Source organism: Bacillus sp. JKS001846, from assembly GCF_900176455.1.
GTDB lineage: Bacteria > Bacillota > Bacilli > Bacillales > Bacillaceae_G > Bacillus_A > Bacillus_A cereus.
Window position 1 is genome coordinate 523,186 of the sequence record NZ_FWYG01000001.1, and the last position, 115,343, is coordinate 638,528.

A 115,343-nucleotide genomic window follows, 5' to 3' on the forward strand; every position below is an offset into this window, starting at 1 on the left:
TTGAGAAAGAATTCGGAATGAATGTTATGAGTGATTTGAAAGAAAATCCGTACTTATTAATTAGCGGGAAGGCAATTTACAAAGAAGATCCAGAACAAATTCGTCGTAAAAAATTGTTCGGTATTTTTTAAATAAAGAATTGGTGATGCCTCCTAACCGTTATCAACGGAGGCACTCGGTCGTGCTGTGGGTAGAAATTTTTATTTCGCACCTACCTTAGACGCTTGTCGTCGGGAGTATGACGTGAGGATGGGTTAGATGCCCATAATTTATTTATGTTAGAAACTCTACTTATGGAGTTGTAAAGACGACCCTATAAGTAGGGTTTTTGTTATTGTTACATATGGATATAATAATATATTTGGGGGTACTAGATTTGAAAAAAGTAAGAAAAGCAATTATTCCAGCTGCGGGACTGGGGACGAGATTTTTACCGGTAACAAAGGCAATGCCTAAAGAAATGTTACCAATTGTTGATAAACCGACAATTCAATACATAGTAGAAGAAGCAATAGAATCAGGAATTGAAGATATTATTATTGTTACTGGAAAAGGTAAACGTGCGATTGAAGATCATTTTGATCATTCTTTTGAATTAGAGCAAAGCTTACTAGAAAAAGGGAAGCATGAGATGCTTGAGAAAGTACAAGCTTCTTCAAAAATTAATATTCATTACATAAGACAGAAAGAACCAAAGGGTTTAGGGCATGCAGTATGGTGTGCACGTAAATTTATTGGAAATGAACCATTTGCGGTATTACTTGGTGATGATATTGTGCAAGCAGAAACGCCATGTTTGCGCCAATTAATGGATCAATATGAGGGAACACACTCATCCGTTATAGGTGTACAAACAGTGCCAGAAAACGAAACACATCGTTACGGTATTATCGATCCAGTTGAACAAAATGATCGCCGTTATCAAGTGCGTCAATTTGTGGAAAAACCAGCTCAAGGAACAGCACCATCAAATTTAGCAATTATGGGACGTTACGTATTAACGCCAGAAATCTTTATGTTCCTTGAGAATCAACAAACAGGTGCTGGTGGGGAAATTCAATTGACAGATGCAATTCAACGATTAAATGAAGTTCAACGTGTATTTGCTTATGACTTCGAAGGTACACGTTACGATGTTGGGGAGAAGTTTGGATTTATTAAGACCACGATTGAAATGGCACTTCAAAATGAAGAATTAAAAGTTGATTTAATGGAATATATGAAAGAACTTGTAAAAAAAGAAAAGGTACATTCATAAGAGAATGTCCTTTTTTATTATCAAAATAAGATATGAATTGTATAAAGAAGGGAACAGGTATATTGAGTTATCGAAAACGGCTCTCGTTATTAATTTTATTAGATTCATTTATCGTGTTAACTGCTGTTTACTTAAGTTATTGGTTCATACATCCCAATATATTAAGTAAAATTCCTGCGACAGTAGTTATTAGTTCGATTACGTTATTATGTAGTCATCATGTTTTTGCAGCTATTTATAAGTTGTATAACAAGGCTTGGGAATATGCAAGTATTGGGGAATTAAAACAAATATTTAAAGCAATAACGCTTTCGATTATCGTAACGGCAATTGTTCAACAGATTATAAATCATGATATTTATGTTCGAATTTTAGCAATCGCATGGATGCTACATTTATTATTAATTGGCGGCTCTCGCTTCGTATGGCGTATGTTCCGTGATACATATATTACAAAAGCTACTGATAAAAAACGAACATTAATTATTGGTGCGGGTTCAGCAGGGACCATGGTAGTGCGTCAATTACAACATAATAAAGAAGCAGATTTGTATCCGATTGCGTTTGTTGATGATGATAGAAACAAACAAAAATTGGAAATTTATAATGTGCCGGTTGTTGGCACAACAAATCATATTCAAGAAATTGTAGAAGATAATGATATAGAACATATTATTATCGCCATCCCTTCATTAAATAGAGGTCAAATAAACGAGATTTTTGAGAAGTGTAGAAAAACGAAGGCGAAAACACAAATTGTACCGATGCTTGAAGATCTTTTAGATGGAAAACTCTCTGTTAATGAATTCCGTGATGTACAAGTGGAAGATTTATTAGGTAGAGAACCAATAAAGCTAGATGATGCAGGAATTGGAGAGAAGATTACAGGTAAAACAATTTTAGTAACAGGTGCTGGTGGATCAATTGGATCAGAAATTTGTCGTCAAGTGATGAAATACAAACCAGCTAAAATTGTTCTTTTAGGGCATGGTGAAAACAGCATTTATAATATTGAAATGGAAATGAAAGTTACCTATAAAGATACAGTTGAAATTACAACAGAAATTGCTGATATTCAAGATCGTCATAAAATCTTTGAAATAATGAAAAAGCATCAACCGTATATTGTATACCATGCGGCTGCACATAAGCATGTTCCTTTAATGGAGCGTAATCCAGAAGAAGCTGTGAAAAATAACATTTTTGGTACGAAAAATGTAGCTGAAGCGGCAGATACGTTTAAAGTGAATACGTTTGTAATGGTTTCTACAGATAAAGCTGTAAATCCAACAAATGTAATGGGAGCTACAAAACGATTTGCAGAAATGATTGTGCAGCATATGGCATCGGTTAGTACTGGTACACGTTTTGTTGCGGTTAGATTTGGTAATGTTCTTGGAAGTAGGGGAAGTGTAATTCCTCTATTTAAGAAACAAATTCAAAAAGGTGGACCTGTAACAGTTACTCACCCTGATATGATTCGTTACTTCATGACAATACCAGAAGCTTCAAGATTAGTTATTCAGGCGGGTACACTGGCTAGGGGCGGAGAATTGTTCGTGCTAGATATGGGGGCCCCAGTAAAAATTGTGGATTTAGCTAAAAATTTGATTACCCTTTCAGGTTTTTCTATTGAAGAAATTGGAATTGAATTTACTGGATTGAGACCAGGTGAAAAAATGTATGAAGAGTTATTAAATGAAGGTGAAATTCATCCAGAACAAATTTTTCCTAAAATTCATATAGGAAAGGCTGTTTTAATTGATCAAGGGATTTTAAGGCAGTTTATGAATGACTTTGAAGGAATTAGTAAAGAAGAAATAAGAGAACGACTATTAGATATTGCAAATAATAAAGTAAATCTTAAAAATTAATTCAAGGGAAGGAAGTTTTAAAAATGGGAGATAGAATATTTCTTTCATCACCACATATGAGTGATGAAGGTTATGAAATGCATTATGTGAAGGAAGCTTTCGATACAAATTGGATTGCACCACTTGGGGAAAATGTAAATGGATTTGAAAGAGAATTAGCTATGAAAGTAGGATCTAATGCAGCGGCAGCACTATCTTCTGGAACAGCAGCAATTCATATGGCATTAAAAGCAGCTGGAATAGGAGAAGGTGATGTTGTTTTTTGTCAAACACTTACATTTTCAGCTACAGCAAATCCAATTATTTATCAAAATGCTACGCCTGTTTTCATAGATAGTGATTATGAAACTTGGAATATGTGTCCTAAAGCATTAGAAGAGGCTTTTGAAAAGTATCCAAATGTAAAGGCAGTTATAGTAGTTCATCTTTATGGTCTTTCGGCAGATATGGATAAGATTATTGAGCTTTGTAAAAAACATGATGTTACTTTAATTGAAGATGCTGCTGAATCTTTGGGTACTTATTATAAAGGTAAACACACGGGTAGTTTTGGAGATTATGGTATCTTTTCTTTTAATGGTAATAAAATTATCACTACTTCTGGTGGTGGTATGCTTGTTTCTGATGATGAAGAACGTATTGCAAAAGCAAGATTTTGGGCTACTCAAAGTAGGGACCAAGCAAGACATTATCAACATAGTGAATTAGGTTTTAACTATCGCATGAGTAATGTAGTTGCTGGAATTGGTAGAGGCCAACTTAAAGTATTAGACGAGAGAGTTCAGAAGAAAAGATACATATTCAATTTTTATAAGAGAGAATTAGGAAATCTTGAAGGCATTGAATTTATGCCTAGTAATGAGTGGGATGAACCAAACTATTGGCTAAGTTCTATGACACTAAACGGTAAGATCCGTCCAATAGATGTGATGGAAGCCCTTGAAGAAGAAAATATTGAATCTAGACCGGTTTGGAAGCCAATGCATATGCAGCCGTTCTTTGAGAAATATGATTTTGTTGGTACAGATGTATCAGAAAAACTTTTTGAGAATGGTATATGTTTACCAAGCGATACGAAGATGACAGAAGCAGATTTAGAAAAAGTTGTGAAAATTATTAAAGGGTTGTGGATAGCGTAATGAGGAGTTCTAAAATTGGCATCTATGGTAGGTTTATAAAAAGGCCGATGGATTTTATACTGTCTTTAATTGCTATTATAGTATTAAGTCCATTGTTTCTTATAGTTTCTATACTTGTAAAAACGAAATTAGGTAGTCCAGTTTTATTTAAACAAAAAAGACCAGGATTAGATGAGAAAGTTTTTATGATGTATAAATTTAGGACGATGACAGATGAAAAAGATGAAAATGGCGAGCTAATGCCAGATAATATAAGGTTAACGAAATTCGGGAAATTTTTACGTTCTACTTCACTTGATGAATTGCCGGAGTTATTTAATATTCTTAAAGGAGATATGTCAATAGTAGGACCAAGACCTCAATTGGTTCGAGATATGGTATTTATGACAAAAGAACAAAGAAAGAGACATGGTGTTTTGCCAGGATTGACGGGTTGGGCTCAGGTTAATGGTCGAAATTGTGTTACTTGGGAAGAAAAATTGAATTTTGATCTGCAATATATTAATGATATTTCCTTTTTAGGAGATTGGAGAATAATTTTTATAACAATTTCTAAGGTGTTTAAGAGAGATGGAATAAGTACTGAAGGTATGGAAACAGCTGAAGATCTTGGTGATTATTTATTAAGAGAGAATAAAATAACCGAGGATGAATATTATACTGCTATTAATGAAAGTAAGAAATTGATGTTAGATTAATTTTTATTATTAATTAGCCCTATGAGAGGTAGATTTTATGGAAAATTATAGTGTATTAATGTCACTTTATAGTAAAGAAAAACCAGAGTATTTAAAACAGAGTATTGAAAGTATGTTAAATCAGACTGTGCTGCCGGATGAGATTGTTATAGTCAAAGATGGCCCTTTGTCAAATGAACTAGAGGATGTATTGCAACAATATAGTGAAATGTATCCTGAAATGTTTAATATTGTTGTAAGCGAAAAAAATATAGGTTTAGGATTAGCCTTAAATCTTGGCTTGAAAAATTGTAGAAATGAAATTGTTGCTAGGATGGATACTGATGATATATCTCTTCCAGAAAGATGTGAGAAGCAATTATTAGCTTTTAAAAAAGACAAGGAACTTGTCATAGTTGGAACAATGATAGATGAATTTTATGATAATCCAAGTGAAATTATTTCGTCTAGAGTTGTTCCGCATACACATAATGATATTTATGAGTTTGCAAAAAGGAGAAGCCCTTTTAATCACCCTACAGTTATGTATAAAAAAAGTAAAGTACTCGGGTGTGGTGGTTATTCAGATTTACGTCGAAATCAAGATGTGGATTTATTTGGTCGTATATTATTCCTAGGATTTAAGGCTGCAAATCTGGAAGAATCTTTATTACTCTTTCGATCAAATAGTGACCTGTCTAAGCGTAGGAAGAGTTGGGAGAATACAAAAAGTTATATAGCTACTATTCGTAGGTTATGGAAACTAGGTTATTCAGGATTCGGAGATTATTTGGTGGTTAGTATAGGACAAACAGTGATGTTTCTTTGCCCGCTAAAATTGCAGAATTGGTTATATAAGAAGTTTTTAAGGAAATCATAGGAATAATTAGAAAGGGGTTAAGATATGTCAGAAAGTGGAGTGAAAATATCAGTTATAATACCGGTGCATAACTCTGAAAAATATCTTGAAAAATGTTTAGAGAGTGTCATCTTGCAAAAGTATCAAAATTGGGAAGCCTTTGTACTAGATGATGCCTCATCTGATAATAGTTTGCAAATAATGAATGAATATGCCAAAAGGGATGATAGAATAAAAGTGTTTCATAATTCTTCTAATAAGGGACCTGGAAGAACAAGAAATGCTGCTATAGAGTACGTTTCTAACTTTAGTGATGGGGAGGCTAATAGGAAGGAATATATAGTATTCGTAGACTCTGATGATTGGATAGAAGATGAATATTTCCTTTCCATTGCTAATGTTGCAAATAAAAAAGATGCGGATGTTATTTTTATTGATATAGTGCAAGAAGATATATTCGGGAATTTTATTAAAAATGAACGAATGTCAATATATAAGGAAAAAACAATAGAGACTATTATTAGACATCAGATGACAGGGAAAATGCCTTGGGGTGGCGTACGAAAGGCTGTAAAAAAAGACTTAATAATCAACAATAATATAAAATATTCAGAAGCTGGAATTGGGGAAGAGGCTCTGTATAGTTTTAAACTATTATATTATGCAAAGGAAATTGAGTTCCTTGAAAAAGGTTTATATCATTATGTTATACATCCTAATAGTCAATCAGGGAGCTATAATAAAGACCCATATGGACCTATTTGTGAAGAGTTAGGAAAGTACATGAAAAAGATTAATGTCTATGAGAAATATGAGGATACTCTTGTTAGTTTTGCATTTACTGCGCTAGTCGTTTCGATATATAGAAATGTAATTTATTATGGATTCCGTAAATCAGTGAAAGAAAGCAGATTAGCATTGAGGAAGTATAAAGCTAATTTTGGGTTTAAATTAGATAAAGATAGCTTAGAATCAAGGGTTCGTTTTATGCTACCATTTGCAAAAATGAATTTAGTATTGCCAATTGTTTTGATAGGTAAAGTTAAAAATTATTTAAATAGTAGAGGATAAGAATCTAGAAATTTGAAAAATGGATTTGATAACAAATTATTTTAGAGTTGATAAGATGAGACTCTATCAGTTCTTAATTAAAATACCATTAATAATCAATTATTAATAAAGTATCCATATGTTCAGTTTATAAACATAATTGTGTTTACAAAGGTGGAGTTAAAGAAGAATATGATAGTTTTTAAAAAAAATATAGAGCAATCTGTCTTAGAAAAGAAAAATATAGCATATATAAAATCACTAGGATGGACGATTATACTAGGGGTAATAATTGAATTCATAAATACTATTTCAGTACAACAGTTCCATACTTCAAGTACATCTGCATTGACCTTTTTAATATATGCAATTGTATTAATGATTATTATGTCAAAAGTTTTAAAATATAAGGGATTTTATTTAAAAGGAGTTTTAGTTTATTTTTTAATTCTTATGGTTTTTTTATTAAACTATATGATTTTTGAAAATAGTCGTTTGTATTTATTAGAAACAAATATGTTATTAGTTTATTTCTTTTTTATCCCTATAGCAATTTTCGTTGTAAGTAAGATTAATAATTGGAACGTGGCATTAAGTATATTGTGCAAATTTGCTTATTTAGCTGTTCTTTTAAGTACCATGGGGATCGTACTAGTTGGATATGTCGAACATGTTAGTTATATGGAGTTTTCATATTCTTTACTACCTTTTATAATGATTCTTTATTGTGCATTAAGGACTAAGTTTACGATTATTAATCTAGTTGCTTTTTTAGCAAGTTTTACTAATGTACTTGTATTCGGAGCTAGGGCACCTATTTTATATTTGTTAGTATTTATTGTATTGTATGAGTTTATTAAACTAAGAAAAGGTGGTATTATTCCGGTCATAATGTGTGCTATGGCAGTAATACTGTCTTTAATTTTATTATTCTTCTTTTCTAATGAAATATTAATTCTTCTAATGAAATTAGAAGAATTAACCGATAGTAGATTTCTAACTAAAATGTTAAATAATCAACTATTGGAATCAAATACAAGGAATGCTATTTATGATGAGGCACGATATGCATTAGAAAATATGGGGTTTGGAATGTATGGTTTGTTTGGTGATAGATTAGTTGTAAGTTCTGTTTACGTGCATAACATATTCTATGAGATACTACTCTCATTTGGATATGTATTTGGTACACTTTTTATTTTATTATTAATATTTATAATCACAAAGGCAATTGTTTTTAATAAAGATACGATATCTAAGGTCTTTGCGTTATTTTTTACTGCGGCCTTTTTTTTAAGATTTTTTGTATCAGGGAGTTTTGTGATAGAAGGGGATTTTTATCTATATATTGCAGCCATGTTAAATATATGCCGGGTTAAAGGAGATATATTAGAAGATGAAAAAAGTTAGTATTATAATTCCTGTTTATAATATGGCAGATAAGATCGAGCTGAGTGTCGAATCTATAGTGAGGCAAAGTTATAGTAATATCGAAATAATTTTGGTGGATGATGGATCGAAGGATGAAAGTTTGAGTAAATGTAAAGAATTAGCGGAAAAATATGAAAAGATAGAGGTTTATCATACTGAAAATCAAGGTTCTGGTCCCGCAAGGAATTATGGTATCAAAATGGCGACAGGTGATTATGTATATTTTCCGGATGCAGATGATTTATTAGAGCCTAACACAGTAAAGACTCTAGTCAATGCAATGTTAAAGTATGAGAGTGATTTGATAGTTTTTGGTTTCAAGAATATAGATATAAATGGAAACCTTATTTCAGAAAAAAAATATCAAAAGAAAATTTATGAGGGTAATTATATTAGAGATAATTACCATATTTTTTTTAATATGAATGATGAATTCGGTATACAGGGAGCACCATGGAATAAATTCTTTGATTTAACCAAGATTAAAAAAAATAAAATAGAATATCCTCCATTGAAAAGACATCAAGATGAGGTTTTTATCTCACGTTACATAAATCATGTAGAGAAAGTATGCTTTATCGAGGATATACTATATGTATACAATACCAATGACTTAAAAAGGGAGTGGGATAAGTTCCCAGTTGATTATTTGGATATTGTAATGAGTCTAAAAAGATACAGAGAAGATATTATTGTTAAATGGAATGATAAAAATGAAATTGTTTTGGATATGATTGAACGCGAGTATATATGTAAAATAATAAAAGCATTAGAATTATCATTCTCTAAAAAATTCAATTTTAATAGAAATGAAAGAAAAAATTGGTTTTCTGAAGTTATTCAGAAATCAGAACTAGCAAACCTTTCTATGCCTGAGAGATTCAACATGAAGTATCAAAAATTGGTTTTATCTCTAGTAGCTCAAAATAAATTAAATAAATTATACCTCTTAATATTTACTAAAGTATTTATTGAAAAAAATCTTTATAAAGGGATAGTAGTTGCAAAAAAAATAATTAATAGATAAAAGAAGCGGATAAATTGTTATCTATTAATTATTTTAAAGAATTTTTAATGTAAGGATTTGAATCATATGAGAAAAGTGTTTATTTTGTATGAAAATTTTTATAAACCTGATGGAAGTGAAATGAGTATTGGTGGTATTCAAACATATATAAAATTACTTATTAAAGTTACCCAAAAGCTTAATTTAATTCCGGTTATTTATCAATTTGCGGAGAAAGATTTTAAAAAACAGTTTAATAGTGTAGATGTATATGGTATAAAAATGAATTCTTCATGGAGCAAAAGAAGAAAAAATCAAGTGTTATTTAATAAATGTCAGGAACAATATAATTCTGACACAGATATTATTATTTTTGCTTGTGAGACGATGTCTGTACAAAATTCTGAAAAAAGGGTTATAGGTATACAACATGGTATAACATGGGACGTCAGAGGACACGAACACTATTCTCATCAAAAAAATTTATTATTTGTTTTTTGGCGAGCTATTATGGCTTATAGGACAGCTAAGAGACTTAATAATGTTAAAGTTTTGGTCGGAGTAGACTATAATTTCCTTAATTGGTATAGGACACAGGTAGCATACATAGAAAAGGATGTTAAGGTCATACCAAATGCCACAGAGATAAGAATTACTAATCAAGAGAAACCAAAGGATATTAAGATTATCTTTGCAAGACGATTTCAAAAATATAGAGGATCAAGGTTGTTTGCATCTGTCGTTAATAGAATTGTGAAAAAATATGATAATGTACAAATAACCTTTGCTGGTAGTGGACCTGATGAATCCTACTTAAAGAATTTATTTAAAGATAATACAAAGGTGGATTTTATTACTTATGAGAGTGAAAAGAGCCTAGAAATTCATGAACAATATCATATTGCAGTAATACCTACTATTGGTTCAGAGGGAACATCTTTATCATTGCTAGAGGCGATGGCATCTAGGTGTGCTGTGATTGCTACAAATGTCGGGGGAATGACTAACATAGTATTAGATAATTATAATGGACTGTTGATAAATCCTGAAGAGAAAGCTTTGTATGAGGCTATAGAAACATTAATTATTAATAAGAAATTACGAGAAGATCTTGTTGAAAATGCATACCAGACAGTCTCACAGTCTTTTAGCAAGGAATTATGGGAAAGTAGATGGGAGAAGGTTTTACTAGAAATCATGGATGTTCAATAAAACTGATTATCCTATTTAATTACAATAAATAATATAGGAAATAAAAAGCTATTAATAGAGACTGAAGAATATAAAAATTAAATATGGTTTACTTAGGTGTAATGTGAAAGTCTATAAGTAGTCCTGAGGTTAAGGTGAAGTACGTGAATAAATTTAAAAAGTTTGCAATTAGTAAGTTTGCTGCTAGTGTTCTTTTGGTTTCAGCGGGTACAGGACTCGCTCAATTATTAAATGTATTAGTATCGCCAATTATAACTAGGATATATACGCCTGAAGATTATGGGATTTTAACAGTTTATATGGCGTTATTAGGAATGCTAACAATTGTAAGTTCACTAAAGTATGAATCAGCAATAGCGATAGCAGATGATGATGAAAAGGCAATAAATATATTAGCATTAAGCATTTTTATTCTAATTATATATATAGGTTTAATAACTTTAATCTTAGCTTTATTTAAAGAAGCTTTTTTAGGTCTTTTTGATGCTAGAGTATTATCAGAATTTATATATTTAATTCCTTTAGGTATCTTATTTGTAGGATTATATAATATTTTTTCTCAATGGGCGTTTAGACAAAAAGATTATAAGTCATATTCGAAAACTAAGTTGAGTCAAAGTGTTTCTTCCAATATTACCAAAATCGCCTTAGGTCTAATAAATTTAGGACCAATTGGTCTTTTATTAGGACATATTTTAGGAACGAGTGCAGGAATAACAACATTACTAGTGCCAGTAATAAAAAAAGATAAAGGGTTATTAAAAAAAATACGTAAAAAAGAGATTTTATGGGGGGCGAAAAGGTATATTAGATTCCCAAAGTTTTTGGCACCAAGTCAATTATTAAATGCAGCTGGGATTCAATTACCAATTTTTTTTATAACTTCTTTATATGGAGCACAAGTGATTGGTTATTATGGTTTAGCAAATGGAATAGTGGGATTGCCAATGATGTTAATTGGTAATTCAGTGGGAGATGTTTTTTATGGTGAAGCTGCAAACGCAGGTAAAAGTAACCCTCAAAAATTAAAAGAATTATCCTTAACTTTATTTAAAAGACTATTTTTATTAGGATTAGTACCTTTAATAATATTGCTCTTGTTTGGGCCGTTCTTATTTTCGTTAGTCTTTGGAGATAGTTGGTATGAAGCGGGAATATATGCAAGAATAATTGCATTTTTAGCTTTTGCAAGACTAATTTTCATGCCAATTAGTAGGGTTTTTGAAGTTTTTGAAAAACAAAAAGAGGCTCTATTCTTGGATATTTTTAGGACTTTTATTGTTTTACTGGTATTTGTATTAGCTATAATATTATCTTTAGATTCATATTGGGCGATTGGTTTATATACCGCAGTAATGTCTTTAGTATATATGATTACTTTTATAGTATCGCAGAAAATAATAAATGATCAAATACAAAAAATAGAGGGATGATTTTCAAAATAGGGTTATACAAATTTTGATTTTGTATAATTTCTCAAGTTTAACTTGTAAAAAAGGGATAAAGGATGGTGCAATTATGTACAAAATAGCCGTAGCGGGAACAGGATATGTTGGCCTAGTAGCTGGTGTATGCTTTGCTGAAGTAGGACATCAAGTAACTTGTGTTGATATTGATGAAAAAAAAGTAGAATTAATGAAATCAGGAGTTTCACCAATCTATGAGGCTGATTTAGAGGGATTAATGCAGAAAAATTATGCTACTGGTAGAATTAATTATACAACAGATTATAAGTCGGCTTATAAAGACGCAGATGCTATCTTTATTGGAGTTGGAACTCCAGAACAAGCGGATGGTTCTGCAAACCTTTCATATATTGCAACTGTAGCAAAACAAATTGCTGAAAGTGTAGAAAAAGATTGCCTTGTCGTTGTAAAATCAACTGTTCCAATTGGAACAAATGATAAGGTGGAGCAGTTTATTCAAGACTTTTTAGTTAATAATGTGAAAGTTGAAGTAGCATCAAATCCAGAATTTTTAGCTCAAGGTTCTGCTGTTCATGATACGTTATATGCAGAAAGGATTGTTATCGGTACAGAAAGTAAATGGGCTGAAGAGGTATTAATGAATCTTTATAAACCATTTCATTTACCTATCGTTTCAGTAAACCGAAGATCAGCTGAAATGATTAAGTATGCCTCTAACGATTTCTTAGCTCTTAAGATTTCTTATATGAATGATATTGCAAACCTTTGTGAGTTAGTTGGTGCGGACATTCAAGATGTGGCAAAAGGTATGAGTTTTGATGATCGTATTGGAAGTAAATTTTTAAATGCAGGTATTGGATTTGGTGGATCATGTTTCCCAAAAGATACTAAGGCATTAGAATATTTAGCGAGACAAAATGGTTACGAGTTAAAAACGGTAAAAGCTGCTATTGATGTAAATAAAAATCAAAAGACTTTATTATACAAAAAAGCAAGTCAAAGGTTAATTACTTTTAACGGTCTTAAAGTAGCGGTATTAGGTTTAACATTTAAACCGGGTACAGATGATTTAAGAGAAGCTGCATCTCTTGAAAATATCCCTTTATTATTAGAGCAAGGTGCAGACATTTATGCTTTTGATCCAGTTGGTGCAAATAATTTTGCAAAAGTGTATCCAGAGGGAAGAAATAAAAAAGGAAATATAACATATGTTACAGATATTGAACAAGCTTTAGAAGGGGCAAATGTTTGTTTTATCTTCACAGAGTGGGGAGAAGTGAAGGCACTAACTCCAGAGATGTATAAAAAGTTAATGAGAACACCACTAATTTATGATGGAAGAAATATTTATGATGTTCGGTCAATGCAGGAAGCGGGCGTAGAATACCATTCTGTAGGCAGAAAATCAACAAATAGAGATCGTATTAAGGAGTTGAATGAAGTTGAAATACAAGTCTCTAGATAATAGTAAAACATATCTTATTACTGGAGCAGCTGGTTTTATAGGATATTTTTTATCTAAAAAATTATTAGAGCAAGGTTGCAAAGTAATAGGTATTGATAATGTAAATGATTATTATGATGTGAATCTCAAATATGCTCGTTTAGAGCAACTTAAGCCATGTGAGAACTTCACCTTTATTAAAGGCGATATTTCCGATAAGGATATAGTTATTAAGCTCTTTGAGGAGTACAAGCCAAATATTGTCGTGAATTTAGCTGCACAAGCAGGTGTAAGATACTCGATTGAAAATCCAGATGTATATATTCAAAGTAATATTATAGGCTTCTATAATATCTTAGAAGCTTGTAGACATTACCCAGTAGATCATCTTGTATATGCATCATCTAGTTCTGTTTACGGTGCTAATAAAAAGGTGCCATTTGAGGAAACAGATTTTGTAGACAATCCAGTATCACTTTATGCATCTACTAAGAAATCAAATGAATTAATGGCACATACGTATAGTCACTTGTACAAAATTCCTGCTACTGGACTTCGCTTCTTTACGGTGTATGGCCCTATGGGACGTCCAGATATGGCTTACTTTGGATTTACTGATAAGTATTTTGCTGGTGAATCGATTAAGATTTTTAATAATGGAGATTTTGAAAACGACTTATATCGCGATTTTACCTATATAGATGATATTGTTGAAGGGATCCAACGTCTTTTAAATAATCCTCCTATAGAAGATGTAAAGCATAAGGTATTTAATATTGGTAATAATAATCCTGAAAAGTTGATGATATTTATTAAAGCGTTAGAGAAAGCGCTAAGTAACTCCTTAGGAAGAGCGGTAGAATTTAAAAAGGAGTTTGAACCTATTAAACCTGGGGATGTACCAGCTACTTATGCATCAACGGATTTATTGCAGAAAGCTGTTGAATTTAAACCTGAAACATCCATTGAAAAAGGTTTACAAGAATTTGTTAATTGGTATGTAGATTATTATAAAATCAAATAATTAACAGCCTAGTGTGTAAAAGATGATATATTAGTTAGAGAATATTAATCATAGTATAGTAGACTAAGTTAGTATTTGTATTATCTGAAAAATAGTTCGGAATAATGGAAAGAAGAGGTCTATAGCAATGAAAAAGAAAATCCTATTTTGGATATTAGGAATCATAGGGGTACTAATTATAGGTGGAGGGGTTTACGCTTATAATATATATTCTTCGGTTTCAAAAACATTAGATGAAGTTCATAAACCATTAAAACGCGATCAAGATAATAAACAAGAAGAAAAAATCAATAAATCTGAACCTGTTTCAATTCTATTATTAGGTGCAGATGAGCGCGGTAAAGATAAAGGTCGTTCAGATTCATTAATGGTCATCACGTTAAATCCAAAAAATAATTCAATGAAAACAGTAAGTATCCCTCGTGATACATACACAGAAATCGTTGGAAAAGGAAAAAGTGATAAAATCAACCATGCTTATGCATTTGGTGGCGTAGACATGTCTGTCGCAACTGTAGAAAAGTTCTTAAATGTTCCTATTAATTATTATATTGAAGTGAACATGGAAGGATTTAAAGACATTGTCGATGCAGTAGGCGGTGTAGATGTTAATAATGATTTAGAGTTTTCTCTAGAAGGAAAGCACTTCCAAAAGGGAAATATCCACTTAACAGGTGACCAAGCTCTAGCATTCACACGTATGCGTAAAGAAGACCCACGAGGTGACTTTGGTCGCCAAATGCGTCAACGCCAAGTGATGCAGGCTGTTATTAAGAAAGGCGCAAGCTTCTCTTCGCTAGCAAGTTATGGTGATGTATTAACAGCAATCCAAAAGAACGTGAAAACAAACTTAACGCAAGATCAAATGTTTGATATGCAAAAGAATTATAAAGATTGTCTGCAGAATAGTGAAGATATCCAAATCCCAGGTGACGGCCACATAGCGGCTGATGGTATTTGGTACTACTATGTTCCAGATGCTGCAAAACAAGATTTAACGAATAAATTAAGAGCGCATCTTGAAGTGACTAAGTAGTATGTAATAACCCAACTCCTTTGGAAGGAGTTGGGTTTATTTTTGCATGAATTTATATTAGTATTATATATTGTGAGATTAATAGATGAGGTGAATCGATGAATAAGAAAGCAGTACTTGTCCTTGTTGTTTTTGTATTGTTTGTTGCTTCGATTGTGAGCGGTAAATTGTACTGGAATAAGAAAGTTGCAAATGCAACGGGACAGACGAGTGAAGTAACGAAAGCAAAGGTTGAAGTGAAAGATAGCGGAGCGAAGAAAGAAGAGAAAAAGGAAGAGAAAAAACAAGATGCGAAGTCATCTTTTAATGAAGCATACGCGAAGAATTTGCCAGATGCAGTGAAAGAGAAGTTAAAGAAAGCTGCTGAGGATAAAAAGGCAGTAAACCTTATTATTGTTGGTGATGAAGCTTCTTCATCTGAAAAAGGTGCTTGGGCAGCTAAGTTAACGTCTAATTTAGAAACTGCTTACGGTAAAGGTTTATGGAATGTGACTGTAAAGGAATATAAGGGTGAAAGCACAGAAGAGTTAATTGCGAATAAGCGTGATAAAGAGATTGCGAAAGAGAATCCAGATGTGATTTTATTTGAGCCACCATTTATTACTGATAACGGTAAAACTGGTAATGGGAACTCTGTCGCAAATACACAGAAGTTCGTTCAAGCACTTTCTACTAGTGCAAAAGGTGCTACGATTATGATTCAACCATCAAATCCAGTTTATGGTGCGAAAAATTATCCGAAATCGATTGAAGCATTAAAACAATTTGCGAAGCAAAATAATTATACATATATTGATCATTGGGGAGCATGGCCGGATGCATCGACAAAGGCTATCCTACCATACTTAAAAGAAGAGTTTGGTTTCCCGACTGCTAAAGGTCATGAAGTTTGGGCACAATATGTAACGGATTATTTTGTAGCTAAATAATAAAAAGGGGAGAGGGTATCGTCGACAAAATATGTTCGACAATACCCTCTCTTTTTTTATAGGATTTTTGCTATACTAAACTGTACTATAATACAGGATGGAAGGAGGAGAATGATGAAAATACTTGTGGTTGATGATGAATCGAGTATTCGTAATTTGATTCGGATGCAGTTGGAGATGGAAGGTTATGAAGTATTAGCAGCGGCTGATGGGAGAGAAGCTTTAGAGCGATGGAATGAAGGGCCGGATGTATTGATTTTGGATGTTATGCTTCCGGATACGGATGGGTATGAGTTGCTTCGTTTGTTCCGTGAGAGGGATAGGGATATTCCGGTGCTTATGTTAACGGCAAAGAGTCAGATGAATGATAAGTTGCTTGGCTTGCAGCTTGGTGCTGATGATTATGTGACGAAGCCGTTTAATTATGCGGAGCTTATTCTTCGGGTTAAGAATATGGCGCGGCGTGTAAAGAAGACGGAGGCCGCTGTAAGTCATGAAGTAATTGAGGCTGGAGAGATCGTGATTTGTCCTAAGGAAAGAAAGGTGCATGTGAGTGGACAAGAGATTCAGTTAACGTACCGAGAGTTTAATTTATGTCAGTTATTTGTTTCAAATCCGCAGCGTGTGTTTATGAGGGATGAGTTACTTGAGAAAGTATGGGGATTTGAGTATATCGGAAATACGAGAGCAGTTGATATTATGGTGCAGAGACTTCGCAAGAAGCTCGGGACGAGTGGAGAATATATTAAGACAATTTATGGCGTTGGCTATAAACTGGATTGTTAAGTGGTGATGGTATGTCTTTAAAGCGAAATATGGTGTTCGGAATAGTTGGGCTGTTAATTCCGATTTTTGTTCTTTTATATGCAGTTGTTTATATTACGTTAGAAAAGAATATGTATCATAACGCAGCAGATTCTTTAGAAAAGTTAAGTGTAGAAGCGCAAATTTATACGATGAATTATTTAGAGAAGGAAGCAGAAGTGGATACGCTTGGTCCGAATTCACTTTTAATTGCGTCGTATTTAGCGAAGCGTATGGATGTCCGTGTGCAGATGATCGGGAAGAATGGCGATGTTGTTGCAGATACACAAAAAGGAGCATTGCTTCACCGTAACATCGACATTGAGAGTTCCTTGAAGGGGAAGAAGTCTTATGTTTTTGAGGAGGCGGATCCCGCTCCCATTCTTTTGTTTTCAAGCCCGGTTTATTATGGAAACGATGTCATTGGAAGTATTCGTTTTATAAATGAGTTAACGGGTGAGAAGGAAGTTTTAACAAATGTGAGCTGGACGTTCTTAATGACATCTCTTTGCCTAGTAGCTACCGGTATTTTCTTTGCGATTCGTTTAGCGAAGTCTCTACATAAACCAATTGATCAGTTGAGACAAATGGCACAGAGGCTCGCGAATGGTGATTATAAGAGTAAGATTGAGTTAAATGAGTACGTGGAAATCGCTCAGCTTTCCGCATCTTTTAACGCGATGGCTGATGGAATTGAACTGCATATTAAGCAATTGCAGGAGGAGAAAGAGAAGCAGAAAGATTTCCTAGACCGCATTACGCATGAGCTAAAAACACCGCTAACGGCAATTATCGGTTATGTTGATTTAATTCCAAAGTTACAATCGAAAGAAGATGTACAGGAAAGTCTTCGTTATGTGGCTGTGGAAAGTGAGCGTTTATTATCACTTGTAGAGGAACTGCTTAAGTCTTCGAAATATGGGACGAGTACGTTTGAAGTGTCTCCTACAGTTGTGAACATAAAGGAATTGGCAGAAGAAGCAGTTTCAATTGTGAAACCTCGTCTAAATCAGTTTGAAATTGAAGTGGTAAATGAGTTAACGGATGTACATGTTGTTGCGGATTTTGATAAGACGAAGCAAATTTTCTTAAATGTGCTTGATAATGCAATTAAGTATAGTGATGCTTCGCACATTCGTATGAATGTAATTGTAAATGAGCATGAGGCGAAGGTCTTTGTTCATGATGATGGGATCGGTATAGATGAAGTGGTACTTGCGGAGTGGAATGAGTCTCCGAAAGGAAAGGCACTTCCTTCTAGTTACGGGAATGGTTATGGTTTGTATATTTGTCAGGAGATTATGAGTAAGCAGGGCGGAAGCATGCGGATTGAGAGTAGTGAAGAAGTAGGTACTACAATATTCATTACATTTTTGCTTCCGAGAAGGATGGAAGACATAAAAAACTTGAAAGCGGTTAAATGATACATTTATGAAACAATTATGCGGTATTTTCGAAACAACGTTTTTTTATCTTGGAGGTAGGCAGAAATGAAAAGGCTATCATTTCAAATTCTTATGTTTGTCATTTGTATGATTGTTTCTCTTGTTTTGTTTTATGTTATGGAGAAGCAAATCTATAATCGAATCAACATTGTAAATGATAAACAAGCCGTTTTACAAAGGGTGAATGAATCTCTTCCAATTGAAGTGAAAGTAAGACATGAAAAGTGGGGAGAAATCGTTGTAACGGATGAAGTTCGTTTGCATACGATTGTTTCATTCTTTGACCGAATTCGAATAGAGCCAGGGGACGTTAAGAGCCAAGAACAAGTATTTACTGGAGAAGTAACGTACTTGAATGGACATAAGCGTACTTTTGCAGTAGGTGACTTGTTCCAGTATGGGGAAAATGTATACGGAAAGAATGGCATGGATCCGATGATTTCAGCACTTCAAACGTATTTATTAAGCCTGTATTACACGCCAGAGCGTATTAGTGATTTCTTTGCTTCAGCAAAGGATGTCGTAGTACGTCAAGGCGATGTGGTACGTACTATCAATCTTACGCACATACTTGATTCTATTCGATACGCAAAGCAAATTACAGATTACGGAGAAATTCAGAAGTTATTACAATCGCAGAATGAACCGATCGCTTATATTACAGCTTATAAAACAGGTAAGCGTGTAAAGAATAATCGTGAAGATATTCTTACGATTTCTGTGTATCCATCGTACTTTGTTGTGCAATATCTCGGTGATAATAACGGGAATGTCATGTATATGAAAGGCTCTCTAGCAGAATTATTCGTAAAGGAGAATGCGTCATGAGAAAGATAGCCTTTTTCTTCTTTTTGCTAGTAATTGGAGGAGCGATGTCTAGTTGCTCTCGAGATACAACCTCTATTAAATATAGTAAAAATGGTCTCCCTATTTTGGATGATCGTCATATTGTTGCGTATGTAGCGGCTCGTGAGGAAGTTGGTGAAGCGTTACTTTCATCATTTTGTAAGCCGCGCGGATGTACGTATGAATTTATTCGTCTTTCAACAGAAGAACTTCTTCGTAGAGTGGAAGAAGAAGCTGGAAATCCGAAGGCGGATATTATTATTGGCGGTACAGTAGATGCGCATCAAATGATGAAGCAAAAAAATCTTTCTATTCCTGTGATAAGCCAACATGCAAATCGTATTTCAAAAACTGTTAAAGATAAAGATGGTTATTGGTACGGTTATGAAGTGGAGAAGCTGGCAATTGCGATTAATAAAGAGCGGTGGAACGAGGAAATAGCGCCGCTCGGTCTCTCGTATCCGTTAAGATGGAAAGATTTATTGAATCCAGTATATAAAGGAAAGATTGTCATGCCCGATCCAAATGTTTCAGGTACAGCATATACGTTTTTCCAATCACTGATTGATACGTTAGGTGAAGAGGAAGCGAAGGGATATGTGAAGAATCTGGCAGAACAAGTTGGAGAAGTAACAGTGAATGGTTACATCCCAGCAGAACTTGTTGCGAGCGGTGAATATATGATAGGCATCAACTTTATGGGAGATCAGAGAATGCTTCAAAAACAAGGCTTTCCGATTTTAAGTAACGAACCTGAGCAAACAGGGTTATCTGTTAATGCGATTTCTAAACTAAAACGTGCACCGAGTGGTATTATTGCGGATTTATTTATTGATTATTGTTTATCAGAAGAAGCGGGGCATATTTTAGAAAAAGTGTCGTTTGGCGTACCAACGATGTTTGCGAAGAATGAGAAAGAAATAGAAGGACAGCCGGTTAGAAGGACGAACCAAAATATATCAAATAGCGGAATAATCGAGATATGGAATAGACAGCGTCTCTCTCTGAAGTGAGAAAAGGAGACGGAAATATATGTTTAAATGGCTCAAGCCAGCACCTGCAATTGAAAGATTGCCAGCGGATATGATCGACCGTGTATATCGATTACTACGTATTCGTGTGTTAATCGGGATTTCAGTTGGATATGCTGCTTATTATTTAGTTCGTAGTAACTTTAATTTATCTACTACGTATTTAGTAGACGAGTTCGGATTTAGCACTACACAAATCGGATTATTAGGTGCAGTAATGGCTGTTGTTTACGGACTTAGTAAATTCTTTATGGGTAATTTATCGGATAAGGCATTTGCTCAACGATTTATTGCAGTAGGTTTATTTTTATCTGGGCTTGTTAATATTTGTTTCGGTTATGCATCTTCCTTTGGGATGATTTTAACATTACTTGTTCTAAACGGTATTGTACAAGGTATGGGAGCACCACCTTGTAGTATTGTTATGACGAAATGGTTCTCGAAGAAAGAACGGGGGACGAAAACAGGTCTTTGGAATATTTCACATAACGTTGGTGGATTACTTGTTCCACCATTCATTGGAATTGGTGTAGGTATCTTCGGTGAAAGTCATTGGCAAGGTGGCGTATTTATTTTCCCAGCGATTATCGCAATGGTAATTTCAGTTCTTGTTTGGATTAATGCGAAAGATACGCCAGAATCTGAAGGTCTTCCTCCAATTGATGAGTATCGTAATGACTATGAAAATCTTGAAAAAGCAGATAATGCTAACAAGATGTCTCCAAAAGAAATTTTAATGAAATATGTAGTAAAAAATAAATTTGTTTGGTTCTTATGTATTGCAAATGCATTTGTTTATTTAATTCGTTTCGGTGTTATTAACTGGGTACCGATTTACTTAACTACAGTTAAAGGTTTTACGAAAACAGAAGCACATGCAGCATATTCAATATTTGAAGCAGCAGCGATTCCAAGTTCTTTAATTGTCGGTTTTTTAAGTGATAAATTATTCAAAGGAAAACGTATGCCATTATGTGTTATGAGTATGGCTGGAGTTGTTGTTGGTACAATTGTATATTGGCAAGCAACTAGTATACTTGTTGTAAGTATTGCAGTTTCTGTAATTGGCTGTTTAATTTATGTACCACAGTTCTTAATCGGTTTAAGTGCAATGGAATTAGTACCGAAGTTTGCAGTAGGTACAACAGTTGGTATGTGTGGTCTGTTCGGTTATGTTGGAGGTAGTTTCGTAGCGAACGCAGCAATTGGTATTATTGTTGATCGTTCTGGCTGGGATGGTTGCTTCATGTTACTGTTAGCAGGCGGTATTTTATCAACAATATTCTTACTGATTGTTCAAATGGGACATGAGAGAAAAGCTTCTAAAATAGCATAATATTTTATTTGAAAAAGCTATCCAATTTTTATATTGGATAGCTTTTATATTTTTATTTAGGAAAAATAAATAGTATGTAAAATTGCAGTTTAATATGTAAATGATTTTTATTACTTAATATAATTTTTTTAGATTCCATAAACCAAATAGATACATGGTTGTACCAAAAAATCCGCCAGCGCAGCCCCAAAGCATAACATCAAATAAAGAAATAGAGATTTCTTCTGAACCTACATAGGGAAGGATATAATTCATAAAAACAAACATTTGAAAGCCCCAAAGTACACCTGCTTTTAACCCAGCTTTTCTTAATTTTTTCTTGTGTTGTAAATATTCTTCTTTTGTTGCACATTCAGTATCACTTAAACCTTTTTTCTTGAATTTAAAGGCTAAATAATTAGCGTAAATCATATTAGATAGAAAAATAAATATAGTTCCTATAGATATTGTGTGGTTCATAGTATCAACAAGTAACATAATAAGCATTACCAACATATTTAACCACCATAAACCAATTCCAGCTACAGATAACTCTTTATTGATTTCTTGTTTTTGATATTCATCTCTCTCACTTAGTGTTCCAACAAAACTATTATAAACTCTTTCTTTCCATTCAATTTTCATCATTTAATCTCCCTCCCAAAATAGACTATTTAAATCTGTTTTTAGTGCTTTTGCTAATTCGATACACAAGGCTAAAGAGGGATTATATTTATTGTTTTCAATTAAATTTATTGTCTGTCTCGCCACGTTAACTTTTTTAGCTAACTCTAGTTGCGATAGACCTTCAGATTTTCGATATTGTTTAACGTTATTCAAATATAAACCTCCCATTGATGGTTGTAGACCTCGTGTACCAAAATGTCATTTATATGTGACATTTTATAATTGAATAGATGAAATGTCAAATATATATGACAAAATAGCGATGGTGCAATTAGGAAAATGATTTTAATGATTCATTTTGGCAAGAAGTTTGTTAATAAAGAATGGCTTCTATTCAATTAAAATTGCTCTTTTTCCTTTCCTTAAATCTATCTTAAAAGATATAATGTCATATTTCTAATCATTGGAATTTTTGTTACAATATAAATGGATGTGTAAAACTTTGTAAAAATAATGTAATAATATGTAATCTATTTTCAGAAAGTTTTATACAATTTTTATATTAAACTATTAAGTTATAAAAGGGAGCGAGAATATGTTACCAAATACGGTTCGTACTCCAAACAAGAAGAAGAAATGGATTATTATTGGGGTTATTGCACTAATTGTTATTGTAGCGGCAATTAATATTTTTGTTATGCAAGGTAAGAAGAAGGGTGCATCAACAAATGCTGATGCTGTAAGTTTTGAGAAAGTGACAGAGCGTAAGCTGAATAATACGAAGTTAATTTCTGGTCAGGTGAAGCCTGGTAATATTGAAAGCTTCTATGCAGATCCGGCCAAAGGGAAAGTGAAAGATATTGAGGTAAAAGAAGGGCAAGAGGTAGAAAAAGGTACGAAGTTATTCTCTTATGATAATGAAGAGATTAATCTTCAAATGAAGCAAGCTGAGCTTGATCAGAAGATGGCGGATATGCGTTACGATCAAGGGAAAAAGAAGATTGATTCGTTGAAGAAAGAAATTAAGAAGGCGAAAGATAGCGGAGCTGGGAAAGAAGTAACAGATCCGATGGACGAGCAAGTAAACGAGTTAGAGATAGGGCAAAAAACAATTGACCTTGAGAAAGAAAAAGGAAAGTTGCAGAAAGAAGAGTTAAGTAAGAAGCAGAAAGAACTTACGATTTATAGTAATTTCGCTGGTGTTGTTCAAAAGTTAGATAAAGATGCGGCACAAAGCTCATCTCAAGCGTTAGGTGGTCAAGGAAAAGCGTTTTTACAAGTAGCTTCTAAAGATCCATTCCAAGTTCAAGGTACGTTAACTGAGCTTCAGAAGTCACAAATTCAAAAAGATCAAACATTCACTGTAACGGCGAAAGCAAATAATAAGAAGAAGTGGACAGGTAAGATTACAGAGGTAAGTGAGTTCCCAACAAGTGCAGAGATGGCGCAAGCTGGCGGCATGGGTGAAGCAACTCAAAATATGTCTCAATATACATATAAAGCAAGTCTTGATAGCCAAGACGGTTTATCTCCAGGTTACCACGTTTCTCTGCAAGTAAACTTAGAGAATAAGAAGATGATTGCTGTCCCAAGTAAGAGTATTGTAGCAAAAGGCGATGATGCATTTGTTTATGTTGAGGATAAAGGTAAGCTTCGTAAACAAAATGTGAAAAAAGGTTCTACTGATGGGGACTGGACAGAGGTTGTAGAAGGCGTAACAGTGGGGCAAAAGGTGGTTAAAAATCCTTCCGACGATGTGTATGACGGAATGGAAGTGAAAGAGAAATGATTACGTTAAATAATATTGCTAAAACGTATTATCAAGGAAAGTTGGCAGTGCCGATTTTGCACGGTATTAGTTTAACGATTCAGAGCGGTGAGTTCGTTTCGATTATGGGACCGTCTGGCTCTGGTAAGTCGACGCTTATGAATATTATCGGTTGTTTAGATCGTCCAACAGAAGGCGAATATATGCTGAATGACGTGAATATCTTAACAGCAGACGAGTCAAAGCTTGCTTTAATTCGTAATGAATATATTGGCTTTGTATTCCAGCATTTTAATTTACTGCCTCGTCTTTCAGCAGTGGAAAATGTTGAGCTTCCGCTCGTATACGGTGGCGTGAAGAAAGCAGAGCGTCGCAAGCGTGCTTTGGAGGCGCTAGGTAAAGTTGGATTGGCAGATCGCGTGCATCATTTACCAAATGAGTTATCAGGTGGACAGAAGCAGCGTGTAGCGATTGCAAGAGCGATTGCAAATAATCCAACGTTTATTATGGCCGATGAACCGACTGGTGCACTTGATACGAAGTCTGGTGAGCAAGTTATGAATATTTTCACGAAGCTTAATGCAGAAGGTACGACGATTGTTATGGTTACGCATGAAGAGGAAGTGGCAGCGTATTCTTCCCGCCGCATTGTACTGCGAGACGGGAAAGTTACAGAAGATAGAAGGTGTGCGGTATGAGTTTACTAGATAGTATAAAAATTGCCTTATCTTCTATTTTAGCTCATAAACTGCGTTCAGCTCTTACGATGCTGGGTATTATTATCGGGGTAGGTTCGATTATTACTGTCGTTGCAATTGGGCAAGGCGGGGAAGCTGCATTGAAATCCCAGTTTGTTGGGGCAGGTAATCAAACGGTTCCGATTCATTATAGTGCAGATATAAACGATCCTTTCGGTATGGGAATGGTAGAAGCACCGAAGATAACTGAAGAAGACATTTTTGAAATTAAAAAAATTCCAGAAATCGCACATGTGGTAACAACAAATTCAACCATGGAACCACTTGATATTGAAGATAAAAAAGAAATGGTGAGTATTACTGGATTAGATAGTGAGTACTTTGCAGTAAATAAAGTAAAGTTGTTAAAGGGACGTTCTTTACAAGAATCAGATGTGGATCAAGGTAATAACGTTGTTATGATTAGTAAACAAATGGAAGAAAAGGTGTTTAAGGATACCAATCCAGTCGGTAAAATTATTGAAATGAAAGGTCAACCGATGCAAATTATTGGTGTCTACAAATCAGATAATGAGTTTATGGGAATGGGACCATCAGAAGCGCTAGTTCCAATTTCATTATGGCCGACACTGTATGGAAAAGATGAAATTCAAAATATTTCTGTTCAAGCAAAAAATGTAGATAATCTAGAAAAAGCAGGTAAAAAAGCTGCAGATGTTTTAAATAGTCGTAAACCAACTGATGCAACTGGTAAATATGAAGTTATGAATTTAAAAGAAATTCAAGAAGGTATTTCGAAGATGACCGGTATTATGACAATGATTATCGGTGGTATCGCTGGTATTTCATTAGTCGTTGGTGGTATCGGTGTTATGAACATTATGCTCGTATCTGTAACGGAGCGTACACGTGAAATTGGTGTACGTAAAGCACTTGGAGCAACGCGTAGTAAAATTTTATTACAGTTTTTAATTGAAGCAGTTATGTTAACACTTCTAGGTGGTTTAATCGGAATTGGTCTTGGGTATGGCGGAGCATATATCGTTTCTACATTCGCAAAATGGCCACCGCTCGTTTCGTGGGAAGTTGTCGTTGGAGGCGTACTGTTCTCGATGACACTCGGTATTATTTTCGGATTAATTCCAGCAAATAAAGCTGCGAAATTAGATCCAATTGAAGCATTGCGTTATGAGTAATTAATAGTGTAGTAGAACTACACATTACCGTTCTAGTGGGCGGTTCGTAGCCTCTATATGAGGAAGTGAACCGCCCGTTAGAACGGGTTATATAAATAGAAGGAGGCGTTATAATGGAAGCTAATATTAATACGCAAGATGTAGGTGCGAAGAAGCCATCATTATTAGGAATGATTACTTCTCCAAGTGAGCAGTTTGAGAGAATGAAGACGAGTAATGCAGTTTGGGGTGCATTTTGGCTACTTGTTTTAATAGCTGGGCTTGTTGGGGGATTTGCTGCTTATGTATATTCTCTAACACCTGAAGCAATTAAGCTTAATAAGGAATTAGGTGTTACTGTTTCAGCTGCAATGACATATGGTATGGGATTTGGGGTAATTGCTATTAGTATGGCATTTGTCTTTCTACTTAGTGCCGTGGTGTATAAAGTGTTAATGGTATTTATAAGCAATGATACTTCTTATAAAAAATTATTAGCGATTACTGTATATTCAAGTGTTATTTCATTACTAGGTTTATTAATAAATACGATTTTAGCATATATTTTAGGTGGATCAGGTCAAGAAATGTACACTGGCCTAGAGCCAATTTTTGCTTCAAGTAGTGGTGTTGTAAAAGGCATTGTAAGTAAATTTGAAGTGTTTACAATTTGGGGATATGCAGTTACATGGCTAGGTCTTCAAATTACAGCAGGTTTAACTAAAAAGCAGGCAACAATTATTACTATTGTTTTCTTTGTTTTAACTCTTGGAATGGGCGCTTTACAAGGTATGTTCCAATAAGGAAATAAAATAGAAAGGTGGCTCTTTAAAGGAGTCACCTTTTTTTATTTTTACCCCTATTTCAAATACCACCAACAAAATTTCAAATACTAGCTGGTGTAATTTCAAATTCCGTCGGTAGTATTTGAAATTACTCACAGTGAAATCTTTTCTTTATTTTTATATTGTGAAGGTACCGCGGAATACTAGAAAGGTATACCTTTTAGAAACGGGTACTGTGTGAAGCCAGCCACTTTTAAAGAGGCAGTTGTTTTGTATGAAGGGATGATTGTAAATCAAATAAAGAAATTAGGTATTCGTCAAGATTATGAAGAGTATTATCAATGTGGTTTAATTGGTCTTTGGCATGCGTATGAAAGATTTGATGCAAAGAAGGGGTATTTCCCTGCATATGCACTTGTAACGGTGCGTGGTTATATATTAGAAAGATTGAAGAAAGAATCTACTTTGCAAGAAAGATGTGTATGTGTAGGTGAGTATGAGGAAATCTTTCATTTTGAAGATGTTGAAATAAGAGTGAAGGATTTTATGAGTGTGTTAGACGAGAAGGAGAAGTATATTATTTTTGAACGTTTTTTTGTAGGGAAGACGATGGGAGAAATCGCTTTAGAGACGGAAATGACATATTATCAAGTAAGATGGATGTATCGGCAAGCACTCGAGAAAATGCGCGATAGTGTAAAAGGATAAAAATAGCAAATAGAATGGAAGGTGATGAAATACTACCTTCCATTCTATTTGTTATTAAGGTGATGAATCTTGCATGTTCATTTGGGATAATACATATCCAGCTTTCCATAATTGCTGACTTAGCTTATGGGAACTAATTTGTATCGTTACGGTAGCTCCGTTTGAAAAATGAATTTTAGCTCGTTTAGCTTTTTTGAAAAACTCTATTGTATGAACATGTTTGAAGAAAAGCCAAATACAATTTGGAGAAGCAGGAGATTCTGTTGGGAAAGCACAAATATATTCTCTATGATTGATCGGAATTGGAACGTTTTGTTTGAATTTAAATTTTGTTTTTACAGCATTACGTCTCCCTTGATAAGTAGAATGAATATTTGTTAGACAAGATTTCTGTATAAGTTGGAGAGCAGTTTGACAGGAGTAAAGATGGTTTCCGCTACTGTCAATAATTTTTGTACGGTAATAAGGGTGTTTACATGGTTCAAGCATCATTGTAGAACTAGAAATAAAAATGTTGTTTTCATTATCCATAATTCTATATCCTCCCTTATAATTTTCATTCTGAATATAATTATATATAAATTAAGTAAATTAATTGTTAATATTCTATTTCATATTGTAAATTTTGGCTATTCGTTTACAATCAATAGGTGATAGTCTTTCTAAGTTGCATCGCTTGTACATATATATGAAAATAGAAAAGAGTAGGCGGTGATATAGTATGAAGAAAAAGTATATTATTATGGCTTTAGTTGTCGTTCTCCTAGTATATTTAGCAAACAGTAATCCGAGTAAGGGCGAATATACAGAATGGGCAGCGAAACAGTTTATGAAGCGTAATGATGTGAGTAAGAAGCTAGATGAAGTTCAAAAAGAGAATGAAGAGGGTCTCCTTGGCGACTTGGCATCGGCCGGTAAAAAGTTAGCCAAAAAGTATGTTGAGCCACAAGTTGGGTTATTAATTGATCATTATACGAAGCGAAATGATTATATATTCTTCTCAACATATACGACTGAGTTTGATATAGGGGAAGAACATTATAAGTATGTATGCGTCGGTTTTTCAAAGATTTTTATCCCGATTGAAATGCCGAAGAAAAAAGACGAATCTGCAAAATGATGCAGATTCGTCTTTTTCATTTTATAGAGTAATGGGAACTTCAGATACATTTTTTTCTACAAGGTGAGCTCCCTTTTTTCTTGTATTTTCATCAATGGATGAAAATACAGATGAGGCAAGGATTGTATCCATTACTTGATTTACGACTTGTGCATCGATTGGTGTGATGGGCGTATCGATAGAAAAAACGACTGTTTTTCCATCTTCCTTCGCGAAAATCAACTCTAGTACTTGCATGTGTTATTCCCTCCTTTGTATTTATCCCGCTATTTACGGGATTTGGGTCTGCCGGTTAAATTGCGGGCTAATAATCAGCGGGGATGAATAAAATCCCCACTGATCCGAGTTTTACTTTATAGTTTAGAAAGATCTGATGTGCTTACAAGTTGTACAGCGTGAAGCGGTGATGCTTGTAAGGAAGCTAGAGCATGAGCTACATTGTGTACTTGATCTAAGCTCGCATTTGTTTTAACACGTTTAAATTGTTTGCTCTTGAAAACTGTTTTGCCGTTCTTATCTAATCCGTTGTTTAAGACAAGACGTAAAGTTAAATCCATTACGATTGTTTCAATTGCCATGTGTATCACCTCCTTTCACTTTATAAATAGGATGCAAATGTCATGTTTTGGCGTGAAATTTTTTCTTTTTTTTGGTACCCTTAAAAGATTAAGAGAGGAGAATTCTGGATAATGAATCGTAAATGGTTATTTTGGATTCCTGTATTACTATGGATGGGGCTGATTTTCTATTCTTCGGCACAACCATATAAAAAGCAGGATATGCGTTCAGATATTGAACAATATGTAAATGTTGAATTTGTGAAAGAGCATTTTTCATGGGTATCTATCGATTATGGTGGAGGAACCCCTGTTAGTATTGCGAATAAAGGTGTAGGCGGATTTATTGAGTTTTTCCTTCGTAAAGGTGCTCATTTTATGGTGTTCTTTATGCTAGGTTCATTGATTTATTACGCTTTTCATCGATCAGGTTATTCGAGGAAAAGATGTTTTATATATGCCCTTCTTTTCGTTGCGGGTTATGCAACATTTGATGAAATTCACCAATGGTATACGGGAGACCGTACACCAATGTGGCAAGATTCATTGCTTGATACGTGCGGCGGGTTAACGGGGATTATAATAAGTAATTGGTTTTGGAATAGAAAAAAGCGCTAATCTCATTTCGAGATTAGCGCTTTTTTTGCGGGTAGTAAAACTCTACGTGATTGGCCTAATTAAAGTTTCACTTTATCCCGCATTAACGGGCAGTAAGATCCCCACCTCAAAATTCAGTGAAAGTAAAAAAGTTAGGTGGGGGGCGGGTTGCCTGTAAAAGCCAGATTGGTGAGGGCTGATAATCAGTTGGAGATGAACAAAACCCCCACTGATTAAAGTTTCACTTTATACACCAAGTAATTCTTTTAGTTCGTCTGTTGATAGTTCAGTCATCCAACTATCGCTTGTGATGACTGCATTGTTTAGAGATTGTTTTCTTTCTAGCATTTCATCAATTTTTTCTTCTAATGTTCCTGTTGTAATGAGTTTGTGAACATGAACAAATCGTTTTTGACCAATGCGATATGCGCGGTCTGTTGCTTGATTTTCCACAGCTGGATTCCACCAACGATCGTAGTGAATGACATGGTTGGCAGCGGTTAAGTTTAATCCTGTTCCGCCAGCTTTTAAGGATAAGATGAAAATGTCATACGTTCCGTTTTGGAACTCCTCAATCATCTTGTCGCGATCTTTTTTCGGTACACTACCGTTTAAGAAGAGGACACGTTGGCCGAATTTTTCTTCTAGCACACGTTTTAGCATGTTCCCCATGCCGATATATTGAGTGAAGATGAGGCAACTTTCATTTTGATCTTTTATATTTTCTATGAGCTCCATTAACGTTTTTGTTTTCATAGAGCGTTCAACGACATTTTGTGGCTCTTCTTCTTTTAAATAAAGAGCTGGATGATTACAAATTTGTTTTAGCTTGTTCAGCATAAGTAATATAAAGCCGCGTCTTTCAATTCCACTTAATCCTTCGACATTTTGCAGTGTATCTTGAACAAGTTGTTCATATAAGGAAGCTTGTTCACCAGTAAGAGGACAGTAAGCTTTTTGTTCTTGTTTATCTGGTAAATTTAATGCGACTGTTTGATCTTTCTTCGTTCGGCGCAGTAAAAATGGTGAGATAAACCGTTGAACTTGCTGGATTTTTCCTTCATCACGATCTTTTTCAATTGGTGTGACGAAGCGGCGTTGGAATTGCCCTAAGCTTCCGAGATATCCATGATTAATAAAGTCGAAAATGGACCAAAGTTCAGCGAGGCGATTTTCCATCGGTGTACCAGTTAAAGCGATTTTGTGATTTGCTTGCAAGTTTCGTACTGCTTTCGACTGTTTCGTATGTGGGTTCTTAATATTTTGTGCTTCATCCAAAATAACAGCATCCCAGCATAATGAAGTTAGTTCTTCCTCATCGAGTTGAGCCAATGCATAAGATGTTAATACAACATCTGCTGATTGAAGGAAATCTTCAAAAGAATTGCCCTTATCTCTATTACTTCCGTAATGTAATTGAACACGTAAATTCGGTGCGAAACGCTCAAATTCTTTTTGCCAATTTCCAAGAACAGATGTCGGCGCTACGATTAATGCAGGGCCTGTTTTGAGATTGTTTTCTTTTATATATAGTAAGTAAGAGATTGTTTGAATACTTTTCCCGAGTCCCATATCGTCAGCTAGCAATGCTCCAAATCCAAGCTTTCGTAAATATAATAACCATTCAATGCCGTGTTGTTGATACGGACGAAGTGTTGCGTTTAGTGAAGTAGGGACATCTACTTTTGGAATATCTCCAATATGAAGCAGCTTTTGGAATAGTTCCTCATAATATCCATCTAGTTCGATTTCAATATCAGTAAACGGACTATCATCTTCTACAATTTCTGTTTCAGCCGTATTTGATAAATGTTGCTGCAGGACATCTTTCATCTCTAGTCCGTATTTATCGGCACGGTTCATGAGTTTCCTTACTTCTTCGATAAAGGCTGGATCTAGTCGCATCCATTGACCGTTTATATTGAATAGACGTTTATTTTGTTCAACGAGTTCGAAAAATTCGCTTTCTGATAAATCAATGCCGTTCGTCGAAATGCGCCAATCAAAATTAACGAGCGTATTCATACCGAAGAACGATTGTGTTTGTGCTGTATTTTGCTTCAGCTGGACACGTAATTTCGGTTTTGTTGCTTTTAAATTTTGCCACCATGATGGTAGTAAAATTGTAATACCGGCTGCAAGTAATTCATTGCTTGCTTCTGTTAAGAAGTTCCAAGCTTCTGTTTCAAAGAGTTCATTTCGGAACGTATCTCCTTCTTTTAACCACGGTATGAGTTTACTAAAACCTTCTTGTGTTTCTGTAATCCGTTCTTCGTAATCGTGCCATCTTTTCGGTAAGGAATCGATGTTTTCATATACATATATGCGATGCGCCCCGCGCTTTGGTGTCACAATTGTTTCAAGCTTCCACATTTCAAATTCTTCTTGTGGTTCTTGTAGTCTTAGTCCGATTGTAAACGGAAGATCATCTTCGATATAACCAATTTTCCGAAGCCAATCTTCTTCATGTAGTGCTGTTTCCAGTTGTCTTTTCGTAAAGTCATAATGTTCATATAGTCTTTTAGCATCTTCCCAGCCGTCATTTGAGCGGTTGTCTTGTAATATGCTTTCATTTACTGCTGCTGAGAAAAGCGATGCTAATGTGTCATCTTCAATTGGTGTATTTTGAACTTTCCAAGATGGTTGTTTAGGCCAATGATTCATATCTGGTACGAAACTACCACTCGTAAAGGCATCCCATAGTTCATTTGCATCTTTCGTAAGTGCTGTAATCGTGCCGTTTATTTGAATATGTGCAAAGGAATTCATCGGTTTGTTTGCAATGTATTCAAAGGCTTGTGCATTTGTTAGCAACACACCTTGTTTTCCTTCGAAGGTTGCTTCTTTTAGAAACGTACCGTAGAAAGAAGTGGAGTGCCATGTGAATGCATTTCGTTTCCAACTTGTTACGGATAATGGAGTACCGCTGTCATCTTCTCCCCAAAGGAACCAACCTTGACTAACATGCTGGAGCCTAATTGTTACTTCAGTTTGATTGATCATCGATTAATTTTCCTTTCCGTAATTCCTCTTGTAGTGCACGCAGACGTGAATGGAGATTAGCGATGTGAATAATGAAAGCATCCCATTCATCGGTGCGTTTTAATCGTTTATATAATGTACGTAATTTCTTTAAGTAACGAACTGCACGTTTATATGATTTACGATTTCGTTCTTCAATCGCCTCTACAGCAGCAAGATGGTAAAGAGGAAGTGCCACTTCTGGCGCTTCTTTTTCAATATCTTTCAGTGGCTCTTTCAACAGTTCAATTGCCTCAAATCCATATAAGAGATGAAGCTCTGCCCATGTGCGATACTGTTTTTTCGCAAGTACGTACTGTTCGTAGTTTGTGAAACTATACGGTAATAGTTCTTGTAAAATCATTTCAAAACCAGCTTGTTCATTTGTATGTGTTGCGTATGTTTCATACATGATTACAAATAGCCGAACGATATCTTTTATGAAAATCGTATTTTCGTGATCTTGGATCGTTTTCTTTACTTGTTTATACGTAAAGGAAAGCCAGTTTTTTGCACGATCCCATTGCATGGCACTTAATAGTTCTTCTAACCAATAGAAGTATAGACTCACAACAGAAGCAGGTTGTTTCTTTAGTAAGTCCATCGCTAGTAAATCTTCATCATTTAAAAAGAGAAGATGAGAAGACGCTAATGCTTTGGATAGTGGATTGATTTTCGTATCGATTCGTTTTTCTTCCTCTTGTATGTTCTCTTTATTGTTTAAAAGTTCACTCCATATGTGACGATAAATGAAAAATCGCTCTTGCGTATAAGCGTCGGTAGAGAAGAATACTTCATGAACGAGACGAGCTGTTTCTTGCAAAATTATTTCAGACTCTGAAGGAATCGCTTCTGATTGTAAGTCCCGAACGATGGATTCCACTTTATCTACAAATAGGCGAATGACATTAACAGGTTGGTGATAAGAATACGTTTTGTTTGCTTCGAATGCCTGAATTTCTTCTAATAATTTTTGAAAGCAGTAAATTGCTGCATGTAACCTGAATAATTCATGTATGGCGATGACGCGCGGAGCTTTCCGCTCAAGTTTCGTATAGAAATCTGTAAAGATACTCATAAGAAAATACATTTGTTTATAAGTAAGGCGAGCTTGTTCTTTTTTAAATGATTCATATTCTTTTTCAAAATATGATTCCCAACTTTTATAATCCGTTTCTTCAAAAGCTGATGATTGCAATACTTGTCTTGCAGTTCTAATAGGAGGAAGGGAAGGTTTCGTATTATTTTTAAATAAAGTTAATACATCTCCTACTTGCCCGAAACTAGACGCTGCAGATAGTAATACAGCGAGCATATGCTCACATTGTGTTGGTGCGAAGCAATCACAATAACTTTCAGCGACATTACGAATCGGAATATGAACGCTATATACGTTGCCTTCCGCATCTACAGTTCCTGATAGTGTATAACCATCAAAGTCAACGTTGTAGACAACACCACTACGATATAGGTGCCGAGCTGTAGCGACATGTTCCTGATCAGCTGTTTGCTGTGGATCTAGTCCTTGAACGAACTCATTCGCAATCATCATAATTTCATCTTTCGTAATTGAGTGTTGCAGCATAATATTCCTCCGTACACATATTTCTTTCCTTTACCATTATAAACAAAAAATGCTCAAAACAGAAAAAATGAAATTTGGATTACATAACTTGAAAATCATGGTAATATATAAAATGTTAATTTCATATATGAATATATACGTATAGGAGGAGAAATAATTTGTCAGATTTACAGACGAAGTTAGGTAGTGGAATGAATAAGTTACAAGAAGGAATAGAACAAGGGAAAATGAAGTTGCAAGTTGCACAAGAAATTGCTCAATTGAAAAAGGGAATGCAAGTGCAAATGCAGAAAAAAGCAGAGGTTCTATTAGAGGTTGGGCAGCAAGTGTATGTTCAATTAAGAGGAAGTGGAGTAAATGAAGCGAGCTTAAAAGAAATGATTGCTCCAGTTCAAGAATTTGATGTAGCTATTTATCAAGCAAGAAAGCGCATTGTTGAATTGCAAAAACAACAAGGTGAAAAAGCTACATGTGAATGTGGTGGACCTTTATCAATAAATGATAAGTTTTGTGGTTCGTGTGGAAAATCTAACCCGATGTTAGCGGTAGAAAATGAAGGTGAAACGGTAAATTGTATTTCATGTAATGAGCATATCGATAAAAACTCTACTTACTGTCCAGTTTGTGGAATTAAGCAAAGTGGGGAGTGAATTAAATGTATTGTCGCACATGTGGAAAACAACATGGTGAAGAAGTAAATTATTGCCCAAATGAAGGTAGTATGGAGATTGCAGGAGCTATAGATGCAGTAACATTAGAAAAAGATACTGCAAAATACTGCAAAGGTTGTGGCAGTGAAAATGCTCAAAAAAATTTATATTGTCAAAAGTGCGGGTATTCTTTATCTGTTGTGAAGAAAAAAGAACAATCTGTAAAATTGCCTACAATGGATGGTGCTCCTAAGGTTGAATTTAAAGCAGATAAAGCCGTGTTACAAAAAGGTTTTATTGGTGGGGCTGTTGCAAGTATTCTCATGTTAATTGCTGGTTGGATTGGTAGTTTATTATTTGCTTCTATGTTAAGTGAGATGTTTAGCAAATTTGCGAAAGAATTAGAAATGTTGCCAAGTTTTTATTCGAGTGCAACTTCTACGATGTTAAGTTACCATTTACTTGGTTTTACAGCTAACGATGATAGTGGATTGATATTTTCTTTATCTTGGCATACTCCATTTACATTATTATTAATCATTCCATTTATTATTTTCGCTGGTACAGGAATTTGGTTAGGGAAACAGCATGTTGCGAAAACGATTAAAGATCAAATCTTTATGGCAGCAACAGTTGGTATTATTTATGGCGTCTTTTTATTCATTATAAGTTTTATAGCATCACAATCTTTTGCAATTCCATTCTCAGAAGCAGGTAAGATTACGGTTGGCTATTCAGCGATTAAGAGTTTATTGAGTGGTTTTGTATGTGGGACATTATTTACCTTATTAGGATTTATTGCTCATACAAGCAAAAACAATATGGCAGTAGCATTTCAAGAGTTAATGCCATATGGAGCGTCTGTGTATTACGGTGTTTCAGCTATGATAAAAGGACTTTTAGTAACAGCGGTAGCGGTTTGTATTATGGCGTTAGTAAGTAAGGAAGACGGTATTGAACCATTAAAAGAAATAACAACTTTAAAATCTGAAAGTACATTATTAGCATTAGAGTTAACACCTCAATTATGGAGTATGGCTCATTTTGCGCCGTTAGAAGTATCAAGTCCAGCACTTAGTAAAGAATTTACTAGAATTGGTAAGAAATCAAATACATATGAGAGCACGCTATCGTTTTCATTTATATCAGGCGTCTCTGTAAATGGCGTAGAGCTTAGGGAGATATTGATTTCAAAAGGAGCAAATGAGGAAAGCCTTGCAGAATTCGATAAAGTGAATAATGTATTCCATTATGGTTTATTACTGCTTATTATTCCATTGTTCTTTATGTTTAGAGCGGGAAGAAAGTTAGCTAAATTACCGACCGCCAATATATATATTACATTAGCGGTATGCAGTGGTTCTTACACAATTATGATGATTGTAATGAATATAATTTCTAAGTTCCAAATTAATGTTTCAGGAACGGTAACAGGTTTATTTGGAACAAGTGGAACGGTATTATCTATGCAAAATTCATTTATATATTTAACTTTGTTTAGCTTGATTGTGACATATGTAGCAGCATTTGCTGGAATGAAATTAGCTAAAAAATAGGAGGAGAGCACGTTGAAGTTTTGTGGAACATGTAAAAAGAATGTTGCAGACCATTTGAACTTTTGTCCGGAGTGTGGGAGTAAAGTAGAAGTAATCGTTGATAACACTGCTGCTTCATATACAGAATTACAAAGCGAGACAAAATCAGTGAAAAGTAAGAAAAATTTATTTTTGATCATTGGTTTTGCTGTTATTGCTGCATTATTATTTGGGGCATATAAATTTGGAGCATATAAGTTTTCAAAAGAAAAGCAAGTAAATGTAATGATTGAAGCATTCCAAAAGAAAGATATTAATACAATTGATGAGTTTGTAAAAGCGAGTGATTCAAGCTTAAAGATTAAGACAGAGGATATTAAAGCGTACATGCGTTATTTAAAAGAGAATCCTTCTTACAACAAACAATTACTGTCTTATTTACAGAAAGAGACAGTAGATCAAAAGTTAACTAAAGATAAATCTTCATTTAAGGACGGGGAAATAGTAGAAGAGGGAAAAGAATGGTTCTTATATCCAAAGTATAAGTTTAGCATGAAATCTTATTATATGAGCATTAGTACAACTGCAAAAAATGCAGAGATATATGTGAATGACAAAAAAGAAACAGAGCTTTCTAGTGATAAAACTTCGAAAGAGTTGGGGCCATACTTCCCAGGTACATATGTTGTAAAGGCAACGGCGAAGACAGAACTGACTGAATTAGAAACAGAGAAAGAAGTAGATCTAGCGGATGAACAGAGCGAGAAGGTGAAAGTGGATTTATCGCTTGAAGGCAAGTATGTAAGCATTTCTTCTGATGAAAGTGATGCAACTGTATTTGTGAACGGGAAAAAACGTGGAAAATTAAATTATGGAAGTTATAAGCTTGGTCCTGTATCCACAGATGAAACAGTAGAAGTACATTTAGAGAAAACTACTGATTTTGGTGTGATGAAATCTGAAAGTGTTAAAATTGGAGACCAAAGCACGTATTACTTAAAATTCCCGAAAGAAACATCAAGTTCAGCGGTGGGCGAATTTGTAAGAAATCATATTTATGATAACGTACGTGCAATTTCATTAAATGATTTTAGTTTAATTGAAAATAATTATGATAAGAGCGGGAAATCGTATAAGGAAGACCGTGATTATATACAGTATTTACACAAAAAAGGAATTACAGAAGACTTATTAACGATGGAAGTTCGTAATGTAGAGCGTCAAAGTGATACGAAATATAAAGTAACGACATATGAAGAGTATCATATTCGTTACGGTGATGGATCTGTGAAGTTCAAAAGTTTTAATAACGAACATATTGTAACTGTGAATGGAAATGGAAAGATGCTGTATCATTCTCTTGGTGCAAATAATACGTTGAAATCAGAAGATGTATCTGGTCCAACTCGTTAATATGAGAGAAGCTGTTCAATATTTGAACAGCTTCTTTTTTGTAGCTAAATCGATATTTCGTGTCGAACCGTTGATATATTTTTTTACAATTATGAGTGTGTTTCCTTTAATATTTCTTGTACATATGGATCATGTAATATTTGCTCTATAATTGGTAACATGTTTTGTTCAAATGGAATGTCGATAGGAAATGGCTTTTGAGAGCCTGGTTTTATTCCATATTGCACAATTTTGTAATGTGTATTGTTTTCAGACTTGAGCACAATTAACTTATAGCGGTTATCATCGCCAGCGAGTGAAAAATCAATAGAAGTAGCGTTATATGTCACTTCATCTTTATATATGTACGGTTTTGGCGTACCAATCCAGTCTACTTTTGCTTGTACATTCATGGGCATAGCCTCCTTATATGTATTATAAATAAATACAAGCCAGCTCTCAATAAAGAGAACCGGCTTGTAATTTAGCAGTTATTGGTTATTTTAAAATTTTCACTTTAACAGTTTTGCGTCCCCATTTTTGAGCAGCGCTATCTGATCCAAGTAAGATATCGATACGGTTACCTTTAATTGCACCACCAGTATCTCCAGCGATAGCTTCTCCGTAACCTTCTACCCATACTTTAGATCCTAATGGGATTACTTTCGGGTCAACAGCGATCATTTTCATGTTTGGATTCGCAGTTAAATCATGACCCATTGCAGTTAATACACGGCCGCCATATGTGCCACCGTTTTCGCTCGGGTGAGCTGTATATGCTGTAGCTACAACTGTTAACTCACGACCACCAGATGGTTCGCTAGTTTCAGCAGCTTTCACAGCAGGCTTAGCAGCTGGTTTTGCTTGTGCTACAGGTGTTTGAGCCTTAGCTGGTGCTTCAGCTTTAGCGGGAGCCGTTGTTTCTTGTTTCTCAATTACAGGTGCTGTACCTGTTAAGAAAGGAACATGAACATAAGCTGTTTTCCCGTTATATTCAAATTGTAACCACTCATTTTGTACTTGGTTCGTTGTTTCGATTACATCGTCTTTCTTCAACTTTCCAAGAACCTCTGAGTTTGTGTTCGCTTCAGCACGTACGTTTAATACGTTAGCTGTTACGTAGTAGATGCTTTTTGTGAACTCTGCACTTACGAATGCGTCTTTACCGTCTAAAGTAACTTTTGACCATCCGTTCTCTGTATTTTGTACATCTATTTTATTACCGTTTAGTAATTTACCGACAACTTTTGATTCCGTAGTAGGGTTTTCGCGTACGTTTAGTACATCTGTTGTTACAACAGTTTCTGCATTAGCAGATGATGTGAAAATCCCAAGACCAAAAACTGCTGCTGTTGCTATACCAATTAATTTTTTCATGATAGCCTCCATTGCGTTTGTTTTCGTGTCCTCATTATAGCAACAGATTTTTTCGGATTTGGGGAAAACACACAATTACAAACCATTCGTAATAAGTCGTTAATATCCTGTAATATAACAAAAAATATAGGAAAGCGTTTTTCATTCTATATGAATCATAGGTTTCTAGTTATATTCAAAATATTTAATACAACATGTTTTTTTCGACGTAAATAAAAATGTTGCAGTAATGTTACATGATGTTTACTAAACGATTACATTCCTTGAGTATTTTACCGTTTTATGGGTAATATAGTTATATAAACATAAACATTTTGTTTGTGAAGCTATAAACACGTGCTATATACTAGCAAAAAAACCGCATAATTGTTACAAAACGAAAGGGTTGCAAGGAAGAAATTTGCCCTTTTTTACATATGTAACACATCCTTTTTTAGGAAAATACATTCCTATCCGCGTTTTTCTCACACAATTTGACAGCAGTATTTCTAACTTGTAGCTCTTGCAGAGTGAAAAGGTTATACGAAAGGTAAGGCTGTCCATAAGAATTCGAATTGGTGAAGGTGAAAGTAAGAAAATCACCGCAAAATTATAGTTTTCTATCCGATTTTACATATCGGAATTTATGTTATTTACAAAAGCGAAACCTACGAAGGGGGATTTGATGAGGAAACTGACAAAAACATTCATCGTTTCATTAACATTATGTATTGCATTTACAATTTGGGGGATTATTCCCGAATCTATTATTGGAAAAGGTAGTTTAGGAAATGTAACAACCGCAATTCAAACTGCATTAGTTAGTAAGTTCGGCTGGTTTTATATTATTTCCGTTTCTATTATTTTAGGTGTGTCTATCTTTTTAATTGTTTCGAAATACGGTTCTATTCGTTTAGGTAAAGATGATGACGAACCTGATTATAGTTATATGACATGGTTTGCTATGCTATTTAGTGCTGGTATGGGTATCGGGTTAGTTTTCTGGGGCGTTGCCGAACCATTAAACCATTTATACGCACCTCCGTTTGGAGAAGGTGCAACTGAGGAAAGTGCGCGTCTTGCACTGCGTTTTTCATTTTTCCATTGGGGATTACATCCTTGGGGACTATATGCGTTTGTAGCGTTATGTATTGCTTACTTTACCTTTAGAAAAGGAAAAGCAAGTACGATTAGTGCGACAGTAGGTCCGTTATTTAAGGGCGGGGAACACGGGCGTATTGCTCATTCATTTGATGTGTTAGCTGTTTTTGCAACTGTGTTTGGTGTTGCAACGTCATTAGGTCTCGGTGCAAAACAAATTGCAGGTGGTGTTAGCTATTTAACATCTATCCCAAATTCATTAACGACACAGTTAGTTATTATTGCAATCGTAACAGTATTATTTATGTTATCTGCGCAAACAGGTCTTGATAAAGGAATTAAATATTTAAGTAATACGAACATTATTTTTGCGTTTGCACTTATGATTATTGTATTATTTGCGGGTCCAACAAACTTTATTATGAATTACTTCACTTCAACAATCGGTTCTTACATTCAGGAATTACCAAGCATGAGCTTCCGTTTAAGTCCATTAGACGAAGGTGGAAACCAATGGATTCAATCGTGGACAATTTTCTATTGGGCATGGTGGATTGCGTGGTCACCATTCGTAGGTACGTTTATTGCTCGTGTTTCACGAGGCCGTACAATTCGTGAGTTTGTTATCGGTGTGTTACTCGTACCGACCGTAATTGGTGCACTGTGGTTCTCCGTTTTCGGCGGAACAGGTATTCATATGGAGCTGTTTGGTGATGCACATATCTTCGAAAAAGTGAAAGAGATGGGAACAGAAGTAGGATTATTCGCTATGTTCGATCAGATGGGCAGCTTTGGATCAGCTTTATCAGTTTTAGGTATTTTACTTATTGCAACATTCTTTATTACATCTGCAGACTCTGCAACATTCGTTTTAGGGATGTTAACGACACATGGTAGTTTAAACCCACCAAATCGTATTAAAATGATTTGGGGTATCGTTCTAGCCGCGATAGCTTCTACGCTATTATATATTGGCGGATTAGAAGCATTACAAACGGCAGCTATCATTGCAGCATTCCCGTTCGTCTTTGTTATTTTCTTTATGATGGCAGCATTATTTAAAGAGTTACAAAAAGAAGGACGTATGAAGCGTCATTATTAATAGAAGGAAAAGAGCTGATTTCATATCAGCTCTTTTTTTATCCCTCTATTTGCTGAGCAGTAAGAACCCCACCTCAAAATTCAGCAAAAGCAAATAAATCGAGCTGCTTGTAAAAGCCCGATTGGTGATGGCTAATGAAAGTTTCACTTTATATAGAAGGAATTTAAAATGCAGGTAGGGGAAATAAAATACTTTACCATATAAGTAGTATGCCTTTTATACGAAGAAAAAACGATAGGTTTCGACAATATTCGATCCCTTACGAATTCTATTCATATTTTTGACAAAAAATTGTCGGAAATGTGTTGTCACGTTTATATATATGTGCTATATTATTTCCTGTAAGCGATTTCAAATAGTTTTAAAGCGCATTCAAGGGGGACATCTAGAATAATGAAACGTTACGAAAGAAAGTGGAAGCATATTTGTTTGAAACGTGTGGCACATCGTAGTGTCCAAGAAAGCACGGAACCTAAGACTGAAACGCGCAAAGAACAGCAAGAGAAGCAATTGGTTCTACAAAAATAGCAATCACTTTTTCGTATATAAATGAAGGTCGATCGTTCGTTGGGGGATGGACGTGAAATTACTTTCAGCTAAGGGGTATTGTCTGATATATAATTTATACGGCAATAAATAAGCACAGAGCATACGGCGCTCTGTGCTTATTTTTATTATTTATCTTTTTTAAATCGAACTGTTTTATCCCAGCCAATGACTTGTTTCTTGCTCTTTGCACGTAAGTATAAGATTAAGCTACGAATAAATAAGTACGTAAAGAGCTGTGCGTACGTAAAGTACATAATAACGCTAATAAAAATATTAGTCGGTGTAAAGGTTCGTTCGACACTCTGGGCACTAAATAATTGAGAAACATATGTAATATATGCGACATACCACATAAATAGTAGCGGAATGCTATATTGAATTTGGAATATCCCGAGCAGCCCAATTACAAACCAAACGTTCGAAATGATTAGGAATAGCCAAAATACAACATACACTAGAACTTGTTGTAAGGAATGAACAAGCAGCTTTCCTTTAAAGAAACTTAATGATGAGAACATTTTTTCTAAAATATATAAATTTCCTTGGAGCCAACGTGTACGTTGTTTAATAAGAATTTTTAAATGCTCTGGTTCTTGTTCCCAAGTAACTGATTCTGGGACGATTGGTAAGAGATAACCTTTTTGTGTAATTCGTAATGTTAATTCAGCATCTTCTGCAATTGCGTAAGGGTCATAGCCACCAAGCTCTTCTAGTGCGGAGCGACGAAGAAGCATGTTTGTTCCTGTCAGCGAGCCCGTTTGGAATAGTAACCAGCGTCCAGATTGCATAAGGAGCTGGAAGATTTGGAATTCTAGCGAAATCATTCGCGTTAACCAGTTTCTTTTTTCGTTTACTGTACGAACGTGTCCAACAGCTCCAACAGCATCTTCAGTTGTTTCAGCGTGTTCTACAAGCATTCGCAGTGCGTGTGGTTCAGGTTGGTTATCTGCATCGTAAACACAGAAGTACTCACCATCTGAAATGCTAAGCCCATAGTTTAGTACACGTGATTTACCCTTCGGTTCACCGGGAGGAACACGAATATGACGAATATGAGCATAAGCTTTGTCGAAATCATCTCCGATTTCAGGTGTTTCATCTTGAGAGTTATCATTTAATAAATAAATAGTTAGCTTTCCTGGATATTCAATCTTTGCCATCGCCTCTAAAGTATCTTTAATAACGACGCCTTCATTATGGGCAGGTATGAAAATATCGACGCTCGGATAATGTTCTAGCGTACGATCTTTTCGTTTACTATTTCGGTGAATTAAGCCCGCGATTGTTAAGAAAGAGTAGTAAACGAGTAAGCCAGAGAATAGAAAGGCCGTAAAAATAAGTACATATTTAATTGAAAATGTGATACTAATCCAAAAAACGAGTACGCAAAACAGAAGGAATAAAAGAAGTATAACGAGAGTCATCATAACAGTGTCTGTCCTTTGTTTCCAATTTGCTCGCGTGAAATTTTTATATCTTTGATTGCTTCAGCAGCAAGCCATTGCTCCATTTTTGGTTTTAGGCGGTTCATTACAATGTCAGCACCAGCTTCATTTGTGTTTTGTAATAAAATAACTAGCGTATTATTATCATATTCAGCAGCAAGGTCAAAATCATTCCTTACCGTTTCAACTAATAAAGAAGCTACACGGTCCATAACACTTTCCTTTGTATATTTACTAAAGGAAGTGAAATCAAAGTAAACAATAATGCCTGTTTCATTACGACGATTCATTGCAGTCGTTAATAACGCTTGGCGTCTCTCGAATTCTTGTCTTGTTAGTAATTTGGATTCTCCAATATATTGTTCCAATGTTCTCACACGCTCAGTTAAAGCTTTATTTTCATGAATCACTTTTTTCAATAGGTGAGTTGTTATATATACAATGAAGAAGTTAGCTGCCATCAGGAAGTGGGTAATCATATATTGCCATTGATCTGATGTACTCCATAAGTGAAGCCATGCTTGATAGAACAAATAAAATACGGAAATAATGGTTCCTAGTATGAAGAAAACAAATGCTGTTTTGTCAGCTAAAAATAAGAATAGTACATTTACGATTACGTATATTATTGTAAAAATGAGAGCATGCTCATATTTCGTCACATATACAGTAGTAAAATAAAATACAATTTGTAAAATCCACATAGAGAGGATTTTATAGAACTTATCTTTCACAAAACTTTCCTCCTTAAAGCTATTTCATCAATAGATACTTGTAGTATGCGCAATTATTAAGAAATTGACCATGTCGTTAAACTCTTTTGAAGGGCAACAACAAGTAGTATCTCTATTTTCATAAGAAAAATAAAAAGACTTAAAAATTATTGTATCATAATGTGCTTATATTTAGGATAAATTGATTAATAGATACATAAAAGACGTTTGGATTGCATGAAAAAAGTCTCCTCTTGTAGAAAGAGAAGACTCTATATAAGTTTATAGGAACATCATACCTGCAACTGCTGCGTTTAAGAAGTTCGCTAATGTACCAGCGATAACTGCTTTAATCCCTAATTGTGCAATTTGTTTACGGCGAGTAGGAGCTAACGTTCCTGTTACACCTAATTGAATTGCGATAGAAGAGAAGTTTGCAAATCCACAGATTGCAAATGTTAAAATTAGATTTGTTTTGTCAGAGAACTCTGCCATGTGTGGTCCTAAGTTTGCGTATGCAACGAATTCGTTGATTGCAAGTTTTTGACCGATAAAGCTTGCTGCTTGTATCGCTTCACCAGGAGAAACCCCGATTAAGATTGCGAATGGTGATAATAAGTAACCAAAGATTAAATCAAGACTAAGTTTAATATCGAACAGAGAACCAACCCATCCTAATAATCCATTTAATAAAGCGATTAATGCGATGAAAGCCATTAACATTGCTGCTACGTTAATAACAAGTTGCATACCTTCAGATGCGCCGCGTGCAGCTGCATCAATAACATTTGCGTCTTCACGTTCTGTAGAAAGTTCAACGTTATTATCTACTTTTTCTGTCTCTGGCATGATTAGTTTCGCAATTAATAAGCTCGATGGAGCCGCCATAATTGCAGCTGCTAATAAGTGCTCTAACGGAATACCCATTGCTGCATAACCGACAAGAACGGATCCAGCAACAGCTGTCATACCGCTTACCATAATAGTGAAGAATTCACTATTTGTTAAGCGTGCTAAGTAAGGTTTAATTAAAATTGGAGCTTCAGTTTGTCCTAAAAATACAGTCGTTACTGAGTTTAGGCTTTCTGCTTTAGAAGTTCCAAGAAGTTTACTTAATGCACCACCAACGATGCTAACAAATTTCTGCATAATACCGAAATAATATAAGATTGCTACTAATGAACTAATAAATACGATTGGAAGTAGTGCTTGAATAAAGAATACAAATCCCCAAGGTCCCTTTGCGTTGACTAAATCCCCAGTAACGAACTTAATTCCCTCGTAAGAAAAATTAATTAATCCTTGAACACCGTCAGCAGCGTGTTTTAAACCTGCTTTACCAGCATCCCATCGTAATACGATAAATGAAAATGACATTTGTAATGCTAGCGCAATTAAAATTGTGCGCCAATTAATAGCTTTGCGGTTGGAAGATAGTAAGAAAGCAATTGCTAATACTCCAATCACGCCGCCAATTCCCCATAAAAGATTCATGCAGTGTATGCTCCTTCCTCATAGTAAAAACAGTGTATAAACCAGTTGTCTATACGTTTGCGAATATAACATCTTTAGTAACTTATCATAATGGACATCGGAGGTCAAACGTCTAATGAAAAGTTTAAATAAAAAGAAAATTCTTCAAAAAAACACATATAAAATAAATAGACATGAAATAGGTTATGTTTTTTATGAAAATATATACATTATGATAACGTTATGCATTGTTTTTGTAGAATAAAGTGTATGAAATGGAAGAATGGATACATTATTTTTGTAGAGAGAAGGTAGGAGAAAGGGAGTAATATGTTGAACTCATAGCAAAAAAGCCTTCTAGTAAACTAGAAGGCTTTGAAACTATTAATTAAGGTGCTTTCGTGTATCCTAAGAAGTGGCTCTTCCAATAAGAGTTACTTAATGAAGCGATTGCTACACCTTTATCTCCAGCTTGGATAAATGATCCGCCCCCAAGGTAAATACCCATGTGAGAAGGACCAGATTTATAAGTGTTTTGGAAATAAATTAAGTCACCAGGTTGTGGACTTGAAGTTTGTGGTAGGCTACTCCAATATCCTGCAACACTTTGGCGGCTAATGTTATGACCAAATTTCTTAAATACGTGGTAGATGTAGCCACTGCAGTCTACGCCGTTAGCAGAAGTTCCGCCCCAAACGTACGGTACACCTTGCATTGATTTTGCATATGCAAGTACGGAAGAACTGTCGCCGCTATTGTTGCCTGTATTATTATTGTTGCTATTGTTTTGATTGTTATTTTGGTTATTGTTAGGCTTATTATCTACTGCGCCTCCAACTGGTGTTTTAGATAGGTAACGTGTTCCGATATAACCAGTTTGACCGTTGTAGTTAATTTTGCTCCATCCAGAGTTTTCAGAGATTACTTGAACCTTCTGTCCTTGTGGAAGTGCGCCTATGATTCTATAATTTGTACCTTCACCGCTACGTACATTTAGTGCAGAAGCATTAATGTAGTAGTCGCCAATTGCACCTTGGTTAGGTTTTTCAGGTTGTTTTGGTTGCTCAGGAGTAGTAGTGCCACCTTTAACGAATTTTACAAATTCGCTACTAACAAAGCCTGTTTTTCCTTGATAATTTACTTTAAACCAACCGTTTTCAGATCCAACTACGTTTAATGTTGTACCGTTTAAAACGCCACCAATTACACTATGGTAAGCGGCAGGGCCTGTACGAACACGTAAAGATGTAGCGTTAACTACGTAAGAACCGCCAGTTTGAATAGTTCCATTATTATTGTTTTGCTCTTGTTTGTTGCCTTCTGTAACGTTTTCGTTAGAACCGCCTTTTGTTACATAGTCTTTGCTTACATAAGCAGTTTGTCCTGCGTAATTGATTTTGAACCAATCTTGAACTTCTCCAACAACTTGTACTACTTGTCCTTTTGTCACAGAACCTACAGTTGTGTGAGAAGTGCTAGGACCTGTACGAACGCGAAGGGAAGATACATTTACTGTATAGTTTCCGCTTGCTGGTTTTACTTCTTGGTTGTTATTATTCGTATTGTTGTTTGAAGAACCTGCATTAGAAGAAACGCCAGATACGAATTCGCCACTTACATAACCTACTTGTCCATTATGGTTAATTTTCACCCAACCATTTTCTTGTCCAATTACGTTTAATGTTTGTCCTTCATATACACGCCCAGAAACAGAACTAGATGTGTTAGGAGCTGTACGTACACGTAATACATCAGCGGTAACTTTATTGTTTCCACCTGTACTTACATTGTTGTTTGCTGCGCCACTTTTTGATACAAATTCGCCACTAACAAAGCCTGTTTGTCCATTAATGTTAATTTTGAACCAACCGTTTTCTTCGCCAATCACGTTTAGTGATTGACCGTTATAAACGCGTGAGATGATGTCGTGAGAAGTGCTTGATCCCGCACGAACATGTAATACGCTCGCGTTTACCTTATAAGATGAGCTGTTTGATGCAGAAGCTTGGACAGTTGTAGCAGCTTTTTGTGTATTTTGTTCAGGTGCAGCTTGAACACTATCAAGTGTAGGTGCTGCTCCTCCTGCTACAGACACTGCCGCAAGACCGGCAAGATACTTTTTCATAATTTGTCGATTCCTTTCTGTCTGTAATGTAGTGAAGAAATATTTACCAACTGTTAAAAATTCTAAAGAGCATGTCGATTACTGTCAAGACTTATATAGGAATCTGAATATGACAAAAAGATTACAAGAAAAAAATCAAGGCATAAAATTACACCTTGATTTCCATTTAAATGCATATATTGAATATGAAAGGACAGAAATTATTCGTGTTTAAGAAGATGCCATATTGGATTGTAATAAGATTTGATTAAAAGATTTTTGCAGTTTTTTGGTGATAGGCCCAACTTGCCCATCTTGAATCGCGGTCCCATCAAGGTGGGTCATTGGTAAAATTTCAATCGTTGTGCCTGTAAAAAAGCATTCATCTGCTTGATAAACGTCACGAACGCTGAAAAGTTCTTCCTGCACAGGAATGTGAAGAGTATTCGCTAAAGAAAGGACATATTGACGAATAATGCCATTTAAAATAAGGTGATTGGCTGGATGTGTGTAAAGCGTTCCGTTTTTAATTAAAAAGAAGTTGGAATGGCTTCCTTCCGTTACAATACCGTTCCTTACGAGAAGTGCCTCTTTACAGCCTTTCCGTTCAGCTTTCGTAGCAGCTAGTACGTTTGGTAATAAATTTAATGATTTAATGTCACAGCGTAGCCATCGAGTATCGGGTTCTGATATAGCGCGTATACCATATTCAATCCATAAAGCTGGTCGTTCTTTTTTTGTAATATAGGCATAAATTGTCGGAGGGTTGTCATATGAAAATACATGTGTGCGAGCTTGTACACCACGAGATACTTGCAAATAAATGGTGCCATCTTCGTGGAAATGGTTTCGTTCAATTAATTTGTAAAGTAAAGTGATGAGCTCAGCTTTTGAGAAAGGGAGCGATAATTCTACTTCTTCCATGGATCGATATAATCTCGTTATGTGCGGATCTAATAAATGAAAGTTCCCTTTATATAGGCGAATAACCTCATAGACACCATCTCCGAACTGCGAACCTCTTTCTTCAAGTTCTATGTACGTTTGTTGTTTTGTTGTATCAATAACTTCATCATTCCAAAGTACAAATTTTTCGTATGCCAATTTCCGTCCCATCCTTTCGTAAGTACGTAAGTAACGTGAAACTTTCATTCATGCGAGATAAAAATCACTATAGTAATTTTTATGTGAGCAATTCTCTACATATGACCATATATGTATTTGTAAATCATAGAGAAATAAGGATGATCTACCCCGCATTAACGGCAGTAAAGCCCCTACTTACAAATTCGGGTAGAGCAAAGAAGTGAAGTGGGCGAATCACTGCCCGTAAATGCCCGATTGATGAGGGCTGATTAAAGTTTCACTTTACAGCATTTTGTATATACAAATTCGAAAATAAGAAATGAGAATCCTGCTTTTAAATAAAAAAAAGCAACATTCTTATGGAATGCTGCACAAGGAGGGTAGCTATCTTTCATAGGGACATTGTCTCGTTGAATGCTTTGTGTATGGAAACAAAACAAGTTGAAAGACAATTATAAGAAAGTAGAAACAAAAGATTTACACATTTCTTTAAGGGATCTTACGAAAGATGAGAGATAAGAAATATGTAGAACCTCGTTTACATATTTTATTATAGAGATTCTTCATTAACACTATGTGAATATTTGGTAAAGGTTATGTAATTTTAAAGTTAATGAATATAAGTAGTTGTATGGAAGAAAATAAAAAAGAGGCTGAGATTACTCAGCGCTCTTCTTTTCTTCTTTAATAACTGTTTTTACTTCACCAGTTTTGATCTTATTACTTTCAGAGAAGCGAAGTAAGTCACCTTCAATGATTTTATCAGACATGTTCAATTCATTTTGGGCACGATCAATTAGTGGCTGGGATTCTTCTTTCGGTAATTGTACAACTTCGCCAGTAGCACGGTCATAGAATGTACTGTTTGTGTACATGTATTTATCTGTAACGAAGCTACCGTCACGAAGAACAACGAATCCTTTATTATCAGGTGAGAATACATCATGACCGAATCGAACGTCATTTGTAGAATCTACACCAAGTAAGTTTAGAATAGTTGGTTTAATGTCAATTTCACCAGTTGGTTTCGAAATTGTTTTACCTTCTTTTTGACCTGGAACGTGAATAAACATCGGTGTTTTTTGTAAGTTCATATGGTCAAATGCAGTGATTTCTTCTTTTCCTAAGAACTGTGCCATTGCACGGTTATGGTTTTCAGAAATACCGTAGTGGTCACCGTAGAATACGATTACTGAGTTGTCGTAAATACCTTCTGCTTTTAGACGCTCAATAAAGTGTTTCATTGCTTCGTCTAAGTAACGAGCAGTTACCATGTAACGGTCAAATACTCCATCACCAGAATTGTATTCATCGATTAATTTTGTACTGTCATCGTAAGTGAATGGGTAATGATTCGTTAAAGTAAGGAAGCGAGTATAGAATGGTTGCTTCACTTGTTTTAACATATCAATAGATTGATCGAAGTACTCGATATCTTTTAATCCCCAATTTAATTTTGTTTCTGGCGTAATCTTGTAGTCAAGCTCGTTGTAGTAACGATCATAACCAAGTGCTGGATACATAATGTTACGGTTCCAGAATGTTGCGTTGTTTGCGTGGAATACCGACGTGTGATACCCTTGCTGACGTAAAATTTCTGGAGTTGCTGTATATTCATTGTTACCGTGTGTGAAGAATACAGCACCGCGGTCTAGTGGATATAACGAAGTATCTACTAGGAATTCAGCATCAGATGTTTTACCTTGACCAGTTTGATGGAAGAAGTTATCAAAGTAATAACTTTCTTTCGTAAATTGGTTTAAGAATGGTGTAACTTCTTGTCCATTAACTGTTGCACCAATTAAGAATGTTTGTAATGACTCAAGAGAGACAACAATTACGTTTTTCCCTTTTGCAGTACCGAACATATTTGGATCTGGTTTACTTTGTGTTGTTTTTACGTAGTTTTCTGTTTCTTGTAATTTACTACCGTCAGCGAACGCTTTTTGTGAACTTGATTTTGCTTGTAAGCCAAGATCGTATACTTGATGTACATATAATCCTAAGTTTTTAACAAGCATAACGCGGTCGAATGAACGTGTTAATAGTTCTGGGCGTTCAGCTTCTGCAAGTCCTAAGTTTGCGAAGAAAATAGCAACTGTTGATACGAAGTATAGAGAACGCATCGGGCGTGCTACACGCTCTGTAGGTGCAAAGTTCTTCATTTTCTTTAATAGAACGAAGAAAACGATAATGTCTGCAAATGCAAGAATAATTTTGTAGTTAAATAATTCTTTCACACTAGAACCTAAACTTCCGAAGTTAGATGTTTGTCCTAGCACCGGTAATGTAACGAAGTCATTGTAGAATCCGTAGAACATTACGTTACCAACAAGAACGATTGTTAAGACAAAATTAATTCCAAGTGCTATATAGTTACGTTTTTTCCCTTTTGCAAATAATGCAAGACCAACAAGCAGTAATGATGCTGCTAATGGGCTAAGGAATAAAATGAATTCTTGCATGAAAGATTCAAGTTTTAAATCAAAGCTTGTGCGTGTAATAAGGTAAGTTTTCAGCCATAAGGCTAAAGCTACGAATACAGTGAAACGCACATTTTGAAATTGTGATTTCAAGGTTTCTTTCATTCATTTCCACCCTTTCTCTATCAGGCTTGGTCGATTTTGGAGCGAAAAATGCTAAAATAAAAAATACATAGTTTTCTTGGCCATAATTAAAGGTTCTATATTCACCCATATACGACTATAACTATGCATACCCTTTTGGTTTCTTTTGTTGCTCATAAGCATAACGTCATTTCTGTATTATACAACAAAATTCATTTCTGAGAAACACTATAACATTTTACATTTTTTGTATAAGATTTGTCACTACCAGAGAAAACTTTAACATTCGTTTATATGTCCGTCAACTAGAAAATATAACAAAGGTAGAGCAGAATGTTAAGTGGAAGTGAAAATTTTCTTTGTTGAGAAATAAGAAATGAATATGGGTAAGGGTTATCTAGAAATCTATTATATGAAGGAAATAGTGTGAAAATTAGCGAACGCTTGTTCTTTTTTGGTTTGTTTGTTACAATAAAAGTTCATTGATAGGTTTTGTGTAATTTCCATGAACTTTTACTGATAACATATTGTAGCTTATTTCTTTTTAAAAATAGGGAGGCTTTTTACATGAAACAAAAATTTTCAGTTGAAGCGTTTTGGAAGAAAGTAAAACATGTTGCAAAGCAAGCAGGGCAATCTGTCATTTATGCAAGTTTATTACTGTTTTACGTTTTGCAAAGACCCGATGTTCCAAAACGAGTGAAAATTATTGTAATTGGAGCACTTGCTTATTTTATTGCACCGATTGATGCGATTCCAGATTTCATTGCTGGAATTGGCTATACGGATGATTTGGGGGCGTTAACGGCCGCACTAATACAGGTGTCGTTATACGTCAATGAAGATGTGAAAGATAAGGCACGAGTGAAGTTGGCAGAATGGTTTGGTTCGGATATAGACACAACATTTATCGATCAGAAATTAGGTCAATAGGTGAAACCTGTCATAAGGTGACAGGACGAACGTAAGCGAGGAAGTGCATTATGCCATCAGGAAGAACGCATACGAAAATAAACTTAATATCCCTTCCGGTTGTTTTGTTTTTGCTCTTTTCGTATGGATTAACAAATTTTGATTTTTTATTAACTTTTGCGATTGGTTTTTTAGTAGGTACTTCATTTTTAACACCAGATTTAGATACGTACAGTAATGCTTATAACAAATGGGGTTTCTTACGTATATTTTGGTATCCTTATAAGAAAGTAATGCCGCATCGATCTTTCTTTACGCATACGATTATACTTGGTGATGTGATTCGTATTGCGTACATGTTAATCGTTTTTTCTCCATTTTTATTACTATTAAATGTAATCGCACTGGATGGTAATTTAATAGAAATTGCGAAGAAGCATGAGGTTGAAATTGTAACGTTCTTAATGGGAATTGTTGTGGCAAGTACGCTCCACATTATAGCGGATAAAGTGAATACGCGCCGAAAGAAAATGATGAGAAAAAAGAAGAAACGCAGAAGATAAAGTGAACGAATTAGGAAAAGGGCCCCTTGCAAATTGCAAGGGGCCCTTTTTAAACAAACATTTGTTTAAAATTAAGCTTTCAGCACTTTAATGCCTTTTACAATGTTCCAGATGAAGTAGTATAAGCTGATGATTCCGCAAATAGCTAAGACAATCATTGATCCAATTCCAAGTGTTACGTCTGGTTGATCAGATCCAAGGCCCATAATTCCTAGAATAGTTACGCCAATGAATGTAGCGATACTTGGAATGATGTGTGTCCATAGAGCACGTTTTGCATGTGGTTTTGTTTCAGCGTCTCCCACAATCCAAACGATAATAGGGAATAAGATAGGGGCAAATAGTACACTAAAGTATGATAACGCAGCTAATATTTTATTTCCGTTCATATATATCACCTCATGAATAATTTCTGTTGTTATACTATTATTATGCAATAATTTTGGCGAGCTTCCTATCGATGAACATTACAAGAACGTGACGATTTTGTAAGATTTTTTCGTTAAATAATAAAATTTTCGAAAAAATCTTTTTAAATAGAAATTGTTATGGTACAGTATAAATGAAAGTTATTGAAAACGTTTTCTTAAACGTTTTTTATTTTTAGGCTTAAAGGTATGATGACCTGATAGTCTATTGGTGAGGTTATTCTATTTAAAAGGGGATTCTTTAGGGGGTAACTAACTGTTACGATTTATTTAACCAATTATAACCAAAGTTAATTAAATATATCAGTAAGCCCTGCTAGTCAAGTGATTGGCTAGTAGTGAGGGTTAACTGCGGGCAATCCCTAAAGCTGATTGAACTACAACGTGACCAGAAATGGTGAGCGTGAATGTCGCGAAAGCAGAAAAAATCAATCAGATCGTGCAAGGTTAAATCCTAAACACTAGAACAATGGGTCTTCCGCCTCGAATCATCTAAGTCAAAATGGATAAGATGAACGTTCAACGACTATCTCGTATAACTGACGAGAGTACATCACAAGCCTATGGTGGTGGAAAAATCCTCTATCTCTAAAGAGATAAACATATAGTCTGCGCTCATGTGAAAATATGAGAAGTTCATAAGAGAACTGGCTAAGGAATTGCGCCCTTAGTTGAACGAGATAAATTTAATTAAATCTATCAAACCTCATTGAATCCATAGAACGTATGTGCTACATTGGATTTAATGAGCTAAGAATAATAATGAAATTTTCACGAGTTAGTCAAGTATCGGAATTAACAGGTTTGTATCCTGGTAGTCTCAGGAGAATGCTGGTGGAACACGCTACGATTCAGAAGAACAAATCTTTCATTAAAGGAGTTACATTCTGATGATATTGGCGAAGAAAGTCAGACTGATTCCAACGCCTGAGCAAGAACAAGTGCTTAGAAACCATGCTGGTGCTGCAAGATTTGCTTATAACTATTGTAAAAGAATGAGTGATAGATACTATAAGCTATTTGGAAAATCTGTTTCACAGTTAGCTTTACAGAAACGATTTACAAAGATCAAGAAGCGAAAGAGATATGAGTGGTTAAAAGACATTAATGCACAAGTTCCCAAACAGGCTTCAAAAGATTTTGATACGGCGAGAAAACATTCGTTCAAAAAGTACAAAAATGGTTATCACACTTCTTATAAATCCAAAAAAGATTTAATCCAAGGATTTTATGCCAATTATGAAAGACTGGTTATAGGAAAGAAAGTCGTTCATATTCAGTCTATTGGAGAAGTGAAAACAAGCCAACAACTACCAAGAAATAAAAAACCATCCAATCCACGAGTTACCTTTGATGGTCGTCACTGGTGGATTAGTGTAGGGTTCCAAGAAGACTTTGAATCACAAGAACTAACGAATGAGTCGATTGGTGTGGATGTTGGTTTAAAAGAACTTTTTGTAGCTTCTAATGGTATGAAAGAACGAAATATAAACAAAGATGCTAAGGTTAAAAAACTTTTGAAAAGGAAAAAGTCAGCGCAAAGAGATATGTCTAGGAGATTTAAAAAAGGTGTGAAAATTCAGTCTGCCGGATATGAAAAAGTGAAAGCTGAGCACCTGCGGTTATCTAGGAAAATTATGAATATCCGAAATAACCATATCCATCAAGCAACAGCTAAATTGGTGAAAACCAAACCAATGAGGATTGTTGTGGAAGACTTATCTATTTCAAACCTGTTAAAAAACAAAAAACTATCGAAGGCACTTTCCTTTCAAAAATTAAACTTCTTCTTTCAATGTTTGTCATACAAGTGCGAGAAGTACGGCATTGCGTATGAAAAAGCTGATAAATGGTTCGCCTCAAGCAAGATTTGTTCATGTTGCGGAGTAAAATACGACCATTCAGTTCAACCAGAAGGACAATGGAGTATAAAAATACGTGAGTGGTGTTGTGTTTCATGCAATAGCCATCACGATAGAGATTTGAATGCTGCGATAAATTTATCAAGATGGGTAAAATAAATGCTTGATAATAGGAGGTAACGATACTGCCTCGTGTTCTCGCAACCCCTCGTCCCTTTGGGGTTGCGAGAACACGATGAAGCACTAACTCGTGTAAATTTGATTGAATTGTATAGATTTAGTTAAGTTTATCGTATCGGAGAGAACAATGAACACATGGACACAAGTTTATGATCCATTCGGAAACATTTGGATTTCGGCAGCGGTCGCACTTATTCCGATTATCTTTTTTTTCTTAGCTTTAGCAGTTTTCCGCATGAAGGGGTATGTGGCAGGATTTATTACAGTTGTACTTACAGTTTTAGTAGCGTTATTCGCTTATAAAATGCCGTTCACGATGGCAATGGCAGCAACCGGGTACGGTTTTTTGTATGGGTTATGGCCAATTGCTTGGATTATCATTATGTCCGTATTTTTATATAAAATTTCTGTGAAAACAGGTCAATTTGATGTGATTCGTGCATCGGTATTATCGATTACGAACGATCATCGTCTACTCGTTATTTTAATTGGATTTTCATTTGGAGCATTTTTAGAAGGAGCGGCAGGATTTGGGGCACCAGTAGCGATTACAGCAGCGCTTCTTGCGGGTCTTGGGTTAAATCCTTTATACGCAGCAGGTCTTTGTTTGATTGCAAATACTGCACCAGTGGCGTTCGGAGCGATGGGAATTCCGATTACAGTTGCTGGACAAGTAACAGGTATTGATCCACATAAAATTGGACAAATGGCTGGGCATCAATTACCGTTCCTATCATTATTTGTTCCATTCTTTATCGTATTTTTAATGGATGGATTTAAAGGTATAAGACAAACGTGGCCTGCGTTACTTGTAGCGGGTAGTTCATTTGCGATTACGCAGTTCATTACAGCGACATTTTTAGGACCGGAACTTCCGGATATTACATCGGCACTTGTAAGTTTAATTAGTTTAGCGCTGTTCTTAAAAGTTTGGCAGCCGAAAGAAATTTATCAATCCGGGCAAGCAAATAGTGAAGTAGCAGTAACAACGACAGCGGCATCGATGCCGAAATTAACGTTTGGAAAAGTAGTGAAAGCATGGTCTCCATTTATCGTATTAACGGTTATGGTAGTCATTTGGAGCCAAAGTTTCTTTAAGGCATTATTCGCTCCAGGAGGGGCTTTAGAAAGTCTTGTATTTAAGTTTGAAATTCCAGGTCTGCATAATTTAGTAATGAAAGCAGAGCCAATTGTAAATAAACCAACGCCTTACGAGGCAATTTTGAAGTTTGATGTATTATCGGCAACTGGAACAGCGATTTTAATTGCTTGTATCATTTCCATGTTTATTTTGAAAATGAATGTAAAAGATGCAGTAGTGACATTTAAAGAAACGTTAAGCGAATTAAAAATGCCAATTCTATCTATCGGATTCGTACTAGGGTTTGCATTTATCGCAAACTATTCTGGTCTATCTTCTACGTTAGCGTTAGCATTAGCCGGAACTGGCGGACTATTCCCGTTCTTCTCACCATTCTTAGGCTGGATTGGCGTATTCCTAACAGGGTCTGATACGTCTGCGAATGCACTGTTCTCAAATTTACAAGCCATTACAGCGCAGCAAGTCGGCGTATCTGAAGTGCTTCTTGTTGCAGCAAATACAACAGGCGGTGTAACAGGGAAAATGATTTCCCCGCAGTCGATTGCGATCGCTTGTGCGGCGGTTGGTCTTGCTGGAAAAGAATCGGATTTGTTCCGTTTTACAGTGAAGCATAGCTTATTCTTCGTAATTATTGTTGGTATTATGACGTATGTGCAAGCGTATTATTTAACGTGGATGATTCCGTAAAGAGCAAAAGAAATAAACTTTTCATTTTTCAGATTATCGTGTATGATGGGAAAGTATTGAAAATTAAATCAGTGATAAACTAGGGGTGCCTAACGTATGCGTAGGCTGAGAGAGAAGCGCGTGAACTTCTTAACCCTTTGGACCTGATCTGGCTCGTACCAGCGTAGGGAAGTTAACGGCTTTACATAATGATGTCTTTATGAGCCAGGTCCTTATTTTTTTATGGACCTGGCTCTTTTTATTTTGGCATGCGCTGGCCATATCTTGTCCTTGTCACGAACAGGGGGGCAACAAAATTTATGAAACAATCTGTTTCAGCTGAGCAAATTGAATTGAAGTCGAGTTTACCAGGGAGTAAGAAAGTATATGTGGATGGACCACGAGAAGGTATGAAAGTGCCGATGCGTGAGATTGAACAAAGCGAAACGAATGGCGTTCCAAATCCACCAATCCGTGTGTATGATACGAGCGGTCCTTATACAGATCCTGCGTATAAGGTCGAGTTGGAAAAAGGAATTCCAACGCCGCGCCACTCTTGGATTATGGGGCGTGGTGATGTAGAAGCATACGAAGGGCGTGAAGTGAAACCAGAGGATGACGGTGTGAAAGTAGCTTCGAAGCATACACCTGTTTTCCCGCAAATGGATCGCCAGCCACTTAGAGCAAAGCAAGGTGCAAATGTTACGCAAATGCACTATGCACGTAATGGCATTATTACGTCTGAGATGGAATACGTTGCGATTCGTGAAGGGGTAGAGCCGGAGTTTGTTCGTAAGGAAATCGCAGAAGGCCGCGCTATTTTACCAGCGAATATTAATCATCCAGAAGCTGAACCGATGATCATCGGGCGTAATTTCCATGTGAAGGTAAACGCCAATATCGGAAACTCAGCTGTATCTTCTTCGATTGCAGAAGAAGTAGAGAAGATGACATGGGCAACGCGCTGGGGTGCAGATACGATTATGGATTTATCTACAGGTAAAAATATTCATACGACGCGTGAGTGGATTATTCGTAACGCGCCTGTACCAGTTGGAACTGTACCGATCTATCAAGCGCTGGAAAAAGTAAACGGAATTGCAGAAGATTTAACGTGGGAAGTATATCGTGATACGTTAATTGAGCAGGCGGAGCAAGGCGTTGATTACTTTACGATTCACGCTGGTGTATTGCTTCGTTATATTCCAATCACGGCAAAGCGTACGACAGGTATCGTTTCGCGCGGTGGTTCGATTATGGCACAGTGGTGTTTATTCCATCATAAAGAAAACTTCCTATATACTCACTTTGAAGAGATTTGTGAAATTATGAAGCAGTATGATGTTTCGTTCTCTCTTGGAGATGGATTACGTCCAGGGTCTATTGCAGATGCAAATGACGAAGCACAGTTTTCTGAGCTTGAAACACTTGGTGAATTAACAAAAATTGCTTGGAAACATGATGTGCAAGTTATGATTGAAGGACCTGGACACGTACCGATGCACTTAATTAAAGAGAATATGGAGAAAGAGCTTGATATTTGTCAGGGCGCGCCGTTTTACACACTTGGGCCACTAACGACAGATATTGCACCAGGTTATGACCATATTACATCTGCAATTGGAGCTGCGATGATTGGCTGGTTTGGAACAGCGATGCTTTGTTATGTAACGCCTAAAGAACATTTAGGTTTGCCAAACAAAGATGATGTACGCACGGGTGTTATTACGTACAAAATTGCAGCGCATGCGGCTGATCTTGCGAAAGGACATAAAACGGCTCATCAGCGTGATGATGCACTTTCAAAAGCACGCTTCGAATTCCGTTGGCGCGATCAATTTAATTTATCTTTAGATCCTGAACGTGCGATGGAATATCATGATGAAACGTTGCCTGCAGAAGGGGCAAAGACAGCTCACTTCTGTTCAATGTGTGGACCGAAGTTTTGTAGTATGAGAATTTCACATGATATTCGTGAATATGCAAAAGAAAATGATTTAGAAACGACAGAAGCAATTGAAAAAGGAATGAAAGAGAAAGCAGAAGAATTTAAAGAAGCTGGTAGTCATTTATATCAATAACATGTTACACCTCTTTACTTAATTGATCACACTGTAGTACCTAACTTTATTATAGAAGAAGCCCCATTTGCTAAGACGGTAGCAAATGGGGCTTCTGTTGTTTATAAGGCGAAGAAGAGATGTACCCAGTAGAATAAGAGGAATAGTGTGACGACTGTTGTGAGCGGGATAACGATAAGGGATACACTTAAATAGTCTTTCCATTTTACTTTAATTTTGTTTTGTTTCAGAATATACATCCAAATGAGTGAAGCTAGCGTACCAATTGGTAGTAATAGTGAACCGATGTCACTACCAATGATGTTTGCAAGATAGATAGTTTTTAATGTGACTGGATCTAGTCCCATTTCTGTTAATGTGATTGTACCAATCATAAGGGCAGGATGGTTATTGAAGACGTTAGAGAGGATGGATACAAGTCCGCCCATTGCAAAGCTAGCATAGAGTAGATGCTGATTCACAACTGGCTCGAGCCATTGTACAAGTGCAGCTGTTAATCCTGCGTTGTGTAGTCCGTAAATAATGACGTACATAGAGAAGGCGAAAATTAAAATGTGCCACGGTGTCTTTTTCAAAATGTCGACAGGATTTGTTCGTAAGTAGTACCATCTCCAAATGAGCAGAACGAGTGAACCAAGTACCGCAACGATTTCAATTGGGATGGATAAGAAGGATGCAACGAATAGAAGACAGCGCATAAGGAAGACGAAACCTAATACTTTTAACATGAATCTTGTCCGTTTTTGTTTCGTATCAACAGAATTATTTCCTTTTAATGGATGGAAGTTTTTCGTGAAGAAAATTTCTTCAATATCATATGAAGAAACAGGTAATTTTTTCGGAAGTTTTTTCTTCAAAACTGTATACATGAGCCATGACATAAATAATAAGCCTAATGTTGCAGGTACAAACATCATAGCAGTATGCATAAAGAGTCATATGGACGATGTTTAATGCGATTAAATTTACGATATTACTTACACCAATTGGTGCACTAGATGCCGTAGCGATTAAAGCACCACTTAATAAATAAGGAATTTGTTGATGTGGTTTTAATTGAAGGTTTTTTAGAAGAAGAATTAAAATTGGAGTTGTAATTAAAATACTACCGTCGTTATTAAATAAAAGAGTCATAAGAAAACATAATAATTGAATATACCAGTATAAACGGCGCCCAGAACCCTTTGCTAAATTTGCTAGTTTCGCTGCGGACCAATGGAAGAAGCCGAAGCTTTCTAATATAACTGCCATAACAATAGTTGCTAATATTGTTATGGAGGCACCGCCAATTTTACTTATAATATCCATGATGTCTGGTTTTGATACAAGTCCAGTAATTATGATGATACCAGCTCCGATTGCTGCTGGCCAAGCCTCATTTAAGCCGCGGGGTCGCCAAAAGATAACGATCATCGTTAAGAAAAATACAATAATAGTAATCCATATTTCAATGCTCATATTTTGCCTACCTTTCTATTTTCCCTTGAACAGATGTAGCTTGTCTCAAGTTTATATTGGTAGTATATTCAGCAAAAAATAAGAAGAACTAGACGTATAACGAGATGAACCGAATATGTGTTTTTCATGCTAAAGGACAGGTGTCACGAATAGTGAAATAACTATTATGAGAGGAGTCTATAAATTATTGGGGCAGTAAGATAGTAAATGAAATTTATATGGGCGATTATTGAGATGTATTGGCGCAAGTTAAAATATATCAGCGATTATTGAGATATATCGGCGCAAGTTAAAATATATCAGCGATTATTGAAATATATCGGCGCAACTCAAAATATATCAGCGATTTTTAAAATATATCGACTTATCGACAAAACACGACAAAAGGAGTCTATCCCAAAATGCCTTTTGGAACAGACTCCAATGCTATATTATTTTTCCTTCAAAAAAGTACGATCCTTCAAGAATAAGTTCCAGAAGAAAATAAATCCTGGTAATAAAATTGCAATCCCAATTGCGTATAGAATGAGCAGTGCATAGAACGTTTCTTTCGTTGTAAAGCTTGTAAATACAGTTACGTCAGGATAAATAATATACGGTAAATGCGCGACCCCGTAAGCATAGCTTGCAAATGCATATTGAGCGACGACAGCTAAAACGGCAATGCGAGGGTATCCTAGTGTATTGTACTTTTTGTTTGTCCACCAAAGGGACGAGTATCCGATAACGAATAAAACAATAGAAACTGTAAACCACGGGAATTGCTTTATTAATCCTTGCATAACCCAATGTGTTTCTGGATCCATTACAACGAGGGCAATAATTGCCGTAACGAGCGTTGCAGGACCAAGGATGATAGCATTTCTTCTATAAATTCTATACGTATCTTCTGAACTTTGTTCTCTCGAAAAATCAGCAAGAAAGAGAGAGGAGAGAAATAGTTCAGAAGTTAGTCCGAAGAGCATATAACAGTAGATAACTGGGCTAGAAAGAAGTTTTCCATATAGGAGTACTTCCTTTCCTTCAGACATTGTAATATAGGCTCCCTCTGTAACGGGTAAAACGGTAATTAATAGTGCTGGAATTAATAGACCAGTAATACCTGAAATAACCCGAAGAAGGTATTGGTATTTTGGCAAGGAGTAAGCAAATACCATAAATGTACTACGTACTGCAATGAGCACTAAAATTAACATAACTGGTACGAACATTACTGTCGCAAGAGTAAAGGCCGCTTTCGGAAAGAAGCCGAGAAATGCGACAACGACGAAAACGAGAAACGTATTTGTTACTTCCCAAGTTGGTGATAAGTACCGATTCGCAAGTTTAGCAGCGAGCGTCGGATGTTTTGCGTATACCATGCCCCAAAAACCAGCGCCAAAATCAATGGACCCTAGTATACTGTATACGAAAATAAGGGCCCATAAGATGATGATTGCAATACTTTCCTCATACATGAGAATCGCCTCCTTGGTGTTGTAAATCATTCTTTAATGGATGTCTTCTAAAGAATGTCCGTAGAACAATGACTGTTAAAATAGCGAGTCCAATATACAAAATGATGAACAAAACAAATAAAGGACCGACGAAATCAGCGCGTGTAGATGCATCGACGGTACGTTGCATACCATAAATTGTCCATGGTTGACGACCGCTACAACTGAAAATCCATCCGAATTCAATACCGAGCATCATAATTGGTCCGCATGCGGCAGCCCCCCAAAGTAGCCACTTCGGTAGTTCTGTTCCCTTTTTTCGGTACACGAAATACCAATATAAGAGTGCAATTGTTGCAACAGCAAAGGTAAACGCAGCAGTTCCTACCATTAAGTTGAATAGTGTATGTGTATAAAATGGTGGCCATGTTTCTTGTGGGAATTCGTTTAGTCCTTTTACGACAGTGCTAGGGTCTAGTCCCACTAATAAGCTAAGCATGTTTGGAATTTCAAGTGCATAGTTTAGTTCAAGTGTATTAGGATCCACAACTCCGCCAATGGATAGCGGTGCGTGTGATGTCGTTTCAAATAAAGCTTCAGCAGATGCAAGTTTTTCAGGTGAGTGTTTATGTAAGGCAATCGCTGATTCATGTCCTGAAAGCCACATCGTAGCGCCTGTAATAAATGTAACGACAAGCCCTAATAGCAGCCCTTTTTTATGATAAGCAATTTCACGTGTACTTAAATTTTTCTTCAATAATTTAAATCCAGCAATAGAAGCAATGACAGCCGAACCGGTTGCATAAGCCGTAATAACGACATGAAATGCACTTGTGCCAAAACTTGGATTAAAGAAAGCTTTCCACGGATCAACGTTAAAAACAGATCCATCTGGATTCATTGAAAAGCCTGCTGGTGTATTCATCCATGTATTTGCTGATGTAATAAGCACGGCGGATGCCGTGGCACCAAGCATGACGAAAAATAGCGAGATTAATCTCATAAATGGAGGAAGTTTATCAGCTGCATATACGTAAATCGACATGAATAAAGCCTCCAAAAAGAAGGCGAAAATCTCAATTTGGAAGGGAACAGAAATAACTTGCCCAACAATTTTGGCGAAACCAGGCCAAAGAAGTGAGATTTGCACACCAACAATTGTTCCAGTTGGAATTGCTACACCGAGAAGAATAGCAAACGCCTTTGTCCATCTTTTCGCCATAATGGCATAGTCGGAGTCTTTCTTCCAGTGATAGAGTATTTCGCTTATAAAAATCATCAATGAAAGTCCGACGCCAAGTGTTGCAAAAATAATGTGGAATGCTAATGAAGAACCAAAAAATGCTCTTGCTAATGTTACCGTATCCATATGTAAACTCCTCTTCTTTTTTGCCATTATTTTCTGATTGAATTGGAAGATTTATTCAAAAAAACTACCAAAAATATATATGTATTTAAAAAGTGAATATGATAATATAATGTTGTAATATTTTGAATAGAAAGAAATAAATAGTTTCTCATGTTTTGTTTGTTTTTTTTACAGGAATCTTTTATAATCTTTTATGCGAACATAAGTTCTATTTTTAGAAAAGAAGAAGTTTATGTGAAATGGAGAGGGTGTTTTATGTATCCTGAAGTCATTAAAAAGATGGCATTTTCAAAAGAGCATAGAGATTTATTATTGAAGCTATATAATAAAGAGATTACACGTCGTGAATATGATCGGCTTGTACAATCGCTATATAAACCTTCTAAAGAGGTTTACGAGGGATAGAAATGGGGGAGACAATCTAGTGGATTGTCTTTTTTAAATTTATGTATGTTCTGATAAAATTAAGGTTAGCCTTACTAGGGAGGTGAAAAGATTGCGGAAACGTTTATATATAGGGATTGGAGTTATCTTCTTAATCGCTTTAGGTGGAATTGTATTTTGGTCAGCTTTACAAGGAAACCGTACAGAAAATTTTATTTTAAGACATATGGTGAATGACAATGGAACTCTTGCCACGTATCGTTTAGTAGATACTAAGGCAGGTACGGGTGAAGCCAAGGGACGTGAAGCTTTATCAGAATCAGCGGGATTATGGTTACAATATACACTTGATAAAGATGATCAGGCGTTATTTGATGAGCAAGTAAAGGTTATTCAAGATAATTTCGTATATAAGAATCATATCGTTTTATGGAAACTCTCTGAAAAGGGAGAGAGGCAGTCAGCTACAAATGCACTTATAGATGATCTTCGTATTATAGAACAATTATATCGTGCTTATGAAATGTATAAGGAAGAGCGTTATAAAAACCTTGCCGATCAATTAAGTGATGCTGTACTTCGTTATAATAAAAAAGATAATTATTATGTTGATTATTATGATGCAGATGCAGGGAAACAAAATAATTTTGTAACAACATCATACATAAATCCACGTGCATTCTCCTATATGAAGAAGTACGACAAAGTTTCTGCTCAGCAATATCAGGAAGTCGTTCAATTTTTAGCGGACTATCCAAGGCATGGCTGGGCATTCCCGAAAGAGTATAAAGAAGATGGTACATTTACGTACGATAAAGAAGTGAATCTTATTGACCAATCATACGTTGCATATCATCGAAGTTTAGGTGGTCTTTCATCAACTGCTTATTTGGAATTTATAAAGAAGAAATTCCAGGAGGATGGAAAGCTATACGGTCGTTACAATTTAGAAACGGGAAAACAAACTGTGAATTATGAATCGCCAGCCGCATACGGATTAACGATTTTGTACGTACTACAAACAGGTGATAAAAAGTTTGCGAAAGAATTGTATGATCATATGGCCACATTCCGAAATGATAACGTATTTAGTAGATATTATGGTGGATATGTAACAGGTGAAAATAATAATACGCATATTTTTGATAATGTACTACCACTTTTAGCTGAAATGGAATTAAAAAAGAGTGAACAATAAAAGTTGCCACCATATGAGGGTGGCAACTTTTATTTGTTGATATAATTTTACGTCCTAATGTTGGAGAAGTAATCAATCACGAATTCACGGAATTGCTGAGCTGTTTTTGATAAGTAGCGTTTTTTTGACCAACTTAATCCGATGGTTCGCTGACAATTGGGTTCAATAATACGCAACTTGCTTGATGCTAAAGTAGAGTTTTTTAATAAAGTTAAACTTGGAACAAAAGCGATGCCGAGACCTTGCTTAATGAGGTCGCTAATCACGGTCGGTTCATCTACTTCAAAAGCAATATGCGGAGTGAAACCAGCTTCTTTGCAAAATTCATCCGTTAAGTGTCGAAATCCATAGCCAGTGTTCATACTAATAAACGGTTCGTTTTTTACTTCATGCAGGTGGATATTTTTTCGGCCTGATAAACGATGGCCTGAAGGGACGACTAAGAAAATTTCTTCTGTAATAAGTGGTTCCCAAACAATCTCCTCACCTTCAATTGGCACAGAGGAGATACAAAAGTCAATTTCTATATTATCTAGTTGTCGTTTCATAGAAGGAGTGGATGCAAGAAATTGTTGGAATCGAACGTTAGGATGTTCTAGTAAAAAAGAGCCAAGTAGTTCTGGTAATATTCTTGGAATAGAAACGGCCAGTGTAATAGAGCTTTGTTGTAATTCGGCTAAATCTTTAATTTCTCGTTGCCCTTCACTTAATTCATGAAAAATACGTTCTACTCGTTTTAAAAATACTTTTCCGAAAGAATTTAAAGTAATCTGTCGGCCTTGGCGATCAAATAAAGGGACTCCTAAATCCTTTTCGAGTCTAGCAATTGTTTTGCTGAGTGAAGGTTGCGCGATATGCAATTCTTCAGCTGCCTTTGTCATGTGTTCTAGTCGTGCAACTGTCTGAAAGTATTTTAACTGGAGCAGTTCCATTTCGAGTCTCCTTTCTATAGACCAAAAGGAATGAATTAATAATTAAAGATGTATTATACAGTATGTAAAGTGACGTGTATAGTAAATCTGTTAAACCATTCGAAGGGTGTTAAATTAGAAGAGGAGTATGTTTCATGAAGGGAATTAAACTTATATTTAAAGATTGGAAAGCGATGTGGCACCATAAACATGGACGTATCGCTTTAATTTTTTTATTAATCGTTCCGTTAATTTATTCAGGATTCTTTTTAGCTGGATATTGGGATCCGTACGGAAAATTAGATAAATTACCTGTTGCGGTTGTGAATTTAGATAAGGGTGCTGCGATGGATGAAAAAACAATTCATGCAGGAGACGATTTTGTTAAAAATTTAAAAGAGAATAAGGAATTGGCTTTTCATTTCGTATCAGAAAAAAGTGCGGATGAAGGGTTAAAAGAAGATAAATATTATATGGTTGTTACGATTCCGGAAGATTTCTCTAAAAAGGTAAGTACACTTATGGATGAGAAACCAGAGCCAGCAAAGTTGCAGTACAAAGTAAATCCAGGTAAAAACTTTGTAGCGGCTCAAATTGGAACGACAGCTGTTGAAAATATGAAAACAAAAATCTCAAACAGTATTACGAAATCATATACAGAAGGTGTTTTTTCAAAGTTTCAAGATTTGGCACAAGGGTTGAGTGATGCAAGTAATGGTGCTGAGAAGTTACATGAAGGAACGACCGATGCAAAAAATGGAGCGAATCAGCTTGCGAATGGTATTGATCGTTTAAGTGACGGGACATCGAAATTGAAAGAAGGAAGTGACAAGCTTGCGTCTAGCCAATCTGCCTTAACGGGGGGAGCAAATGAGCTGAGTCAAGGAGCGACATCACTTCATAGTGGTATGGAGTTATTAGCACAAGGTGAAAAAACGTTACAATCAGGAGTTAGTGAATTAAGTGCTGGTACAAATGAATGGGTGAGCGGAAGTGAGAAGCTTGCTGAAGGGCAAGTAAAAGCGGATGGGGCGGCCAATAGTGTGAAACAACAATTAGAAGAGTACGTGAAAAATCATCCAGAAGTGCAGCAAGATCCCGCTTTTCAAAAAATTGTTGCTACGTCTAATGGACTAGCTAAAGCAACAAGTACTTTAAATAATAGCCAACAACAATTGACACAAGGTGCGAAGAAGCTTACTGATGGTCAACATAAGATTGAAGAAGGCATGAATACATTCGGATTTAAGTTAAATGAAGCTACTGCTGGAACGAAAAAGATAGCAGATGGTGCATCGAATTTGGCTGATGGATTTATGAAGTGGGGAAATGGCTTTACATACCTGCAAGAAGGTGTAAATCAGCTTGCGAGTGGTGGAACGGAGCTGAATAACGGTGCTAGTAAATTAACAAATGGACTTGTTAAACTTGATGATGGTGCGAAAGAACTTTCTACGAAATTAGGAGAGGGCGCAGAGAAGATAGCGGATGTTCGTAATGATGATGCACGCAATACGATGTTCTCAGAGCCAGTTCAGTTAGTGAAGTCAACAGTTTCTGACGTTCCTAACTACGGTTCAGGCATTGCCCCATATTTCTTATCACTTGCATTTTATGTTGGCGGAATTATGGCATCGAATATTTTACCTCTTGGCCGCAGACAAAACATGAAGGTAAGCGGAACGGTACATTTTATTAATAAACTAGGATTGGTATATTTAATTGGACTTATTCAAGCTCTACTCGTAGATGTAGTTGTGCTAGGTGTTATGAAATTAGAAGTCGCAAGTGTGCCACTCTTTGTTTTATCAAGTATTGTTATTTCCTTTACGTTTATGACATTTATTCTTATGCTAGTAACAGTATTTGGTCTTGTTGGAAAGTTCTTAGCGGTAACGCTTCTTGTCCTGCAATTAGCGACGAGCGGAGGTACTTTCCCAGGAGAATTAAACATAGCTGTTCTTAGCAAAATTGGACAGTTTCTCCCAATGTCTCATTCTCTTAGAGGATTACAAGATGTTATTTCTTTAGGAGATTGGTCGCAATTACAAATGCAAATTTTAATATTGTTATGTTATCTCGTTGTTGCCGGTGGAATTGCTTGGATCACGAGTCATATACAGCATAGAGAAACGAATGTAGAACAAGTTTCTTAAAATGAAATAAGCTATCCGATTTTTTCGGATAGCTTATTTTTTATTTGCGTTCCATTACTGCAAAGTAATTATTTTCATTATCAGCAAAGTTAAATGCTCTACCAGTAGGTAAATCTACAACCTGTCCAACTGTGACATTTTTCTCAGAAAGATCTTTATATAGACGGTCTAAGTCATTTGAGAAGAACATAAGTGAAGGCGTATTTAGGTTTAGTTCAGGTTGCATCTTCGCGATTAACGCTTTATCGTGAAGGACGATGCTTGTTCCTGCTTCTTTCGCCGGTGCAATTTCAATCCAGCGGAATCCGTTTCCGTTATTTTCTTCCGCAATGATTTGGAACCCTACTTTTTCTGTCCAAAATTGTACTGTTTCGTCTTGGTTATTTACATATAGCATAATTTGTCCAACTTGATTAATCATAGGTGTCTCTCGCTTTCTTTTTATATGCGTATTATTATATCAAATATATGGCTTGAATAGTTTTTTATGATTTTTTCGTAATACAACCTTCGTCCATTTCATCTTTGTTGTAGGAGAAGGACCTGTAATCCAAGTATGAAATGGTATTGTGCTACAAATGACCATTGTTGAAATAGAGATAATAGCCGTTAACACAAATAGTAATAGGCTATATAATATAGTATTTTCTTGCAGCGTGAATAAGGAAAGAAGTTTTGTGCATAGTTGCAAGAAGAATAAATGAGCTAAATAAGCACCATACGTGTAATTACCAATGAAACGTAACGTTTTATATAAGAAACCACGACGCTGTACTATCATAATAGATAACACATACAGTATGATAATTTCGCATACGATATATAAAAACATAGATGGTTTTAAATAGGTAGAAACAGTTAAATGAATAGAGTTTGCTCCGTAAAAACTAAACAACTCATAATTGATGAATAAAAATAAGATGAAAAATAATATTGTTATAAGCGGGATGTGTTTCATGACGAATAGACGCCAAGTTTTTAGTGCTACAGCGGCAATGCCGCCCATAACGAAATAGAATGAGTAGAATAGAAATGATCGATCTGTATAATGTAAAATTGTTGAACTTGTTAATTTTTCTCCATTAAAAATATAGTGAGAAGAGAACCACATTAATAGAAAATATAGGCAAGCGAAAAAGGTCATATATTTATATATGTCTTTTTTATTTTCTGTTCGTTTTTGAAACCAATAAAAAAGTGTGCATAGTAAAGGGAACAATAAGTGAATTTGGAACATCATAATAACGTACCAAAGATGGGGAGCGGCTGTTCCGAGTAATAAACTTTTTATTCCACTTTGTAACGTAATAAGATCATTTGTTGTTAATAAGTAAAGAATAGACCAAAAGAAATAAGGAATGAGTAAGTGTATCGCTTTTTCGGAAATATATTCTTTATATACTAATTGCTTTGTATAGTGACGAATTAAGTGAAATCCAACGATAAATATGAATGCTGGTGCTGAGAATTTTGCAAGATTAAATAGCATGCCCATAATGAGGGATTGCTCAAGTAAGACATTTCCTTGATTCATTGTATATAATAAAGAACTTTGCAAAACGACAGCGAGAAATGCAATGCTTTGCAAAACTTTAAATTCTGGTGCGCTTTGAGTCATTAGATCCATCTCCTTTTCCATACATGATTATAGTACGGAGAATGGATAAGAGGTGTGGAATATTTGTGAAGGTTTTAACAAATTTGTGGCGGAATGGATTAACAACAAAGAAAGAGGATGCTCAAAACGAGCATCCTCTTTCTATTTATTAAGCAAATTTGTTTTTGATCCAGTTCTTACCTTCTACAAGGCGAGCTGTCATTACGGCACAAGCGTTATCTGCTGTTACGTTTAACATCGTTGCAGGAGGATCAATGATTGTACTGATTGCTGCGATAATTGGCAATGCTTCTGGCGGGAAGCCATATAAAGAAACGATTAACATTTCACCAATCATACCGCCGCCTGGAATAGCGCCCATTACTGTTCCTACTAATAGAGAAACAACAAGTGCGATTGCTAATGTTTTCGGTCCTTCGAATTCCATGTTGAAAATACCGAATAAGAAAGCAATTTTTAATACGCCGCCTAAAACAGAGCCATCTTTATGAAGAGTAGAACCAAGAAGGACAACTGTTTCACGAACGTCTGAAGAAATACCCATTTTCTTTGTTGCTTCTAAGTTTGCTGGAATACTTGCGGCACTACTACAAGTTGCAAGTGATGTAACTGTAGGAGAGACCATGTTCTTCCAAAATACTTGTACACCTTGTTTGCGACCTGCAAGGTATGCATAGAATGTGAAGAATACAAAGAAATAAATGAGAGAAGCAGGATAGTATACCATTGCTGCTCGGAAGTAAGTTCCAAGAAGTTGTGGTCCGAATTCGCCAACTAATGCTGCGAAGTAAGCAGCAAGTCCGATTGGAGCGTAGTACATAATGAAAGATACAACCTTCATTGAAATCTCTGCACCAGCTTGTAGGAATGTAGCAAATGGCTTTCCTTTTTCGCCAACTGCTGAAGTTGCAATCCCCATTAAGATAGAGAAGAAAATAAGAGCTAACATATTTTCACGAGATAGTAACTTCGAGAAGTCAGATACAGTTAAAATACCGACGATTTGATCTGCAACACTAACAGCTTTATCAGCTTTGTCAGGTTGTGTTAGTTCTAGTACAACACCTTGTGCTGGCGGGAATACTTTCACGACAATAATCATAAAAATAGCAGCTAAAATACTTGTAAATAAGAAAGTCCCAGCCATACTAGACATAATTTTACCGAAACGTTTTAATCCATCCATATTAGCAATAGACGATGCGATGCTAAAGAACACTAGAGGTACAACAATCGTAAACATTAAGTTTAAGAAAATGTCACCAAGCGGCTTTAAAGCAACTGCATCGGCACCCATGAAATAACCAATGAAACCACCAATTAGGATAGAAGATAATAAAATAAGTGGAAAGCGATATGCCTTCATAAATATATCCTCCTATCAATTAAAAAAATCATACTGAATCATTATAGCGAGTTAGGGGCCCCTTTACTAGGAGAATACGGATAAATGGAATAGCGTGAAAATCAAGAAATTTTTGTTTTTAAGCTCAGCATACAGCAGGAAATCTAGACATATATATTTGTAACCTAGTGGTGGCAAGGAGTGCACCATAACTTAGGTAGAGAAAAAGGGGGAGGGAAGCGGGATGAATATTTTACTTTGCTGTGCAGCGGGAATGTCTTCCAGTTTGATTGTTACAAAGATGGAGAAAGCAGCAGAGGCAAGAGGGATAGAAGTAACAATCTGGGCAGTATCAGGTTCTGAAGTGAATAGTCATATTGATAAAGCTGATGTCCTTTTACTTGGACCGCAAGTACGTTATTTATTACCGAAAATGAAAGAACTATGTAAGGATAAAGGGATACCTGTTGATGTCATTCAATCTGTTCATTACGGACTTTGTAATGGAGAAGCTATCTTGCAAGCAGCTTTGTTAATGAAACCATGAGGAGAGTGGGATAGATGATACGGTTTTTAGAGAAGTATGTGATGCCGGTAGCAGGGAAGGTTGCAGAGCAGAGGCATTTACAAGCAATTCGAGATGGAATTATTTTAACGATGCCTTTCTTAATTATTGGATCGTTTTTCCTCATTATTAGTGCACTGCCGATACCGGGATATAACGATTTTATGGCAGGTTTGTTTGGGGAGAATTGGCAGCGAGCTTTAGGGTATCCAGTTAGTGCAACTTTTAATATAATGGCTTTAATAGCTGTTTTTGGAATCGCTTACAGACTTGGAGAGTATTATAAAGTAGATGCTTTAGCATCCGGGGCATTGTCGCTTGTGACGTTTTTACTTGCGACTCCATTTCAAGTTGCATATATTATACCAAGTACAAAAGAAAGTGTACTTGTAGAAGGCGCTATCCCAGCTGCATTAATGGGAAGCCAAGGGTTATTTGTAGCAATGATTATTGCACTTATATCTACTGAACTTTATCGGTTTATTGTACAAAAAAAGATAATTATAAAGATGCCAGAGACAGTTCCACCAGCTGTCACGCGTTCATTTGCAGCACTTGTTCCAGGATTTATTGTTGTAACAGTTATTTGGATTTTACGCTTAATTATAGAAAATACTTCTTTTGGCAGTATCCATAATATTGTAGGACAAATTTTACAGGAACCACTTAGTGTACTTGGTGCTAGTCTTTGGGGCGCAATCATAGCAGTTATTCTCGTTCATGTTCTTTGGTCTTGTGGAATTCATGGTGCTACTATTGTTGGTGGTGTAATGAGCCCCGTTTGGTTGTCGTTAATGGATCAAAACCGAGTTGCTTTTCAAGCTGGGCAAGATGTACCAAATACGATTACGGCACAGTTTTTTGACTTATGGATTTATATGGGCGGTTCTGGTGCAACGCTTGCTCTAGTTGTCGGAATGTTACTATTTGCACGAAGTCAACAATTAAAAAGTTTAGGGAGATTGTCAATTGCACCTGGTATATTTAATATTAATGAGATGGTAACTTTTGGTATGCCGATTGTGATGAACCCACTTTTACTAATTCCATTTATATTAGTTCCAGTCGTGCTAACAATTGTTTCTTACTTTGCAATGGAATGGGGATGGGTTGCACGTCCGAGTGGGGCCGCTGTACCTTGGACGACACCTATTCTTTTTAGTGGATATTTAGGATCGGGCGGGAAAATTTCAGGTGTTATTTTGCAACTTGTTAACTTTGCGCTAGCATTCTTCATTTATTTACCGTTCTTAAAAATATGGGATAAACAAAAACTGGCGGAAGAAAAGGGGGAGTAAAGAACTACAATGGATACGATAGAGACGAAAGCTTTTCATTTAATCTTGCATGGGGGAAACGCGAGAAGTTGTTCAATGGAAGCAATTGATTGTGCGAAGCGTGGGGAGTTTACAGAAGCTGAAGCTAAATTACAAGAAGCACTAGAGGAATTAAAGGAGGCGCACCGCGTACAAACGGAGCTTATCCAGAAAGAGGCTGGTGGCGAAAAGACCGAAGTTACTCTTTTAATGGTACACGCGCAAGACCATTTAATGAATGCAATTACGGTGAAAGAATTAGCGAGTGAGTTTGTAGAGTTATATAGGAAGATGTCGGTGGATGAATGAACCTTGCTTATGCAAGGTTTTTTTATCTCGAATTAACGGGCAGTAAAACCCCACTAATTAAAGGTTCACTTTATGTATGTGCCTGTACCATCAGTGGAATGTTCATCCCACTGATGGTATTTACAATCCTCCTTTTTTCGGATGAGTAAGAGTTATAATTAATCGGCAGTAACAATTTCTCCTATACCACGAATTAATCTTTTTATATGCATCCGTTCCGGTTTTAATATATTTACGATATAATCAATCGCTATTTGTGGTTCAACGGTTGTAACGCAAGTATAACAGTCAATAGCTGCAAAATTTTGTTCCGGGTAAGTGTGAATGGAAAGATGGCTTTCTGATAATAACACTAATACAGTAACACCATATGGCTGGAACTCTTTTTTACTTACGTTTAAAACATGGGCACGAGAGTAATCTGCAGCTGTAACTAGATGGTATTCTAAAAAGTGCATATCATCTAATAGGGAAAAGTCCACTCCCCACAAATCTATTATTATATGCTTGCCAAAAGTAGAATATTCCATAGGGTAGCACTCCTTACTATAATATCGTCAAAACTTCATTTCCTGTTTGTAGCATTGATGTAGGGTAAGGTCCGCTTCTAAATTTAAAACGGCATTGTTACGGTGATCTAAATGTTCTTCTTTAAATTGAAATAAAGGAGCAAGAAGAGAAGGCAATGTTCGAGGAGTTGGTACTACATATAATTGCTCAATTTCATTGAGTACATAGGCAGAATTAGTAGCAAGATGAAATCCCCAGTCAGTTCCGAAAGAAGGAAATATCGTATGATAACTCTTCACAGTTAATCCAGCGTGTTCAATTGTATTACCGATACTCCAATATACTAGAGGTGCATCAGCAGGTGAATTAGATTGACAGACGAAAGCACCATCTTTTGTTAAGAATGTAGCTATACGAGCAAATAGTTCGCTTGTATATAAAGTACTTAACAACTCTGTCGCTGGGTCTGGAAAATCAATAATGATTACATCGTATAAAGATGAAGGTGAATTTAGAAATTCTTTTGCATCGCATACGTGCACGTTCACTCGATTATCAAAAAAAGCATTTTTGTTTAAAGATACTATTTCTGGAACATTACGTGCCATAGTAATCATCGCCTCGTCTAAATCAACAAGGTCTACATGTAGCACAGTTTCATATTTCAAAACTTCTCGTAAGGCAAGACCATCGCCACCACCTAATATGAGAACACGTTTTGGATCGATTACTTTTGACATAATCGGATGAACGAGTGCTTCATGATAAATTTGCTCATCGACGGAACTGAATTGTAGTTGCTTGTCCAAATATAAACGGATATCGCTAACTTGCAACAAAGCAATATTTTGATAATTACTTTGTTCTGCAAATAAACTCGTATGTTCACCAGCTTGTATTTCCTTTAGAGAAATTTCATCCCATATATCTAAGTTGTGTGAATCTGTGGGTACTATGACTACATTTTCCGATTGTACTTGATTATCTTACTTGTCTTGTTTGCCCTGCTTGTCTTGCTTATTTTCTACCTCCTGCTGTTCTAGTTCAAATTTGTTAGAGTCTAATTCAGAACGTTTGTCTTTTTTATAGCTTGTTATTCTATAAATCTTTATTTTGCTTTGTTTTCTATGTTTTGGCATAGGAATCCCCTTTCGAATTGTGTTATTCTATTCTATGTAATTTAGTAGAGTTTGCTTGGATTTGTGAATTTATGGTTATTTAGACTTAAGTGAAGAAGTTTTATTTTTGTCGGAATTTTTAGGTTTTTTGTGTATTCTTTATTTAACATCCTTAAATATATATAGTTGAATAATAAATTGAAATGGTAGAAAAATTAATAATAAATTTTAAAATAAGGTTTATAAATTAAGAATAATGAAGCGATAAATGAGGCTAAAGTTAAAAATTGAGGATTTTAATATAAAAGCATCTTGATATCTTGTTTTTAGTCTTAAAAAATTTTTTTATACTTTTAATTGATTTTTATTTTAAAATAAACCTTTTTGAGAGAGTGCTTATCTATACGAAGGGTAAAACGAAATTTATAATTACATCAAATATTAGAAAGAACATCTTTTGATGAATGATTTGTTAATGAGCTATCCATAACAAATTATTTTACTGTTATAGATAGCTCATTAATACTTTAATGGAATGGTTAATACACGATTTTGAATTCAAACTTGAAAGGGGAGATAAAGCAATTATTTCAAATTGAATCTAATTGTTTTATACTAATGAAACATTAGATTTAAAGTGAGAGAGATCGTTAATTGTGTGACTTGTTAATGTCACTACTTTCTGTTCACTTTCTCGATTGGTACCATATAGTCTATTGCAATACATATGGATACAGCTAAATACAATGTTTTCAAGGTTGTTGGAAAGAGTACCGTTATTTATTAATAAATCTAAAGTTTTTCGATAATTAATTATTCCTTCTTCTCTTTGAATAAGGAGTTCGTATAAAAAACAGTATTTTTTATTTTCTCTTAAATTCATCCAATTATTGTTATCGTTAGATAAATGCATCAATAATTTTCGAGAGTTTCTATAGTCTTTTCTGAACAGTTTATGTGAAGTATTGTTAGAAAGTAATTTGTTTTGTTCAGAAAGGGTGAAGTTAAAGCAACTTAAAAAGTGATGCAAAGTTATAACGCTGATTATAGATAAATCGAGTTCAGGTTGCAACTTAGTTACATCTAGAATTTGAGAGATAAATTTACTATCATGGTAGAAATAAGTTTCTGCTGCCTCTATGGCATTTGGCCCACCATACCGAATTACTTCAGGAGTATAAGAACATATATCAGTGGAGAAGATAATTTCCTTATTTTGTAGAAACTCCAGAAAATCATTCAATAAATCAAAGCGATTTGGAGATGATTTTGACCATAAAATTCTTAATCTTATATGTGGATTAGGATCTAGATATTTTATGAAGAAAAATTTTTCTATTATTCCCTCTTTTTGTAATCTCTCGATAAAAGGGTTGATGTATTTTATTAGTAGCTCGTTTTGTTTATATTCGGAAGTATACAGTTTTATATAACTCCATTTTCCTAAAGGATTATATTTTTTAGCTATATAGCTCTTGTTAGTTTGGATAGATATTTTAGGTAGTTTTATATTTTCTTTATCTTCACGTGAAAAGGGAATAACTATTTCATGTATTTTTAGATTTTTTTTTGAATTTAAAAGGAATGGTTCTATTTCAGTTAAGGAAACACTTGAATATTTTTTTAAATGCTTTTTTATTTTGTGCATTTCATGAAAATTGTTGATGTTTATTAATATCCTATTATCACCTATTAATAAATAGACTTGATTAGGAATTTTATAATCCTTTTTAATTTTTAATATAGAAGAGTGCAAAGCATGGATATCACTGTCTATTAAATAGTTAGATGGTATATTCCAAGTTTTAGGTGATAATATAATAGATTTATAGGTTATTCTAGGAGTATAAATTTGTGAATTTTTAATTTCTGAAATCACTTGTAACAAGGTAAATGATTTTGGTAAAGGATTAATCTTATATAAAAATTGATATAGGCTATGACATATATTTGGATTCATCATATGAGAGTTAGTGCAAATAATCTGTTTATTTAATTTTGATGATTTTAAATAAAATTTAGATTCCAAGGATAAGCCAACAACAATATCATTTAATTCTATGGTACTGCTTGGGTTTTTATTTGATGTAGTTGCAATAGGAAGTTCATAATCTAAAAAAGAATTTGTCTGAGATATATTAGCTATTCTGCTTTTTTCGGGAAAATAGGTTAATTCAGTTAATAGCGAATTTTGAGAATCGAAAAAATTTTTCTCTTCATCTATCATTAATTTTAAATTATCTTTATCGGTGCTGTTAAAATAGTTTAAAAATCGACCTGCCATTTTATTAGCTCTCATAGATCCAATATTGGGCATTAGCGAGAAGGCATAGTTTGTATTTTTATTGAAATCATTATTAATCATAAAATTAAGCTCGAAATTTAGAATATTAGATTCATTTTGATTGAGGTTTAATTGTTCAATCTCTTCGTCTATAAGGGAAATTTCATTATTTTCATTAAGATAACAGTTTATTATTTTATCGGTAACATATTGTTTTAAGTTATTATATTGTGGGTTATTTTTATCATATATGTCATATGATTCAGGGTAACCTAATCCTCTATTTTTATCAATTAGTTCTAGTAAAGGTATTTCACATTCAGTTCCATATTTTTCAACGAATTTATTCTTATATTCTTTTAGTGATACGGATTCTATGTCTTTAATATTAGTTTTATAAAGGAAATGTGCCAGTGAATTTAAGTCATTTAATTCTATTTTTATGGCCTCAGTATTTTTGGGCGAAAATGTTGTATCAACTTGTAAATAATTTTTTGATTCAACTATTTTTTTAAGGGTATTTACAATCTTTAGGTATATTTCTTCCCCCTCACCTATAATCGAATTATCATACTCGTTAAGTAATTTTTGAATGTAAAGAAGTTTTTTGTAATATAGCTCAGCGGTAGGAATAGCTTTTAATACATCAATTATATCTTCAAATATTGAATTTGATCCTATGCAAGGACGCAGATTAGTAATAAGTATTTCATCATTTATAAGTTTTCGTAAAAACGAAAAAATGACAGGAGGTTCCACCACACCGATAGAAATTTCTTTTAGATCTTTAAATAATTTATTAAAATTTGTAAAAGTCTTACAAGAATCAATTATATATTCTAGAATCTGGGTGTTTTTTAATGAAAGTGTAGTACTTCCATTTTTTTTTATATCTTCATATTTTTTTCCGTAATAACTCAAATATATATTATTTACATAATTAGATGTTTTGAAGATTGTGTTATTTATTTTTACATCCAGAAATAAAAGTATATCCCAATTGTCTTCTAAGTGTTTTGTAAATTCAAATAACCAATCCATATCAATTCTAGTATGCTTTTTTAGCTGAGATAAATCATTTGTTTCTAGTTTATGGAGGTTATTTATATTTTGTAAAGAGACACTTGATAGCAAGGCTAAAGGGGTAGCTCTTATAGACATTCTTTGTAAATAATTACTAAATGTGTTGATTATTTGTTCCTTGTTACCTTTATTATTTTTTATAATATTATAAAAGGCTAAGTTGGTTGTGAGTATAGCTTCTCGAATTATTGGATTTGAAAAAAGATCCAATATATCAGCATAACTATATTTTTTTTCTCCAATAACATTTACATTAGCTGAAAATAAAGGAGATCTAACTGTAACAGTATCTCCAATAGCAAAAGTTCCATTTTTCATTATAGATACCTCCATGTATGATATTTCGAGATGAATTTAGAATGATTTAACAGATTAATCAAATAAATTATAGCATGTCTGCTTTGTAAAAGTAAAAAAATATAAAATTATAGAATATATTTACAAAAAAATAAATAGATATATTCTATAATTATAATGTAAGCGCATTCTGATAGAAAGTTTTTTCATATGTTTACAAAAAAGTAAAATATTGATAAAATAATTTTTATTACAGAATATTCTTAATAAGCATTTTTATTGTTTGATTACTTAACTAAGTAAAATAAAAATTTTTAGTTTATTCCGCATTAAAGGAGGTGAAAAAAGTGGGAAGTTAAACTTTTTAATATTTTCTTTACCTACCATAATCTTTAGGAGTTATTTGTAAACTATTCATAAAAGGGGAGTTGTAGAAATGGGTAATTTAAAAAATATTAAGGCTGCTGATTTTAATTTAGAAGAGAGTTTTGAAGATGATATTTTTATGGAAGTAAACGGTGGAGGAACTTCTTCAGCGGAATGGGGTACAAATTTACCAAGTATTATAACTGGGCTTACTGCACTAACTGGAAACTCTAATGCATCTAATACTTATACGGAATTAGGTTGCTGCAGAGCATAATGAGGATACTTTGTGTTGTTGAAGTTGAATATTAATATTCAACTTCAACAATTACATGAGGAGGGGGAAAAAGTGAAAATAGTAGTATTAACACATTCAAGCTATAGTCATATTAAAGCAATTCAAGAATTTTTAGACGAATTAGTAATAGATAATGAGGTTTATTGTTTTTTAGACAAAGATTATGATTCATTTTGCCGAAATGAAAAGATAAATTATAAATTTTATAACGAAAATTGTGAAAAAGAATGTAATAAAATTATACAAGAACATAATAAAATGCTATGGTCATATATCGATCCTAATGAGAAAAAAGATATAAATGAATTGTTGATTGAAGTGGAGAAACCTCTTGAATATATGTTAAGTGGTGCAAAGGTGTATGAAAAATACTTACTTCCATTGATTCAGGAAATTAATCCGGATTTAATTATTCGAGATGCTTGTGCACTTTATGGAAGATTTATAGCTGATAAATTGAATGTAAAATTAATAGGATATGCTACAAGTATGATATATAATCATGATCACCTGATAAATAATCCAAGAGAAATTTTATCGGGCTATTTCCATTGGAATTTAGATCATTTTATGGATGATGAAGTTCAAGAGTTATTGTTAAAAACTGAAGAAATTACATTAAATTTATGCGAAAAATTTAATGTAAGGCCATTTTCCCCACTTTGTACCACTGACCCGGGAGAAGAATTTAATTTCTGTTTTGGAGGTACTCTGCTTCAGCCTGAATTAAATGAATCGAATACTATGATTGTACAACCCATGAAATTTAAAAATATTAGAGATTTTAATGACTCTAAAGAAAATGTTATTTTGATTTCGTCTGGTACTGTAGGTGTAAATAAAATGACATTTTATAATTATGTAATTAATGCTTTTGCGAACACAGATTATGAAGTTATTATTGGTTTCCACTATGCAAATGCTCCATTTATAAAAACAAAAACATTGCCAAATAATATTAGAATAGAATCTTTTGTTAATCAGGAGGACATTTTAAGAAAAGCAAAATTATTTATCACACACGGTGGCTATAATAGTATATTGGAATCTTTATACTATGATGTACCGATTCTTGTTAATCCTTTAATGAGTGAACAGTTTCTAAATGCTCAACAAATTAGTGAAAAACAAATCGGTATAAATTTAAAAACATATCCAATTAACTCCAATAGTTTGTATTCTATCAGTAAATTTTTAATAGAAAATGATGATTTAAAAGAGAATATTAAATTAATAAAACATAATTTGGAAGAAAGTCATAGTGTTAAATATTTAGTATCGCATATAAATTCATTGAACGAAGGAATGAATTAATTTATGGTTAAAAAGATTCTCCAACAGGATAGTCGAGATTGTGGTCCGGCGTGTTTAGCAATTATTTGCCGTCATTATGGCTTAAAAAAGAGTATATCCTTTATTAGAAGTATTGCTGGTACTGACCGAATGGGAACTAGTGGTTACGGGATGTTAAAGGCTGCAAAAGAGTTGAATTTTAATACGAAAGGGTTATTTATCAAAGATAAAAATCAGGTAACTGATTTGCAGTTTTACCCTTTTATAGCACATTTAGAACCATTGAAAGGTATGAATCATTATGTAGTGATTAATAAGATAAAAAATAATAAAGTGTATATTTCTGATCCGCAAGTTGGATTAAGAATCCTCTCTCTTACTCAATTTAATGAGTTATGGACAGGTTATGTTTTACTATTGGAACCGGATGCTAATTTCAAAAATCAAAAAGATGATAATAGTATATTTAGCTTATTTTTTGAGCTTATTGTTGGAGAGAAAAAAATATTATTTTTAATTTTTTTATTTTCAATTATTTCTACAACATTAGCCATTGTTAATTCTTTTTATTTTAAATATTTAGTGGATAAAATATTACCTTTAAATCAAGTTAACAATCTGAGATTTTTATCTTTAGGTATAATTTCTGCAGTAGTTGGTAAAGCGATAATTGATTTTAGTCGCCAGTATATGATTTTTATTTTTTCAAAGCGTATTGATATTCCTCTTATGTCAAAGGTTTATAATCATGTTACTAATTTACCAATGAATTTTTTTTCAAACAGAAGGGTAGGAGAGGTAATTTCAAGGTACCAAGATGCATCCGTTATTCGAGATGCTCTTTCTTCAGCAGCTATTGGATTCATGATGGATACAATTCTTTTAATTAGTGGTGGAATTGTGCTCTATCAGTTGAATTCATCCCTTTTTTATGTATCCTTGATTCCTATTATTTTGTATATTGTTTGTATTATTTCTTTTAAAAAAGTATTAGAAGTGAAAAATAGGGATACTCTTATTTCTGAATCTGAAGTCAATGGGTATTTGGTAGAAACCCTTAATGGTATTGAGTACGTAAAATCTTTTAATATAGAAAATAGTGTTATTGCAGATTTAAAAATAAAATATAGAGATTATATTAATAAAGTCACTAAATTTGCAGCAACTGCTAGTTTACAGATAACGATACAGCAATGTATAAAAGGTGTTTTTACTATTATTATATTATGGATAGGGGCTTTAAAAGTCATAGATCATCAAATATCTTTAGGAACATTAATTACATTTAATTCATTGTTAATTTATTTTTTTAGTCCTATTGAAAGCTTATTAGGTTTACAGCCGAAAATTCAAAGTGCATTGGTTGCCGGAGATAGACTTAAGGAAATGTTGGATTTAGAAATAGATAAGATAAATGAGAACTCGCTTCAATCTTTAAACACTATTAAATACATTGAAGTTAAAAATGTGGATTTTAGATATGGATCAAGAGATTTAGTCCTTTCAAATGTAAGTTTTAAAATTAAGTCTGGCGAAAAAGTTGCTTTTGTAGGTGAGAGTGGTTCTGGTAAAACAACGATTGCTAAGCTGTTGTTAAATTATTATTCAATTGAAAAAGGGAATATATTGATTTCAGGGAAACCAATAAACAATTTTAAAAAAACAGATCTTAGAAACCAAATTGTATATATGTCACAAGAAAACTTTTTCTTTAGTGGAACAATTAAGGAAAACTTGAAAATGGCGAATAATGATATTACCGATGAGGAAATTATTGAAGTATGTAAAAAGGTGGCTTTAGAAAATGTTATAGAAAAATTACCACATAAATATGACACTTATTTAGAAGAGAAAGGTGCAAATTTATCGAGTGGACAAAGACAAAGGTTAGCTATAGCTAGATGTTTGTTAAAAAAACCTTCTATATTTATATTGGATGAGGCGACATCTAATTTAGACTCTATAACGGCAAAAAAAATAAATGATTTATTGGACAATCTTGATGATTCTATTACTACTATTAATATAACCCATTCATTAAGGTTTGTTACTAATTGTTCAAAAGTTTTTGTAATGAAAAATGGTTGTATTATTGGGGAAGGAGATCATCAAAGTTTATTGAAAACGAATTCGTATTATACAGAATTATGGAGGGAACAAAATTATTTATAATAGAAAAGGTGTTTGTTATGAAGGAGTTTTTTAAGCAGGAAGTTATACATAATGTTATTAATGATACTGTGAAGAAAATTTTATTAAATAAAATACCCAGTAATGATTTATTATCAGTTTGCTTACTATTTAATGAATTAAGCAGTATTAATAGCGAATTTAATAAAATAAACATTCAAATTTTATCACGTGTAATGAATCCTAAAAACAAAGCTATTAATGGCATATCTTTTTATAGTGGCTTACCTCTTTTAAACTTTTGCTTATATAATGTGAATGGAGAGGTACAATTAGTAAAAGATATGAATAAGGTAATTATAGAGAGTGTTATTAAATCAAATAATTATAAAAAATTTTCTATGAAGAATCTTGAGTTAGTAAATGGTTTGACAGGTATTGCAAGATATTTGTTACATTTTAAAAGGAATGATGAGTCCTTAAGACTTTTAAAAGACATTTTAAATAGGATAATTTCTATATATCATGATTTTAATTCAATAAATTCGATAAAAAATTCTGAGATAGCCAGTTCAGTTAATAAAAATTTTTGGGGGGAATATGTTGATATAGGTATATCTCATGGTATATCTGGCCTGATGAGTTTACTTGCTATTTGTGGCCAACAAGGTGTTGAAGTTGCTAATCAAAAAACTGCGCTTAAAACATTAATTAATTTTTTAAGACAGATAAAGTACGATGATAATACCTGGCCGGAAAAAGTTATCTTATCGGAAGGTAATAATTATAATAAAGATAATACTTACAGGCCTAGTTGGTGTTATGGGAATAGTGGAATTGCAAGTACATTATATTTGAGTGGTAGGTATCTCGGAGAATCTACAGTAAAAACATTAGCTCTAAATGCTCTTTTATGTAATGCTCCATCACAGAGGAAAGAGAATATTAATTTTGATTCTCCCATGTTTTGTCATGGCTATGCTGGTTACATGCATATAGCATTAAAGTTATATCAAGAAGAAAAGGATGTTAGATTATTAGAAATTATAAAATTTTGTTTGTCTAAAATTTTAAGTTATTATGATGATTCTCTGCCTATGGGGTTTAAATCTGATGATGCACCTATAGTTGATTTATCTTTTGTAACGGGTATAGTCTCAATTTTATTACCTCTTTTAGATTTATTAAAATCCGATACAAATAAATGGGACTCAATATTTTTATTAAGCTAAATGAATATTACTATACTTACTTATATAGCTAATACCTTTCATATATCATGAGATTTGTTAATAGTTTGTGTAGAAATGGATATAAATACTCATTTTATAAGATGAATTCTTCTTTGATTTTAAATTATGTGATAAAAAGTATTAGTCGTCTTTTTAACGTGTGAACATTTCGTATATTTAATAATATGGATACCTAATTTTATGTTAGATATTTCCAGGTTGATTGTCAGTAGGATTATTTGATAAGTATACTAATAATTTTGATAGCATAAGAAATATTTTTGATTTATATTATTGATTCTGGTAAATATGAAATGATTAATTTTATAGAGTAATTTTCTTTTTTCCTATAAGGAGGTTTATAGGGGGAAAGAAAATTACTCTATATTTTTTTGAATAATATCAAGTGATTTTTATATAAAGTACATTCTTATCTATTTGTTTTTAGAGATACCAAAGTAAGTACATTTTTGTTAAATATTTTAAGAAACGCAAGGGAGAATTTTTTTAATGTTTATCATATTAAAGGTAAAAATAAGTTGTAAAAGGAAAAATAAAGGACGCCTAATGGAAGTAAGGGAAATATTGAATTTATAAATAAGAAAGAATACTATTGTACTTGCAACTAAACACTAATCTATTTTCATACAGTTATGTGTTAAAAGTGTGTTGTTTTATAACACACTGTGTGATTTTTGAACGACACACCAATTGAAAACGTTAACACACAAAGAAAATGCTTGGAAAAGCACTGATTTTATTGATTTTAAAAAGTTGGCACGCTAATTGCATTGGTAAATAGCGTAAAGAAAAATAAATAACATAAATTTTTTATACTATACAAGGGGGATTTTCAAATGAATATTTTATTATGTTGCTCAGCAGGGATGTCTACAAGTTTACTAGTTACAAAAATGGAAGCGGCTGCAAAAGCTCGCGGTTTAGAAGGCAAGATTTGGGCTGTATCTGGGGATGCAGTAAAAACGAATATCGATCAAGCAGATGTATTATTACTAGGACCACAAGTTCGTTACATGCTCTCTTCAATGAAAACGCTTGCTGATGAGAAAAACGTTGGAATCGACGTTATCAATCCAATGCACTACGGCATGATGAATGGAGAAGCAGTTTTAGATCACGCATTAACACTTAAAAAATAATTAGGGGGGAAGCGAAATGCAAAAGTTTATTGCATTTATGGAGAAGTATATTGTTCCTGTCGCTGGCAAAATCGGATCGCAACGTCATTTAGCTGCGATCCGAGACGGATTTATTGCAGTTATGCCACTTATTTTAGTAGGTTCGATGGCAATATTGGTTAATGGTTTACCAATTCCGGCGTTCCAAGATTTTATGAAAGATTTATTCGGTGAAACGTGGAAACAAATTGGTGGTGGCATGTGGACAGGTTCCTTCGGGGTATTAGCTTTGATGGTTGCGGTAACTACGAGTTACAATTTAGCAAAATCATATGGAGTTGACGGATTGTCAGCGGGGCTTATTTCATTTGGTGCGTTAATTATTTTTACACCAACAACTCCTAAAGAAGGTGGACTAAGTTTTCTTTGGACAGGTGCACAAGGGTTATTTGTATCATTAATTGTTGCAATTTTTGTTACAGAGGCGTTTCGCTTTTTTGTACAAAGAAACTTTACAATAAAAATGCCAGAGGGTGTTCCACCTGCAGTAATGAAATCATTTGCAGCGTTAGTACCAGCATTTGTTATTTTAACTTTGGTTGCAAGTATTCAATTAGCGGTGAAATTATCAGGTACTAGTGTTCATGAATTTATTTTTAATACACTACAAGTACCATTACAAGGTTTAGTGGGAACATTACCAAGTGCAATTGTAATTGCTCTATTACTACATCTTCTTTGGTTCTTTGGTTTGCATGGACCCAATATTGTTGGAGGGATTATCGAACCGTTATATTTGCCAGCATTGGAGAAAAATATAAGTCTATTCCAAAGTGGGACATCCGCATTTGAGGTTCCCAATATTGTTACAAAACCATTTTTTGATACTTTTGTATACCTTGGTGGTTCGGGTGCAACATTAGCATTTCTGGTAGTAATATTAATTATAGCTAAAAGTGCACAACTACGTGGGGTATCAAGGTTATCGCTTGGACCAAGTGCATTTAATATTAATGAACCAGTCATCTTTGGTACACCAATTGTCTTAAACCCAATTTTGTTTATTCCATTTATTTTAACACCAGTTATTTTGGTTATTACTTCTTACACAGCAATTTACTTTGGTTGGGTGCCAAAAACTGTTGCAATGGTTCCTTGGAACGTGCCACCGATTATTAGTGGTTATCTTGTAACAGGTGGACATATTTCAGGTGCCATTTTACAAATATTTAATTTTATACTTGCAATGATAATCTATTTCCCATTTGTTGTCGCATGCGATCGTTCAGTTATCCGTACTGAGAAAGCAGCACAAGGAAACAACAACTCTGTACCTATGTAACATAGTAATTGTTCTCACAGGCAACAGTGTCTGTGAGAACAATTACCTTTATATCATGTTCAAAAAGATGAAAAACATCTATATGAACACTAAACTATCATTAATAAAATAATAATTTAATAGACATGTTCAAACTGAAGGGGTATTTAAATCGGTTGAACCTTATAGAGAGGGCGGTAATTATAATGACTACAGCAGAACAAATTCCATTCCAATTGATTTTAAATAGTGGTAACGCACGAAGCTTTGCGATGGAGGCACTTCAATTTGCCAAACAGGGGAAAATGGTAGAAGCAGATGAAGCGATGGTAAAGGCGAAAGAAGCGATTAATGAAGCGCATCATTTCCAAACAGAGCTCATACAATCAGAAGCAAGAGGAGAAAAAACAGAGGTTAGTGTTCTTTTAATTCACGCACAAGATCATTTAATGAATGCGATTACAGTGAAAGAATTAGCAGCAGAGTTTATCGATCTTTATAAAAAACTTGAAGCGAAAGGGGAATAAAGCATGACTGGAATTAAAATTGCTACAATCGGCGGTGGATCTAGTTATACACCAGAGTTAATTGAAGGATTTATTAAGCGTTATGATGAGCTTCCTGTTCGTGAAATTTGGTTAGTAGATATTGAGGCAGGAAAAGAAAAGTTAGAAATCGTTGGTAACTTAGCAAAACGTATGGTGAAAAAATCAGGTTTACCAATCGAGGTACATTTAACACTTGATCGCCGTGAGGCATTAAAAGATGCTGACTTCGTAACAACACAACTTCGCGTTGGTTTATTAGAAGCACGTGCAAAAGATGAAGCAATCCCGTTAAAATATGATGTAATCGGTCAGGAAACAAATGGTCCTGGTGGTCTATTCAAAGCGTTGAGAACGATTCCTGTTATTTTAGATATTTGTAAAGATATGGAGGAGCTCTGTCCGAATGCATGGTTAATTAACTTTGCAAATCCAGCTGGTATGGTAACAGAGGCTGTCCTTCGTTATACAAATATTCAAAGAGTAGTTGGTCTATGTAACGTTCCAATCGGAATCCGCATGGGTCTTGCCAGATTACTTGAAGTAGATGCAAGTCGTGTTCACGTTGATTTCGCAGGTTTAAATCATATGGTATACGGACTAGATGTATACTTAGATGGCGTAAGTGTAATGGATCGTGTGTTAGAGCTTGTGACAGATCCAGAAAAACAAATTACGATGGAAAATATCGCAGCGCTTAACTGGGAACCAGACTTTATTCGCGGCCTTCGTGCAATTCCATGTCCATACCATCGTTACTACTACAAAACACGTGAAATGTTAGAAGAAGAGAAAGAGGCTTCTGTTGAAAAAGGTACACGTGCAGAAGTAGTAAAACAATTAGAAAATGATTTATTTGAGTTATATAAAGACCCGAACTTAGATATTAAACCACCACAATTAGAAAAACGTGGCGGAGCTTATTATAGTGATGCAGCATGTAGCTTAATTACGTCTATTTACAATAATAAAGGTGATATCCAGCCTGTTAATACACGAAACAACGGAACAATTGCAAGCTTACCACATGATTCAGCTGTTGAAGTGAACTGTATTATTACGAAAGAAGGCCCAAAACCAATTGCAGTTGGAGATCTTCCAGTACCAGTTCGCGGTTTAGTACAACAAATTAAATCATTCGAGCGCACAACAATTGAAGCTGCTGTTACAGGGGATTATCATAAGGCGCTGCTTGCTATGACAATCAATCCACTTGTACCATCAGATAAAGTTGCAAAACAAATTTTAGATGAAATGTTGGAAGCACATAAAGAGTATCTTCCACAGTTCTTTAAAAAGGTAGAGAAGTAAAAGCGGCGCTATTTAGCCCGCTTTTTTTATTCTATTAGGAGGTATTATGATGATTAAGTTAATTGTAAATGCAGATGATTTCGGTCTTACAGAAGGTACAAATTACGGCATTATTGATGGGCATATAAATGGACTTGTAAATTCAACGACGATGATGATGAATATGCCAGGAACAGAGCATGCGGTACGCTTAGCGAAAGAGTATAACCTACTCGGAGTAGGCGTACATCTCGTATTAACAGCAGGGGAACCACTTCTTGGAAACGTACCATCACTTGTAGGTAGCGACGGATCGTTTCATAAACAAAGTGTTGTAAGGGAAGGGAATATAAATCCAGAAGAAGTTGAGAGAGAGTGGACTGCTCAAATTGAGAAATTCCTATCTTACGGATTAACACCAACTCATTTAGATAGTCATCATCATGTACACGGATTACCGATCTTACACGATGTTCTTGAGAGATTAGCAGCTAAATATAATCTTCCAATTCGTCGTTGTGGGGAAGATAGAGCGGTGCATCCATTTTCTGATGTATTTTACAGTGACTTTTATGCGGATGGTGTGACGGAAGATTACTTTGTGAAGTTAAAAGAAAGAGTACAAGGTGAACAAACGGTAGAAATTATGGTTCATCCAGCTTATATTGATCCAGAGCTTGTGAAGCGTTCTTCTTACGTAATGGATCGTGTGAAGGAATTGCGTATTTTAACAGAGAGTGAGTTGCCTGAAGGGATAGAACTTGTGAAGTTTTAATAGAAAAACGACGGCTACATCATGCCGTCGTTTTTTATTTACAAAATGGATAGAATATATCCGCCAAAAGCTCCAAGTATAACGATAACCCAAGGCGGTGCTTTCCAAAAAGCTAGTAAGCAAAAAAGAAGCGAAGCGAAAACGAAATCTGAAGCATTTATAATTGTACTCGTCCAAATGGGATCGTAAAAAGCGGCAATTAAAATACCAACAACTGCGGCGTTAACACCAAGTAGTGCGCCTTGTATGAATGATATTTTTCTCACATTGTTCCAAAATGGTAAAACACCAATAACGAGTAAGAAAGCAGGGAGGAAAATCGCAATTGTTGCGATTATTGCCCCAAGCGTCCCGTTTAACACTGCTCCTATATAAGAGGCGAATGTAAATAGTGGTCCTGGTACTGCTTGTGTTAATCCGTATCCAGCTAGGAACTGTTCTTTCGTCATCATTCCGTTTTGTACGAACTCACCTTCAAGAAGGGGCAGCACGACGTGTCCTCCTCCAAATACAAGTGCGCCAGAGCGATAGAAACTGTCAAATAAAGCGATGTAATAAGAGAACGGTCTTAATATTGGTAGCAGTAGTAATAGTCCAAAGAATAAGACGAGGCAAGAAACTACTATCTTTTTTGAAATAGGTACTCTTATATTTTGAGATTGGCTAATTGGTTGGTTGCGATATAAAAACCAACCGATAAAGCCACATATTATAATAAGGATGACTTGTGTCCAACTACTTGGCCATAATAAGGCGATTGCGGCAGTTACAATCGCAATCGTTGCACGATTTCGATCTGGAGTTAACTTTCGCGCCATTCCCCATATGGCATGAGCGACAATAGCGACTGCTACAAGTTTTAGTCCATGAATCCAGCCAGCACTTCCAAGATCGAACTGATTAAGGAATGAGGCGAAGAAAACCAAAACAAGCACAGACGGTAAAGTGAATCCAATCCATGAAATAATAGCTCCTAATAGACCGCCCCGTAATAATCCAACCCCCATACCGACTTGACTGCTGGCAGGACCGGGAAGGAATTGACATAGTGCTACTAAATCTCCATAGCTTCGTTCATCCATCCATTTTCTTTTTTGCACGTATTCGTGGTGGAAATAGCCGAGATGAGCGACAGGACCGCCGAATGAAGTAAGTCCTAATTTAAATGAGACGAGAAAAATCTCTAATAATGTATGAAAAGTGTATTTGTTAGTTTTCAATGGAACCTCCTATAATGTTTTTCTATGTGCATTATACAAGAGACTTTCAATCTACAGGAACAATCACAATGTAAAGATTTTGTGAATCTTTTCTTTGTAATTAAAATTGAAAAAGTCATAAATGATTATGTTTAAACCATAAAGTAGTAGAAGTAGTGCTGGGAAATTTATATAAGGAGAATGCCTTATGACAACACATTTCTTTGCCAGGTTAACAGGTAAGAGGGAAGTGCCTCCTGTAAATACAGAAGCTTTTGGGGTAGCAGAGTTTATTTTTAGTGATGATTTAACGAAATTGCATTACAGAGTAATACTAAAAAATATAGAAAAGGTTACATCTTGTCAAATTCATTTAGGGAAGTCTACTCAAATTGGTCCTGTTGTTTTATATTTGTATGGTCCACTGGAGCAAGGGATTAGCTTGAACGAGGGAAGTATTACTGGTGTAGTGAATGTAGAGGATTTTGAGGGACCTTTACAAGGGAAATCATTCGTACATTTACTTCAAGAAATTATTCAAGCAAATGTATATGTTAATGTCCATACGAAATCACAAAAAAGAGGAGAAATAAGAGGGCGAGTTAGAAAAGTAAAGAAATAGAGGCAAAGGCTGTCCATATGTTGGAACAGCCTTTTCTCATTATATAAGGTGCTAGTTTTAGCAATTATTGTCGGTAAATCGATATATTTTGAAAATCGCTGATATAACTCACGTTACGGTCGATATTTTTAAAAACGGCCTCGATTAATTTTTCACAGGCTGATTTTTAATAAAGAAGTCCATAACATAAAATACTTCGTCATCAGGTATTTGTATTTCAAATGTATTTTCAATTGGTTGCAACGCTTTTTTTACTTTCATATACATCCAGTACTCATCTTGTCTTCTTTTCTCTTTATCAGGGTGAGGAAGAAGGCTTTCTCCTTTTTGAAGACGGTCAACCATACAGCTCATATGCAGAATAACACCCATTAAGCTATCAGGAGTTAGCTGTAAGGAAATTAATTCCTGAATTGTATTTAATGCGTAACGAATTGTTTTGATAAGTAATGCTCCATCGTTACGCTGCATTTGTTGTTCAAGAATATCCGCCATTTTTGCATATGTTTCTTCATACGTAATTAATTCTTGAATTGGCTGAATCGCTGTGTAGTTTACGATGTCTTGGAAATGATATGTTAAGCATGGTACTTGCACATCGAAATTCGTGACAATACAAATGATGTTACGCTCTTTTTTTATGTTCTCAATCATTTTCGTTAAATCTTTTTCATGGACGATACTAATTGGTATAATTTCAATTAAGTCTTTATCAAATCGTAAATAGTTCTCTAACATTTTTTGAATAGCTAAAGCACTTCCTTCACCAGTTAAGCAAGCTGTTAAAATAACAGATTTCATTGGAGAGAGAGGTTTTTTCTTTTCTTCTTGTACGTTTAAGTAAAATGGTGTTAAATTTTTTACTGTTTCATACAGCGCATCTAATGAATAACCGAGCTGAGCTTTTCGAGCTGCTTCTAGTGCGTGTGGTGTGCTCGTCATCGAGAGAACACGTACAGGGATTTTGAACTCCGTTTCTAATATGTCACCGATATAAGCAAGTGACCCCATATCGACAAGTAAGAGAAGCCCATTTACATTTTGTAGTGTTTTCATATACACTTTCACACGTTCCAAGAAATCTTTCGGTGATTCGTGTAACGGCATATCAATACCGGTTACTTCCTCAATGCCGAGAAGTTCGTTTGCGACGTTTGCCATTTCAGTTGCGATGCCATTACCGTGTGCTAATATTAATACTTTTACTTCTGTTTGTGAGGCAGGAATTGGATCAACAACGAAGAACATTGTTAAAAAGCCAGCTTCATCAATAGGCATTGTTATTTGTAATTCTTCCTCCAGTAGTTGAATGCATTGCATAGCTACGGAAAAAGCTTCTTTATATTTCGTACGAATCTGATTTAATTGTGGGTGATGTATTTGTTTTCCGCTTTGTAAACGTTGTAGAGTTGTCTGTACATGTAAACTTAAAGCGAGAAATACTTTTTCATCAAACGTCTTAGATAAATGCTTTTCAGCAAGTTCCGCTATTTTTTCACATACGGAAACGATATTACGATCCACAATTTTAAAAACATTTTCATGGCTTGTTTTTTTTGATATTTGGTTAAAATATTGTACGAAAAAGCTTTGAACATCATTTTCTATTAGTAATTCTAATTCTTCCTCTTCAATACCACGTGCTTGAAGTTCTTCGTATTTATAATCAATATAATCGTAAATAGAGGAGCGTTTTTCATCTTCTGTTTTATGATTACTCCAACCTTCCTCACCTGTAAATACAAATGTTTCATTTGGTATTTGGTATAAGTGACGGCTCTTCCTTTCAATGAACAACCCTTCTTTCATATACCAAGGTAAATCTGTACTTGAAACATAGACAGAATCACGTTTCTTTGTGACCAAATCAGAATAGGCTTTCGCACAGGCAATTTGAACATCTGTTTTTAATTGACCAATGTTATTGGGACAATTGTAAAAGACGAAAGCACGCATTGCATTTGGGCTAACGTGAATGTCTTTTCGTAGACGAATTGCTTCATTTGTGAAAAATAGCTGTAGTAAAGCAAAGCGCTCTTTATGTGTACGCTCACGAAGTGGTGGCAGCGTAACAGTCATTGGTATACGTCTTGTAAATGTTTTTAATAAAAATGAATTTGGTTCTTCTGTTGTTGCAGTAATGATTAATACTTGTGCTTTACGTTCGTTCTCTGTTTCTCCAAGGCGGCGGTATACTCCGCGGTCAATAAAGGTGAAAAGCATTTCTTGTCCCTCTGGAGGCAGGCGATGTACTTCATCTAAGAAAAGAATTCCTTCATGTGCTTTTTCAATTAACCCTTTTTGATCACTTGCTCCTGTATAAGCTCCTTTTTTAATCCCAAATAATTGCCCGAGTAGTAACTGTGGATTATTTGCATAATCAGCACAGTTAAATACGATAAATGGTGCATCTTTTGGAAGCTGTTCAACTTCAATTGCATATTCGTGCATTAAAGAAGCAAACATAGACTTTCCGACCCCTGTTTCTCCCAATAGTAAAGTATGCATACCGTTTGGAGGATAGAGAATAGAAGCTTTCGCTTTTTCAATTGCAATTTTAAGGCTCGTATTTTCAATTGCAAATGTATCTAATGAAGTTATGTCTTTTGAATGCGTTTCCAACGAAGTGTTCGTTTCTATGTAAAAACGAACAGGTCGCGTATTTGTTTTTAATAAACGTTTATCTTTTACAAGTTTGTTTAAATCGCTACTTACATTGGCGCGATCTAGTTGCAGAAATGTAGCGAGTTCTGATGCGGTTACACCTTCTGTATAATTGCCTTTTTGTATTGCGTTAAAAATGAGATCTATTCGTTTCATTTCTATTCACCTCGAAACTTCATCACTATTTAAAATTTTACACAAAAATGGGAAGGGTGGGAAGAGAAAAATAAAACAGCTTTAGCACATAGGCACTAAAGCTGTTACAATCTTGTGTCTTTCCAAAAATTCACCTTGAGATGAGAAGAAGGATTATAGGGAAGAAGTTTGTATCCTTGTGACTGTAAATAATCAATTACTTTTGGCAGTATTTGTACGGTTACACTCGAATCATGCATTAAAATGACTTCGACTTGTTCATCACTTTGGTTACGTACTCTTTCGAGTATGGCAGAAGGATTGTCATAGCTTTTCCAGTCGTATGTATCGATCGTCCAATCCCACATTTTATACTGGGCCGATACAAGTGCGTCACGGTAATTCTTTTTTAAGTAAGGCATACTACCATATGGAACGCGAACGAGATGTGTATTTAATTTCGTAACTTGCTGGACAATGCTTTGTGTTTGCTCCATTTCTGCAATTAAAGTGGAAGGGTCACCAGTGTAAAGGCGTTTTACATCATGTGACATGCTGTGGAGCCCGATATAATGTCCTTCTTTAATTAATCGTTGCATTGTTTTTGTGTAATGTGGCACTTTTCCGCCAATAACAAAGAAAGTTGCTTTTCCGTTCTTTTCTTTTAAGATGTTTAAAATTTGTGTAGTATATTTGTTTGGCCCGTCATCAAATGTTAAGTACGCAATTTTTTGTGTAGGAGAAGTTGTTTCAGTATTTGGATGATATTCAGCAGGAATAACAGTTGTTGCTTCAGTATTAGATGATACGTACATAGTAATCGTTAAAAATAAAATAATACATTGAAATACTCGCTTGATCATAACATTCACCCTCAGTTTGACAATCAAGATGTAAAAAGAAAACTTGATACTTTTCTTATTATGTATATCTTTCTCCAATAGAGGAACTCTCAAACAATCTATATTTTGGAAATATAAAATGAGAATAAAAAATAGCATCCTCTTATAAGAAAGAGGATGCTATTTGAATATTTCATAATTGAAAAGGCTATACTACAATTAGTCTTCGCGTTTTTTCACTTTTTTATAAAAGGAAATGATTGGTTTGTAGCGTTCATGTACAAGCCCGATTATTTCAGCGATGATTTCTGTGAAGAAAATCAAAGCGAAAAGAAGAATAATGGATAACCATAACGTTGCACTAGTGAAAATAATGGCATTTACACTAAAGAAAATACCGAATGCGTATATAATTAGTACCGTTTTGCGATGAGAGAATCCCATTGCAAGTAAGCGGTGATGTAAATGTGATTTATCTGGTGCTGAAATAGGTTTTTTATTTACGATACGACGGATGATTGCAAATATCGTATCAAATATAGGTACACCTAAAATGATAATTGGAACGATAAAACTGAATAACGTTACACTTTTGTATAATCCAAGTAACGATATAACAGAAATACAGTATCCTAAAAATAGTGCTCCTGTATCTCCCATGAAAATTTTTGCTGGATGGAAGTTGTAGAATAAAAATCCAATTGTACTTGCTAATATAATTAATGCAAGTGGCAAGATAATAGCTGTTCCAGTACCCCATGGGCTAGTGAAGGCCATATATGCTAGCGTTGCAAGTACGATAGATGAAATCCCAGCAGATAATCCATCTAAGCCGTCAATTAAGTTGATTGCATTCGTAATACCTACAAGCCAAAATACTGTAATTGGATAAGCAAGCCATCCAAGTTCAGTATCCCCAAGGAATGGGATATATAATACTTGCACTAATAATCCACTTTTTACAATCATAATGGCAACTAACAGTTGCCCACCGAATTTTACTCTCGCAGATAACTCGTACATATCATCTAAAATTCCGATGATTACAATGATAATCGCACCTAGCGTTATCGATAACATTCTTTGTTCATATAAGCCGCCGACAACAAATCCTACAGCTACACCAATAAATATTGCCAACCCGCCAAGACGTGGCATAATCTTTTGGTGCACTTTACGTGCGTTTGGCTTATCTGTCGCTCCTATTTTAAAAGCTAATTTAATAACTAAAGGAGTAACGACGAGTACAGTGATGAATGATGCCAAAATGGCATAAATCACTTGTGAGTCCATTAATACCCCACCCTTTATAGTCTAACGTAATTTTTTTTGAAAATATATTTATCTGAAAATTATGATGTTTATTTACAGGCTCATAACATATGGTATCACAAAAAGATTAGAATTCAATCTTTTTTTCTTTTTACGGTTAATGGAAACGGATAGAATATATGACAATTGTATATAGAATGTTGAATCATATAAGAAGGTTAATTGTACTGGGCTTTGGAATGTAACATTTCCTCTTTTTCTTCAATAGTGAATACTTTTATTTCAGTATTATAAGTGTTGCACGTAGAAATGAGTAAGTTTCGTGTTAAAATGTGGGAATTTATCACGCGTGAACTGGCAGCCGGATTCTCATTGATTAAGTTTTACTTTATAGTGCATTTAATTTTACAAAAACTTTAAAAAAAATAAGGGAAGTAATTCATATAATGAAGAAGGAAAAGGGTTTTCTCATTTTTAATATGAGAGGGGGAAGCGCAGGGAGAGTTCTATATTTCATATCTTTTCTATTGTAAATTCCTGTGCGAAAAGGAAATGAAAATTACGATAGTAGGTACTGGATATGTTGGATTGATTACAGGAGTAGGATTGGCAAAATTAGGGCATTCAGTTACATGTTTTGATATAGATGATGAAAAAATTGAACGGATAAAACAAGGGGATTTACCTATTTATGAGGCCAGATTACATGAATTAATAAATTATGCATATGAGAATAATGCTTTAACTTTTACATCAAATAAAGAAGAGGCATTTGATGATGTAGAGTTTATATTTATTGCAGTTGGAACACCACCTTTATTAGATGGGACGGCAGATTTAACGTATATTCAGAGTGCTTGTAATGATATTGGATTATATGCGACGAACGATATTATTGTTGTTACAAAAAGTACAGTTCCAGTAGGTACAAATGATGTAATGAAGGGATGGATTGAGGAGAAGTTAAAAGGGAGGCATACAGTACATATCGTATCGAATCCAGAGTTTTTGCGTGAGGGTTCAGGTATTTATGATTTCTTTCATGGAGATCGTATTGTAATTGGAGCGGATAGTAAGGAAGTAGCAAGAAGAGTAGAGAGTTTGTATAGTCAATTATGCTTAGAAACGTATGTTACAGATATTAAAAGTGCGGAGATGATTAAATACGCGTCGAACGCCTTTTTAGCTACAAAGATTAGTTTCATTAATGAAATTTCAAATATATGTGAGAAGGTAGGCGCGAATGTATTGGATGTTGCCAAAGGGATGGGAATGGATAAGAGAATCGGTGCATCTTTTTTAAATGCGGGCATTGGCTACGGAGGGTCGTGTTTTCCGAAAGATACGAAAGCACTGGTACAAATTGCGGGAAATGTTGCTCATGATTTTCGTTTGTTAAAAGCAGTTATTGAAGTAAATAATAAGCAACAGCTGCTATTGATTGAAAAAGCGAAAAAAGTTATGAACATGAATAAAAAGCGGATTGCAGTTCTTGGCGCATCCTTTAAACCGAATACGGATGATATTAGAGAGGCATCATCTCTTATTATAATAGAAGCATTAATTAATATAGGTGCAGATATTGTTCTTTATGACCCAAAAGCAATTCAATATGTAAAGAATATATTTGGAGATGCTATACAATATAGTAGATGTATAGATGAATCGATTAGAGATGCGAGTGCGGTTTTTATCGTAACAGAATGGGGAGATATTCAAACTTATCCGTTAGAAAAGTACGTACAACTTATGAGGGAGCCTATTTTATTTGATGGGAGAAATTGTTATACTGATGAAGATGTTAAGAAACAAAAGATAGATTATTACTCGGTGGGAAGAAAAAGTATTTGTAATAGAAAAGTTTCTGTTATGCGTTAAAAAGGGATGTACTCATGTATATTTTTATATGTCATAATAGAAGCTGTAATTAGTGAAAGAAAAGAGGCAATCACATGACTGAACGTTTAAAAGTAATGACAATTTTCGGGACACGTCCAGAAGCAATTAAAATGGCACCTCTTGTATTAGAGTTGCAAAAACACCCAGAAAAAATTGAATCGATTGTGACTGTAACAGCACAACATCGCCAAATGTTAGATCAAGTATTAAGTATCTTTGGAATTACGCCAGATTTCGATTTAAATATTATGAAAGACCGCCAAACTTTAATTGATGTTACAACGCGTGGTTTAGAAGGTTTGGATAAAGTAATGAAAGAAGCGAAGCCGGATATTGTACTTGTACATGGTGATACAACAACAACATTTATTGCAAGTTTAGCTGCTTTTTATAATCAAATTCCAGTAGGTCATGTTGAGGCGGGCCTTCGTACATGGGATAAGTATTCTCCATACCCAGAAGAGATGAATCGTCAATTAACAGGTGTAATGGCGGATCTTCATTTCTCACCGACAGCAAAATCAGCAACGAACTTACAGAAGGAAAATAAAGATGAGTCACGTATTTTCATTACAGGAAATACAGCGATTGACGCACTACAAACGACTGTAAAAGAAACATATAGTCATCCTGTACTAGAGAAACTTGGAAATGATCGTCTTGTACTTATGACAGCTCACCGCCGTGAAAACTTAGGTGAACCGATGCGTAATATGTTCCGTGCAATTAAGCGTCTTGTTGACAAACATGAAGATGTACAAGTTGTGTACCCTGTTCATATGAACCCTGTTGTTCGTGAAATAGCAAATGAAATTTTAGGTGAACATAACCGTATTCATTTAATTGAGCCGCTAGATGTAATTGATTTCCACAATGTTGCAGCTCGTTCATACTTAATGTTAACGGATTCTGGTGGTGTACAAGAAGAAGCTCCATCACTTGGTGTACCAGTTCTTGTTCTTCGTGATACAACAGAGCGCCCTGAAGGTATTGAAGCAGGTACGCTGAAATTAGCAGGAACAGACGAAGAGACAATCTTTGGTCTTGCTGATGAGCTGTTATCAGATAAAGAAGCTCATGATAAGATGGCGAAAGCATCTAACCCTTACGGTGATGGTCGTGCATCAGAGCGTATTGTAGAAGCAATTTTACAGCACTTTAATAAGTAAATAAAAAAGGCCCAATCGCATAGATTGGGCCTTTTTGTTACGGCTGATTGCGCATAATCCACTCTGCATGAGCATTTGTAGAAGGTGGCGGATCAGTTGGTGTTTTATTTTGGTTTGTTGCTTTTTTTGTTTGTTCGTTAGAATTAGAACTTGAATTTGAATCAGGATTTGAATTGTTTTTTGTAGTTGGATTTTTTGCTTTTTCTCCTAATTCTTTTTCAATTTCGTTACGCACCGTTTCGACACTGATTGGATCTGGAAGGAAGTAATAAATACCGCCTATCTTTTTGTCTTCGCCTTCAAGCTTTAACGTTTGTATTGTAGAAGGATCAAATCCAGAGAGTTTATTGTAAAGAGCAAGTCCGTCTGAAATAGGAATGTCGGTTTTTATATATTTTCCAACTACAGTCGTTAAATCTTTAATTTTAAATACAGTAGAGGTGGAGTTTAGCTTTTGGGCAACAGCGGCCAGTAATTGTCTTTGTCTAGCAGCACGACCATAATCGCCATTTGGATCTTGCTTTCGCATACGGACGTAAGCAAGTGCTTCTTCACCGTTTAAGTTTTGCTGTCCTTGCTTAAATTGAATTTTTTTGTAGTAATCCACGTCAGAGCGCTCCCAAAAATCGAAGGGTACGTCAACGGTAACACCGCCAACAGCATCAACGATACCTTTAAAGCCTTGGAAATCAATTTTAATATAATGGTCTACAGGAACTTTTAGAAAACCTTCTACAGTTTTGATTGCCATTTCCTCTCCACCGTAAGCATGGGCGGCATTAATTTTGTCTTCTTTTCCCTTTCCAACAATCGGAACGCGGCTATCACGAGGAATGCTCATAAGTGAAACCTTTTTAGTTTTCGGATTGACTGTTGCAAACATTAATGAGTCTGTACGACCATTTTGACCATCTGTCGCATAATCTTCTATACCCATAATGAGAATTGTAAAAGGTTCCTTTGTAATTTCTACATCCTCGTTTCTTAAATCCGATTTTTCACGAGTAAAACCACTATACATCCCCATAAGAGATGAGTAAGAATTTAACACATAAACTCCTATACCGCCAAATAAAAATGCGAAAATAAGGAAGAAGAAAAGTTTCCTTCTTCGCTTCTTTTTTATTCTGCTATTTTGGAGATGATAATAACGTTCTTCCATATATAATCTCCTTAGTTCGTTAGTTCATTTGTAGGGAAGTAATTCACTACATTAATCTTTGAAGGTGATAAATGGGTTATGCTTAGATAACATCTTGTTCTAAGTACAACATATCTCCTTCTGTAATTGTACATTTCCCGTTTGTTAATTCAATCATCCAATCTGTAAATGCTTGTTTGCCGTCTTCTTCTACATACGTATCAAATGTGACATTTTCTAGATAATGAATATCTTTAATGGCATATTTTGAATTGCGTAATTCATTTTCCACTTTGCCAAGTAATGTGTAATCAATCTCGGTTTGCATCACACGCATTAGTTTTCGCTGGACAACACCGACATGATTAATGCCTTCGCTTGTACACTTTCCATATGCACGAATTAATCCACCTGCGCCAAGTTTAATGCCACCAAAATAGCGTGTTACGACGACGACGGTATCTTTTAGTCCGCGTTTTTTTAGTACCTCTAACATTGGTACGCCAGCTGTACCGCTAGGCTCACCGTCATCATTTGCCTTTTGAATATGATCTTGTTCGCCAATTAAATAAGCGGAACAATTATGTGTTGCATTCCAATGTTGTTTTTTTATTTTTTGTATAAATTCTTGAGCCTCTTCCTCAGTTGTTGCTCGGCTAATATAACAAATAAATCTTGATTTTTGAATGACGATTTCGTGTTCGCCGTAGTCTTTGATTGTAAAATATTGTAATAGCACTTGTGTACGCCCCTATCTATCAAAATGACTAGTACTTTCCATTTTAAAAGCGAGCCTTTTTATATTCAAACATTTTTTCTAAATATGCTGAAGTTTTTGGTGAGTATTTTATCTTTTTGTTGTAATTTGTCGAGATGGTAGGTATAATTTCAACCGGCATTTTCATGTATGGATGCACCATTTGTAGTTTTCGTGTAAAATTAGGAAATAAAACTTTTTATAAGGCAGGTACGAAAATGAAAATAGCTATTGTTACTGATAGTACGGCATATATACCGAAGCAAATTCGTGATGAACTCAATATATATATGATTCCATTAAACGTTGTGTTTGGAACAGAATCTTATCAAGAAGAAGCTGAAATTTCAGCAGATGATTTTTATGTGAAAGTACGTGAACAAGAGGAACTTCCAAAAACTTCTCAACCAGCAATCGGAAAGTTTGTTGAGCTATATGAAGAACTAGCTAAAGATTATGATGCAGTTATTAGTATTCACCTATCAAGTGGAATTAGTGGTACATATCAAACATCAACAACAGCTGGACAGATGGTAGAAGGTATTGATGTATACACGTATGACTCTGAAATTAGTTGTGAAGTACAAGGATTTTATGTGCGTGAAGGTGCAAAGTTAGCAAGTGAAGGAAAGAATCCAAAAGAGATTATCGCTCGTTTTGATGAAATGAAGAAAACGATGGACGCCTATTTTGTAGTTGATGATTTACATCATTTACAACGTGGTGGTCGATTAAATAGCGCGCAAGCTTTCATCGGCAGTCTGTTACAAGTGAAGCCAGTTTTATATTTTAGAGATAAAATCATTATTCCGTTTGAAAAGATTCGTACACGTAAAAAAGCATTAAAACGTATCATTGAAATTTTTGATGAGCAAGCAAGTAAAGGTGTACCTATGGAAGCAGTTATCATTCATGCACAACGTGAAGAAGAAGCGAATGAATGGAAGAAAGAATTAGAAGCAAAATATCCTCACGTCACAATTCGTACAGGTTATTTTGGAGCTGTAATTGGTACGCACTTAGGTGAAGGTGCATTAGGTCTTGGATGGTATACGAAGTAATAAAGATATAAAAAGCTCTCTTTTTAAGAGGGTTTTTTTACGGGTATGTTACGTTTAGTTGACAAGTTAATATTTGGAAATGGTAAAATGTACGTAAAATAAAATAATGAGGAAAGTTTTATAACTTACTTTTTACAAGAAACTATATTATAATGGAAGAGAGGTGAAACATATGGAGCATAATTCTTGTTTATGTCCAAAGTTTGAGTCAGCTTTTACTCTGCTTAGTAAGAAGTGGACTGGCTTAATTATTAAATCTTTGCTTGAAGAGTCGAAACGTTTTAGAGAAATCGCAGATATTATCCCAAATATGAGCGATCGTATGTTGTCAGAGCGTTTGAAGGAATTGGAAAGCGAGGGCATTGTAGTTCGTAATGTCTATCCAGAAGTACCAGTTCGAATCGAGTATGGCTTAACTGACAAGGGAAAAGCGTTAGAAAGTGTTATGGATGAGGTCCAAAATTGGGCTGAGAAATGGATGAAGTAGCATTTCATCTGTATTCGTATATTTAATAAAACGTAAGGAATTCCTTACGTTTTTTCTTTGTTTATAGAAGTGAGAAAAGTATATAAATTTCTACACATACATACAAAAATATACGCATTTTGCGCTAGAGCTACATATAATATTACATTTGTTTTACAAAAACGTAACATTAGCAAAAAAAATCCCGAATTATGGTATAAATTTTATAGGTTATATACGGAAAAAGAAAAAAGAAAGCGGTGTAAAAAATAAAATGAAAAAGCTAAAAATGGCATCTTGTGCATTAGTTGCAGGATTAATGTTTTCTGGGCTAACACCAAATGTATTTGCAGAAGATAAAATTTCTGACGTGAAATCACAAATTAACACACAAAATGACACTTTACATAAACAACAACAAGAACGTGATGAATTACAAAAGCAAATGAATGACTTAAACAAAACAATTCAAGGTTTAGATAAATCTGTTCAAGAGAATGCTGCAAAGCTTGATGAAACAATGAAAAAAGTTGCTGATACTGAGCAATTAATTGAAAAGAAAAATAAAGATATTGCAGAATTACAAACAAAGATTGCAAAACGTGAAGAGCTATTAAGAAAGCGTTTAGTCGCACTTCAAGAACAACCAAATACAAACGTTGTAACAGAAGTTCTTGTAAACTCTAAAAACGTTGCAGATTTAGTTGATCGTTTAACTTCTGTTTCTAAAATTCTTGAGTCTGATGAAGATATCATGAAAACACAACAAGAAGACCAAGCTAGTGTGAAAAAAGATGTTGCAACGGTAAAAGAAAAACAAAAAGAATTAAAAGAAGCACAAGCTCAAATTGAAACTGCTAAGAAAGAACTTGACGCTGAAAAAGAGAAAAAAGCAACAGCGGTAAACGATTTAAGCGGTAAAATGGATACAGTTGTAACTTCAATGACAAGTACGGAAGGTCAATTGAAAGAGCTTGAGAAACAAGCATTACAATTACAACGCATTGCCGAAGAAGAAGCACAAGCAAAAGCTGCACAAGAAGCTGCTGCTCAAAAACAAGCAGAGCAAGCTGCTAAAGCTGCGCAAGCTCAACCAGCACAAGCACCTGCAGAGCAAGCTGCACCAGCAAACAATGGTGGACAAGCTCAAAAAGAAGAACCTAAAAAAGAGGAACCAAAAAAAGAAGAGCCTAAGAAAGAAGCACCTAAACAAGAAGAGAAAAAGCCAGCTCCAACACCAGATTCAAATCCGACTCCGGGCGTAATTGGTAAGGCAAAGCAATACTTAGGTATGCCATATGTTTGGGGAAGTGCATCTCCATCAAACGGTGGTTTTGATTGTAGTGGATTCATTTCTTACATCTTTGGTGTAGGTCGTCAAGACGTTAATGGTTACTGGAATTCTGTTTCAAAAGTAAGTAGCCCACAACCAGGAGATTTAGTATTCTTCCAAGGTACTTATAAAGCAGGTCCATCTCACATCGGTATTTACGTTGGTAATGGCCAAATGATTCATGCTAGTGATAAAGGAATTGCGTACGGTGATATTAACAGTTCGTATAACCAAAAACATTTCTTAGGATACGGTCGATTCTAGGATTTATAAAAGAATAAAAAACGTGTATAAAGTCGATAGCTTACTATTTTATAAGTAGGTTATCGGCTTTTTTGAGTTTTTACGAGATGATGAGAAAGGTTTATAGTAGTGCTGGAGGTGATTGTTGATGCTAGCGGGGAAACAGTTGCTATTAGAAGAACTTTCTTCAGATTTACAGAGGGAATTAAACGATTTGAAAAAGAGGGGAGAGATCGTATGTGTACAAGGTGTAAAAAAGAAGAATTCTAAATATATGTGCCAACGCTGCGGAAATGTAGATCGGCGGCTATTTGCGTCGTTTTTATGTAAAAGGTGCAGTAAAGTGTGCGCATATTGCCGGAAGTGTATAACGATGGGGAGGGTAAGTGAATGTGCTGTACTTGTTCGCGGGATTGCTGAAAGAAAGAGAGAAAAGAATTTAAACTTGTTACAGTGGAACGGTACGTTGTCTACTGGCCAGAATTTGGCGGCGCAAGGAGTTATAGAGGCTATTAGGCAAAAAGAATCATTTTTTATTTGGGCTGTATGCGGGGCTGGGAAAACAGAGATGTTGTTTTACGGAATTAACGAAGCGCTTCAAAAAGGAGAAAGAGTTTGTATCGCAACGCCGAGAACGGATGTTGTTCTGGAATTAGCACCGAGATTGCAAGAAGTATTTCCATATATAAAGGTAGCGGCTTTATATGGAGGGAGTGTGGATAAAGAAAAAGATGCAGTACTAGTCGTTGCGACTACGCATCAATTATTACGTTATTATAGGGCGTTTCATGTCATGGTTGTAGATGAGATAGATGCGTTTCCATATTGTGCAGATCAAATGTTACAGTACGCGGTAAAACAAGCGATGAAAGAAAAAGCGGCGCGTATTTATTTAACTGCGACTCCAGATGAAACGTGGAAGCGAAAACTTAAACAAGGTAAACAAAAAGGTGTTATTGTTTCTGGACGATATCATCGTCATCCTTTGCCAGTTCCTTTATTTTGTTGGTGCGGGAATTGGAAAAAAAACCTCATTCATAAAAGAATTCCTCGAGTTTTACTACAGTGGTTACAAACATACTTAAATAAAAAATTCCCTATTTTTTTATTCGTCCCCCATGTGCGATATATAGAAGAAATAAGCTTGTTGTTAAAACCATTAAACAATCGAATTGAAGGTGTACATGCAGAAGATCCAGGGAGAAAAGAAAAAGTAGCGGCTTTCAGAAAGGGAGAAATCCCATTATTAGTTACAACGACAATTTTAGAGCGAGGCGTAACGGTGAAAAATTTGCAAGTCGCAGTTTTAGGGGCGGAAGAAGAAATATTTTCAGAAAGTGCGCTCGTACAAATTGCGGGCCGAGCAGGGCGGAGCTTTGAAGCACCGTATGGAGAGGTCATTTATTTTCACTATGGCAAGACAGAGGCGATGGTGCGCGCGAAAAAACATATTCAAGGTATGAATAAAAATGCGAAAGAACAAGGATTGATCGATTAATGCATTGTTTACTTTGTGATGAGTGTTTTGTAGAAAAGATTAGTTGGTACACTTTTTTTGTAAAGTGTCATAGAAAATATATATGTGATAGATGTGAGCAGAAACTTTCCTATATTATAGGAGAAATTTGCATGGAGTGCGGGCGACCTTTAGAATTTGTTCCTGCCTCATTTCAAGAAGACGGTATTTGTATAGATTGTATAAGGTGGACGAAAGAGGAGAAGTATCGTTCTTTTAAAAACCGTTCGTTATATATGTATGATGATGAGATGAAAGAAATAGTAGCACAGTTTAAGTTTCGGGGGGATGCGGAGTTAGTGCACATTTTTTATCGTCCTTTTCGAAGTTTATTTCAAAAGTATTTTGCCAATGTTTCAACCGTTATCGCTGTTCCGCTTAGTAAGGAAAGGGAAATTGAACGTGGTTTTAATCAAGCTGAGTTATTAGCAACTTGTTTGCCTGTCAAAATTTCTTATCCATCATTAAGAAGAAGGGAAACAGAAAAGCAAAGTAAGAAGACACGTAAAGAAAGGGTGTCAGGAAGCAATCCTTTTTATTTTCAGGGAGAAGAGATGTTTTCTGAGCAACATATTTTACTCGTTGATGACGTGTATACGACAGGGATTACAGTTAGGCAAATCGGAAGTTTGTTATATGAAAGAGGGGCAAGAGAAGTATCTAGTTTGACACTTTGTAGAAGTTAATATGGCAGTGTCGAAAGGGATAATAAAAAGGCGATAAGTCTTCTTTGACTTCATATGTTGTCATTCGTTATAGTCAAAATATGGGGCGAATGCCCTGATTTTTAGAGTGAAGGGAATGGAATGAACATGCAAGGAAGAGTGAAATGGTTCAATGCAGAAAAGGGATTTGGGTTTATTGAGCGTGAAGATGGTGACGATGTATTTGTCCATTTTTCTGCTATTCAACAAGATGGATATAAGTCATTAGAAGAAGGGCAACAAGTAGAGTTTGACATTGTAGATGGAGCACGTGGACCACAAGCAGCTAATGTTGTGAAACTGTAGGGTATATTGTTTTTGGAAGAGAAAGCTGCGTTTGTGGCAACGTTATATATATGTAGTAGAACCTCTTGTTTTTCGCAAGGGGTTTTTGTTATAGGATAAGTTGTCAAAAAGTTGTTTCTTTTCTGTAACGAATTGTCCACAGTTATATTCGTTATTCACGATGTTAATAGGATAAAATAAAAATAGAAACGATGCATCTTTTCATTTCAACAAAAAACGATAAAAAAATCGCAATTCCACTAATTTTTTTAAAAAAGTTAGAAGGAGTTTTTAAGCCAATGTCGAAATTATAATACATAGGCTTGAAAGGAGGAATTCATCTATGAAATTCAACATTCGTGGTGAAAATATTGAAGTAACTCCAGCATTAAAGGAATATGTAGAGAAAAAACTAAGTAAGTTAGAGCGTTATTTTGATACATTCCCAGAGATTAAAGTTAATTTAAAAGTATACTCTGACAAGCAACGTGTCGAGGTAACAATACCATTTACTGATTTATTACTTCGTGCAGAAGAAACTAATAGCGATATGTACGCTGCTATCGATTTAGTAGTTGATAAAATTGAGCGACAAATTCGTAAACATAAAACAAAAGTAAATCGTAAGTTACGTGAGAAAGGTTCTATGAAAACGAACTTTATCCTTCCAGAAGCAGTAGCTGTTTTGGATGAGGTAGAAGAAGATGAATTAGAACTTGTACGTACAAAACGATTCGATTTAAAACCGATGGACGTTGAAGAGGCAATCCTACAAATGGATATGCTAGGACATAATTTCTTCGTCTTCACAAATGCTGATACAAACGAAACTAATGTTGTATATGGCCGTAAAGATGGGAAATACGGTTTAATCGAAACTAAATAATAATTCGAAAGCGCAGCCGAAATGGCTGCGCTTTTTTTGTATTTTTCGCAGCAAGGTTAAAAAAGTTTTATAAGTAGCCGATTTCATTAAGAAGTGATTTTTAGGCGGTATTTCCTCAAAACAGCAGGAGAAAATTCGAAACTTAGAGAGGTGAGTTACTCTTTATTATTTGGAACAGGCATAGGAATGTAGCTACCTTTACAAGTAATTCTTTGCTAGGGATATAGTATTGTTTTTAAAAATTTAACGAAATGTTCGCAAGTGTAAAAGTAATATTAAATATTCTGAAATCCATTGAAGGTGTGTTGAGGTGTTGTTACCATAATATTGTATTATATTGATTTTGTTCCTTCAGTGGAAAAATACAATCAATATAATGCTACAAATTATCGGAGGTGCTTTTAGTGGGCATTAAGAAAAAAGTCGTTTTATGTTTGGATCTGTTTTATCGTTAGGTATTTTAGCTAGTACTTTTGCTTTAACCGAACCGGCTAAGGCTAGTACAAGGGATGACCATGTGAATTTTACCTTTAGACTTTGGAGTCCATATGATTATACTAATGCACGTCCTAAAGAGACGCCTACCTCTATGTATATGCGTGTGAAGAGCAGTGAGAAGGGCGGAGGTTCTTTCAATGTTTGGACAGAAGCAGATAAAAATAAAAGTGCAGAAGATAGAAAATGGGTAAATGTTTCAGGTAAGCATGAAGGAACAGTGATACCAGGTAGAACATATCTTTTTCAAAATTATGCATATGAAAACCATGGGAAAAATGTGCCTGTGAGATTTGGTGGTTATTCTAGAGAAAATAATGCTTATCCTACTGCTTGGAGTCCTGATAGTGTAAGACCTAGTGGACCTTACATTGAATATTGATTTAGAAATTATAAATTGAAATTATTTATTTTATAGTGCTAGAAAAAGTCGTATAGTTTCAAATCCGGATTATACGACTTTTCCTGCTATTTCATTTTTAAAATAGGAGGAGCTGTAATGAGGTTTATTTCAAAATATATTTTAGTTTGTTTTTTTATATTGAGTATTAGTTTCTTAGTTTCTTGTCAAAAGAAAGTAGATGAACCTATTGTACATATTGAAGATACTTTAACGGAAAAAGATAATTTGAAAAGTATTGAATTAAAAGGAATTAACAAAAATACTGTTTTTGAACAAGTGTTTTTGGAAAGTGAAAATGGTGATGATTTCTTTCAAGGACAAATAGAAAAAAATGATAGTTTAATAGAGGATAAGCTTTCAAATAAAAAATTGAAATTAGGAGTTATACCAGAAAATTATTATGTTTTTTTGACGGGTGTTACGAATAAGAAAAAACCAACGTATCTCTTGGGACGGATTGAACAAACTGATGGAGAAGTAATTCAGTGGAAACAAGAAGTTAAGAGTGTAAAAAGAAAAGGCGCAAATGATGTTTATCAGTATGAAGTTGAGTTTCCTAAATTTGAAGGAGAGAGAGCAAATGTTTCTTTTCGTTACATTTGGTTAAATAAAGAAAAGAAATGTTATGGTGTTGCGGATCAATTGTTCATATTAAAAAAGATTTAAACTTAATGGTTTATGGAGGAGCTATAGATGAGTTACTTTTTAGGAAGGATTTTAAAAGGTAGGATGTTTTGGTTGTCTTTATTTATTATGTTAGTAATTGTTATTGCTCAATATATTGCTATGTTTGTGACAACTAAAGGATTTAACGATGCTGGGATTATAAAGGTATCCCCATATTTATCTAATATTTTATATTTTAATAGATTATCGTTTTATAGTGAGTTTTATTTACTTATATTTCCTATGCTTTCCGCAATGGCTGTAGCAGGGATTTATAGAATTGATAAAAATTATGGATTTATTTATCCTGTTATTTCTAAGATGGGAACATGTTATTATTTTAAGCTGCTTTATTTTATTAATTTTATTGTATCTTTTTTTATTATAAGTGTCCCTTTACTATTTAATTTTTATTTATATGTGATGACTTATCCAACAGTTGCTCCGCATCCAATATTAAATTATATGGCTTCTACTGTTTCGCCAACAGCTCAATTTCATATAGTTTATTATAAGTACCCTACTTTATATTTTCTAATGTATGTATTTTTAAATGGCTTATACGGTGCGGCTTTTTCGAGTTTAGCTTTATCAGTTTCGTTTTTTATAAAACGAGTTTATTTTATTTATTTAGTTCCATTTATTTTACATATTTTTTGGCTTGGTATTGGGAAAGGGATTCTCAATCCTAAAGATTATTTAATTAAAGATTTTGGCTTTTTTGAATTACAAATTTTTCTTAGTGTACTGTTATGTATTTGGTTTTGTTCTGTAGTTCTTTATTTACGGGGGAGTAGGAAGCATGTTCTTTTATAATGTTATGAAAGAAACTATAAGGATGAAATATGTTTGGTTAAGTATTCTTTTTGTACTTAATGTTAGTATCATTGGTTGCTTGTTCAATTATTTTGAACCCGGAATTGTAAAAGAGAAAATGAACGAATTGGAAGCTTTGTATAAGGTTATGTCGTTGTATAATTTGTCGACTATATTTATTCCTTTAACAATTGTTTTTTCTGTATATTCTATGTCGAACTTTTTTAGTATTTATGTTGTTTACAGAGTGAATAATGCATTGAAATTAGTTTCTATATATTATTTAAAATTATTCGTTTTTGTTTACTTTTTTGCTGGGAGTATGATTTTACAGTTGTTTTTGATGTCAACTATGATGGCTGTAACTAGTGTTGATGTAAATTATCCATTATTATTTTGCATTCAATTATTTGCGAGTGTTTTTATATGTATGATAAGTGCTTTATTGCAATTATTTTTACCTAGTTTACTTGTAATAATATGTATGATTACTGCTGTTTTATTAGATAGATTTATATTACATGGATTTTTATTTACAAATGCTTTTTATATAAATGTCTTTGAAGATGCTACTGGTTTATTTATACGCTTATTTGGCTGTTTTTTTATCTTTTTTATAAGTGTATGGATTTTATCTAAAAAAAGTTATATTTCTATGAATGATGAGACAGAGGTGGTCTAGTTTACATTATGATCTTATATTATTTGTTAAAAAGAGATTTATATGTAAGGTTTCGAGATTCCATCAAGATAATGGTTTTTTTATTCTTAATTTACGCTATTATTGCAATTGCCTTTTTATACAATCAGCCTCTTAGTAATGGTAAAGAATCTGTATTAGTAGATGCTACCTTTTATCGATTTTTTCATGGAGTAGATTTTGTGGATTTATTTTATTTTTATAAGGAGGGACGATTTTCTATCCCTTTTTATTGGATATTCTTTCAAATCACTCCTTTGTTGCTTGTAGGGAATTTTGCTTTTTCAGATATTCAACAGAATGGTGTTTATTTATTTCCTCGTGTTAAGAAGAAGCATTTTCTGTGGTTAACGAAAATATTATCTTTGTTTTTTTATATAATTATTATTTGGATTGGTATGTATTTTATTTGGTTTAGCGCTTACTATTTGCTTTCTTTAGGCGAGTATAATTTTTTAAATTTATATAGTCAATTTCCTTATAAGATATTAGGTACTATGCTAATTCAAATAATTATAAGCTTTTTATTAGCTTTGATTTTTGAGTTTTTAACTTTTTATATACCGATAACTATTGTTTTTGTACTAATGTTGTTGTACCTATTTTTGTCTATTTTCTTTCATAGTATTTATTTTTTAGGCTCTTTTGTTATGCCAAATCGTTGGTATTTTGTTGATCACAGTTCAATTCAATTGACTTTAGGTAATAATCAATCTATTCAATATAATGATTTACTTTTAATAGGAGTAGTAATTGTTGTTGTAATGATTTTATTAGGTAGTTTTTGTTTTAAAAAACTAGATGTGATAGGTGAATAATTTATGGACAATTATATTAAATGTGAATGTATGACGAAAAGATTAAAAGGAAATATTGTGTTAGATAATATTAGTTTGTCAGTAAAAAAAGGCGAATTTTTAGTTTTGAAGGGGCATAATGGCTCTGGTAAAACGATGATTTTACGCGCTATATCAGGGTTAATGCGCTTGAATTCTGGAGTTGTTTATATAGATAATGAAATAATTGGAAAACAAAAGCAATTTCCTGATTCTATGGGAATATTGATTGAATATCCAAGTTTTATTCCAGGGTATACTGGTTTTCAGAATTTGAAATTTTTATCATCGATTAACAATAAAATCTCCGATGAGGAGATTTATAATATTATTCAAAGGGTTGGACTTGATAAAACAGATAAGAGAAAGTATAAAAGATACTCTTTAGGTATGAAACAACGTTTAGGGATAGCGCAAGCTTTAATGGAACAACCCAAATTACTGTTATTAGACGAGCCAACTAATGCTTTAGATAGTGATGGGATAAAAGATGTTTTAGATATTTTGAAAGTAGAAAAAGCCAAGGGAACGACTATTGTTGTAGCCAGTCATGATGTGCATGTTCTAGATAATGAAATGGTAGATCGTATTGTACATGTTAATAATGGAAAGTTGGTAGATTAAGAGTGACGAGAAAACATATCTTAATAAGTATTGGATTGTGTCTGTTGCTATGTATATTTGCTAGTTTATTAAGATTTAAAACATTAAATCTTAATAATGAATCTTATAAAGTGGTAAAAGATGAGTTTTTATCTAATAGAACTTTTGAAGATGGGCAAGGAGTTACGTTTCATGCACTCAATCCTCTTGATCCTACAAAAGTTTATGATCCCTATGAAGACCGTGAAGTAGTGACGTATGTTTTACCTTTAGATATTACAAATACAACAAATCGAGATATTAACTTGCTTAGTAATAAGTCTATTTCCGATACAATGTTTTATTCTAAAATAGGTGAGTTTTATAATTTAATCCCTTATTCAATGGAATTACCTAAAAAATATCAGTTTGATCCTGTAATACCTGCTGGTAAAACAGTACGAGGGTATATAGGGACAAATTATTTTATAGGAGATGACCCTTATAAAAATTATAAAAACTTTTCAAATGAATCAACTAAAGTGAAATTCATTTCTTGTATAAAGGATAAGAAAGGGAAATATCATGAATTAGAAATACCGATAAATTAATAAAATTTATGATTGATACAGCTATATTTTAATGGTGTTTGTAGATCTTGCAACATAACAATATCTTTTAAAGTCGGAGTTTTTTTGTAGGTGTAAGTATCTATGGATGCTGCACCTGCAAAGTTTCCGGCTTTTTGTAATTGTCGATTTAGATTTTATTAAGGAATTTCTGGTAGTCATATTCTTTAAAAGGAAACTTGAAAGAATATGACTTAGATTTAATACGAAATTTGTAACGTGAAATTGAAATAGCGAGACAGAGAAAAGGAACGTAACAAATGAAATAAAAACTTTTTCTGAATATAAGGCCCGACATCTTGCCGATTGTTGTCATAGTTATGAGACAAGTGTTACAATTATCATTAGGTATATACATTTTAGTTTTTTTAATTAGGAGAAAAATTGGCATAACATACATTTGATTTTTATAACGACTGATTGTAATAGAGAAAAAGAAAACAATCGGAAGTTTTATTTTAATAAAAAGAGGAGCGTATTTCCTATGATCGGTATTTTAAAAAAGGTGTTTGATGTAAATCAACGCCAAATTAAACGTATGCAAAAGACAGTTGAGCAAATTGATGCATTAGAGTCATCTATTAAGCCACTAACTGATGAACAATTAAAAGGAAAGACGCTTGAATTTAAAGAACGTCTAACAAAAGGTGAAACAGTAGATGATCTACTACCTGAAGCTTTTGCAGTTGTTCGCGAAGCGGCAACTCGTGTTCTTGGAATGCGTCCATATGGCGTACAGTTAATGGGTGGTATTGCCTTACATGAAGGGAATATTTCTGAGATGAAAACGGGTGAAGGTAAAACGTTAACATCTACATTACCTGTATATTTAAATGCTTTAACAGGAAAAGGTGTTCATGTTGTTACAGTCAATGAATATTTAGCACAACGTGATGCGAGCGAAATGGGACAACTTCATGAGTTCCTTGGCTTAACGGTAGGAATTAACTTAAATAGTATGTCACGCGAAGAGAAACAAGAGGCTTATGCTGCTGATATTACGTATAGCACAAATAATGAGCTTGGATTCGATTACTTACGTGATAACATGGTTTTATATAAAGAGCAGTGCGTTCAACGTCCACTTCACTTTGCTATTATCGATGAAGTCGATTCTATTTTAGTCGATGAAGCACGTACGCCGCTTATTATTTCAGGACAAGCTCAAAAATCAACAGAGCTATACATGTTTGCAAATGCATTTGTTCGTACGTTAGAAAATGAAAAAGATTATTCATTTGATGTGAAAACGAAAAATGTAATGCTAACAGAAGATGGTATTACGAAAGCGGAGAAAGCTTTCCATATTGAAAACTTATTCGATTTAAAACATGTAGCACTTCTTCACCATATTAATCAGGGACTTCGTGCACACGTTGTTATGCACCGTGATACAGATTATGTTGTACAAGAAGGCGAAATCGTAATTGTAGACCAATTCACTGGTCGTCTTATGAAAGGTCGTCGTTATAGCGAAGGATTACACCAAGCGATTGAAGCAAAAGAAGGTGTAGAAATTCAAAATGAAAGCATGACGCTTGCAACAATTACATTCCAGAACTACTTCCGTATGTATGAAAAATTATCTGGTATGACTGGTACAGCGAAAACAGAGGAAGAGGAATTCCGTAACATTTACAATATGAACGTTATTGTAATTCCGACCAACAAACCGATTATTCGTGATGATCGTGCCGATTTAATCTTTAAATCAATGGAAGGTAAGTTCAATGCTGTTGTTGAGGATATTGTAAATCGTCATAAAAAAGGACAACCTGTTCTTGTAGGTACAGTTGCAATTGAAACTTCAGAGCTTATTTCAAAAATGTTAACGCGTAAAGGTGTACGTCATAACATCTTAAATGCGAAAAACCATGCTCGTGAAGCAGATATCATTGCAGAGGCTGGTATGAAAGGTGCTGTAACAATCGCGACGAACATGGCAGGTCGTGGTACAGATATTAAGCTTGGAGACGATGTGAAAAACGTTGGTTTAGCAGTTATCGGTACAGAGCGTCACGAAAGTCGTCGTATTGATAATCAGTTACGTGGTCGTGCTGGTCGTCAAGGGGACCCTGGTGTTACGCAGTTCTACTTATCGATGGAAGATGAATTAATGCGCCGATTTGGTTCAGATAATATGAAAGCAATGATGGACCGCCTTGGTATGGATGATTCTCAGCCGATTGAAAGTAAAATGGTTTCTCGTGCGGTAGAATCTGCACAAAAACGTGTTGAAGGAAATAACTATGATGCACGTAAGCAGTTACTGCAATATGATGATGTACTTCGTCAACAACGTGAAGTTATTTACAAACAGCGTCAAGAGGTAATGGAGTCTGACAACTTACGCGGCATTATTGAAGGTATGATGAAATCTACAGTAGAACGTGCTGTTGCCCTTCATACGCAAGAGGAAATTGAAGAAGATTGGAACATTAAAGGTCTTGTTGACTACTTAAATACAAACCTTCTTCAAGACGGAGATGTAAAAGAAGAAGAATTACGTCGCCTTGCTCCTGAGGAAATGAGCGAACCGATTATCGCGAAATTAATAGAGCGATACAATGAAAAAGAAAAGCTTATGCCAGAAGAGCAAATGCGTGAGTTTGAGAAGGTTGTTGTATTCCGCGTTGTAGATACGAAATGGACAGAGCATATTGATGCAATGGATCACCTTCGTGAAGGTATTCATTTACGTGCTTACGGTCAAATCGATCCACTTCGTGAGTACCAAATGGAAGGGTTCGCGATGTTCGAGTCAATGGTTGCTTCTATTGAAGAGGAAATTTCTCGTTACATTATGAAAGCTGAAATTGAACAAAACTTAGAACGTCAAGAAGTTGTTCAAGGTGAAGCTGTTCATCCTTCTAGCGATGGCGAAGAAGCAAAGAAAAAGCCAGTTGTAAAAGGTGACCAAGTGGGCCGCAACGATTTATGTAAATGTGGTAGTGGTAAAAA

At 34.7% G+C, this 115,343-nt stretch carries 101 protein-coding genes, 1 pseudogene and 1 riboswitch (2 of these 103 only partly in view); of the genes and pseudogenes, 69 read left to right on the forward strand and 33 right to left on the reverse strand.

Annotated elements, in window-relative coordinates; translation table 11 throughout:
* The 20 genes from B9A45_RS02835 to B9A45_RS02930 form a co-directional block, all read left to right on the forward strand.
* Window positions 1-131 carry the end of a tyrosine-protein phosphatase gene (locus tag B9A45_RS02835; protein ID WP_016118932.1) on the forward strand. The gene continues 637 nt to the left of window position 1, outside the view, so the window shows 131 of its 768 coding nt (coding positions 638-768); its start codon lies beyond the left edge, outside the window; its stop codon occupies window positions 129-131.
* Window positions 132-376: 245 nt separating this feature from the next.
* Window positions 377-1,258, forward strand: coding sequence for a UTP--glucose-1-phosphate uridylyltransferase BpsC (gene bpsC, locus B9A45_RS02840; protein ID WP_000757831.1), 882 nt, complete (start codon window positions 377-379; stop codon window positions 1,256-1,258).
* Window positions 1,259-1,320: 62 nt separating this feature from the next.
* The gene (locus B9A45_RS02845) at window positions 1,321-3,132 is read left to right on the forward strand and encodes a polysaccharide biosynthesis protein (protein ID WP_142263039.1); all 1,812 of its coding nucleotides are present in this window, start codon (window positions 1,321-1,323) and stop codon (window positions 3,130-3,132) included.
* Between the two features lie 23 nt (window positions 3,133-3,155).
* Window positions 3,156-4,271, forward strand: coding sequence for a DegT/DnrJ/EryC1/StrS family aminotransferase (locus tag B9A45_RS02850; protein WP_084063846.1), 1,116 nt, complete (start codon window positions 3,156-3,158; stop codon window positions 4,269-4,271).
* Window positions 4,271-4,969: a sugar transferase gene (locus tag B9A45_RS02855; RefSeq protein ID WP_016118928.1), complete on the forward strand. Its 699-nt coding sequence runs from the start codon at window positions 4,271-4,273 to the stop codon at window positions 4,967-4,969. Before B9A45_RS02850 ends, B9A45_RS02855 begins: the two co-directional genes overlap by 1 nt.
* A gap of 37 nt (window positions 4,970-5,006) precedes the next feature.
* Complete coding sequence (locus B9A45_RS02860) at window positions 5,007-5,828, forward strand: glycosyltransferase (RefSeq protein WP_016118927.1); 822 nt, start codon at window positions 5,007-5,009, stop codon at window positions 5,826-5,828.
* A gap of 24 nt (window positions 5,829-5,852) precedes the next feature.
* The gene (locus B9A45_RS02865) at window positions 5,853-6,878 is read left to right on the forward strand and encodes a glycosyltransferase family 2 protein (RefSeq protein ID WP_016118926.1); all 1,026 of its coding nucleotides are present in this window, start codon (window positions 5,853-5,855) and stop codon (window positions 6,876-6,878) included.
* A gap of 171 nt (window positions 6,879-7,049) precedes the next feature.
* Window positions 7,050-8,267: a hypothetical protein gene (locus B9A45_RS02870; RefSeq protein ID WP_016118925.1), complete on the forward strand. Its 1,218-nt coding sequence runs from the start codon at window positions 7,050-7,052 to the stop codon at window positions 8,265-8,267.
* Complete coding sequence (locus tag B9A45_RS02875; protein WP_084063847.1) at window positions 8,254-9,315, forward strand: glycosyltransferase family 2 protein; 1,062 nt, start codon at window positions 8,254-8,256, stop codon at window positions 9,313-9,315. The genes B9A45_RS02870 and B9A45_RS02875 overlap by 14 nt, the downstream gene beginning before the upstream one ends.
* 66 nt (window positions 9,316-9,381) lie before the next feature.
* Window positions 9,382-10,506 carry a glycosyltransferase family 4 protein gene (locus tag B9A45_RS02880; RefSeq protein ID WP_084063848.1) on the forward strand — a complete coding sequence of 375 codons (1,125 nt, stop codon included), beginning with the start codon at window positions 9,382-9,384 and terminating at the stop codon, window positions 10,504-10,506.
* Window positions 10,507-10,649: 143 nt separating this feature from the next.
* Window positions 10,650-11,939 (forward strand): lipopolysaccharide biosynthesis protein, encoded by a 1,290-nt coding sequence (locus tag B9A45_RS02885; protein WP_255301339.1) that lies wholly within the window; start codon window positions 10,650-10,652, stop codon window positions 11,937-11,939.
* 85 nt (window positions 11,940-12,024) lie between these two features.
* Window positions 12,025-13,398 (forward strand): UDP-glucose dehydrogenase family protein, encoded by a 1,374-nt coding sequence (locus B9A45_RS02890; protein WP_016118921.1) that lies wholly within the window; start codon window positions 12,025-12,027, stop codon window positions 13,396-13,398.
* Window positions 13,376-14,401 (forward strand): GDP-mannose 4,6-dehydratase, encoded by a 1,026-nt coding sequence (locus B9A45_RS02895; RefSeq protein WP_033694300.1) that lies wholly within the window; start codon window positions 13,376-13,378, stop codon window positions 14,399-14,401. The genes B9A45_RS02890 and B9A45_RS02895 overlap by 23 nt, the downstream gene beginning before the upstream one ends.
* Before the next feature lie 127 nt (window positions 14,402-14,528).
* A complete protein-coding gene (locus B9A45_RS02900) occupies window positions 14,529-15,437 on the forward strand; it encodes a polyisoprenyl-teichoic acid--peptidoglycan teichoic acid transferase TagU (protein ID WP_016118919.1) in 909 nt (302 codons plus the stop codon).
* 98 nt (window positions 15,438-15,535) lie between these two features.
* A complete protein-coding gene (locus B9A45_RS02905; RefSeq protein WP_084063850.1) occupies window positions 15,536-16,366 on the forward strand; it encodes an SGNH/GDSL hydrolase family protein in 831 nt (276 codons plus the stop codon).
* Window positions 16,367-16,480: 114 nt separating this feature from the next.
* Window positions 16,481-17,152, forward strand: a complete 672-nt coding sequence (locus B9A45_RS02910) for a response regulator transcription factor (protein WP_000699553.1) — start codon at window positions 16,481-16,483, stop codon at window positions 17,150-17,152.
* A gap of 11 nt (window positions 17,153-17,163) precedes the next feature.
* On the forward strand, window positions 17,164-18,594 hold the full coding sequence (locus B9A45_RS02915) for a HAMP domain-containing sensor histidine kinase (protein WP_084063851.1): 1,431 nt from the start codon (window positions 17,164-17,166) through the stop codon (window positions 18,592-18,594).
* A 66-nt stretch (window positions 18,595-18,660) separates the two neighbouring features.
* Window positions 18,661-19,443, forward strand: coding sequence for a DUF3919 family protein (locus B9A45_RS02920; RefSeq protein WP_084063852.1), 783 nt, complete (start codon window positions 18,661-18,663; stop codon window positions 19,441-19,443).
* Window positions 19,440-20,474 (forward strand): ABC transporter substrate-binding protein, encoded by a 1,035-nt coding sequence (locus B9A45_RS02925; RefSeq protein ID WP_001225645.1) that lies wholly within the window; start codon window positions 19,440-19,442, stop codon window positions 20,472-20,474. The genes B9A45_RS02920 and B9A45_RS02925 overlap by 4 nt, the downstream gene beginning before the upstream one ends.
* Before the next feature lie 19 nt (window positions 20,475-20,493).
* Window positions 20,494-21,828: an MFS transporter gene (locus B9A45_RS02930; RefSeq protein ID WP_065702810.1), complete on the forward strand. Its 1,335-nt coding sequence runs from the start codon at window positions 20,494-20,496 to the stop codon at window positions 21,826-21,828.
* Between the two features lie 114 nt (window positions 21,829-21,942).
* Here the strand turns inward: B9A45_RS02930 and B9A45_RS02935 are convergent, their stop codons facing one another.
* Window positions 21,943-22,455, reverse strand: coding sequence for a DUF3278 domain-containing protein (locus B9A45_RS02935; protein WP_030029401.1), 513 nt, complete (start codon window positions 22,453-22,455; stop codon window positions 21,943-21,945).
* A complete protein-coding gene (locus B9A45_RS02940) occupies window positions 22,456-22,647 on the reverse strand; it encodes a helix-turn-helix transcriptional regulator (RefSeq protein ID WP_001067016.1) in 192 nt (63 codons plus the stop codon). It lies immediately after the preceding gene.
* A gap of 382 nt (window positions 22,648-23,029) precedes the next feature.
* Here B9A45_RS02940 and B9A45_RS02945 point away from each other — a divergent pair, with 382 nt between their 5' ends.
* The 5 genes from B9A45_RS02945 to B9A45_RS02965 all read left to right on the forward strand — a co-directional run bounded on the left by B9A45_RS02945 (window position 23,030) and on the right by B9A45_RS02965 (window position 27,568).
* On the forward strand, window positions 23,030-24,223 hold the full coding sequence (locus B9A45_RS02945) for an efflux RND transporter periplasmic adaptor subunit (RefSeq protein ID WP_000937316.1): 1,194 nt from the start codon (window positions 23,030-23,032) through the stop codon (window positions 24,221-24,223).
* Entirely contained in the window at window positions 24,220-24,900 is a 681-nt protein-coding gene (locus B9A45_RS02950; RefSeq protein WP_000631626.1) for an ABC transporter ATP-binding protein, read from the forward strand. The genes B9A45_RS02945 and B9A45_RS02950 overlap by 4 nt, the downstream gene beginning before the upstream one ends.
* Complete coding sequence (locus B9A45_RS02955; protein WP_006922891.1) at window positions 24,897-26,096, forward strand: ABC transporter permease; 1,200 nt, start codon at window positions 24,897-24,899, stop codon at window positions 26,094-26,096. The genes B9A45_RS02950 and B9A45_RS02955 overlap by 4 nt, the downstream gene beginning before the upstream one ends.
* A 113-nt stretch (window positions 26,097-26,209) precedes the next feature.
* Window positions 26,210-26,878, forward strand: coding sequence for a YknW family membrane protein (locus tag B9A45_RS02960; RefSeq protein WP_044584993.1), 669 nt, complete (start codon window positions 26,210-26,212; stop codon window positions 26,876-26,878).
* A gap of 219 nt (window positions 26,879-27,097) precedes the next feature.
* Window positions 27,098-27,568, forward strand: a complete 471-nt coding sequence (locus tag B9A45_RS02965) for a sigma-70 family RNA polymerase sigma factor (protein ID WP_033694298.1) — start codon at window positions 27,098-27,100, stop codon at window positions 27,566-27,568.
* A gap of 54 nt (window positions 27,569-27,622) precedes the next feature.
* Here B9A45_RS02965 and B9A45_RS02970 read toward each other — a convergent pair whose 3' ends face one another.
* Window positions 27,623-28,099: a competence protein ComK gene (locus B9A45_RS02970; RefSeq protein ID WP_000368313.1), complete on the reverse strand. Its 477-nt coding sequence runs from the start codon at window positions 28,097-28,099 to the stop codon at window positions 27,623-27,625.
* 190 nt (window positions 28,100-28,289) lie between these two features.
* Here B9A45_RS02970 and B9A45_RS02975 point away from each other — a divergent pair, with 190 nt between their 5' ends.
* A complete protein-coding gene (locus tag B9A45_RS02975) occupies window positions 28,290-28,688 on the forward strand; it encodes a DUF4359 domain-containing protein (RefSeq protein ID WP_000731405.1) in 399 nt (132 codons plus the stop codon).
* 21 nt (window positions 28,689-28,709) lie between these two features.
* On the opposite strand, the gene B9A45_RS02980 is transcribed toward B9A45_RS02975, so the two are convergent.
* Window positions 28,710-28,925: a DUF2922 domain-containing protein gene (locus B9A45_RS02980; protein ID WP_075717930.1), complete on the reverse strand. Its 216-nt coding sequence runs from the start codon at window positions 28,923-28,925 to the stop codon at window positions 28,710-28,712.
* A 116-nt stretch (window positions 28,926-29,041) separates the two neighbouring features.
* Window positions 29,042-29,266, reverse strand: a complete 225-nt coding sequence (locus tag B9A45_RS02985) for a DUF1659 domain-containing protein (protein ID WP_000963861.1) — start codon at window positions 29,264-29,266, stop codon at window positions 29,042-29,044.
* A gap of 111 nt (window positions 29,267-29,377) precedes the next feature.
* Between B9A45_RS02985 and B9A45_RS02990 the strand changes: the two genes are divergently transcribed.
* Window positions 29,378-29,863 (forward strand): VanZ family protein, encoded by a 486-nt coding sequence (locus tag B9A45_RS02990; RefSeq protein ID WP_001080709.1) that lies wholly within the window; start codon window positions 29,378-29,380, stop codon window positions 29,861-29,863.
* Between the two features lie 225 nt (window positions 29,864-30,088).
* Here the strand turns inward: B9A45_RS02990 and B9A45_RS02995 are convergent, their stop codons facing one another.
* Window positions 30,089-32,845, reverse strand: a complete 2,757-nt coding sequence (locus B9A45_RS02995) for a DEAD/DEAH box helicase (protein ID WP_000610111.1) — start codon at window positions 32,843-32,845, stop codon at window positions 30,089-30,091.
* A complete protein-coding gene (locus tag B9A45_RS03000) occupies window positions 32,829-34,448 on the reverse strand; it encodes an SWIM zinc finger family protein (RefSeq protein ID WP_000939133.1) in 1,620 nt (539 codons plus the stop codon). The genes B9A45_RS02995 and B9A45_RS03000 overlap by 17 nt, the downstream gene beginning before the upstream one ends.
* Before the next feature lie 158 nt (window positions 34,449-34,606).
* Between B9A45_RS03000 and B9A45_RS03005 the strand changes: the two genes are divergently transcribed.
* The 3 genes from B9A45_RS03005 to B9A45_RS03015 are packed head-to-tail and all read left to right on the forward strand — an operon-like array spanning window position 34,607 to window position 38,046.
* Window positions 34,607-35,098 (forward strand): zinc ribbon domain-containing protein, encoded by a 492-nt coding sequence (locus B9A45_RS03005; protein WP_001281755.1) that lies wholly within the window; start codon window positions 34,607-34,609, stop codon window positions 35,096-35,098.
* Between the two features lie 5 nt (window positions 35,099-35,103).
* On the forward strand, window positions 35,104-36,654 hold the full coding sequence (locus B9A45_RS03010; protein WP_053513780.1) for a zinc ribbon domain-containing protein: 1,551 nt from the start codon (window positions 35,104-35,106) through the stop codon (window positions 36,652-36,654).
* A gap of 12 nt (window positions 36,655-36,666) precedes the next feature.
* Entirely contained in the window at window positions 36,667-38,046 is a 1,380-nt protein-coding gene (locus B9A45_RS03015) for a zinc ribbon domain-containing protein (RefSeq protein WP_084063853.1), read from the forward strand.
* Window positions 38,047-38,135: 89 nt separating this feature from the next.
* On the opposite strand, the gene B9A45_RS03020 is transcribed toward B9A45_RS03015, so the two are convergent.
* Both B9A45_RS03020 and B9A45_RS03025 read right to left on the reverse strand, forming a co-directional pair.
* Window positions 38,136-38,438, reverse strand: coding sequence for a DUF3910 family protein (locus B9A45_RS03020; RefSeq protein ID WP_001102540.1), 303 nt, complete (start codon window positions 38,436-38,438; stop codon window positions 38,136-38,138).
* Between the two features lie 85 nt (window positions 38,439-38,523).
* Window positions 38,524-39,402 carry a cell wall-binding protein EntA gene (locus B9A45_RS03025; RefSeq protein WP_000733346.1) on the reverse strand — a complete coding sequence of 293 codons (879 nt, stop codon included), beginning with the start codon at window positions 39,400-39,402 and terminating at the stop codon, window positions 38,524-38,526.
* A gap of 664 nt (window positions 39,403-40,066) precedes the next feature.
* Between B9A45_RS03025 and opuD the strand changes: the two genes are divergently transcribed.
* A complete protein-coding gene (opuD, locus tag B9A45_RS03035; RefSeq protein WP_001230118.1) occupies window positions 40,067-41,584 on the forward strand; it encodes a glycine betaine transporter OpuD in 1,518 nt (505 codons plus the stop codon).
* 674 nt (window positions 41,585-42,258) lie between these two features.
* Here the strand turns inward: opuD and B9A45_RS03045 are convergent.
* The 6 genes from B9A45_RS03045 to B9A45_RS03080 all read right to left on the reverse strand — a co-directional run bounded on the left by B9A45_RS03045 (window position 42,259) and on the right by B9A45_RS03080 (window position 51,542).
* The gene (locus tag B9A45_RS03045; protein WP_000988751.1) at window positions 42,259-43,560 is read right to left on the reverse strand and encodes a glycosyltransferase family 2 protein; all 1,302 of its coding nucleotides are present in this window, start codon (window positions 43,558-43,560) and stop codon (window positions 42,259-42,261) included.
* The gene (locus tag B9A45_RS03050) at window positions 43,557-44,312 is read right to left on the reverse strand and encodes a nucleotidyl cyclase domain-containing protein (protein ID WP_000653234.1); all 756 of its coding nucleotides are present in this window, start codon (window positions 44,310-44,312) and stop codon (window positions 43,557-43,559) included. Before B9A45_RS03050 ends, B9A45_RS03045 begins: the two co-directional genes overlap by 4 nt.
* Window positions 44,313-44,573: 261 nt before the next feature.
* On the reverse strand, window positions 44,574-45,785 hold the full coding sequence (locus tag B9A45_RS03055; protein ID WP_001051029.1) for a NupC/NupG family nucleoside CNT transporter: 1,212 nt from the start codon (window positions 45,783-45,785) through the stop codon (window positions 44,574-44,576).
* A 367-nt stretch (window positions 45,786-46,152) separates the two neighbouring features.
* Window positions 46,153-47,889, reverse strand: a complete 1,737-nt coding sequence (locus tag B9A45_RS03060; RefSeq protein ID WP_048655536.1) for a C40 family peptidase — start codon at window positions 47,887-47,889, stop codon at window positions 46,153-46,155.
* 210 nt (window positions 47,890-48,099) lie between these two features.
* Window positions 48,100-48,984, reverse strand: a complete 885-nt coding sequence (locus tag B9A45_RS03070; protein ID WP_074595267.1) for a D-amino-acid transaminase — start codon at window positions 48,982-48,984, stop codon at window positions 48,100-48,102.
* Between the two features lie 629 nt (window positions 48,985-49,613).
* Window positions 49,614-51,542, reverse strand: a complete 1,929-nt coding sequence (locus tag B9A45_RS03080; protein WP_000665358.1) for an LTA synthase family protein — start codon at window positions 51,540-51,542, stop codon at window positions 49,614-49,616.
* 546 nt (window positions 51,543-52,088) lie between these two features.
* On the opposite strand from B9A45_RS03080, the gene B9A45_RS03090 reads away from it, so the two are divergent.
* A complete protein-coding gene (locus tag B9A45_RS03090) occupies window positions 52,089-52,454 on the forward strand; it encodes a YkvA family protein (RefSeq protein WP_000810369.1) in 366 nt (121 codons plus the stop codon).
* Window positions 52,455-52,504: 50 nt separating this feature from the next.
* Window positions 52,505-52,996 carry a metal-binding protein gene (locus B9A45_RS03095; protein WP_001139060.1) on the forward strand — a complete coding sequence of 164 codons (492 nt, stop codon included), beginning with the start codon at window positions 52,505-52,507 and terminating at the stop codon, window positions 52,994-52,996.
* Window positions 52,997-53,067: 71 nt separating this feature from the next.
* Here B9A45_RS03095 and B9A45_RS03100 read toward each other — a convergent pair whose 3' ends face one another.
* Window positions 53,068-53,385 carry a magnetosome magnetite crystal formation protein family gene (locus B9A45_RS03100; protein ID WP_001014099.1) on the reverse strand — a complete coding sequence of 106 codons (318 nt, stop codon included), beginning with the start codon at window positions 53,383-53,385 and terminating at the stop codon, window positions 53,068-53,070.
* A 929-nt stretch (window positions 53,386-54,314) separates the two neighbouring features.
* Between B9A45_RS03100 and B9A45_RS03105 the strand changes: the two genes are divergently transcribed.
* The 3 genes from B9A45_RS03105 to thiC all read left to right on the forward strand — a co-directional run bounded on the left by B9A45_RS03105 (window position 54,315) and on the right by thiC (window position 59,315).
* Entirely contained in the window at window positions 54,315-55,445 is a 1,131-nt protein-coding gene (locus B9A45_RS03105; protein WP_084063854.1) for an RNA-guided endonuclease InsQ/TnpB family protein, read from the forward strand.
* 148 nt (window positions 55,446-55,593) lie between these two features.
* Window positions 55,594-57,255 carry an L-lactate permease gene (gene lldP / locus B9A45_RS03110; protein ID WP_001099339.1) on the forward strand — a complete coding sequence of 554 codons (1,662 nt, stop codon included), beginning with the start codon at window positions 55,594-55,596 and terminating at the stop codon, window positions 57,253-57,255.
* A gap of 71 nt (window positions 57,256-57,326) precedes the next feature.
* Window positions 57,327-57,442, forward strand: a riboswitch (TPP riboswitch).
* Window positions 57,443-57,554: 112 nt separating this feature from the next.
* Window positions 57,555-59,315, forward strand: a complete 1,761-nt coding sequence (gene thiC, locus B9A45_RS03115) for a phosphomethylpyrimidine synthase ThiC (protein WP_000814479.1) — start codon at window positions 57,555-57,557, stop codon at window positions 59,313-59,315.
* A 101-nt stretch (window positions 59,316-59,416) separates the two neighbouring features.
* On the opposite strand, the gene B9A45_RS32540 is transcribed toward thiC, so the two are convergent.
* From B9A45_RS32540 to cydA, 4 genes are all read right to left on the reverse strand, one after another.
* Window positions 59,417-60,196: an ArsB/NhaD family transporter gene (locus B9A45_RS32540; RefSeq protein WP_256891702.1), complete on the reverse strand. Its 780-nt coding sequence runs from the start codon at window positions 60,194-60,196 to the stop codon at window positions 59,417-59,419.
* Window positions 60,129-60,773 (reverse strand): ArsB/NhaD family transporter, encoded by a 645-nt coding sequence (locus tag B9A45_RS32545; protein ID WP_256891703.1) that lies wholly within the window; start codon window positions 60,771-60,773, stop codon window positions 60,129-60,131. Before B9A45_RS32545 ends, B9A45_RS32540 begins: the two co-directional genes overlap by 68 nt.
* Before the next feature lie 431 nt (window positions 60,774-61,204).
* Entirely contained in the window at window positions 61,205-62,230 is a 1,026-nt protein-coding gene (locus tag B9A45_RS03130) for a cytochrome d ubiquinol oxidase subunit II (protein WP_000272788.1), read from the reverse strand.
* Window positions 62,223-63,578 (reverse strand): cytochrome ubiquinol oxidase subunit I, encoded by a 1,356-nt coding sequence (cydA, locus tag B9A45_RS03135; RefSeq protein ID WP_053513792.1) that lies wholly within the window; start codon window positions 63,576-63,578, stop codon window positions 62,223-62,225. Before cydA ends, B9A45_RS03130 begins: the two co-directional genes overlap by 8 nt.
* Before the next feature lie 255 nt (window positions 63,579-63,833).
* Between cydA and B9A45_RS32075 the strand changes: the two genes are divergently transcribed.
* Both B9A45_RS32075 and B9A45_RS03145 read left to right on the forward strand, forming a co-directional pair.
* Window positions 63,834-63,983 (forward strand): hypothetical protein, encoded by a 150-nt coding sequence (locus B9A45_RS32075; protein WP_000283181.1) that lies wholly within the window; start codon window positions 63,834-63,836, stop codon window positions 63,981-63,983.
* A gap of 91 nt (window positions 63,984-64,074) precedes the next feature.
* Window positions 64,075-65,160, forward strand: coding sequence for a hypothetical protein (locus tag B9A45_RS03145; protein ID WP_048568618.1), 1,086 nt, complete (start codon window positions 64,075-64,077; stop codon window positions 65,158-65,160).
* A gap of 47 nt (window positions 65,161-65,207) precedes the next feature.
* Here the strand turns inward: B9A45_RS03145 and B9A45_RS03150 are convergent, their stop codons facing one another.
* Complete coding sequence (locus B9A45_RS03150; protein WP_000421940.1) at window positions 65,208-66,092, reverse strand: LysR family transcriptional regulator; 885 nt, start codon at window positions 66,090-66,092, stop codon at window positions 65,208-65,210.
* 134 nt (window positions 66,093-66,226) lie between these two features.
* On the opposite strand from B9A45_RS03150, the gene B9A45_RS03155 reads away from it, so the two are divergent.
* Complete coding sequence (locus B9A45_RS03155; protein ID WP_084063855.1) at window positions 66,227-68,227, forward strand: YhgE/Pip domain-containing protein; 2,001 nt, start codon at window positions 66,227-66,229, stop codon at window positions 68,225-68,227.
* 40 nt (window positions 68,228-68,267) lie between these two features.
* Here the strand turns inward: B9A45_RS03155 and B9A45_RS03160 are convergent, their stop codons facing one another.
* From B9A45_RS03160 to B9A45_RS03170, 3 genes are all read right to left on the reverse strand, one after another.
* Window positions 68,268-68,648 (reverse strand): VOC family protein, encoded by a 381-nt coding sequence (locus B9A45_RS03160; protein ID WP_000610162.1) that lies wholly within the window; start codon window positions 68,646-68,648, stop codon window positions 68,268-68,270.
* A gap of 39 nt (window positions 68,649-68,687) precedes the next feature.
* Window positions 68,688-69,845 (reverse strand): acyltransferase, encoded by a 1,158-nt coding sequence (locus B9A45_RS03165; RefSeq protein WP_000194318.1) that lies wholly within the window; start codon window positions 69,843-69,845, stop codon window positions 68,688-68,690.
* 148 nt (window positions 69,846-69,993) lie between these two features.
* Window positions 69,994-71,211, reverse strand: coding sequence for a dicarboxylate/amino acid:cation symporter (locus B9A45_RS03170; RefSeq protein WP_084063856.1), 1,218 nt, complete (start codon window positions 71,209-71,211; stop codon window positions 69,994-69,996).
* A gap of 223 nt (window positions 71,212-71,434) precedes the next feature.
* Between B9A45_RS03170 and B9A45_RS03175 the strand changes: the two genes are divergently transcribed.
* The 3 genes from B9A45_RS03175 to B9A45_RS03185 are packed head-to-tail and all read left to right on the forward strand — an operon-like array spanning window position 71,435 to window position 73,380.
* Window positions 71,435-71,737 carry a PTS sugar transporter subunit IIB gene (locus tag B9A45_RS03175; protein ID WP_001023554.1) on the forward strand — a complete coding sequence of 101 codons (303 nt, stop codon included), beginning with the start codon at window positions 71,435-71,437 and terminating at the stop codon, window positions 71,735-71,737.
* Between the two features lie 14 nt (window positions 71,738-71,751).
* Entirely contained in the window at window positions 71,752-73,053 is a 1,302-nt protein-coding gene (celB, locus tag B9A45_RS03180) for a PTS cellobiose transporter subunit IIC (RefSeq protein WP_000617782.1), read from the forward strand.
* A 9-nt stretch (window positions 73,054-73,062) separates the two neighbouring features.
* Window positions 73,063-73,380 carry a PTS lactose/cellobiose transporter subunit IIA gene (locus B9A45_RS03185; protein ID WP_000379645.1) on the forward strand — a complete coding sequence of 106 codons (318 nt, stop codon included), beginning with the start codon at window positions 73,063-73,065 and terminating at the stop codon, window positions 73,378-73,380.
* 158 nt (window positions 73,381-73,538) lie between these two features.
* Here the strand turns inward: B9A45_RS03185 and speD are convergent, their stop codons facing one another.
* The 3 genes and pseudogenes from speD to B9A45_RS03200 all read right to left on the reverse strand — a co-directional run bounded on the left by speD (window position 73,539) and on the right by B9A45_RS03200 (window position 78,693).
* Window positions 73,539-73,910 carry an adenosylmethionine decarboxylase gene (speD, locus tag B9A45_RS03190; protein ID WP_053513796.1) on the reverse strand — a complete coding sequence of 124 codons (372 nt, stop codon included), beginning with the start codon at window positions 73,908-73,910 and terminating at the stop codon, window positions 73,539-73,541.
* A gap of 27 nt (window positions 73,911-73,937) precedes the next feature.
* Window positions 73,938-75,029, reverse strand: a pseudogene (locus B9A45_RS03195) (polyamine aminopropyltransferase).
* A gap of 589 nt (window positions 75,030-75,618) precedes the next feature.
* On the reverse strand, window positions 75,619-78,693 hold the full coding sequence (locus B9A45_RS03200; RefSeq protein ID WP_000788472.1) for a lantibiotic dehydratase: 3,075 nt from the start codon (window positions 78,691-78,693) through the stop codon (window positions 75,619-75,621).
* Between the two features lie 415 nt (window positions 78,694-79,108).
* Between B9A45_RS03200 and B9A45_RS03205 the strand changes: the two genes are divergently transcribed.
* From B9A45_RS03205 to chbG, 9 genes are all read left to right on the forward strand, one after another.
* Window positions 79,109-79,315: a hypothetical protein gene (locus tag B9A45_RS03205; protein WP_000527384.1), complete on the forward strand. Its 207-nt coding sequence runs from the start codon at window positions 79,109-79,111 to the stop codon at window positions 79,313-79,315.
* 72 nt (window positions 79,316-79,387) lie between these two features.
* A complete protein-coding gene (locus B9A45_RS03210; RefSeq protein ID WP_053513798.1) occupies window positions 79,388-80,650 on the forward strand; it encodes a glycosyltransferase in 1,263 nt (420 codons plus the stop codon).
* A gap of 3 nt (window positions 80,651-80,653) precedes the next feature.
* Window positions 80,654-82,801: a peptidase domain-containing ABC transporter gene (locus tag B9A45_RS03215; RefSeq protein ID WP_002062627.1), complete on the forward strand. Its 2,148-nt coding sequence runs from the start codon at window positions 80,654-80,656 to the stop codon at window positions 82,799-82,801.
* A gap of 17 nt (window positions 82,802-82,818) precedes the next feature.
* Window positions 82,819-83,991, forward strand: coding sequence for a lanthionine synthetase C family protein (locus tag B9A45_RS03220; RefSeq protein WP_053513800.1), 1,173 nt, complete (start codon window positions 82,819-82,821; stop codon window positions 83,989-83,991).
* 857 nt (window positions 83,992-84,848) lie between these two features.
* Complete coding sequence (locus B9A45_RS03225) at window positions 84,849-85,151, forward strand: PTS sugar transporter subunit IIB (RefSeq protein ID WP_001023567.1); 303 nt, start codon at window positions 84,849-84,851, stop codon at window positions 85,149-85,151.
* Between the two features lie 16 nt (window positions 85,152-85,167).
* Entirely contained in the window at window positions 85,168-86,472 is a 1,305-nt protein-coding gene (celB, locus tag B9A45_RS03230) for a PTS cellobiose transporter subunit IIC (RefSeq protein WP_001168838.1), read from the forward strand.
* 182 nt (window positions 86,473-86,654) lie between these two features.
* Complete coding sequence (locus B9A45_RS03235) at window positions 86,655-86,978, forward strand: PTS lactose/cellobiose transporter subunit IIA (protein ID WP_000989059.1); 324 nt, start codon at window positions 86,655-86,657, stop codon at window positions 86,976-86,978.
* Between the two features lie 3 nt (window positions 86,979-86,981).
* Window positions 86,982-88,307 carry a 6-phospho-beta-glucosidase gene (gene celF / locus B9A45_RS03240; RefSeq protein WP_000145762.1) on the forward strand — a complete coding sequence of 442 codons (1,326 nt, stop codon included), beginning with the start codon at window positions 86,982-86,984 and terminating at the stop codon, window positions 88,305-88,307.
* A 49-nt stretch (window positions 88,308-88,356) separates the two neighbouring features.
* Window positions 88,357-89,061 carry a chitin disaccharide deacetylase gene (gene chbG, locus B9A45_RS03245; protein ID WP_084063857.1) on the forward strand — a complete coding sequence of 235 codons (705 nt, stop codon included), beginning with the start codon at window positions 88,357-88,359 and terminating at the stop codon, window positions 89,059-89,061.
* 38 nt (window positions 89,062-89,099) lie between these two features.
* On the opposite strand, the gene B9A45_RS03250 is transcribed toward chbG, so the two are convergent.
* On the reverse strand, window positions 89,100-90,281 hold the full coding sequence (locus B9A45_RS03250; protein ID WP_084063858.1) for a chromate transporter: 1,182 nt from the start codon (window positions 90,279-90,281) through the stop codon (window positions 89,100-89,102).
* Between the two features lie 187 nt (window positions 90,282-90,468).
* On the opposite strand from B9A45_RS03250, the gene exsM reads away from it, so the two are divergent.
* Entirely contained in the window at window positions 90,469-90,882 is a 414-nt protein-coding gene (gene exsM / locus B9A45_RS03255; protein ID WP_000207046.1) for an exosporium regulatory protein ExsM, read from the forward strand.
* A gap of 144 nt (window positions 90,883-91,026) precedes the next feature.
* On the opposite strand, the gene B9A45_RS03260 is transcribed toward exsM, so the two are convergent.
* From B9A45_RS03260 to B9A45_RS03270, 3 genes are all read right to left on the reverse strand, one after another.
* A complete protein-coding gene (locus B9A45_RS03260) occupies window positions 91,027-93,702 on the reverse strand; it encodes a PRD domain-containing protein (protein ID WP_000820967.1) in 2,676 nt (891 codons plus the stop codon).
* A 104-nt stretch (window positions 93,703-93,806) separates the two neighbouring features.
* Complete coding sequence (locus B9A45_RS03265) at window positions 93,807-94,544, reverse strand: polysaccharide deacetylase family protein (protein WP_000597152.1); 738 nt, start codon at window positions 94,542-94,544, stop codon at window positions 93,807-93,809.
* A gap of 198 nt (window positions 94,545-94,742) precedes the next feature.
* Window positions 94,743-95,816 (reverse strand): glycosyltransferase family 4 protein, encoded by a 1,074-nt coding sequence (locus B9A45_RS03270; protein WP_000378319.1) that lies wholly within the window; start codon window positions 95,814-95,816, stop codon window positions 94,743-94,745.
* Between the two features lie 531 nt (window positions 95,817-96,347).
* Between B9A45_RS03270 and B9A45_RS03275 the strand changes: the two genes are divergently transcribed.
* Together B9A45_RS03275 and wecB are read left to right on the forward strand one after the other, a co-directional pair.
* Window positions 96,348-97,673, forward strand: coding sequence for a UDP-glucose dehydrogenase family protein (locus tag B9A45_RS03275; protein ID WP_000704920.1), 1,326 nt, complete (start codon window positions 96,348-96,350; stop codon window positions 97,671-97,673).
* Window positions 97,674-97,747: 74 nt separating this feature from the next.
* Window positions 97,748-98,863: a non-hydrolyzing UDP-N-acetylglucosamine 2-epimerase gene (wecB, locus tag B9A45_RS03280; protein WP_000140145.1), complete on the forward strand. Its 1,116-nt coding sequence runs from the start codon at window positions 97,748-97,750 to the stop codon at window positions 98,861-98,863.
* Window positions 98,864-98,900: 37 nt separating this feature from the next.
* On the opposite strand, the gene B9A45_RS03285 is transcribed toward wecB, so the two are convergent.
* Both B9A45_RS03285 and B9A45_RS03290 read right to left on the reverse strand, forming a co-directional pair.
* Window positions 98,901-100,025, reverse strand: a complete 1,125-nt coding sequence (locus B9A45_RS03285; protein ID WP_058839379.1) for an LCP family protein — start codon at window positions 100,023-100,025, stop codon at window positions 98,901-98,903.
* Window positions 100,026-100,107: 82 nt separating this feature from the next.
* Window positions 100,108-100,743: a YigZ family protein gene (locus B9A45_RS03290; protein ID WP_000926665.1), complete on the reverse strand. Its 636-nt coding sequence runs from the start codon at window positions 100,741-100,743 to the stop codon at window positions 100,108-100,110.
* Between the two features lie 236 nt (window positions 100,744-100,979).
* On the opposite strand from B9A45_RS03290, the gene B9A45_RS03295 reads away from it, so the two are divergent.
* The 15 genes from B9A45_RS03295 to secA all read left to right on the forward strand — a co-directional run.
* Window positions 100,980-101,822, forward strand: a complete 843-nt coding sequence (locus tag B9A45_RS03295; RefSeq protein WP_000684725.1) for a DegV family protein — start codon at window positions 100,980-100,982, stop codon at window positions 101,820-101,822.
* Window positions 101,823-101,994: 172 nt separating this feature from the next.
* Window positions 101,995-102,309, forward strand: coding sequence for a winged helix-turn-helix transcriptional regulator (locus tag B9A45_RS03305; RefSeq protein ID WP_000400857.1), 315 nt, complete (start codon window positions 101,995-101,997; stop codon window positions 102,307-102,309).
* 148 nt (window positions 102,310-102,457) lie between these two features.
* Window positions 102,458-103,885: a C40 family peptidase gene (locus B9A45_RS03310; protein ID WP_044584985.1), complete on the forward strand. Its 1,428-nt coding sequence runs from the start codon at window positions 102,458-102,460 to the stop codon at window positions 103,883-103,885.
* A 127-nt stretch (window positions 103,886-104,012) separates the two neighbouring features.
* Window positions 104,013-105,362 (forward strand): ATP-dependent helicase ComFA, encoded by a 1,350-nt coding sequence (gene comFA, locus B9A45_RS03315; RefSeq protein ID WP_084063859.1) that lies wholly within the window; start codon window positions 104,013-104,015, stop codon window positions 105,360-105,362.
* Complete coding sequence (locus tag B9A45_RS03320) at window positions 105,362-106,066, forward strand: ComF family protein (protein WP_033668092.1); 705 nt, start codon at window positions 105,362-105,364, stop codon at window positions 106,064-106,066. The genes comFA and B9A45_RS03320 overlap by 1 nt, the downstream gene beginning before the upstream one ends.
* Before the next feature lie 126 nt (window positions 106,067-106,192).
* Window positions 106,193-106,390 carry a cold shock protein CspC gene (gene cspC / locus B9A45_RS03325; protein WP_001990088.1) on the forward strand — a complete coding sequence of 66 codons (198 nt, stop codon included), beginning with the start codon at window positions 106,193-106,195 and terminating at the stop codon, window positions 106,388-106,390.
* A 322-nt stretch (window positions 106,391-106,712) separates the two neighbouring features.
* Entirely contained in the window at window positions 106,713-107,255 is a 543-nt protein-coding gene (raiA, locus tag B9A45_RS03330) for a ribosome hibernation-promoting factor, HPF/YfiA family (RefSeq protein WP_000671186.1), read from the forward strand.
* A 430-nt stretch (window positions 107,256-107,685) separates the two neighbouring features.
* Complete coding sequence (locus tag B9A45_RS03335; RefSeq protein ID WP_084063860.1) at window positions 107,686-108,132, forward strand: hypothetical protein; 447 nt, start codon at window positions 107,686-107,688, stop codon at window positions 108,130-108,132.
* 117 nt (window positions 108,133-108,249) lie between these two features.
* Window positions 108,250-108,819, forward strand: a complete 570-nt coding sequence (locus tag B9A45_RS03340; protein ID WP_084063861.1) for a hypothetical protein — start codon at window positions 108,250-108,252, stop codon at window positions 108,817-108,819.
* A 27-nt stretch (window positions 108,820-108,846) separates the two neighbouring features.
* Window positions 108,847-109,635: a hypothetical protein gene (locus tag B9A45_RS03345; protein ID WP_058839383.1), complete on the forward strand. Its 789-nt coding sequence runs from the start codon at window positions 108,847-108,849 to the stop codon at window positions 109,633-109,635.
* Complete coding sequence (locus B9A45_RS03350) at window positions 109,622-110,317, forward strand: hypothetical protein (RefSeq protein WP_000466510.1); 696 nt, start codon at window positions 109,622-109,624, stop codon at window positions 110,315-110,317. The genes B9A45_RS03345 and B9A45_RS03350 overlap by 14 nt, the downstream gene beginning before the upstream one ends.
* Before the next feature lie 71 nt (window positions 110,318-110,388).
* Entirely contained in the window at window positions 110,389-111,153 is a 765-nt protein-coding gene (locus B9A45_RS03355; RefSeq protein ID WP_061655249.1) for a hypothetical protein, read from the forward strand.
* Window positions 111,154-111,156: 3 nt separating this feature from the next.
* Complete coding sequence (locus B9A45_RS03360) at window positions 111,157-111,795, forward strand: ATP-binding cassette domain-containing protein (RefSeq protein WP_000371027.1); 639 nt, start codon at window positions 111,157-111,159, stop codon at window positions 111,793-111,795.
* A gap of 41 nt (window positions 111,796-111,836) precedes the next feature.
* Window positions 111,837-112,364, forward strand: coding sequence for a hypothetical protein (locus B9A45_RS03365; RefSeq protein WP_033668381.1), 528 nt, complete (start codon window positions 111,837-111,839; stop codon window positions 112,362-112,364).
* 502 nt (window positions 112,365-112,866) lie between these two features.
* On the forward strand, window positions 112,867-115,343 hold the 5' portion of the coding sequence (secA, locus tag B9A45_RS03370; protein ID WP_000579387.1) for a preprotein translocase subunit SecA. 31 nt of this gene lie beyond the right edge of the window; 2,477 of the gene's 2,508 nt are visible here — the first part of the coding sequence; it begins with the start codon at window positions 112,867-112,869; its stop codon lies off the right edge, out of view.

What these genes read in the sequence shown, in the direction of transcription:
- B9A45_RS02925 (WP_001225645.1), top strand. Translation starts at nt 19,440, where the DNA reads ATGAGAAAGATAGCCTTTTTCTTCTTTTTGCTAGTAATTGGAGGAGCG.
- celB (WP_000617782.1), top strand. Translation starts at nt 71,752, where the DNA reads ATGATACGGTTTTTAGAGAAGTATGTGATGCCGGTAGCAGGGAAGGTT.
- B9A45_RS02975 (WP_000731405.1), top strand. Translation starts at nt 28,290, where the DNA reads ATGAAGAAAAAGTATATTATTATGGCTTTAGTTGTCGTTCTCCTAGTA.
- B9A45_RS02955 (WP_006922891.1), top strand. Translation starts at nt 24,897, where the DNA reads ATGAGTTTACTAGATAGTATAAAAATTGCCTTATCTTCTATTTTAGCT.
- B9A45_RS03260 (WP_000820967.1), bottom strand. Translation starts at nt 93,702, where the DNA reads ATGAAACGAATAGATCTCATTTTTAACGCAATACAAAAAGGCAATTAT.
- B9A45_RS32545 (WP_256891703.1), bottom strand. Translation starts at nt 60,773, where the DNA reads ATGAGCATTGAAATATGGATTACTATTATTGTATTTTTCTTAACGATG.
- wecB (WP_000140145.1), top strand. Translation starts at nt 97,748, where the DNA reads ATGACTGAACGTTTAAAAGTAATGACAATTTTCGGGACACGTCCAGAA.
- B9A45_RS02860 (WP_016118927.1), top strand. Translation starts at nt 5,007, where the DNA reads ATGGAAAATTATAGTGTATTAATGTCACTTTATAGTAAAGAAAAACCA.
- B9A45_RS03165 (WP_000194318.1), bottom strand. Translation starts at nt 69,845, where the DNA reads ATGACTCAAAGCGCACCAGAATTTAAAGTTTTGCAAAGCATTGCATTT.
- B9A45_RS03220 (WP_053513800.1), top strand. Translation starts at nt 82,819, where the DNA reads ATGAAGGAGTTTTTTAAGCAGGAAGTTATACATAATGTTATTAATGAT.
- B9A45_RS03350 (WP_000466510.1), top strand. Translation starts at nt 109,622, where the DNA reads ATGTTCTTTTATAATGTTATGAAAGAAACTATAAGGATGAAATATGTT.
- B9A45_RS02985 (WP_000963861.1), bottom strand. Translation starts at nt 29,266, where the DNA reads ATGGCAATTGAAACAATCGTAATGGATTTAACTTTACGTCTTGTCTTA.
- B9A45_RS03010 (WP_053513780.1), top strand. Translation starts at nt 35,104, where the DNA reads ATGTATTGTCGCACATGTGGAAAACAACATGGTGAAGAAGTAAATTAT.
- B9A45_RS02980 (WP_075717930.1), bottom strand. Translation starts at nt 28,925, where the DNA reads ATGCAAGTACTAGAGTTGATTTTCGCGAAGGAAGATGGAAAAACAGTC.
- B9A45_RS03160 (WP_000610162.1), bottom strand. Translation starts at nt 68,648, where the DNA reads ATGATTAATCAAGTTGGACAAATTATGCTATATGTAAATAACCAAGAC.
- B9A45_RS02995 (WP_000610111.1), bottom strand. Translation starts at nt 32,845, where the DNA reads ATGATCAATCAAACTGAAGTAACAATTAGGCTCCAGCATGTTAGTCAA.
- B9A45_RS03100 (WP_001014099.1), bottom strand. Translation starts at nt 53,385, where the DNA reads ATGAACGGAAATAAAATATTAGCTGCGTTATCATACTTTAGTGTACTA.
- B9A45_RS03265 (WP_000597152.1), bottom strand. Translation starts at nt 94,544, where the DNA reads ATGATCAAGCGAGTATTTCAATGTATTATTTTATTTTTAACGATTACT.
- B9A45_RS03055 (WP_001051029.1), bottom strand. Translation starts at nt 45,785, where the DNA reads ATGAATCTTTTATGGGGAATTGGCGGCGTGATTGGAGTATTAGCAATT.
- B9A45_RS03275 (WP_000704920.1), top strand. Translation starts at nt 96,348, where the DNA reads ATGAAAATTACGATAGTAGGTACTGGATATGTTGGATTGATTACAGGA.
- B9A45_RS03095 (WP_001139060.1), top strand. Translation starts at nt 52,505, where the DNA reads ATGCCATCAGGAAGAACGCATACGAAAATAAACTTAATATCCCTTCCG.
- B9A45_RS02990 (WP_001080709.1), top strand. Translation starts at nt 29,378, where the DNA reads ATGAATCGTAAATGGTTATTTTGGATTCCTGTATTACTATGGATGGGG.
- B9A45_RS03045 (WP_000988751.1), bottom strand. Translation starts at nt 43,560, where the DNA reads ATGATGACTCTCGTTATACTTCTTTTATTCCTTCTGTTTTGCGTACTC.
- B9A45_RS03150 (WP_000421940.1), bottom strand. Translation starts at nt 66,092, where the DNA reads ATGGAACTGCTCCAGTTAAAATACTTTCAGACAGTTGCACGACTAGAA.
- B9A45_RS03305 (WP_000400857.1), top strand. Translation starts at nt 101,995, where the DNA reads ATGGAGCATAATTCTTGTTTATGTCCAAAGTTTGAGTCAGCTTTTACT.
- B9A45_RS03270 (WP_000378319.1), bottom strand. Translation starts at nt 95,816, where the DNA reads ATGGACTCACAAGTGATTTATGCCATTTTGGCATCATTCATCACTGTA.
- B9A45_RS03285 (WP_058839379.1), bottom strand. Translation starts at nt 100,025, where the DNA reads ATGGAAGAACGTTATTATCATCTCCAAAATAGCAGAATAAAAAAGAAG.
- B9A45_RS03080 (WP_000665358.1), bottom strand. Translation starts at nt 51,542, where the DNA reads ATGAAAGAAACCTTGAAATCACAATTTCAAAATGTGCGTTTCACTGTA.
- B9A45_RS03175 (WP_001023554.1), top strand. Translation starts at nt 71,435, where the DNA reads ATGAATATTTTACTTTGCTGTGCAGCGGGAATGTCTTCCAGTTTGATT.
- B9A45_RS03025 (WP_000733346.1), bottom strand. Translation starts at nt 39,402, where the DNA reads ATGAAAAAATTAATTGGTATAGCAACAGCAGCAGTTTTTGGTCTTGGG.
- chbG (WP_084063857.1), top strand. Translation starts at nt 88,357, where the DNA reads ATGATTAAGTTAATTGTAAATGCAGATGATTTCGGTCTTACAGAAGGT.
- raiA (WP_000671186.1), top strand. Translation starts at nt 106,713, where the DNA reads ATGAAATTCAACATTCGTGGTGAAAATATTGAAGTAACTCCAGCATTA.
- B9A45_RS02905 (WP_084063850.1), top strand. Translation starts at nt 15,536, where the DNA reads ATGAATAAGAAAGCAGTACTTGTCCTTGTTGTTTTTGTATTGTTTGTT.
- opuD (WP_001230118.1), top strand. Translation starts at nt 40,067, where the DNA reads ATGAGGAAACTGACAAAAACATTCATCGTTTCATTAACATTATGTATT.
- lldP (WP_001099339.1), top strand. Translation starts at nt 55,594, where the DNA reads ATGAACACATGGACACAAGTTTATGATCCATTCGGAAACATTTGGATT.
- B9A45_RS32540 (WP_256891702.1), bottom strand. Translation starts at nt 60,196, where the DNA reads ATGTCATGGCTCATGTATACAGTTTTGAAGAAAAAACTTCCGAAAAAA.
- celF (WP_000145762.1), top strand. Translation starts at nt 86,982, where the DNA reads ATGACTGGAATTAAAATTGCTACAATCGGCGGTGGATCTAGTTATACA.
- celB (WP_001168838.1), top strand. Translation starts at nt 85,168, where the DNA reads ATGCAAAAGTTTATTGCATTTATGGAGAAGTATATTGTTCCTGTCGCT.
- B9A45_RS02910 (WP_000699553.1), top strand. Translation starts at nt 16,481, where the DNA reads ATGAAAATACTTGTGGTTGATGATGAATCGAGTATTCGTAATTTGATT.
- B9A45_RS03345 (WP_058839383.1), top strand. Translation starts at nt 108,847, where the DNA reads ATGAGTTACTTTTTAGGAAGGATTTTAAAAGGTAGGATGTTTTGGTTG.
- B9A45_RS02950 (WP_000631626.1), top strand. Translation starts at nt 24,220, where the DNA reads ATGATTACGTTAAATAATATTGCTAAAACGTATTATCAAGGAAAGTTG.
- B9A45_RS03000 (WP_000939133.1), bottom strand. Translation starts at nt 34,448, where the DNA reads ATGCTGCAACACTCAATTACGAAAGATGAAATTATGATGATTGCGAAT.
- B9A45_RS03200 (WP_000788472.1), bottom strand. Translation starts at nt 78,693, where the DNA reads ATGAAAAATGGAACTTTTGCTATTGGAGATACTGTTACAGTTAGATCT.
- B9A45_RS02880 (WP_084063848.1), top strand. Translation starts at nt 9,382, where the DNA reads ATGAGAAAAGTGTTTATTTTGTATGAAAATTTTTATAAACCTGATGGA.
- B9A45_RS02945 (WP_000937316.1), top strand. Translation starts at nt 23,030, where the DNA reads ATGTTACCAAATACGGTTCGTACTCCAAACAAGAAGAAGAAATGGATT.
- comFA (WP_084063859.1), top strand. Translation starts at nt 104,013, where the DNA reads ATGCTAGCGGGGAAACAGTTGCTATTAGAAGAACTTTCTTCAGATTTA.
- B9A45_RS32075 (WP_000283181.1), top strand. Translation starts at nt 63,834, where the DNA reads ATGTATCCTGAAGTCATTAAAAAGATGGCATTTTCAAAAGAGCATAGA.
- B9A45_RS02960 (WP_044584993.1), top strand. Translation starts at nt 26,210, where the DNA reads ATGGAAGCTAATATTAATACGCAAGATGTAGGTGCGAAGAAGCCATCA.
- B9A45_RS03170 (WP_084063856.1), bottom strand. Translation starts at nt 71,211, where the DNA reads ATGAAGGCATATCGCTTTCCACTTATTTTATTATCTTCTATCCTAATT.
- B9A45_RS03360 (WP_000371027.1), top strand. Translation starts at nt 111,157, where the DNA reads ATGGACAATTATATTAAATGTGAATGTATGACGAAAAGATTAAAAGGA.
- B9A45_RS03335 (WP_084063860.1), top strand. Translation starts at nt 107,686, where the DNA reads ATGTTTGGATCTGTTTTATCGTTAGGTATTTTAGCTAGTACTTTTGCT.
- thiC (WP_000814479.1), top strand. Translation starts at nt 57,555, where the DNA reads ATGAAACAATCTGTTTCAGCTGAGCAAATTGAATTGAAGTCGAGTTTA.
- B9A45_RS02935 (WP_030029401.1), bottom strand. Translation starts at nt 22,455, where the DNA reads ATGATGAAAATTGAATGGAAAGAAAGAGTTTATAATAGTTTTGTTGGA.
- B9A45_RS03130 (WP_000272788.1), bottom strand. Translation starts at nt 62,230, where the DNA reads ATGTATGAGGAAAGTATTGCAATCATCATCTTATGGGCCCTTATTTTC.
- cspC (WP_001990088.1), top strand. Translation starts at nt 106,193, where the DNA reads ATGCAAGGAAGAGTGAAATGGTTCAATGCAGAAAAGGGATTTGGGTTT.
- B9A45_RS03225 (WP_001023567.1), top strand. Translation starts at nt 84,849, where the DNA reads ATGAATATTTTATTATGTTGCTCAGCAGGGATGTCTACAAGTTTACTA.
- B9A45_RS03205 (WP_000527384.1), top strand. Translation starts at nt 79,109, where the DNA reads ATGGGTAATTTAAAAAATATTAAGGCTGCTGATTTTAATTTAGAAGAG.
- B9A45_RS03355 (WP_061655249.1), top strand. Translation starts at nt 110,389, where the DNA reads ATGGTTTTTTTATTCTTAATTTACGCTATTATTGCAATTGCCTTTTTA.
- cydA (WP_053513792.1), bottom strand. Translation starts at nt 63,578, where the DNA reads ATGGATACGGTAACATTAGCAAGAGCATTTTTTGGTTCTTCATTAGCA.
- B9A45_RS03185 (WP_000379645.1), top strand. Translation starts at nt 73,063, where the DNA reads ATGGATACGATAGAGACGAAAGCTTTTCATTTAATCTTGCATGGGGGA.
- B9A45_RS02855 (WP_016118928.1), top strand. Translation starts at nt 4,271, where the DNA reads ATGAGGAGTTCTAAAATTGGCATCTATGGTAGGTTTATAAAAAGGCCG.
- B9A45_RS02970 (WP_000368313.1), bottom strand. Translation starts at nt 28,099, where the DNA reads ATGGATAATGAAAACAACATTTTTATTTCTAGTTCTACAATGATGCTT.
- B9A45_RS02930 (WP_065702810.1), top strand. Translation starts at nt 20,494, where the DNA reads ATGTTTAAATGGCTCAAGCCAGCACCTGCAATTGAAAGATTGCCAGCG.
- B9A45_RS03090 (WP_000810369.1), top strand. Translation starts at nt 52,089, where the DNA reads ATGAAACAAAAATTTTCAGTTGAAGCGTTTTGGAAGAAAGTAAAACAT.
- exsM (WP_000207046.1), top strand. Translation starts at nt 90,469, where the DNA reads ATGACAACACATTTCTTTGCCAGGTTAACAGGTAAGAGGGAAGTGCCT.
- B9A45_RS03340 (WP_084063861.1), top strand. Translation starts at nt 108,250, where the DNA reads ATGAGGTTTATTTCAAAATATATTTTAGTTTGTTTTTTTATATTGAGT.
- B9A45_RS02865 (WP_016118926.1), top strand. Translation starts at nt 5,853, where the DNA reads ATGTCAGAAAGTGGAGTGAAAATATCAGTTATAATACCGGTGCATAAC.
- B9A45_RS02875 (WP_084063847.1), top strand. Translation starts at nt 8,254, where the DNA reads ATGAAAAAAGTTAGTATTATAATTCCTGTTTATAATATGGCAGATAAG.
- B9A45_RS03105 (WP_084063854.1), top strand. Translation starts at nt 54,315, where the DNA reads ATGATATTGGCGAAGAAAGTCAGACTGATTCCAACGCCTGAGCAAGAA.
- speD (WP_053513796.1), bottom strand. Translation starts at nt 73,910, where the DNA reads ATGGAATATTCTACTTTTGGCAAGCATATAATAATAGATTTGTGGGGA.
- B9A45_RS03295 (WP_000684725.1), top strand. Translation starts at nt 100,980, where the DNA reads ATGAAAATAGCTATTGTTACTGATAGTACGGCATATATACCGAAGCAA.
- B9A45_RS03155 (WP_084063855.1), top strand. Translation starts at nt 66,227, where the DNA reads ATGAAGGGAATTAAACTTATATTTAAAGATTGGAAAGCGATGTGGCAC.
- B9A45_RS02920 (WP_084063852.1), top strand. Translation starts at nt 18,661, where the DNA reads ATGAAAAGGCTATCATTTCAAATTCTTATGTTTGTCATTTGTATGATT.
- B9A45_RS02915 (WP_084063851.1), top strand. Translation starts at nt 17,164, where the DNA reads ATGTCTTTAAAGCGAAATATGGTGTTCGGAATAGTTGGGCTGTTAATT.
- B9A45_RS03215 (WP_002062627.1), top strand. Translation starts at nt 80,654, where the DNA reads ATGGTTAAAAAGATTCTCCAACAGGATAGTCGAGATTGTGGTCCGGCG.
- B9A45_RS02870 (WP_016118925.1), top strand. Translation starts at nt 7,050, where the DNA reads ATGATAGTTTTTAAAAAAAATATAGAGCAATCTGTCTTAGAAAAGAAA.
- B9A45_RS02850 (WP_084063846.1), top strand. Translation starts at nt 3,156, where the DNA reads ATGGGAGATAGAATATTTCTTTCATCACCACATATGAGTGATGAAGGT.
- B9A45_RS03320 (WP_033668092.1), top strand. Translation starts at nt 105,362, where the DNA reads ATGCATTGTTTACTTTGTGATGAGTGTTTTGTAGAAAAGATTAGTTGG.
- B9A45_RS02900 (WP_016118919.1), top strand. Translation starts at nt 14,529, where the DNA reads ATGAAAAAGAAAATCCTATTTTGGATATTAGGAATCATAGGGGTACTA.
- B9A45_RS03020 (WP_001102540.1), bottom strand. Translation starts at nt 38,438, where the DNA reads ATGAATGTACAAGCAAAAGTAGACTGGATTGGTACGCCAAAACCGTAC.
- B9A45_RS02890 (WP_016118921.1), top strand. Translation starts at nt 12,025, where the DNA reads ATGTACAAAATAGCCGTAGCGGGAACAGGATATGTTGGCCTAGTAGCT.
- B9A45_RS03070 (WP_074595267.1), bottom strand. Translation starts at nt 48,984, where the DNA reads ATGGGACGGAAATTGGCATACGAAAAATTTGTACTTTGGAATGATGAA.
- B9A45_RS03060 (WP_048655536.1), bottom strand. Translation starts at nt 47,889, where the DNA reads ATGAAAAAGTATCTTGCCGGTCTTGCGGCAGTGTCTGTAGCAGGAGGA.